At 60.7% G+C, this 114,938-nt stretch carries 101 protein-coding genes and 2 pseudogenes (1 of these 103 running past the window's edge); 66 read left to right on the forward strand and 37 right to left on the reverse strand.

The annotated features are described in order from the left end of the window. Positions 1-74: 74 nt before the first annotated feature. Both UB48_RS17500 and UB48_RS17505 read right to left on the reverse strand, forming a co-directional pair. The gene (locus UB48_RS17500; RefSeq protein WP_045199360.1) at positions 75-962 is read right to left on the reverse strand and encodes a lysophospholipid acyltransferase; all 888 of its coding nucleotides are present in this window, start codon (positions 960-962) and stop codon (positions 75-77) included. 39 nt (positions 963-1,001) lie between these two features. Next, positions 1,002-1,553 carry a DNA-3-methyladenine glycosylase I gene (locus tag UB48_RS17505; protein ID WP_045199362.1) on the reverse strand — a complete coding sequence of 184 codons (552 nt, stop codon included), beginning with the start codon at positions 1,551-1,553 and terminating at the stop codon, positions 1,002-1,004. An 82-nt stretch (positions 1,554-1,635) separates the two neighbouring features. Here UB48_RS17505 and glyQ point away from each other — a divergent pair, with 82 nt between their 5' ends. The 4 genes from glyQ to UB48_RS17525 all read left to right on the forward strand — a co-directional run bounded on the left by glyQ (position 1,636) and on the right by UB48_RS17525 (position 6,003). Continuing rightward, the gene (gene glyQ / locus UB48_RS17510; RefSeq protein ID WP_045199646.1) at positions 1,636-2,583 is read left to right on the forward strand and encodes a glycine--tRNA ligase subunit alpha; all 948 of its coding nucleotides are present in this window, start codon (positions 1,636-1,638) and stop codon (positions 2,581-2,583) included. Continuing rightward, a complete protein-coding gene (gene glyS, locus UB48_RS17515) occupies positions 2,580-4,634 on the forward strand; it encodes a glycine--tRNA ligase subunit beta (protein WP_045199365.1) in 2,055 nt (684 codons plus the stop codon). Before glyQ ends, glyS begins: the two co-directional genes overlap by 4 nt. A 3-nt stretch (positions 4,635-4,637) precedes the next feature. Next, a complete protein-coding gene (gene gmhB, locus UB48_RS17520) occupies positions 4,638-5,171 on the forward strand; it encodes a D-glycero-beta-D-manno-heptose 1,7-bisphosphate 7-phosphatase (RefSeq protein WP_045199367.1) in 534 nt (177 codons plus the stop codon). Between the two features lie 61 nt (positions 5,172-5,232). Next, positions 5,233-6,003 (forward strand): 1-acyl-sn-glycerol-3-phosphate acyltransferase, encoded by a 771-nt coding sequence (locus UB48_RS17525; protein ID WP_045199369.1) that lies wholly within the window; start codon positions 5,233-5,235, stop codon positions 6,001-6,003. 174 nt (positions 6,004-6,177) lie between these two features. Here UB48_RS17525 and UB48_RS17530 read toward each other — a convergent pair whose 3' ends face one another. After that, positions 6,178-7,800 carry an MFS transporter gene (locus UB48_RS17530; RefSeq protein WP_045199370.1) on the reverse strand — a complete coding sequence of 541 codons (1,623 nt, stop codon included), beginning with the start codon at positions 7,798-7,800 and terminating at the stop codon, positions 6,178-6,180. Between the two features lie 100 nt (positions 7,801-7,900). Next, positions 7,901-9,550, reverse strand: a complete 1,650-nt coding sequence (locus UB48_RS17535) for a GMC family oxidoreductase (protein ID WP_045199372.1) — start codon at positions 9,548-9,550, stop codon at positions 7,901-7,903. 137 nt (positions 9,551-9,687) lie between these two features. On the opposite strand from UB48_RS17535, the gene UB48_RS17540 reads away from it, so the two are divergent. Then, on the forward strand, positions 9,688-10,575 hold the full coding sequence (locus UB48_RS17540) for a LysR family transcriptional regulator (RefSeq protein ID WP_045199374.1): 888 nt from the start codon (positions 9,688-9,690) through the stop codon (positions 10,573-10,575). A 4-nt stretch (positions 10,576-10,579) separates the two neighbouring features. Here UB48_RS17540 and UB48_RS17545 read toward each other — a convergent pair whose 3' ends face one another. From UB48_RS17545 to UB48_RS17555, 3 genes are read right to left on the reverse strand one after another with little or no spacing between them, the layout of a single operon-like run. Further along, positions 10,580-11,398 (reverse strand): sulfite exporter TauE/SafE family protein, encoded by an 819-nt coding sequence (locus UB48_RS17545; protein ID WP_045199376.1) that lies wholly within the window; start codon positions 11,396-11,398, stop codon positions 10,580-10,582. Continuing rightward, positions 11,395-12,672, reverse strand: coding sequence for an FAD/NAD(P)-binding oxidoreductase (locus UB48_RS17550; RefSeq protein ID WP_045199378.1), 1,278 nt, complete (start codon positions 12,670-12,672; stop codon positions 11,395-11,397). The genes UB48_RS17545 and UB48_RS17550 overlap by 4 nt, the downstream gene beginning before the upstream one ends. A 36-nt stretch (positions 12,673-12,708) precedes the next feature. Then, complete coding sequence (locus tag UB48_RS17555) at positions 12,709-13,593, reverse strand: MBL fold metallo-hydrolase (protein WP_045199380.1); 885 nt, start codon at positions 13,591-13,593, stop codon at positions 12,709-12,711. A gap of 239 nt (positions 13,594-13,832) precedes the next feature. Here UB48_RS17555 and UB48_RS17560 point away from each other — a divergent pair, with 239 nt between their 5' ends. The 3 genes from UB48_RS17560 to UB48_RS17570 all read left to right on the forward strand — a co-directional run bounded on the left by UB48_RS17560 (position 13,833) and on the right by UB48_RS17570 (position 17,709). Beyond that, positions 13,833-15,146, forward strand: a complete 1,314-nt coding sequence (locus UB48_RS17560) for a sigma-54-dependent Fis family transcriptional regulator (RefSeq protein ID WP_045199382.1) — start codon at positions 13,833-13,835, stop codon at positions 15,144-15,146. A 152-nt stretch (positions 15,147-15,298) separates the two neighbouring features. After that, entirely contained in the window at positions 15,299-16,804 is a 1,506-nt protein-coding gene (locus UB48_RS17565; protein ID WP_045199384.1) for a DUF3300 domain-containing protein, read from the forward strand. A gap of 14 nt (positions 16,805-16,818) precedes the next feature. Further along, positions 16,819-17,709, forward strand: coding sequence for a DUF2950 domain-containing protein (locus UB48_RS17570; protein WP_045199386.1), 891 nt, complete (start codon positions 16,819-16,821; stop codon positions 17,707-17,709). A 90-nt stretch (positions 17,710-17,799) separates the two neighbouring features. Here UB48_RS17570 and gyrB read toward each other — a convergent pair whose 3' ends face one another. From gyrB to dnaA, 4 genes are read right to left on the reverse strand one after another with little or no spacing between them, the layout of a single operon-like run. Continuing rightward, positions 17,800-20,217 carry a DNA topoisomerase (ATP-hydrolyzing) subunit B gene (gene gyrB, locus UB48_RS17575; protein WP_045199388.1) on the reverse strand — a complete coding sequence of 806 codons (2,418 nt, stop codon included), beginning with the start codon at positions 20,215-20,217 and terminating at the stop codon, positions 17,800-17,802. 4 nt (positions 20,218-20,221) lie between these two features. Next, positions 20,222-21,325, reverse strand: a complete 1,104-nt coding sequence (recF, locus tag UB48_RS17580) for a DNA replication/repair protein RecF (RefSeq protein WP_010222707.1) — start codon at positions 21,323-21,325, stop codon at positions 20,222-20,224. A 19-nt stretch (positions 21,326-21,344) separates the two neighbouring features. Next, the gene (gene dnaN / locus UB48_RS17585) at positions 21,345-22,448 is read right to left on the reverse strand and encodes a DNA polymerase III subunit beta (protein ID WP_038997897.1); all 1,104 of its coding nucleotides are present in this window, start codon (positions 22,446-22,448) and stop codon (positions 21,345-21,347) included. A 40-nt stretch (positions 22,449-22,488) separates the two neighbouring features. Further along, positions 22,489-24,006 (reverse strand): chromosomal replication initiator protein DnaA, encoded by a 1,518-nt coding sequence (dnaA, locus tag UB48_RS17590; protein WP_045199392.1) that lies wholly within the window; start codon positions 24,004-24,006, stop codon positions 22,489-22,491. 592 nt (positions 24,007-24,598) lie between these two features. Here dnaA and rpmH point away from each other — a divergent pair. The 30 genes and pseudogenes from rpmH to hcnC all read left to right on the forward strand — a co-directional run bounded on the left by rpmH (position 24,599) and on the right by hcnC (position 55,211). Beyond that, positions 24,599-24,733: a 50S ribosomal protein L34 gene (rpmH, locus tag UB48_RS27390; RefSeq protein WP_002551315.1), complete on the forward strand. Its 135-nt coding sequence runs from the start codon at positions 24,599-24,601 to the stop codon at positions 24,731-24,733. Positions 24,734-24,746: 13 nt separating this feature from the next. Beyond that, positions 24,747-25,151 (forward strand): ribonuclease P protein component, encoded by a 405-nt coding sequence (gene rnpA, locus UB48_RS27395; protein ID WP_213604342.1) that lies wholly within the window; start codon positions 24,747-24,749, stop codon positions 25,149-25,151. Next, positions 25,144-25,389 (forward strand): membrane protein insertion efficiency factor YidD, encoded by a 246-nt coding sequence (yidD, locus tag UB48_RS27400; RefSeq protein WP_080764817.1) that lies wholly within the window; start codon positions 25,144-25,146, stop codon positions 25,387-25,389. Before rnpA ends, yidD begins: the two co-directional genes overlap by 8 nt. A 2-nt stretch (positions 25,390-25,391) precedes the next feature. Beyond that, entirely contained in the window at positions 25,392-27,074 is a 1,683-nt protein-coding gene (yidC, locus tag UB48_RS17600) for a membrane protein insertase YidC (RefSeq protein ID WP_045199395.1), read from the forward strand. A gap of 83 nt (positions 27,075-27,157) precedes the next feature. Beyond that, the gene (gene mnmE / locus UB48_RS17605; RefSeq protein ID WP_045199397.1) at positions 27,158-28,528 is read left to right on the forward strand and encodes a tRNA uridine-5-carboxymethylaminomethyl(34) synthesis GTPase MnmE; all 1,371 of its coding nucleotides are present in this window, start codon (positions 27,158-27,160) and stop codon (positions 28,526-28,528) included. 518 nt (positions 28,529-29,046) lie between these two features. Next, the gene (gene mnmG / locus UB48_RS17610; RefSeq protein WP_045199648.1) at positions 29,047-30,939 is read left to right on the forward strand and encodes a tRNA uridine-5-carboxymethylaminomethyl(34) synthesis enzyme MnmG; all 1,893 of its coding nucleotides are present in this window, start codon (positions 29,047-29,049) and stop codon (positions 30,937-30,939) included. Beyond that, entirely contained in the window at positions 30,936-31,580 is a 645-nt protein-coding gene (gene rsmG, locus UB48_RS17615; RefSeq protein ID WP_045199399.1) for a 16S rRNA (guanine(527)-N(7))-methyltransferase RsmG, read from the forward strand. The genes mnmG and rsmG overlap by 4 nt, the downstream gene beginning before the upstream one ends. Before the next feature lie 18 nt (positions 31,581-31,598). Beyond that, entirely contained in the window at positions 31,599-32,390 is a 792-nt protein-coding gene (locus UB48_RS17620) for a ParA family protein (protein WP_010222720.1), read from the forward strand. A 9-nt stretch (positions 32,391-32,399) separates the two neighbouring features. Next, on the forward strand, positions 32,400-33,272 hold the full coding sequence (locus UB48_RS17625) for a ParB/RepB/Spo0J family partition protein (protein WP_045199401.1): 873 nt from the start codon (positions 32,400-32,402) through the stop codon (positions 33,270-33,272). Positions 33,273-33,421: 149 nt separating this feature from the next. Beyond that, entirely contained in the window at positions 33,422-33,829 is a 408-nt protein-coding gene (locus tag UB48_RS17630; protein ID WP_010222722.1) for a F0F1 ATP synthase subunit I, read from the forward strand. A 16-nt stretch (positions 33,830-33,845) separates the two neighbouring features. Continuing rightward, positions 33,846-34,715 (forward strand): F0F1 ATP synthase subunit A, encoded by an 870-nt coding sequence (gene atpB, locus UB48_RS17635; RefSeq protein WP_045199403.1) that lies wholly within the window; start codon positions 33,846-33,848, stop codon positions 34,713-34,715. 143 nt (positions 34,716-34,858) lie between these two features. Further along, positions 34,859-35,116 carry a F0F1 ATP synthase subunit C gene (gene atpE / locus UB48_RS27405; RefSeq protein ID WP_003097235.1) on the forward strand — a complete coding sequence of 86 codons (258 nt, stop codon included), beginning with the start codon at positions 34,859-34,861 and terminating at the stop codon, positions 35,114-35,116. A gap of 57 nt (positions 35,117-35,173) precedes the next feature. Further along, on the forward strand, positions 35,174-35,644 hold the full coding sequence (locus UB48_RS17645; RefSeq protein ID WP_010222733.1) for a F0F1 ATP synthase subunit B: 471 nt from the start codon (positions 35,174-35,176) through the stop codon (positions 35,642-35,644). Positions 35,645-35,656: 12 nt separating this feature from the next. Next, positions 35,657-36,193 carry a F0F1 ATP synthase subunit delta gene (locus UB48_RS17650; protein ID WP_045199409.1) on the forward strand — a complete coding sequence of 179 codons (537 nt, stop codon included), beginning with the start codon at positions 35,657-35,659 and terminating at the stop codon, positions 36,191-36,193. A gap of 21 nt (positions 36,194-36,214) precedes the next feature. Next, a complete protein-coding gene (atpA, locus tag UB48_RS17655; RefSeq protein WP_010222735.1) occupies positions 36,215-37,759 on the forward strand; it encodes a F0F1 ATP synthase subunit alpha in 1,545 nt (514 codons plus the stop codon). A gap of 50 nt (positions 37,760-37,809) precedes the next feature. Further along, the gene (gene atpG, locus UB48_RS17660; RefSeq protein WP_045199412.1) at positions 37,810-38,670 is read left to right on the forward strand and encodes a F0F1 ATP synthase subunit gamma; all 861 of its coding nucleotides are present in this window, start codon (positions 37,810-37,812) and stop codon (positions 38,668-38,670) included. 27 nt (positions 38,671-38,697) lie between these two features. Then, a complete protein-coding gene (atpD, locus tag UB48_RS17665) occupies positions 38,698-40,074 on the forward strand; it encodes a F0F1 ATP synthase subunit beta (protein ID WP_045199413.1) in 1,377 nt (458 codons plus the stop codon). A gap of 44 nt (positions 40,075-40,118) precedes the next feature. Further along, on the forward strand, positions 40,119-40,538 hold the full coding sequence (locus UB48_RS17670) for a F0F1 ATP synthase subunit epsilon (protein WP_045199415.1): 420 nt from the start codon (positions 40,119-40,121) through the stop codon (positions 40,536-40,538). Between the two features lie 123 nt (positions 40,539-40,661). After that, positions 40,662-42,029 carry a bifunctional UDP-N-acetylglucosamine diphosphorylase/glucosamine-1-phosphate N-acetyltransferase GlmU gene (gene glmU, locus UB48_RS17675; RefSeq protein ID WP_045199417.1) on the forward strand — a complete coding sequence of 456 codons (1,368 nt, stop codon included), beginning with the start codon at positions 40,662-40,664 and terminating at the stop codon, positions 42,027-42,029. Positions 42,030-42,216: 187 nt separating this feature from the next. Continuing rightward, on the forward strand, positions 42,217-42,996 hold the full coding sequence (locus tag UB48_RS17680; protein ID WP_045199419.1) for a DeoR/GlpR family DNA-binding transcription regulator: 780 nt from the start codon (positions 42,217-42,219) through the stop codon (positions 42,994-42,996). Continuing rightward, complete coding sequence (gene glmS / locus UB48_RS17685) at positions 42,996-44,831, forward strand: glutamine--fructose-6-phosphate transaminase (isomerizing) (RefSeq protein ID WP_045199421.1); 1,836 nt, start codon at positions 42,996-42,998, stop codon at positions 44,829-44,831. Before UB48_RS17680 ends, glmS begins: the two co-directional genes overlap by 1 nt. A gap of 628 nt (positions 44,832-45,459) precedes the next feature. Further along, positions 45,460-45,849: an adenosylmethionine decarboxylase gene (gene speD / locus UB48_RS17690; RefSeq protein WP_045199423.1), complete on the forward strand. Its 390-nt coding sequence runs from the start codon at positions 45,460-45,462 to the stop codon at positions 45,847-45,849. After that, entirely contained in the window at positions 45,833-47,239 is a 1,407-nt protein-coding gene (locus tag UB48_RS17695) for a coproporphyrinogen-III oxidase family protein (RefSeq protein ID WP_045199425.1), read from the forward strand. Before speD ends, UB48_RS17695 begins: the two co-directional genes overlap by 17 nt. 22 nt (positions 47,240-47,261) lie before the next feature. Continuing rightward, on the forward strand, positions 47,262-48,476 hold the full coding sequence (locus tag UB48_RS17700; RefSeq protein WP_045199427.1) for an MFS transporter: 1,215 nt from the start codon (positions 47,262-47,264) through the stop codon (positions 48,474-48,476). After that, the gene (locus UB48_RS17705) at positions 48,451-50,595 is read left to right on the forward strand and encodes an ornithine decarboxylase (protein WP_052676538.1); all 2,145 of its coding nucleotides are present in this window, start codon (positions 48,451-48,453) and stop codon (positions 50,593-50,595) included. Before UB48_RS17700 ends, UB48_RS17705 begins: the two co-directional genes overlap by 26 nt. A 23-nt stretch (positions 50,596-50,618) precedes the next feature. Next, a complete protein-coding gene (dinB, locus tag UB48_RS17710; RefSeq protein ID WP_045199431.1) occupies positions 50,619-51,701 on the forward strand; it encodes a DNA polymerase IV in 1,083 nt (360 codons plus the stop codon). Positions 51,702-51,735: 34 nt separating this feature from the next. Further along, positions 51,736-52,035, forward strand: a pseudogene (locus tag UB48_RS17715) (transposase); the annotation flags it as partial. Positions 52,036-52,245: 210 nt separating this feature from the next. After that, positions 52,246-52,560: a cyanide-forming glycine dehydrogenase subunit HcnA gene (gene hcnA, locus UB48_RS17720; protein ID WP_045199434.1), complete on the forward strand. Its 315-nt coding sequence runs from the start codon at positions 52,246-52,248 to the stop codon at positions 52,558-52,560. After that, complete coding sequence (gene hcnB / locus UB48_RS17725; RefSeq protein WP_045199436.1) at positions 52,557-53,951, forward strand: cyanide-forming glycine dehydrogenase subunit HcnB; 1,395 nt, start codon at positions 52,557-52,559, stop codon at positions 53,949-53,951. The genes hcnA and hcnB overlap by 4 nt, the downstream gene beginning before the upstream one ends. Positions 53,952-53,954: 3 nt before the next feature. After that, positions 53,955-55,211: a cyanide-forming glycine dehydrogenase subunit HcnC gene (hcnC, locus tag UB48_RS17730; protein WP_045199438.1), complete on the forward strand. Its 1,257-nt coding sequence runs from the start codon at positions 53,955-53,957 to the stop codon at positions 55,209-55,211. 62 nt (positions 55,212-55,273) lie between these two features. Here hcnC and lpdA read toward each other — a convergent pair whose 3' ends face one another. Then, a complete protein-coding gene (gene lpdA / locus UB48_RS17735) occupies positions 55,274-56,674 on the reverse strand; it encodes a dihydrolipoyl dehydrogenase (RefSeq protein ID WP_045199440.1) in 1,401 nt (466 codons plus the stop codon). 209 nt (positions 56,675-56,883) lie between these two features. Between lpdA and cfaB the strand changes: the two genes are divergently transcribed. Continuing rightward, on the forward strand, positions 56,884-58,068 hold the full coding sequence (gene cfaB / locus UB48_RS17740) for a C17 cyclopropane fatty acid synthase CfaB (protein ID WP_045199441.1): 1,185 nt from the start codon (positions 56,884-56,886) through the stop codon (positions 58,066-58,068). Positions 58,069-58,074: 6 nt separating this feature from the next. Here cfaB and cls read toward each other — a convergent pair whose 3' ends face one another. Then, positions 58,075-59,514 (reverse strand): cardiolipin synthase, encoded by a 1,440-nt coding sequence (cls, locus tag UB48_RS17745; RefSeq protein WP_045199443.1) that lies wholly within the window; start codon positions 59,512-59,514, stop codon positions 58,075-58,077. 127 nt (positions 59,515-59,641) lie between these two features. On the opposite strand from cls, the gene UB48_RS17750 reads away from it, so the two are divergent. Continuing rightward, the gene (locus UB48_RS17750) at positions 59,642-60,169 is read left to right on the forward strand and encodes a DUF3617 domain-containing protein (RefSeq protein WP_045199445.1); all 528 of its coding nucleotides are present in this window, start codon (positions 59,642-59,644) and stop codon (positions 60,167-60,169) included. Positions 60,170-60,175: 6 nt separating this feature from the next. Here UB48_RS17750 and folE2 read toward each other — a convergent pair whose 3' ends face one another. Then, positions 60,176-61,063: a GTP cyclohydrolase FolE2 gene (folE2, locus tag UB48_RS17755; protein ID WP_045199447.1), complete on the reverse strand. Its 888-nt coding sequence runs from the start codon at positions 61,061-61,063 to the stop codon at positions 60,176-60,178. Positions 61,064-61,086: 23 nt separating this feature from the next. Next, the gene (locus UB48_RS17760; RefSeq protein WP_045199449.1) at positions 61,087-61,473 is read right to left on the reverse strand and encodes a hypothetical protein; all 387 of its coding nucleotides are present in this window, start codon (positions 61,471-61,473) and stop codon (positions 61,087-61,089) included. 119 nt (positions 61,474-61,592) lie between these two features. Between UB48_RS17760 and zigA the strand changes: the two genes are divergently transcribed. The 3 genes from zigA to UB48_RS17775 are packed head-to-tail and all read left to right on the forward strand — an operon-like array spanning position 61,593 to position 64,423. Then, entirely contained in the window at positions 61,593-62,801 is a 1,209-nt protein-coding gene (zigA, locus tag UB48_RS17765; RefSeq protein ID WP_045199451.1) for a zinc metallochaperone GTPase ZigA, read from the forward strand. After that, positions 62,801-63,409: a DUF1826 domain-containing protein gene (locus UB48_RS17770; RefSeq protein WP_045199453.1), complete on the forward strand. Its 609-nt coding sequence runs from the start codon at positions 62,801-62,803 to the stop codon at positions 63,407-63,409. The genes zigA and UB48_RS17770 overlap by 1 nt, the downstream gene beginning before the upstream one ends. 42 nt (positions 63,410-63,451) lie before the next feature. Then, positions 63,452-64,423 (forward strand): GTP-binding protein, encoded by a 972-nt coding sequence (locus UB48_RS17775; RefSeq protein WP_045199455.1) that lies wholly within the window; start codon positions 63,452-63,454, stop codon positions 64,421-64,423. On the opposite strand, the gene UB48_RS17780 is transcribed toward UB48_RS17775, so the two are convergent. Further along, on the reverse strand, positions 64,420-64,812 hold the full coding sequence (locus tag UB48_RS17780; RefSeq protein ID WP_045199457.1) for a DUF3301 domain-containing protein: 393 nt from the start codon (positions 64,810-64,812) through the stop codon (positions 64,420-64,422). The genes UB48_RS17775 and UB48_RS17780 overlap by 4 nt on opposite strands. Before the next feature lie 119 nt (positions 64,813-64,931). Here UB48_RS17780 and pdxY point away from each other — a divergent pair, with 119 nt between their 5' ends. Continuing rightward, complete coding sequence (gene pdxY / locus UB48_RS17785; protein WP_045199459.1) at positions 64,932-65,804, forward strand: pyridoxal kinase PdxY; 873 nt, start codon at positions 64,932-64,934, stop codon at positions 65,802-65,804. 9 nt (positions 65,805-65,813) lie between these two features. Here the strand turns inward: pdxY and UB48_RS17790 are convergent, their stop codons facing one another. Then, on the reverse strand, positions 65,814-66,299 hold the full coding sequence (locus UB48_RS17790) for an acyl-CoA thioesterase (protein ID WP_045186257.1): 486 nt from the start codon (positions 66,297-66,299) through the stop codon (positions 65,814-65,816). 325 nt (positions 66,300-66,624) lie between these two features. On the opposite strand from UB48_RS17790, the gene UB48_RS17795 reads away from it, so the two are divergent. Then, complete coding sequence (locus UB48_RS17795; protein WP_045199461.1) at positions 66,625-68,385, forward strand: cation:proton antiporter; 1,761 nt, start codon at positions 66,625-66,627, stop codon at positions 68,383-68,385. 134 nt (positions 68,386-68,519) lie between these two features. On the opposite strand, the gene UB48_RS17800 is transcribed toward UB48_RS17795, so the two are convergent. From UB48_RS17800 to uvrD, 3 genes are all read right to left on the reverse strand, one after another. Further along, complete coding sequence (locus UB48_RS17800) at positions 68,520-68,927, reverse strand: SMI1/KNR4 family protein (RefSeq protein WP_010222784.1); 408 nt, start codon at positions 68,925-68,927, stop codon at positions 68,520-68,522. Positions 68,928-69,038: 111 nt separating this feature from the next. Then, a complete protein-coding gene (locus UB48_RS17805; protein WP_045199463.1) occupies positions 69,039-69,887 on the reverse strand; it encodes a Tim44 domain-containing protein in 849 nt (282 codons plus the stop codon). A 195-nt stretch (positions 69,888-70,082) separates the two neighbouring features. After that, positions 70,083-72,266, reverse strand: a complete 2,184-nt coding sequence (gene uvrD, locus UB48_RS17810) for a DNA helicase II (RefSeq protein ID WP_045199464.1) — start codon at positions 72,264-72,266, stop codon at positions 70,083-70,085. A 223-nt stretch (positions 72,267-72,489) separates the two neighbouring features. On the opposite strand from uvrD, the gene UB48_RS17815 reads away from it, so the two are divergent. Continuing rightward, the gene (locus tag UB48_RS17815; protein ID WP_045199466.1) at positions 72,490-75,360 is read left to right on the forward strand and encodes an EAL domain-containing protein; all 2,871 of its coding nucleotides are present in this window, start codon (positions 72,490-72,492) and stop codon (positions 75,358-75,360) included. On the opposite strand, the gene zwf is transcribed toward UB48_RS17815, so the two are convergent. After that, positions 75,357-76,799, reverse strand: a complete 1,443-nt coding sequence (gene zwf, locus UB48_RS17820; RefSeq protein ID WP_045199468.1) for a glucose-6-phosphate dehydrogenase — start codon at positions 76,797-76,799, stop codon at positions 75,357-75,359. The genes UB48_RS17815 and zwf overlap by 4 nt on opposite strands. A 104-nt stretch (positions 76,800-76,903) precedes the next feature. On the opposite strand from zwf, the gene hexR reads away from it, so the two are divergent. Further along, a complete protein-coding gene (gene hexR, locus UB48_RS17825; RefSeq protein ID WP_038616018.1) occupies positions 76,904-77,770 on the forward strand; it encodes a transcriptional regulator HexR in 867 nt (288 codons plus the stop codon). A 102-nt stretch (positions 77,771-77,872) separates the two neighbouring features. Continuing rightward, positions 77,873-78,091: a PA3496 family putative envelope integrity protein gene (locus UB48_RS17830; protein ID WP_045199472.1), complete on the forward strand. Its 219-nt coding sequence runs from the start codon at positions 77,873-77,875 to the stop codon at positions 78,089-78,091. Here the strand turns inward: UB48_RS17830 and UB48_RS17835 are convergent. Then, the gene (locus UB48_RS17835) at positions 78,033-78,980 is read right to left on the reverse strand and encodes a LysR family transcriptional regulator (protein WP_162195917.1); all 948 of its coding nucleotides are present in this window, start codon (positions 78,978-78,980) and stop codon (positions 78,033-78,035) included. The two genes, UB48_RS17830 and UB48_RS17835, sit on opposite strands and share 59 nt — an antisense overlap. Before the next feature lie 203 nt (positions 78,981-79,183). On the opposite strand from UB48_RS17835, the gene UB48_RS17840 reads away from it, so the two are divergent. Next, positions 79,184-80,599: an acetyl-CoA carboxylase biotin carboxylase subunit gene (locus UB48_RS17840; protein WP_045199475.1), complete on the forward strand. Its 1,416-nt coding sequence runs from the start codon at positions 79,184-79,186 to the stop codon at positions 80,597-80,599. A 101-nt stretch (positions 80,600-80,700) separates the two neighbouring features. Then, the gene (oadA, locus tag UB48_RS17845; RefSeq protein WP_045199477.1) at positions 80,701-82,509 is read left to right on the forward strand and encodes a sodium-extruding oxaloacetate decarboxylase subunit alpha; all 1,809 of its coding nucleotides are present in this window, start codon (positions 80,701-80,703) and stop codon (positions 82,507-82,509) included. A 67-nt stretch (positions 82,510-82,576) separates the two neighbouring features. On the opposite strand, the gene UB48_RS17850 is transcribed toward oadA, so the two are convergent. Genes UB48_RS17850 through UB48_RS17860 form a run of 3 tightly spaced genes read right to left on the reverse strand, consistent with a single transcriptional unit; the run spans position 82,577 to position 84,348 of the window. Continuing rightward, entirely contained in the window at positions 82,577-83,242 is a 666-nt protein-coding gene (locus tag UB48_RS17850) for a GNAT family N-acetyltransferase (protein ID WP_045199479.1), read from the reverse strand. 17 nt (positions 83,243-83,259) lie between these two features. Next, entirely contained in the window at positions 83,260-83,706 is a 447-nt protein-coding gene (locus UB48_RS17855; protein WP_045199481.1) for a GNAT family N-acetyltransferase, read from the reverse strand. Between the two features lie 12 nt (positions 83,707-83,718). Further along, the gene (locus UB48_RS17860) at positions 83,719-84,348 is read right to left on the reverse strand and encodes an FMN-binding negative transcriptional regulator (RefSeq protein WP_045199483.1); all 630 of its coding nucleotides are present in this window, start codon (positions 84,346-84,348) and stop codon (positions 83,719-83,721) included. A gap of 90 nt (positions 84,349-84,438) precedes the next feature. On the opposite strand from UB48_RS17860, the gene UB48_RS17865 reads away from it, so the two are divergent. Next, positions 84,439-85,977 carry a PLP-dependent aminotransferase family protein gene (locus tag UB48_RS17865; protein ID WP_045199485.1) on the forward strand — a complete coding sequence of 513 codons (1,539 nt, stop codon included), beginning with the start codon at positions 84,439-84,441 and terminating at the stop codon, positions 85,975-85,977. Between the two features lie 282 nt (positions 85,978-86,259). Next, positions 86,260-86,700, forward strand: a complete 441-nt coding sequence (locus tag UB48_RS17870; RefSeq protein WP_045199487.1) for a hypothetical protein — start codon at positions 86,260-86,262, stop codon at positions 86,698-86,700. A gap of 49 nt (positions 86,701-86,749) precedes the next feature. Here the strand turns inward: UB48_RS17870 and UB48_RS17875 are convergent, their stop codons facing one another. From UB48_RS17875 to aspA, 6 genes and pseudogenes are all read right to left on the reverse strand, one after another. Continuing rightward, on the reverse strand, positions 86,750-87,850 hold the full coding sequence (locus UB48_RS17875; protein ID WP_045199489.1) for a polyamine ABC transporter substrate-binding protein: 1,101 nt from the start codon (positions 87,848-87,850) through the stop codon (positions 86,750-86,752). Beyond that, positions 87,847-88,893 (reverse strand): histone deacetylase family protein, encoded by a 1,047-nt coding sequence (locus UB48_RS17880; protein ID WP_045199491.1) that lies wholly within the window; start codon positions 88,891-88,893, stop codon positions 87,847-87,849. The genes UB48_RS17875 and UB48_RS17880 overlap by 4 nt, the downstream gene beginning before the upstream one ends. 141 nt (positions 88,894-89,034) lie before the next feature. Next, the gene (locus tag UB48_RS17885; protein ID WP_045199493.1) at positions 89,035-90,027 is read right to left on the reverse strand and encodes an AraC family transcriptional regulator; all 993 of its coding nucleotides are present in this window, start codon (positions 90,025-90,027) and stop codon (positions 89,035-89,037) included. Between the two features lie 60 nt (positions 90,028-90,087). After that, positions 90,088-91,080, reverse strand: a complete 993-nt coding sequence (locus tag UB48_RS17890) for an asparaginase (protein WP_045199495.1) — start codon at positions 91,078-91,080, stop codon at positions 90,088-90,090. Positions 91,081-91,106: 26 nt separating this feature from the next. After that, positions 91,107-92,553: pseudogene (locus UB48_RS17895) on the reverse strand (alanine/glycine:cation symporter family protein). A 222-nt stretch (positions 92,554-92,775) separates the two neighbouring features. After that, positions 92,776-94,200 (reverse strand): aspartate ammonia-lyase, encoded by a 1,425-nt coding sequence (aspA, locus tag UB48_RS17900; protein WP_045199650.1) that lies wholly within the window; start codon positions 94,198-94,200, stop codon positions 92,776-92,778. A 177-nt stretch (positions 94,201-94,377) separates the two neighbouring features. Between aspA and UB48_RS17905 the strand changes: the two genes are divergently transcribed. The 5 genes from UB48_RS17905 (at position 94,378) to UB48_RS17925 (ending at position 97,999) form a co-directional block, all read left to right on the forward strand. Beyond that, positions 94,378-95,286 (forward strand): LysR substrate-binding domain-containing protein, encoded by a 909-nt coding sequence (locus UB48_RS17905; RefSeq protein ID WP_045199499.1) that lies wholly within the window; start codon positions 94,378-94,380, stop codon positions 95,284-95,286. Positions 95,287-95,488: 202 nt separating this feature from the next. Next, a complete protein-coding gene (purE, locus tag UB48_RS17910) occupies positions 95,489-95,980 on the forward strand; it encodes a 5-(carboxyamino)imidazole ribonucleotide mutase (RefSeq protein ID WP_038615995.1) in 492 nt (163 codons plus the stop codon). Positions 95,981-95,990: 10 nt separating this feature from the next. Continuing rightward, a complete protein-coding gene (locus UB48_RS17915) occupies positions 95,991-97,073 on the forward strand; it encodes a 5-(carboxyamino)imidazole ribonucleotide synthase (protein ID WP_045199501.1) in 1,083 nt (360 codons plus the stop codon). A gap of 93 nt (positions 97,074-97,166) precedes the next feature. Further along, positions 97,167-97,415, forward strand: coding sequence for a GlsB/YeaQ/YmgE family stress response membrane protein (locus tag UB48_RS17920; protein ID WP_045199503.1), 249 nt, complete (start codon positions 97,167-97,169; stop codon positions 97,413-97,415). 50 nt (positions 97,416-97,465) lie between these two features. Then, positions 97,466-97,999, forward strand: a complete 534-nt coding sequence (locus tag UB48_RS17925) for a DUF3299 domain-containing protein (RefSeq protein ID WP_045199652.1) — start codon at positions 97,466-97,468, stop codon at positions 97,997-97,999. A 65-nt stretch (positions 98,000-98,064) separates the two neighbouring features. On the opposite strand, the gene UB48_RS17930 is transcribed toward UB48_RS17925, so the two are convergent. Both UB48_RS17930 and UB48_RS17935 read right to left on the reverse strand, forming a co-directional pair. Then, positions 98,065-98,961: a D-hexose-6-phosphate mutarotase gene (locus UB48_RS17930; protein ID WP_045199505.1), complete on the reverse strand. Its 897-nt coding sequence runs from the start codon at positions 98,959-98,961 to the stop codon at positions 98,065-98,067. Between the two features lie 72 nt (positions 98,962-99,033). After that, positions 99,034-99,435: an acyl-CoA thioesterase gene (locus UB48_RS17935; RefSeq protein WP_009402429.1), complete on the reverse strand. Its 402-nt coding sequence runs from the start codon at positions 99,433-99,435 to the stop codon at positions 99,034-99,036. A 373-nt stretch (positions 99,436-99,808) separates the two neighbouring features. Here UB48_RS17935 and UB48_RS17940 point away from each other — a divergent pair, with 373 nt between their 5' ends. The 8 genes from UB48_RS17940 to UB48_RS17975 all read left to right on the forward strand — a co-directional run bounded on the left by UB48_RS17940 (position 99,809) and on the right by UB48_RS17975 (position 110,374). Beyond that, positions 99,809-101,098, forward strand: coding sequence for an MFS transporter (locus UB48_RS17940; RefSeq protein ID WP_045199508.1), 1,290 nt, complete (start codon positions 99,809-99,811; stop codon positions 101,096-101,098). A gap of 161 nt (positions 101,099-101,259) precedes the next feature. Next, the gene (locus UB48_RS17945) at positions 101,260-102,258 is read left to right on the forward strand and encodes a phosphate ABC transporter substrate-binding protein PstS (protein WP_045199510.1); all 999 of its coding nucleotides are present in this window, start codon (positions 101,260-101,262) and stop codon (positions 102,256-102,258) included. Positions 102,259-102,397: 139 nt separating this feature from the next. Beyond that, positions 102,398-104,686 (forward strand): ABC transporter permease subunit, encoded by a 2,289-nt coding sequence (locus UB48_RS17950; protein WP_045199513.1) that lies wholly within the window; start codon positions 102,398-102,400, stop codon positions 104,684-104,686. A gap of 71 nt (positions 104,687-104,757) precedes the next feature. After that, the gene (gene pstA / locus UB48_RS17955; protein ID WP_176794310.1) at positions 104,758-106,374 is read left to right on the forward strand and encodes a phosphate ABC transporter permease PstA; all 1,617 of its coding nucleotides are present in this window, start codon (positions 104,758-104,760) and stop codon (positions 106,372-106,374) included. Between the two features lie 97 nt (positions 106,375-106,471). Continuing rightward, positions 106,472-107,305: a phosphate ABC transporter ATP-binding protein PstB gene (pstB, locus tag UB48_RS17960; RefSeq protein WP_045199517.1), complete on the forward strand. Its 834-nt coding sequence runs from the start codon at positions 106,472-106,474 to the stop codon at positions 107,303-107,305. A 121-nt stretch (positions 107,306-107,426) separates the two neighbouring features. After that, positions 107,427-108,185 (forward strand): phosphate signaling complex protein PhoU, encoded by a 759-nt coding sequence (gene phoU / locus UB48_RS17965; protein WP_038997986.1) that lies wholly within the window; start codon positions 107,427-107,429, stop codon positions 108,183-108,185. 152 nt (positions 108,186-108,337) lie between these two features. Next, the gene (locus UB48_RS17970; protein WP_045199519.1) at positions 108,338-109,234 is read left to right on the forward strand and encodes a response regulator; all 897 of its coding nucleotides are present in this window, start codon (positions 108,338-108,340) and stop codon (positions 109,232-109,234) included. A gap of 243 nt (positions 109,235-109,477) precedes the next feature. Next, on the forward strand, positions 109,478-110,374 hold the full coding sequence (locus tag UB48_RS17975; protein ID WP_045199521.1) for a peptidoglycan DD-metalloendopeptidase family protein: 897 nt from the start codon (positions 109,478-109,480) through the stop codon (positions 110,372-110,374). Between the two features lie 6 nt (positions 110,375-110,380). Here UB48_RS17975 and UB48_RS17980 read toward each other — a convergent pair whose 3' ends face one another. The 3 genes from UB48_RS17980 to phoB form a co-directional block, all read right to left on the reverse strand. Continuing rightward, complete coding sequence (locus tag UB48_RS17980; RefSeq protein WP_045199523.1) at positions 110,381-111,721, reverse strand: hemolysin family protein; 1,341 nt, start codon at positions 111,719-111,721, stop codon at positions 110,381-110,383. 113 nt (positions 111,722-111,834) lie between these two features. Further along, on the reverse strand, positions 111,835-113,109 hold the full coding sequence (gene phoR, locus UB48_RS17985; RefSeq protein ID WP_230090937.1) for a phosphate regulon sensor histidine kinase PhoR: 1,275 nt from the start codon (positions 113,107-113,109) through the stop codon (positions 111,835-111,837). A gap of 151 nt (positions 113,110-113,260) precedes the next feature. Further along, positions 113,261-113,950: a phosphate regulon transcriptional regulator PhoB gene (phoB, locus tag UB48_RS17990; protein ID WP_010225936.1), complete on the reverse strand. Its 690-nt coding sequence runs from the start codon at positions 113,948-113,950 to the stop codon at positions 113,261-113,263. A gap of 146 nt (positions 113,951-114,096) precedes the next feature. On the opposite strand from phoB, the gene UB48_RS17995 reads away from it, so the two are divergent. After that, complete coding sequence (locus tag UB48_RS17995; protein ID WP_045199527.1) at positions 114,097-114,471, forward strand: hypothetical protein; 375 nt, start codon at positions 114,097-114,099, stop codon at positions 114,469-114,471. Between the two features lie 47 nt (positions 114,472-114,518). Here UB48_RS17995 and ubiA read toward each other — a convergent pair whose 3' ends face one another. Continuing rightward, positions 114,519-114,938 carry the final stretch of a 4-hydroxybenzoate octaprenyltransferase gene (ubiA, locus tag UB48_RS18000; protein ID WP_045199529.1) on the reverse strand. Its footprint extends 468 nt past the window's final position, so the window shows 420 of its 888 coding nt (coding positions 469-888); its start codon lies beyond the right edge, outside the window; the stop codon is at positions 114,519-114,521.

Consider the following 114,938-nt stretch of genomic DNA (forward strand, 5'->3'; position numbering starts at 1 on the left):
GATCAAGACAGTTGCTCCCACAACTGATGGCCAAACTCGATCCTGTGGGAGCTGGCTTGCCAGCGATAGGGCCCTCAATACCAGCGCGGCTCGCCCGGCGGGCGCTTCTTGAAGCGCTTCATGCTCCACATGTACTGGCTCGGATACGCCCGCACATAGCGCTCGACCACCTGGCTCATGGCCGCCGCCGAGGTCTCGGTGTCTTCGCTGTACATCGCCTCGGGCGCGGCTTCCAGGATGACCTTGAAGCCCGAGCCATCCGGCAGGCGCAAGGCATGCAGGAACACCCCGACCGCCTTGCCGCCAGCGAGCATGTTCGGCACGAACTTGCTGGTCAGCGCCTTGGTGGCGAAGAACGGCACGAAGATACCCGCCGACTCGGCCGGCTCCGGGTCGGCCGGAATGCCCACCTGACCGCCTTTGCGCACTTCCTTGATGATGCTCAGGATGCCTTCCTTGGTCGACGCCGCGACGCGGTTGCCCAATTGCACGCGCTGTTCGCGCAGCAGGTCATCGACCGCCTTGAGCTTGGGCGGGCGGTAGAAAATGATCGGTTTGCACTGGCTGCAATAGAAGTGGTTGAGCACTTCCCAATTGCCCAGGTGGCTGGTGATGCCAACCACGCCCTTGCCCGAGGCCAGGGCCGCCTCGAGCACTTCCAGGCCTTCGACCTCGCGCACCAGGTCGAGCGAACGCCGGGCCGGCCAGATCCAGGCGCAGGCGCTTTCGGTAAAGGACTTGCCGATGTCCATCAGGGTCCGGCCCACCAGTTGCTCACGGGCAACCGGGTCCATTTCCGGGAAGCATTTGGCCAGGTTGATGCGCACCACGTTGCGCGAACTGTTCGGCACCTTCCACATGATCCAGCCGATGGCCGCGCCGACCCGCTGTACCGCGCCCCAAGGGAGCTTGGCAAACAACCGTAACGCCCCGACCATCAAGGCGCCCTTGAATTTATCCACAGGCTGGTTCCTCTTTCTGCAAGCCGGCCATTGTAACCCTCAGCGCAGCAGAGCGGCGTAGCGATCACAATCGGTGGTGTGGTCCATGACCATGCCGGTGGCCTGCATGAAGGCATAGCAAATGGTCGGTCCGACAAAGGTGAAGCCAGCTTTCTGCAGCGCTTTGCTCATTGCCTTGGCCTCGTCGGTGACCGCCGGCACCTCGCTGCGCTGGACGAAATGATTGATCTTCGGCGCGCCGCCGACGAACGACCAGAGCCATTGCCCGGGGTTTTCCAGCGCCAGCCAGGCCCGCGCATTGCGCCGCGCGGCGTTGAGCTTGAGGCGGTTACGGATGATGCCCGGATCAAGCATGCGCTCTTCAATTTCGTCGTCGCTCATCTGCGCCAGACGCTCTGGGTCGAAGCCGAACAGCACCTGGCGGTAGCGTTCGCGCTTTTTCAGCACGGTAATCCACGACAACCCGGCCTGGAAGCCTTCGAGCAGGAGCATCTCGAACAGCTGGCGCGGATCGCGCTGCGGCGTGCCCCATTCCTGGTCGTGGTACGCCTGGTAAAGCGGATCGTCGGTACACCAAAAGCAACGTGGCATAAGGCTCCAAGGGTAGAGGCCTGCGCGAATCGGGTTATACTCCCGCTCTTTATATTCGCAGCCCTAGAAACAGGTGAATTTCGTGAGCCAGCCTACGCCAGCCGTGCGTACCTTCCAAGACTTGATCCTCGCCCTGCAGAACTACTGGGCCGAGCAAGGTTGTGTGGTGCTTCAGCCCTACGATATGGAAGTAGGCGCCGGCACTTTCCATACTGCCACGTTCCTGCGCGCCATCGGCCCGGAAACCTGGAACGCCGCCTATGTGCAGCCTAGCCGTCGTCCGGCGGATGGCCGTTATGGCGAAAACCCGAACCGCCTGCAGCACTACTATCAGTTCCAGGTGGTCCTCAAGCCGAACCCGGCGAACTTCCAGGAACTGTACCTGGGCTCGCTGAAAGCCATCGGCCTCGACCCGCTGGTGCACGACATCCGTTTCGTCGAAGACAACTGGGAATCGCCGACCCTCGGCGCCTGGGGTCTGGGTTGGGAAATCTGGCTCAACGGCATGGAAGTCACCCAGTTCACCTACTTCCAGCAAGTGGGCGGCATCGAATGCTTCCCGGTCACTGGTGAAATCACCTACGGCCTGGAGCGCCTGGCCATGTACCTGCAGGGCGTAGATTCGGTCTACGACCTGATCTGGACCGACGGCCCGTTCGGCACGGTGACCTACGGCGACGTGTTCCACCAGAACGAAGTGGAGCAGTCGACCTACAACTTCGAGCACGCCAACGTCGAGAAGCTGTTCGAACTGTTCGACTTCTACGAAAGCGAAGCCAACCGCCTGATCGAGCTGGAACTGCCGCTGCCGACCTATGAAATGGTCCTCAAGGCCTCGCACACCTTCAACCTGCTCGATGCCCGTCGCGCCATCTCGGTGACCGAGCGTCAGCGTTACATCCTGCGCGTACGGACCCTGGCCCGCGCCGTGGCCCAGAGCTACCTGCAAGCCCGCGCCAAGCTGGGCTTCCCGATGGCGTCCCCTGAATTGCGTGATGAAGTGTTGGCTAAGCTGGAGGCTGCACAATGAGTGCTCAAGATTTCCTGGTTGAACTGGGCACCGAAGAACTGCCACCCAAGGCCCTGAGCAGCCTCGGTGACGCCTTCCTCGCCGGTATCGAGAAAGGCCTGCAGGCCGCTGGCCTGAACTACACCGACAAGCAGGTGTTCGCCGCGCCGCGCCGCCTGGCCGTACTCATCCGCAACCTCGACACCCAGCAGCCGGACCGCAGCGTCAACCTCGACGGCCCGCCGCGTCAGGCCGCCTTCGACGCTGACGGCAACCCGACCCAGGCCGCCCTGGGTTTTGCCAAGAAGTGCGGTGTAGAGCTGTCGGATATCGACCAGAGCGGCGCCAAGCTGCGCTTCTCCCAGCACATTCCGGGCAAGGCCACCGCCAGCCTGCTGCCAACCATCGTCGAAGACTCGCTCAACGACCTGCCGATCCCCAAGCGCATGCGCTGGGGTGCGCGCAAGGAAGAGTTCGTGCGTCCAACCCAGTGGCTGGTGATGCTGCTCGGTGACGAGGTGGTCGACTGCACCTTGCTGGCGCAGAAAGCCGGTCGCGAATCCCGTGGCCACCGCTTCCACCACCCGGAAAACGTGCGCATCAGCGCCCCGGCCAATTACCAGGAAGACCTGCGCAAGGCCTACGTCCTGGCCGATTTTGCCGAGCGCCGCGAGCTGATCAGCAAGCGTACCGCCGAACTCGCCCTGCAGCAGGAAGGCAGCGCCATCGTGCCGCCAGCCCTGCTCGATGAAGTGACCGCCCTGGTTGAATGGCCTGTGCCGCTGGTGTGCTCGTTCGAAGAGCGCTTCCTGGAAGTGCCGCAAGAAGCGCTGATCACCACCATGCAGGACAACCAGAAGTACTTCTGCCTGCTGGATGCCGACGGCAAGCTGCTGCCGCGCTTCATCACCGTGGCCAACGTTGAGAGCCGCGATCCGAAGCAGATCGTCGAAGGCAACGAGAAGGTCGTGCGCCCGCGCCTGACCGACGCCGAGTTCTTCTTCAAGCAAGACAAGAAGCAGCCGCTGGAAAGCTTCAACGAGCGCCTGCAGAACGTGGTGTTCCAGGCCCAGTTGGGCAGCGTCTTCGACAAGGCCGAGCGGGTTGCCAAACTGGCCGCCTTCATCGCCCAGCGCATCGGCGGCGACGCCCAGCGCGCGGCGCGTGCAGGTTTGCTGTCGAAGTGCGACCTGGCCACCGAGATGGTCGGTGAATTCCCTGAAATGCAGGGTGTTGCCGGTTACTACTACGCCCTCAACGACGGCGAGCCGCAAGACGTCGCCCTGGCCCTGAACGAGCAGTACATGCCGCGCGGTGCCGGTGCCGAACTGCCGTCGACCCTGACCGGCGCGGCCGTAGCGATTGCCGACAAGCTCGACACCCTGGTCGGTATCTTCGGTATCGGCATGCTCCCGACCGGTAGCAAAGACCCCTATGCCCTGCGTCGTGCAGCGCTGGGCGTACTGCGCATCCTGATCGAGAAGCAGCTGGACCTGGACCTGAACGAAGCAGTGAACTTCGCCGTCAGCCAGTTCGGTGCCAAGGTCAAGGCCGCAGGCCTGGCCGAGCAGGTGCTGGAATTCGTCTTCGATCGTCTGCGTGCCCGTTACGAAGACGAGGGCATTGACGTTGCCACCTACCTGTCGGTGCGTGCCCTCAAGCCAGGCTCGGCCCTGGACTTCGACCAGCGCGTGCAGGCCGTACAGGCCTTCCGCCAGCTGCCGGAAGCCGCAGCGCTGGCCGCGGTGAACAAGCGCGTGTCAAACCTGCTGAGCAAGGCCGAAGGCGCTGTCGCCACCACAGTCGAGCCGAAGTACTTCGACAACGCCAACGAGTTCTCCCTGTACTCGGCGATCCAGCAAGCCGACCAGGCCGTTCAGCCAATGGCTGCGGCGCGCCAGTACAGCGAGTCGCTAGCACGCCTGGCAGCGCTGCGTGAACCGGTCGACGCCTTCTTCGAGGCGGTGATGGTCAATGCCGACGACGCCAATGTCCGCGCCAACCGTTATGCCCTGCTCAGCCGCCTGCGCGGTCTGTTCCTGGGCGTGGCCGACATTTCGCTGCTGGGGTAAGTCTTGAAGCTGCTGATTCTCGATCGGGACGGGGTGATCAACCAGGACTCCGACGCCTACATCAAGTCGCTGGACGAGTGGATTCCGATCCCGGGTTCGATCGAAGCGATTGCGCAGTTGAGCAAAGCCGGCTGGACGGTGGCGGTGGCCACCAACCAGTCCGGCATTGCCCGTGGCTACTACGACCTGCCGACCCTCGAGGCCATGCACGGGCAATTGCGCACGCTGGTGGCCGAGCAGGGCGGCGAGGTCGGGCTGATCGTCTATTGCCCGCACGGGCCCGATGAGGGCTGCGCCTGCCGCAAACCCAAGCCGGGCATGCTCACCACCATTGCCGCGCACTACGGCGTGAATCTGACCGGCGTGTGGTTTGTCGGTGATAGTAAGGGTGACCTGGAAGCCGCTTTGGCCGTCGATGCTCAACCAGTTCTGGTAAAAACCGGAAAAGGCGAGAAGACCCTGAGCAAGGGAATTCCAGAAAACACGCTGATTTTCGATGATCTGGCAGCCATCGCCAGAGAACTTATCCACAAATAGCGCGCCTGCATAACAGGCGCACTTTTACTAGGCGGGCAAGCCCGCAACGGTACATGCCGCTATGTCGATCTTGCAGGCGATCAGAATTTTTCTTTTTTACCTGCTGCTGGGTACCAGCTCCTTGCTGTGGTGCACCCTGAGCTTTTTTATCGCGCCGTTTTTGCCTTTCAGCGCCCGCTACCGCTTCATCAACGTCTACTGGTGCCGCTTTGCGCTGGTGTTGGTACGGGTGTTTCTCAACATCAAGGTCAAGGTCACCGGGGCTGAAAACATCCCCAAGCAACCCTGTGTGATCCTCTCTAACCACCAGAGCACCTGGGAAACCTTTTTCCTTTCCGCCTATTTCTCGCCCTTGAGCCAAGTGCTCAAGCGTGAACTGCTGTACGTGCCGTTCTTCGGCTGGGCCATGGCCATGCTGCGGCCGATCGCCATTGACCGCGATAACCCCAAGGCAGCCTTGAAGCAAGTCGCCAGCAAGGGCGATAAATTGCTCAAGGAGAACGTCTGGGTGCTGATCTTCCCCGAAGGCACCCGTGTGCCGTTCGGCCAGATTGGCAAGTTCTCGCGCAGCGGGGCCGCGTTGGCGGTCAACGCTGGCCTACCGGTACTGCCGATCGCCCACAACGCCGGCAAGTTCTGGCCCAAGCAGGGCTGGGGCAAACGTGCCGGCACCATCGAGGTGGTAATTGGCGCCCCGATGTTTGCCGAAGGCAGCGGCCCACGGGCGATTGCCGAGTTAAACGATCGTGCTGCAGCCTGGAATGAACAGACCCAGCGCGAGCTCGGCTCACTGCCTGCAGCGGCGCCGAACGCGGCGCAGGGCGTGGCCTGACCGATCTGTGGATAACTTGTGTACAGTATTTGGATTTCTTAACGAAAAATGCGCTAAGTGATTAATTTAGCTACTTATTTCTCTGTATGACTGTTTTCTGAAAATCGTGCATAAGTTTTTTCGCGGCATAAAAAAACCGGCGCTTACGCCGGTTTTTTTTATGCCTGCAAATCCTCACACCTTGTCGATATCCACATCACGGGTTTCTTTCAGGCAGAACAGCCCCACCACCAGGCTGATACCGGTGATCAGCACCGGGTACCAGAGCCCGTAGAAGATGTCGCCGGTGTACACCACCAGGGCAAAGGACACGGTGGGCAGGAAGCCGCCGAACCAGCCGTTGCCAATGTGGTAGGGCAGCGACATCGAGGTGTAGCGGATACGCGTTGGGAACAGCTCGACCATCACCGCCGCCAGCGGGCCGTAGGTCATGGTCGCGATCAGGATCATGGCGACGATCAGCACCACCACCATCGGCTGGTTGACGCTGGCTGGATCGGCCTTGGCCGGGTAGCCGGCTTTTTCGATCGCTGCACGCAGGGCTGCTTCGTCAAACCCATTGATCTTCTGCTCGCCAATGCTCACCACCACTTCGGCACCAGCAGCCGCTTCAGCCGAGCTGTAGGGCAGGCCCTGTTTGACCAGGAAGGTTTTGACCTTGTCGCAGGGGCTGTCAAAACGCGCCTTGCCCACCGGATCGAACTGGAAGGTGCAGCCTTGCGGATCGGCCATCACCACAATCGGGGCCTGGCGGCTGGCGGCGTCGATCTGCGGGTTGGCGTAATGGCTCAGAGCCTTGAACAGTGGGAAGTACAGTACCGTGGCCAGCAGCAAGCCGAGCATCAGGATTGGCTTGCGCCCGACCCGGTCCGACAACCAACCGAAGAACACGAAGAACGGCGCGCCGATCACCACGCTGATAATCAGCAAAGTGTTGGCCTGGGCCGGGTCCATCTTGAGCATCTGGGTAAGAAAGAACAGCACATAGAACTGCGCGGTGTAGAAGGTCACCGCTTGCCCGGCGTTGATGCTGAACAGGGCAGTGAGTACTACCTTGAGGTTGGGCCAGGAGCCGAACGATTCACGGATCGGCGCTTTACTGGCCTTGCCCTGGGCCTTCATCTTCACGAAGGCTGGCGACTCGTGCATGCTCATGCGGATCCAGGTGGAAATCCCCAACAGCACGATCGACAGCAGGAACGGCAGGCGCCAGCCCCAGACTTCGAACTGGTCGCCACTGATGTAACGGCTGCCGAGCACCACCAGCAGCGACAACAGCAGGCCGAGGGTCGCGGTGGACTGGATAAAACCGGTGTGGAAGCCGCGTTTGCCAGGTGGTGCGTGTTCGGCAACATAAGTCGCCGCGCCGCCGTACTCACCACCGAGCGCCAGGCCCTGCAGCATGCGCAACACCACCAGAATGATCGGTGCAGCAATGCCAATGCTGGCGTAGGTCGGCAACAGGCCGACGGCAAAGGTCGACAAGCCCATCAGCACGATGGTCACCAGGAAGGTGTACTTGCGCCCGATCATGTCGCCCAGGCGGCCGAACACCAACGCGCCGAAGGGCCGCACGAGAAAGCCGGCGGCAAAGGCCATCAAGGCAAAGATAAAGGCAGTGGTGTCGTTCACCCCGGCAAAGAACTGCTTGCTGATGACCGCAGCCAATGCCCCATAAAGAAAAAAGTCATACCACTCGAAAACTGTCCCGAGGGATGACGCGAAAATGATCTTGCGTTCTTCCCGGCGGCTGGTGCTCGCCGTTGCAGCGCCCTGCTCTTGAATGTAATCCGACATCGTTGCTGTCCTCGGCCTGCAGGCCCCAGTGATTATTCTTGTTGTTCCACTGTCGACGCCGGCAGACTGCGTCCGGCGTCGTTGTTGCTACGCACCCTGGTCAGGGCGTCGGTACTGCGTTTTTTTCATCGATGCGGCTTGTGGATAAGCTTTCCCGGCGAATCAATTGCGCCGCCTTTTCGGCAATCATCAGGGTAGGGGAGCAGGTATTGCCGGAGACGATTTGCGGCATGATCGAGGCGTCGGCAACCCGCAACCCCGGCACGCCGTGCACGCGCAACTGGTCGTCGACCACATCCAGCGGCCCGTTGCCCATGCGGCAGGTGCCTACCGGGTGGAAAATGGTAGTGCCGATCTGCCCGGCGGCTTCATGCAACTGCTGTTCGCTTTGCAGGTCGGTGCCTGGCAGATACTCGCGCGGGCTGAACGCCGCCAGGGCAGGGGCCTGGACGATCTTGCGGGTCAGGCGAATGGCTTGGGCGGCGACGCGCAGGTCTTCAGGGTCACTCAGGTAGTTGGGGTCGATCAGTGGCGCGTCGTCCGGGTTGGTCGAGCGGATATCGATGCGTCCGCGGCTGGCCGGGCGCAGGTTGCACACCGAGGCGGTAAACGCCGGGAAGCGGTGCAGCGGCTCGCCAAAGCGCTCCAGCGACAAGGGCTGCACGTGGTACTGCAGGTTGGCCGAAGCCTGCTCCGGACCGGAGCGCACGAACGCCCCCAACTGGCTCGGCGCCATCGCCAGCGGGCCGCTGCGATCGTAAAGGTAACGCAGGCCCATGCCGAGTTTGCCCCAGGGACTGTTGGCAACCTGGTTGAGGGTGCGCGCCTGGGTAACCTGGTAGATCAGACGCAGTTGCAGATGGTCCTGCAGGTTGCCGCCAACCCCGGGCAATTCGTGCCGAACAGTTATCCCCAGGCTCTCGAGCAAGCCACGCGGGCCGATGCCCGAGCGCTGGAGAATACCGGGTGAACCCACGGAGCCGGCACACAGGATAATCTCCCGGCGTGCGCTGAAGTTCTGCCAATTGCCTTGCCAGCGAGCACGTACCTTGGAAGCACGGCCGTCCTCCAGCACTACCTGGTCAACCAGCACATCGGTCAGCACCGTCAGATTGGGGCGGTTGCGAATCGGGCGCAAAAACGCCTTGGCCGAGTTCCAGCGAATGCCGGAACGCTGGTTGACCTGAAAGTATCCACAGCCCTGGTTATCCCCAGTGTTGAAGTCAGCAACGTTAGGGATGCCACTCTGCGCCGCGGCTTCGCGGAAGGCATCGAGGATCGGCCAGGAGTAGCGTTGCTGCTCGACCCGCCACTCGCCTTCGTTGCCATGGGCTTCGCTGGCGCCACCGAAGTGGTTTTCGCTGGCCTTGAACAGTGGCAGCACATCCTTCCAGGCCCAACCGGCATTGCCCTGCTCGGCCCAGCGATCGTAATCGCCCGCCTGACCACGCATGTAGATCATGCCGTTGATCGAAGAGCACCCACCGAGCACCTTGCCCCGTGGATAACCCAGGGCACGGCCATTGAGGCCGGGTTGCGCTTCGGTCTTGAAGCACCAGTCGGTGCGTGGGTTACCGATGCAGTAGAGGTAACCCACCGGAATGTGAATCCAGGGGTAGTTGTCGCGCCCACCCGCTTCGAGCAACAGCACCCGGCAGCCTGGGTCGGCGGATAAGCGATTGGCTAGCAGGCACCCGGCAGGACCGGCACCAACCACCACATAGTCGTAGACAGGATCGGCTGATGGCATGGGCAACCTCGCGCCTGATTATTATTCTTGTCCCAGCCCATGTTATTGATTAATTTCGGGATGAAAACGTTAGATTTCACTCAAGTGCTGTGCGTTTTAACACAACGTCCGTGAACACCTGATTCACAAGGAAAAGCATGTTCGACTGGAATGATCTGCGGTTTTTTCTCGAGTTGCAGCGCAGCGGCCGGCTGCTGACTGCGGCCAAACGTCTGAACACCACCCACAGCACCGTGGCCCGGCATATCGACAATATCGAGCAGAGCCTGGGTACCGCCTTGTTCGTCCAGCACGCCCAGGGCTACGAACTGACGCCCTCCGGCCAGGCCCTGCTCAAGCATGCCGAAGCCATGGAAAACGTCGCCCTGCTGGCCCAGGAAGAAATCACCCAGGCCATCACCCCGCTGGGCAAGATTCGCCTGGGAGTCACCGAAGGCATCGGCATCATGTTCTTCACCCCGCGCATGGGCAGCCTGTTCGAACGCTACCCAGGCCTTGAGGTGGAGCTGGTGGCGGTACCGCGGTTTGTCAGCATTCTCAACCGCGAAGCGGAGATCAGCATTCACCTGGAGCGGCCCAACGCCGACCTGTTGATAACCCGCAAACTTACCGATTACCGTCTGGCGCTGTACGCCAGCCCCGAGTACCTGGCCCAGGCACCAGCGCTCAATCACCGCGAAGACCTGGCCAAGCACAGCTGGATCGGCTACGTCGACGACCTGCTGTTCAGCCAGGAGTTGCTGTTTTTGAACAGCTTCTGCCGGGCACCCAACGTGGTGTTTCGCAGCACCAGCGTGATCGCCCAGCAACAAGCGGCCCGCGCCGGCCTGGGCATTGCCGTGTTGCCCAACTACATGGCCCGCCACGATCCGGCGCTGGTGCGGGTGCTGCCCAGCGAGACCATCCAGCGTAGCTACTGGATCTGTACCCGCCGTGAGCTGCACAAGTCGGTGCGCCTGCGCGTGGTCTGGGATTTTCTCCTGGCCCTGTGCGCGCAGGAGCAGGACGCCTTGCTGGCGGAGTAGGGCCTCAGCCGCCCAGGGTTTTCGCCGCCAACAGCACTGCCGCACAGATACCCACGGTCGCAAACATCTGCTGCAGTCGTGGCCCGGCCAGTTTGCTGGCGACCTGACGCGCCAGCAGCAGCCCGAGCACCGCACCGCCGGCAAACGGCGCGCCCACAGACCAATGCATGACGCCGCCAACCGTGGCGCTGACCACGCTGCCGGTCGATACCAGGGCGATCACCGCCAGCGAAGTGGCAACGATGCTCTTCATGTCCAGGTTGGTGTAACGGCTCAGCGCCGGGATGATCACAAAGCCGCCGCCAACCCCGAGCAGCCCCGACAGCAATCCGGACATCGCGCCGGTAAACGCCAGGGCGCGGGCGCAGGGCAGAGTCCAGCGCAGCCGCCCCTGCAAGGGGTTGAGCACACAGGGCATGACCATGCGTTGGCCCAGTGGTGGCTGACCACGAAGTTCGCGGTGCGCCTTGAGCAGCATGCGTGCACAGGCATAGACCAGCACCACGGCGAAAGTCAGAGCCAACGGCCCGTTCGGTAAGCGTTGGGCAAGCATCAAGCCGAAGGGCGCAATCGCAATGCCGATCACCGCCACAAACAACGCCGCACGATAACGCACCAGACCTTGGCGCAGGCCCAACAGGGCACCCACCGCCGCCGCCATGCCGACGGCGAGCAAGCCGACTGGCGCCGCCTCGACCATCGACAAGCCCAGACCGAATACCAGCAAGGGTACGGCCAGAATGCCGCCACCGGCGCCGGTCAGCGCCAGCACCGCACCAATGATCGCGCCCAGCCCAGCCGCAAGAAATTGATGCTCGATCACCGCAGGCCCTCGGCGGCAACCCGCGGCTTGGCCAGCCACTCACGGCCCTTGAGCATGCACCGCCAGTACAGCGGTGGCAGGATCTGCGCCTTCAGAAGCCAAGCCAGGCGCGTTGGCCGGCGACCATCGAGCAGCCAGCGCGGGAAACTCGGCGCCAGCTTGCCGCCATAGGTAAATTCGGCCAGCACGATCTTGCCGCGTTCGACAGTCAACGGGCAGGAGCCATAACCATCGTAGTGGGCGAGGTTGGGCAGGCGCCCCAGCGCCACCAGCACATTGTTGGCCACCACCGGCGCTTGCTTGCGCGCAGCCGCTGCAGTCTTGGCATTGCTGGTGTTGATGCCATCGCCCAAGGCGTGGATGTTGCCATAGCGTTTATGACGCAAGGTAGCCGGATCGACATCGATCCAGCCGGCCTGGTCAGCCAGCGGGCTGTTGCGAATAAAATCAGGGGCAACCTGCGGCGGCACCACATGCAGCATGTCGAAAGGCTGCACCCGGGTTTCGCTGCTGCCATCGGGCAAGGTGCGCACAAAGGTAGCGCGCTTGCCCGGGCCATCGACCGCCACCAGGCGATGCGCGTACCGCAGGTCTACCGCGTACTTGTCGATGTACTCCATCAAGGCCGGCACATAGTCAGGCACCCCGAACAGCACGCCACCGGCATTGAAAAACTGCGCCTGGATGTTGCCCAGCCGACCGTTGCGCAGCCAGTGGTCACACGACAGGTACAGGGCCTTTTGCGGTGCGCCGGCACATTTGATCGGCATCGGCGGCTGGGTGAACAACGCCCGGCCTTCACGCAGGTTCTGCACCAGTTGCCAGGTGTAGGGCGCCAGGTCATAGCGGTAGTTGGAAGTCACACCGTTACGCCCAAGGGTTTCGCTCAAGCCCTCGATGGCATCCCAGTCGAGCTTCAGCCCAGGGCAGACCACCAGCTGTTCGTAACTGAGCAGTCGCCGGTCATTCAGCGTCACCGTTTGCGCCTGCGGATCAAAGCTCTCGACCCGCGCCTTGATCCACTGCACGCCGCCGGGAATGGTCGAGGCCATGGTGCGCGCCGTCGAAGGCGCCTGGAAGATACCGGCGCCGACCATGGTCCAGCCCGGTTGGTAGTAGTGCACATCGGCCGGATCGATGATCGCGACATCCAGCGAAGGGTCGCGGCAGATCAAGCTGGAGGCGGCAGCGACACCGGCAGCACCGGCACCGACGATCAGCACTTTATGGTGGTCGCCTTTCGGCACCTCGGCAGGGGAGGGTTGAGCAAGCATGGCAGGGTCCTTCTAATAATAATTCTGGGGTGAAACTCAGAGCACGTTGAGCGGGATTTTCAGGTAGCGCACTCCGTTGTCTTCAGGTTCAGGTAGTTGGCCGCTGCGCATGTTGATCTGCACCGAAGGCAGGATCAGCACCGGCATCTCCAGGGTGGCGTCGCGGGCTTCGCGCATGCTGACGAAGCTGTCTTCGCTGATGCCTTCACGGATGTGGATGTTGCTGGCGCGCTGTTCGGCCACCGTGGTCATGTAGCGCAGTTCGCGGCCACCCGGCAGGTAGTCGTGGCACATGAACAGGCGCGTCTCGGCGGGCAGGGCAAGGATGCGCTGGATCGAGCGATACAAAGTGCGCGCACTGGCGCCAGGGAAGTCGCAACGGGCGGTGCCGTAATCGGGCATGAACAGCGTGTCGCCGACAAAGGCGATGCTTTGCCCGTCGACCTCCACCACGTAGGTCATGCACGCCGGCGTGTGGCCGGGCGTGTGCAGGGCACGTGCCTTGAGGTTGCCGATAGTGAAGGGCTGCTCGTCGTCGAACAGCACATCGAACTGGCTGCCATCGCGGGCGAAGCCGCCATCGGCATTGAACAGCGCACCGAAGACTTTCTGCACCTGGGTGATCTGGCTGCCAATGGCAATCTGGCCGCCCAGCGCCTGCTTGAGGTAAGCCGCCGCCGACAGGTGATCGGCGTGCACGTGGGTTTCGAGAATCCACTGGACCTTGCCGCCCAGTTCAGTCACCCGCTCGATCAGCTTGTCTGCCGAAGCACTGCTGGTGCGTCCGGACTTCGGATCGTAATCCAGCACACTGTCGATCAAGGCACAGTCACCACTGCTCCGGTCCATCAGCAAATAGCTGATGGTCGAGGTGACACTGTCGAACAGTGCCTCCACATACAAGTTGCCGCCGATGATCATCTACCACGCTCCGAATTCATCACAGGTGCCAGCTATCAAGCCTTGCTGGCAATGGATAGGCTGTCATCAAGATATGTGCCATCGAACCGGTAGGCTGTTTCCCAATGTTCGCGGGCTGCGTAGGGAAAAGCACTGCCAGACTGTCAGCATAGTTGGCAGTGACATGGCAGCAGTTGGCAGTTTTTGGCAGTCACTGGCAGCTTCAGTTAAGCTTCGCCCGAGCTTGCCCAGGTGTCGCCATGTCCTTCTCGTCCACTGTTGTTCCTCATCCTGCTGTGCAGGCTTTGGTGTCCTACCTCGAACACGACGCCCAGCCGACCATCGTGCTGGACACCGACTACAACATTCTTGCCGCCAACGGCGCCTACCGACGCCAGTTCGGCATCGACGGCCAACCGCCCATCGGCGCCAAGTGCCACCGGGTGTCCCATCACTACGCCGTGCCTTGCGACCAGGCCGGCGAACACTGCCCGATGCGCAAGGCCTGGGACAGCCGTGTCCCCGAGCGTGTTCTACATGTGCACCACACCCCGCGCGGGCCGGAACATGTGGATGTCGAGTTGCGCCCGATCCTCGATGAGCAAGGTGAGGTGGTGGCGTTCGTCGAGCGCCTGACCCGCATCACCGTCGCCTCGGCGCAGCCCCAGCAACAAGGCTTGGTCGGCCGCTCAGCGGCGTTCCAGGAAGCACTGGCCAGCCTGCAGCGCGCGGCACCTGCGCAAATTCCGGTGTTACTCCAGGGTGAATCCGGGACCGGCAAAGAGTTGTTTGCGCGCGCTCTGCACCTGGGCAGCCCTCGAGCCAGCGGCCCACTGGTGGTGGTCGACTGCACCGGCCTGACTGAGTCGTTATTCGAGAGCGAGCTATTCGGTTACGAGAAGGGCGCCTTTACCGGCGCTCATCAGCGCAAGATCGGCCTGGCGGAAGCGGCTCATGGCGGCACCTTGTTCCTCGATGAAATCGGCGAAGTACCGTTGGCGATGCAGGTCAAACTGCTGCGCCTGATCGAGTCTGGCAGCTTTCGCCCGGTCGGCAGCCTGCGTACGGTTCACTCCGACTTCAGGCTGGTTTCGGCGACCCACAAACCGCTCAAGGAAATGGCTGCAACGGGCAGCTTCCGTGAAGACCTGTATTACCGCATCAGCGGTTTTCCGATCCGCTTGCCGGCATTGCGCGAACGGGTCGACGATCTGCCGTTATTGATCGAGAGCCTGTTGCAACGGATGGCAGGGGCGGCGGCACCGAAGGTCAACCCAGATGCGATGAATCGACTGAGCTTGTACGCCTATCCTGGCAACATTCGCGAGCTGCGTAATATCCTCGAACGAGCGCGGCTGTTCGCCGACGACGGACTGATACGTGCCGAGCACCTGCCTGCTGAGCTCGGTTCGAGACTTGAGCCGGCGCCAAGCATCAGCCGCCGCAGCAAAGACAACCTCGGGCAACTGGCCCAGGCCCTGGACAGCTTCAATGGATCACGCAGCGAGCTGGCGCGTCACCTGGGCATGAGTGAACGCACTTTGTACCGGCGCCTGCGCGAACTGGGTCTTTGAGACTGACGCAAGACAACCAACTGCGGCTTTTTCTTCTACGCTGAAACTGCTCACCCACCGCAGAGCGTTCCATGCGTCGATTGCCGAGTCGGTAACCAGGTGCCAGGACGCCTGACGTTCCGCTCTGTCTTTTCTGCCACAGGAGCATCGTCATGTCTTCCTGCCTTCACCGGGCGATCCTGCTCAGCATCGCCATGCTCGCGCTTTCTGGTTGTTTCGAAGAGGACGCGCAACCCAAGGCCACGGCTACGGCACCCGCAGCGGCTGCACCGGCTACACCAGCCGCGCCGGCGGCGCCGAGCGAGGCGGTGTTCAGCACCGAACAGCTTGATCAAATGCTCGCACCGTTGGCGTTGTATCCGGACGCTTTACTCGCACAGGTGCTGATGGCCACCACCTATCCAGGCAATGTCGCCGACGCGGTTGCCTGGTCCAAGGCGCATCCGAACGTCAGCGGTGATGCCGCGGTCAAGCAGGTCGCCGAGCAACCTTGGGACCCCAGCGTGCAATCCTTGGTGGCTTTCCCGCAGGTGCTGGCGACACTTGGTCAGGACCCGGTCTGGGTGCAGCGCGTCGGCGATGCCTTTCTCGCCCAGCCCGACGCGGTGATGAACTCGGTGCAGCGCCTGCGCGCCAAGGCCAAGGCTGCCGGGCACCTGGAGTCCAACGAACAGCAGACGGTTATCGTGCAACCATCAAGCGCCCCCGCAGGCGGCACGACCACGGTGGTACAAGGTGCCGCGCCGGCACAGACTATCGTTATCCAGCCGACCAACCCGCAGGTTGTATACGTACCAAGCTACAACCCCTCCGTGGTGTACGGCAGTTGGTCCTCGCCGTCCTACCCACCCGCGTATTATCCGCCGCCACCGGGTTATGCCATCGGCACGGCGTTAGCCTCCGGCCTGGCTTTTGGTGCAGGCGTCGCAATCGTCAATTCACTCTGGGGGGATTGCGACTGGGACGATCATGACGTCGATATCAACGTCAATCGCTACAACAACATCAACAACGTCAACCGCAGGCTCGATGCCAACCAGAACACCTGGCGCCATAATCCTGCGTATCGCGACGGCGTCCCGTACCGCGACCAGGCCAGTCGAGCCCAGTTCGACCGACGCTTACCCGGCAGTGCAGAGCGCACAGCCTACCGCGGTGACACCCCAGCCCGGGTCGAAGATCGCGCACGAGCCCGTGAAACCCTGACACAGCGCGGCATCGAAGCACCGGCAACCAGCAACCTTGAAGCCCGCCAACGGGTGCAGAGTGCCGACCGCGAGCGCGCCCAACAGCGCCTGGAAAAACAGGGCATCAACCCGTCCGGCAATGCACGCGAGCGTGCTCAGGTTGCCGACCGCCAACTGAAAAATGACGGTCAGGCCCGCCAGCGAGCACAGGCGCCGCAGAACAACCGCCAGCCTCAGCAGGCGGGGCGCAACCAACAAGTACGCCAGCAAGCCCGTCAGCAACATGTTAGCGCCCAGGCACCGCGCAACAATGCGTTGGCCGGTGTGCGCAACCCTTCGCAGTCACGCATCGCAAGCAATCGTGGCCAGCTCAGCCAACGCAGCGCCAGCCGACCATCTGCAGCCGCTGCGGGCCACCAGGTACAACGACCCGCGCGGATGCAATCCGGCGGTGGCGGCCGTCGCCGTTGAGAGGAGAATCAGTCATGAATGCTGCTAGCCGAATTGTGCTGATTCTGCTGCTGTGCTGGACGTCCAGCAGCTACGCTCAGGAACATTTCCCACACCCCGAAGCCGCCGGTGAAGCACTGGTGCAGGCGCTTGGTAGCGAAAAGGCCGATAGCCAACTGTTGGCGAAATTGCTTGGCAACGACTGGGAGAGTTACATCCCGACCAAGAACATCGATCGCAAAGATGTCGATGCCTTTCTCGCCCTCTACAAGGAAAAACATCAGGTTCAGTCCGACAACCCGAAGCGTGCACATCTGGTCGTCGGCGACACGCCCTGGGTGTTCCCGATTCCCATCAGACACAGTACTGACGGTTGGGCATTCGACACCAAAGCCGGCGCCGCGGAAATCCGCCTGCGCCGCATCGGACGCAACGAGCTGGCGACCATTCAATCAGTGCGCGCCTATCACGACGCGCAGATGGATTACGCCGAGGTTGATCGCAATGACGATGGGATATTCGAGTACGCGCAGAAACTCATCAGCAGCGACGGGCAGTTCGACGGTTTGTACTGGCCGCAAGAGGAGGGCGTCGAAGAAAGCCCGCTCGGACCGCTTTTTGGTGATACCGCAACGGGCGATGATTGGCACGGCTACCACTATCGCATCCTCACTGGCCAAGGCCCTTCGGCGCCGGGCGGCGCCTATGACTACAAGATCGGTAATCACATGACCCGCGGCTTTGCCGTGATCGCCTGGCCGGCGGACTATGGCGACACGGGCGTGATGAGCTTCATGATCAGCCACGACGGCGAACTGTTCGAGAAAGACCTCGGCCGCGACAGCGCCAAGCGCGCTGCCGCGATTACCCGTTTCGACCCCGACAGCAGTTGGAGCGAAGTAAAGGACGAAGAAGAGGGGCGCTGAACCGAACAGCTCAACACAGGAAAACCAGCACAACAAAAAGCCCGCGTGAGCGGGCTTGATGATGTTGCTTTACTTTGAACCTACAGCTGATCAGAAGTCCAGGTTGGACACCGCCAGGGCGTTGCTCTCGATGAACTCACGACGTGGCTCAACGGCGTCGCCCATCAGGGTGTTGAAGATCTGATCGGCAGCGATCGCGTCTTCGATGGTCACCTTGAGCATGCGGCGCACGGTTGGGTCCATGGTGGTTTCCCACAGCTGATCCGGGTTCATCTCACCCAGACCTTTGTATCGCTGGATGGTGTGGCGCTTGGTGCTTTCGGTCATCAGCCAGTCCAGTGCTTCCTTGAACTCGGTGATGGCTTTTTTGCGCTCGCCACGTTGCACGTAGGCGCCTTCGCCCAGCAGGGTGCTCAGCTGTGCGCCAAGGGCGGTGACGGTGCGGTAGTCGTTACTGCCGAAGAAGTCACGGTTGAAGGTGACGTAGCTGGCCAGGCCGTGAGAGGTGATTTCCACTTCCGGCAGCCAGACATTGCGCTCTTTGTCTTCGCGCAGGCTGGCCTTGTACAGCAGGCCGGACTTCTCGCTGGTGCGCAGACGCTCTTCGAATTTGCCCAGCCACTCCTGCATGGCAGCGTGGTCGCCCAACTGCTCCAGCGATACCGCCGGCAGGTAGACGAAGTGCTCGGTCAGCTCCTGCGGGTACAGGCGCGAGAGGCGCTTGAGGGTCTTCATCACGGTGCGGAATTCGTTGACCAGACGCTCTAGCTCGACGCCGGAAACAGGTGGTGCGGATTCGTCCAGGTGCAGGCTGGCATCTTCCAGAGCCGACTGGGTCATGTACTCTTCCATGGCGTCGTCGTCTTTGATGTACTGCTCTTGCTTGCCTTTCTTGACCTTGTACAGCGGTGGCTGGGCAATGTAGATATAGCCACGCTCGACCAGTTCCGGCAGCTGACGGAAGAAGAAAGTCAGCAGCAGGGTACGAATGTGCGAACCGTCGACGTCAGCATCGGTCATGATGATGATGTTGTGATAGCGCAGCTTGTCGATGTTGTACTCTTCGCGGCCGATACCACAGCCCAGCGCGGTGATCAGCGTGCCCACTTCCTGGGACGAGATCATCTTGTCGAAGCGTGCTTTCTCGACGTTGAGGATCTTGCCCTTGAGCGGCAGGATCGCCTGGGTCTTGCGGTTACGACCCTGCTTGGCCGAACCACCCGCGGAGTCACCCTCCACCAGGTACAGTTCGGAAAGGGCAGGGTCCTTCTCCTGGCAGTCCGCCAGTTTGCCCGGCAGGCCGGCGATATCCAGCGCACCTTTGCGGCGAGTCATTTCCCGCGCTTTACGAGCAGCTTCACGAGCACGGGCGGCGTCGATCATCTTGCCGACAACCGCCTTGGCTTCGTTCGGGTTCTCCAGCAGGAAGTCGGAGAAGTACTTGCCCATCTCCTGTTCCACGGCTGTTTTCACTTCCGAGGACACCAGCTTGTCTTTGGTCTGCGAGCTGAACTTCGGATCAGGTACCTTCACCGAGATGATCGCGGTCAGACCTTCACGGGCGTCGTCGCCGGTGGTCGAAACCTTGTTCTTCTTGGCCAGGCCTTCCTGCTCGATGTAGTTGTTCAGGTTACGGGTCAACGCCGAGCGGAAACCGACCAGGTGGGTACCACCGTCGCGCTGCGGAATGTTGTTGGTGAAGCACAACAGGTTCTCGTTGAAGCTGTCGTTCCACTGCAGGGCGATTTCCACGCCCACGCCGTCTTCGCGTTGAACACTGAAGTGGAAGACCTGGTTGACCGGGGTCTTGTTGGTGTTCAGGTACTCGACGAACGCACGCAGACCGCCTTCGTATTTGAAATGTTCTTCTTTACCGGAGCGCTCGTCCTTCAGCAGGATGCCGACGCCGGAGTTGAGGAAGGACAGTTCGCGAATCCGCTTGGCCAGGATGTCCCAGCTGAAGTGGATGTTCTTGAAAGTTTCAGCCGACGGCTTGAAGTGGATATGGGTACCGGTGGTTTCACTGTCGCCAACGATTTTCATCGGCGCTTGTGGAACACCGTGGACGTAAGTCTGTTCCCAGATCTTGCCACTGCGGCGAACGGTGAGGATCAACTGTTCGGAAAGGGCGTTAACCACCGACACACCTACACCGTGCAGACCGCCGGATACTTTGTAGGAGTTGTCATCGAACTTACCGCCGGCGTGGAGGACGGTCATGATGACCTCGGCAGCAGATACGCCTTCCTCTTTGTGCACGTCGACCGGAATGCCGCGACCGTTGTCGCGAACACTGATGGATTCGTCTGGGTGAATAATTACGGTGATGTCATCGCAGTGGCCGGCGAGTGCCTCGTCGATCGAGTTATCGACCACCTCGAACACCATGTGGTGCAGGCCGCTACCATCATCGGTGTCGCCAATGTACATACCGGGACGCTTGCGCACGGCATCTAGCCCTTTCAGCACTTTAATGCTGGAGGAGTCGTACGTTTGATTTTCGCTCATGCCTTCACTCCCGATGGTCGTGGGTCTGGGTGATACGGCCCTGTTCCACGTGGAACAAAGCAACTGGCGTTTCCGTCTGCCAGCCTTCCCTCAATAATTCTTGATCTACACAGGTGATAAACACCTGGCAGCGTAAGTCTTCCAACAAGCGACAAAGTGCGCGGCGGTGCTGGTCGTCGAGTTCCGACGGCAAGTCATCCACCAGATAAATACATTGGCCGCGACGCGCTTGGCTAACCAGATGGCCTTGAGCAATACGCAATGCACAGACCACCAGCTTCTGCTGGCCGCGAGACAAAATGTCAGCCGCGTTATGGGCGCCGAGTCTCAGGCGCAGGTCTGCACGTTGTGGGCCGGCCTGGGTGTGACCCATGTGCTGATCACGTTGCAGGGAGGAGGCGAGCACTTCACTGAGTTCGCGATCCTTGTCCCAGCCACGGTAATAGCTCAGGGTCAGCCCTTCGAGCTCGACCAAATCGCTCAGGGTTTGCTCAAAGACTGGCTTCAAGGCCTTGATGTAGTTGCGACGGTATTCATCTATTTCCGCGCTGGCCAGGCACAGTTCCCGGTCCCAGGCCGCTTGCGAAACAGCGTCAAGTGTACCATGCCGCAACCATGAGTTCCGCTGCCGCAAAGCCTTCTGCAGGCGTTGCCAAGTGGCCATGAAGCGGGGTTCCACGTGGAACACCCCCCAATCGAGGAACTGCCGGCGTATTTTCGGCGCGCCTTCGAGCAGGCGAAAGCTGTCCGGATTGATCAGTTGCAGGGGCAGAATCTCTGCCAACTGGGCTGCACTGCGAGCATTCTGCCCATCGATGCGAATGGTGAACTCACCTTGCCGATCCCGCGAAATCCCCAGGTTGCTGGAACCGCCTTCACTTAACTCGACCTGGCCGAACACAGTACAAGCCAATTGCTCGTACTGAATCACCGGTGTCAGGCGGGTGCTGCGAAACGAACGGGCCAGGCCCAACAGATGAACGGCTTCCAGCACGCTGGTTTTACCGCTGCCGTTGGCGCCGTACAGGATATTGATGCGGGGGGAGGGAGAGAAGGTCACCGGGTGCAGGTTACGCACCGCGGTGACAGAAACGCGACTGAGGGACATCTAGAGTCTGCTGGACAAATTACAGACGCATCGGCATGACAACGTAAGCGGAGTCGTCGTTGTCAGCTTCCTGCAGCAGGGCGCTGCTGTTGGAGTCCGACAGGATCAGACGAACCTGCTCAGTGGTCATGACACCCAGGACGTCGAGCAAGTAGCTGACGTTAAAGCCGATTTCCAGCGAGCTACCGTTGTACTCGACGCTGATTTCTTCTTCCGCTTCTTCCTGCTCAGGGTTGTTGGCCTGGATCTTCAACTGGGCATTGGCCAGTTGCAGACGGATGCCGCGGTACTTCTCGTTGGACAGAATCGCGGTACGGCTGAAGGCCTCGCGCAGTGCCTGGCGGTCACCGACGACCAGCTTGTCACCGCCCTTGGGCAGCACGCGCTCGTAGTCCGGGAACTTGCCATCGACCAGCTTCGAGGTGAAGGTGAACTCACCAGTAGTAGCACGAATGTGATGCTGACCCAGCACGATGCTGACCATGCCATCCGGCTCAGTAAGCAGGCGCGCCAGTTCGAGGATACCTTTGCGCGGCACGATGACTTGGTGGCGATCAGCCTGGCCGATATCGGCACGCATCGAGCACATGGCCAGACGGTGACCGTCGGTGGCGACAGCGCGCAGGGTGTCGGTGGACACTTCCAGCAGCATGCCGTTGAGGTAGTAGCGCACGTCCTGCTGGGCCATGGCGAAGCTGGTGCGCTCGATCAAGCGGCGCAGACGGCTTTGCTCCAGGTTGCAGGTCAGCGAGCCTGGGCCTTCTTCAACAGTCGGGAAGTCATTGGCCGGCAGGGTCGACAGGGTGAAGCGGCTGCGGCCAGCCTTGACCACGAGCTTCTGCTCATCGAGCTTGATGTCGATCAGCACGTCGTTGGGCAGGCTTTTGCAGATGTCCATCAGCTTGCGCGCAGGCACGGTGATTTCGCCTGGCTCGGCCGGCTCTTCCAGTTGCACGCGGCCAACCAGTTCCACTTCCAGGTCAGTACCGGTCAGCGACAATTGCTGACCCTGTACCACCAGCAGTACGTTGGACAGTACCGGCAAGGTCTGGCGGCGCTCGACGACGCCTGCGACCAGTTGCAGGGGTTTCAACAGGGCTTCGCGTTGAATGGTGAAATGCATGGTCTAGTCCCTTGCCTTTAATAAGCTGCGCTGACGTTCATCAAGTCGTCAGAGTCCGCAGCAGGTTCTTGTAGTCCTCGCGGATATCCGCGTCGGATTCCTTGAGTTCGTTGATCTTGCGGCACGCATGCAACACGGTGGTGTGATCGCGGCCGCCGAATACGTCGCCGATCTCCGGCAGGCTGTGGTTGGTCAGCTCTTTGGACAAGGCCATGGCGACCTGCCGCGGACGGGCTACCGAACGGGAACGACGTTTGGACAACAGATCGGAGATCTTGATCTTGTAGTACTCGGCAACGGTGCGCTGGATGTTATCCACACTCACCAGTTTGTCCTGCAGTGCCAGAAGATCCTTGAGCGATTCGCGAATCAGCTCGATGGTGATGTCGCGGCCCATGAAGTGCGAGTGAGCAATCACCCGCTTCAGGGCGCCTTCGAGTTCACGCACGTTCGAGCGAATACGCTGGGCGATAAAGAACGCCGCATCGTGGGGCAGGTCGACCTTGGCCTGGTCGGCCTTCTTCATCAGGATCGCTACCCGGGTTTCCAACTCCGGAGGCTCTACCGCAACGGTCAGGCCCCAGCCAAAGCGCGACTTCAGGCGCTCTTCCAGGCCTTCGATTTCCTTCGGATAACGGTCGCTGGTCAGAATGACTTGCTGGCCGCCTTCGAGCAGGGCGTTGAAGGTATGGAAAAACTCTTCCTGGGAACGCTCTTTACGGGCAAAGAACTGAATGTCATCGATCAGCAGCGCGTCGACCGAACGGTAGAAGCGCTTGAATTCGTTGATGGCATTGAGCTGCAGCGCCTTGACCATGTCGGCGACGAAACGCTCGGAGTGCAGGTACACCACCTTGGCATTCGGGTTCTTCTTGAGCAGGTGGTTACCCACAGCATGCATCAAGTGCGTTTTACCCAGGCCCACGCCGCCGTACAGGAACAGCGGGTTGTAGCCATGCTTGGGGTTGTCGGCAACCTGCCAGGCCGCGGCGCGGGCCAGCTGGTTGGACTTACCTTCGACGAAGTTCTCGAAGGTAAAGGTGCGGTTCAGGTAGCTGGTGTGCTTGAGCGCACCTTCGACCTGCACGGTGCGTTGTTCGGTGCGGCCACTTGGAGCTGGCGCGGCGTTGGCCTCGCCCATGGAATCGAAGCTGTCACGCGAAGGCGCTTGCTCGACTTCTGCCACCGGTGCCGGCGCTGCAACAGGTGCGGCGACCGGTTCGCTGACCACCGGGGTTTGGGCAGCCTGGGCCTGCGAGGCGGCGACGGCTGCAGCCAGCGGCGCATTGGGTGCGGCACGTGGTGCCGAACTGCGTCTGCTGCCTATTAATAAGGAAAGGGCAGGCGCAATACCGTTGCCGTGTTCACCCAGCAGTTCGAGCAGACGGCTCAGGTACTTTTCATTGACCCAGTCGAGAACGAAACGGTTAGGCGCATAGACGCGCAACTCGTCGCCTTCGGCTTCGACCTGTAGCGGACGGATCCAGGTGTTGAATTGCTGGGCAGGCAGTTCATCGCGCAGAAGCTCCACGCACTGCTGCCAAAGTTCCACTGACACGGATATCCCCTGAGTTGAAAGCCGGTGAGGCAAAAACAAGCGCCCATTGTACCCAGCGCCAGCGCAGTTATCCACATGCAGCTGCGTTGAGGATGGCGATAAATCAGCAGTTTAGTGACCAAAATGTCGTTTTGAGCTTGTGAATAAGCCCTGTGGATAACCGCCCCTGAGGTCTTTGCACAACTGGGGGTCGAAATCGGTGGATAACCTGCCTGTGGATAACAGGACATTTGATCCACAGCTTTTCCGAGGCTACAGCACAGTCAGAGCACCTCTTCTCGACAGAGTTTCTTTTCTCTGTACATACGATATTTAAAGGGCTGTAGCGTGTTATCCACAGAAATCTTCCACATAAGCTTTATAAGATTCACTAAAAAGCTTTAAATAAGTCCTCTCTTTTTTTCTATGTTTAAGTGATCCGTTACTCGCAACCTGTCAGCACACCCCGAGCGGTGCCTGGAACGAAGCCGATTTTCCGTCCATAAGGAAAAGCTGGTTGGAAATTGACCTACGGCCCTGCTTTCTCTAGAATCGCCGGTCTCTTAAAACGGGGGCCATTCCGGCCCGTTGTCGACGAACCAGGTAACACGCCATGAAACGTACTTTCCAACCAAGCACCATCAAGCGCGCTCGCACTCACGGTTTCCGTGCCCGTATGGCCACCAAGAACGGTCGTGCCGTTCTGTCGCGTCGCCGTGCCAAAGGCCGTAAGCGCCTGGCAGTTTGATTTTTCGGCACTGGTGGTGAGTCAGGACTTCAGTCGGGAAAAGCGTCTGCTTGTTCCCCGACACTTCAAAGCGGTCTTCGACTCCCCAACCGGCAAGGTTCCAGGGAAATGCCTGCTGATCCTTGCTCGCGAGAACGGTCTTGATCATCCCCGCCTGGGGCTTGTGATCGGGAAAAAGAGCGTCAAGCTCTCCGTTCAACGCAATCGCCTGAAACGCCTGATGCGCGATTCGTTTCGCCTGAACCAGCATTCGCTTGTTGGTTGGGATATCGTGATCGTCGCGCGCAAAGGGTTGGGCGAGATTGAAAACCCAGAATTGCACCAACATTTTGGCAAGCTCTGGAAGCGCCTTGCACGCAGTCGGCCCGCTCCAGTGGTTAACACCGACTCTGTGGGGGTAGACAGTCAAGATGCGTAAACTGGCGCTCGTTCCGATCCAGTTTTACCGCTATGCCATTAGTCCACTGATGGCCAGTCACTGTCGTTTCTACCCCAGTTGCTCCTGCTATGCGTACGAAGCCATCGAAACACATGGCCTTTTACGCGGCGGGTGGCTTACCGTTCGTCGCCTGGGGCGTTGTCATCCGTGGAATGCCGGTGGTTTTGACCCGGTTCCACCTGCCTCCTCTTCCCGTACTTCTTCGATAGCCGAGTAATCATGGATATTAAACGCACGATCCTGATCGTCGCCCTGGCAATCGTGTCCTACGTCATGGTCCTTAACTGGAACCAGGACTATGGCCAGGCTGCCCTGCCGACTCAGAATACTGCTGCCAGCAACGTTGCCCCGGCCCTGCCGGACACCGCGCAGGCCGGTAACACTGGCGCCAGCGCCGATGTACCGAGCGCCAACGCTGAATCCAGCCCAGCAGAACTTGCCCCGGTAGTGGTCAGCAAGGACCTGATTCGGGTCAAGACTGATGTCCTCGATCTGGCTATCGATCCAAACGGTGGTGATATCGCCCAGCTGACGCTGCCGAAATACCCACGCCGCCAGGATCATCCGGACATTCCGTTCCAGTTGTTCGACAACGGTGGCGAGCGTACTTACCTGGCACAGAGCGGTCTGACTGGCGCCAATGGTCCGGATGCACGTTCGTCCGGCCGGCCGCTGTATGCCGCTGATCAGAAAAGTTTCCAACTGGCCGATGGCCAGGACCAACTGGTCGTCGACCTGAAGTTCAGCGATGCCGGCGTCAACTACATCAAGCGCTTCAGCTTCAAGCGCGGTGAGTACGACCTGACCGTCACCTACCTGATCGACAACCAGAGCGCCCAGCCTTGGACCGGTAACCTGTTCGCGCAACTCAAGCGCGACGCGAGCTCGGATCCTTCCTCGAGCACCGCAACCGGTACCGCGACTTATCTCGGTGCGGCCCTGTGGACAAGTTCGGAGCCCTACAAAAAGGTGTCGATGAAAGACATCGACAAGGGAAATCTGAAAGAAAATGTTACCGGCGGCTGGGTTGCCTGGCTGCAGCACTACTTTGTAACTGCCTGGATTCCAAACAAGTCTGACAACAACATCGTTCAGACCCGTAAAGACAGCCAGGGCAACTACATCATCGGTTTCACCGGCCCGGCACTGAACGTTGCCGCTGGTGGCAAAGGCGAAACCAGCACCATGCTGTACGCCGGTCCCAAGATCCAGGAGAAGCTCAAAGAGTTGTCCCCAGGTCTGGAACTGACCGTCGACTACGGCATCCTGTGGTTCATTGCCCAGCCAATCTTCTGGCTGCTGCAACATATCCACAGCCTGCTCGGCAACTGGGGCTGGTCGATCATCGTCCTGACCATGCTGATCAAAGGTCTGTTCTTCCCGCTGTCGGCTGCCAGCTACCGTTCGATGGCGCGCATGCGTGCCGTTGCGCCGAAACTGGCAATCCTCAAAGAGCAGCATGGCGATGACCGGCAGAAAATGTCGCAAGCCATGATGGAGCTGTACAAGAAAGAGAAGATCAACCCGCTGGGCGGCTGCCTGCCGATCCTGGTGCAGATGCCGGTCTTCCTCTCGCTGTACTGGGTTCTGCTGGAAAGCGTCGAGATGCGTCAGGCGCCGTGGATGTTCTGGATCACTGACCTGTCGATCAAGGATCCGTTCTTCATCCTGCCGATCATCATGGGCGCAACCATGTTCATCCAGCAGCAACTGAACCCGACTCCGCCGGATCCGATGCAGGCCAAGGTGATGAAGCTGATGCCAATCATCTTCACCTTCTTCTTCCTGTGGTTCCCTGCAGGTCTGGTGCTGTACTGGGTTGTGAACAACTGCCTGTCGATCGCACAGCAGTGGTACATCACCCGCAGCATCGAAAAGGCTACCAAGAAAGCCGCTGCTTGACGGGTTAGCCAGCTAACCTGTGGATAAACGCCCCCTCGTGGGGCGTTTTGCTATCTGTCGTTTTTGTCGTGAGGCCTTCGAGCATGAACACTGTGCGTGAAACCATTGCCGCCATCGCTACCGCCCAGGGACGTGGGGGTGTGGGGATCGTGCGGCTATCCGGGCCTCTGGCCAAACAAGCCGGGCTGGCCATCTGTGGAAAACCGCTAACACCGCGGCACGCCCATTACGGCCCGTTCCGCGCGGAAGATGGCCTGGTGCTGGATGAAGGCATCGCGCTGTTTTTCCCCGGGCCCAACTCTTTCACCGGTGAAGACGTGCTGGAGCTGCAGGGCCACGGCGGCCCGGTGGTGCTCGATATGCTCCTGCAGCGCTGTATACAACTGGGTTGCCGCCTGGCGCGCCCGGGTGAATTCAGCGAGCGTGCGTTCCTCAATGACAAACTCGACCTGGCCCAGGCCGAGGCAATCGCCGACCTGATCGAAGCCAGTTCTACACAGGCGGCGCGTAATGCCTTGCGCTCGCTGCAGGGCGAATTTTCCCGTCGTGTGGATAACCTCACGGAGAAATTGATCAGCCTGCGCATCTACGTGGAAGCTGCGATCGACTTCCCCGAGGAAGAAATCGACTTTCTCGCCGACGGTCATGTGCTGAGCATGCTCGATGACGTGCGCAATAATTTATCCACAGTGCAGCGTGAAGCCGGGCAGGGCGCCTTGCTGCGTGATGGCATGACAGTGGTGATTGCCGGCCGGCCGAATGCCGGCAAGTCGAGCCTGCTTAACGTATTGGCGGGTCGCGAGGCAGCGATCGTCACCGATATCGCCGGTACCACCCGCGACATCCTGCGCGAACATATCCACATCGACGGTATGCCGCTGCACGTGGTCGACACCGCCGGGTTGCGCGACACCGACGATCATGTGGAAAAGATCGGTGTGCAGCGCGCCCTCAAGGCCATCAACGAAGCCGACCGGGTGTTGCTGGTGGTGGATTCCACAGCGCCGGAAGCCAGTGATCCGTTTGCCCTGTGGCCGGAATTCCTCGATCTGCGTCCGGATCCGGCCAAGGTCACGCTGATTCGCAACAAGGCTGACCTGAGCGGCGAAGCCATTGCCATGGAGCAGAGCGAAGATGGCCACGTCACCATTACCCTCAGTGCCAAGGACAGCGACATGGGCCTGGAGCTGCTGCGCGAGCACCTGAAGGCCTGCATGGGTTATGAACAGACTGCCGAAAGCAGCTTCAGCGCCCGCAGGCGCCATCTGGAGGCATTGCGCCAGGCTAGCGCGCACCTGGAGCACGGTCGTGCGCAGTTGACCCTGGCCGGTGCGGGTGAGCTGCTGGCAGAGGATCTGCGCCAGGCACAACAGGCCCTGGGTGAAATTACCGGGGCTTTCAGCTCCGATGACTTGCTCGGGCGAATCTTCTCCAGCTTCTGCATCGGCAAGTAAAGGTCGTTATCCACAGCCGGGTCTGCAACGGACCCGGCTGCAGCATCAAATTTTCACCAATCCTCTCTCCTGGTCAGTACAGCCACAGTGCTCGTACTGTACTCACTCCTGCGTGTCTATCCACAATTCTCTGAAATAAGCCCTGTGGAAAACCCACCTTCAGCTCCGTTGATAACTGGCCTTCAAAGCTGGAGATAACTGCGCTTGTGGGTAACTGGCCATTTCATCCACAGGCTTAAAGCGCTTATCCAGAACGCTCATGCCCGGTAGACCACAGGGTTTTGAATCTCTGTACATAAGGTAAATAAAGGCCTGTAGAGCCTTATCCACAGAAAGGTGGCTGACTAAGAATAAACATAAAAACAAAGCTTTAATAAATTTCTCTCTTTTAATTTCTATTGCACGCCATTCATCCACAGCCTGGTTAAATTTTGTGCAAAAGGTTCCTTTAGAGGGGGGTAAGTCCCTATACTTGTGCGTTATCCCTATCTATTCCCGAAACAGGCACGAGGTGCGTGGTGGATTTCCCTTCCCGTTTTGAAGTGATCGTCATCGGCGGCGGCCATGCCGGTACCGAGGCTGCGCTTGCGTCTGCACGCATGGGTGTAAAAACCCTGCTGCTGACCCACAACGTGGAAACCCTCGGTCATATGAGTTGCAACCCGGCCATCGGTGGCATCGGCAAGAGCCACCTGGTCAAGGAAATCGATGCGCTCGGCGGTGCCATGGCACTGGCCACTGACAAGAGCGGTATCCAGTTCCGTGTGTTGAACAACCGCAAAGGCCCGGCAGTGCGCGCTACTCGCGCCCAGGCCGACCGCGCCATCTACAAATCGGTGGTGCGCGAGATTCTCGAGAACCAGCCCAACCTGTGGATATTCCAGCAGTCGTGCGACGACCTGATCGTCGAGCAGGACCAGGTACGCGGCGTGGTGACACAAATGGGTCTGCGTTTTCTCGCCGACTCCGTGGTATTGACCACCGGCACCTTCCTCGGCGGACTTATCCACATCGGTTTGCAGAATTACTCCGGTGGCCGTGCCGGCGATCCACCCTCGATTGCCCTGGCGCGCCGCCTGCGGGAACTGCCGCTGCGTGTTGGCCGGCTGAAAACCGGCACGCCGCCACGCATCGATGGTCGCTCGGTGGATTTCTCGGTCATGACCGAGCAACCGGGGGATACGCCGATTCCGGTGATGTCGTTCATGGGCTCCAAGGAACAGCACCCGCGTCAGGTCAGCTGCTGGATTACCCATACCAACGCCCGTACCCACGAGATCATTGCCTCGAACCTCGATCGTTCGCCGATGTACTCCGGCGTCATCGAAGGCATCGGCCCGCGCTATTGCCCGTCGATCGAAGACAAGATCCACCGCTTTGCCGACAAGGAAAGCCACCAGGTGTTCATCGAGCCGGAAGGCCTGAACACCCACGAGCTGTACCCGAACGGGATATCCACATCCTTGCCGTTCGATGTGCAGTTGCAGATCGTGCGTTCGATCCGCGGCATGGAAAACGCCCACATCGTGCGCCCGGGCTATGCCATCGAGTACGACTACTTCGATCCGCGTGATCTCAAGTACAGCCTGGAAACCAAGGTCATCGGCGGCCTGTTCTTTGCTGGCCAGATCAACGGCACCACCGGTTACGAAGAAGCCGGCGCCCAGGGTTTGCTTGCCGGGACCAACGCCGCGTTGCGCGCCCAGGGCCGTGAAAGCTGGTGCCCGCGTCGCGACGAGGCGTACATCGGTGTGCTGGTCGACGACCTGATTACCCTGGGTACCCAGGAGCCCTACCGTATGTTCACTTCGCGGGCCGAGTACCGGCTGATCCTGCGCGAAGACAACGCCGACCTGCGCCTGACCGAAAAAGGCCGCGAGCTGGGCTTGGTCGATGACGCGCGCTGGGCCGCATTCAGCGCCAAGCGCGAAGGCATTGCCCTGGAAGAGCAGCGCCTGAAGTCCACCTGGGTACGCCCGGACACCGCGCAAGGCCAGGCAATTGCCGAAAAATTTGGCACGCCGTTGAGCCATGAATACAACCTGCTCAACCTGCTGACCCGTCCGGAAATCGATTACGCCGGGCTGATGGAAGTCACCGGCGGCTCGGATATCGACCCGCAAGTCGCCGAACAGGTCGAGATCAAAACCAAATACGCCGGCTACATCGACCGGCAACAGGAAGAAATCGCCCGGCTGCGCGCCAGCGAAGACACCCGCCTGCCCGACGATATCGACTACAGCGGTATTTCCGGGTTGTCCAAGGAAATCCAGGGCAAGCTCGGCCAGACCCGGCCCGAGACCCTGGGCCAGGCTTCGCGTATCCCCGGCGTGACCCCGGCGGCGATTTCCCTGTTGCTGATTCATCTGAAAAAACGCGGCGCAGGCCGCGAGTTGGAGCAAAGCGCTTGAGTTCTCAGGTCACCCCTCAACACGCCGAAGAGTTGTCCACAGGCGCCCGCCAGCTCGGTGTCGAGCTGAGCGAGGCCCAGCACGCACAACTACTGGCCTACCTGGCCTTGCTGATCAAGTGGAACAAGGCCTACAACCTGACCGCCGTGCGCAATCCGGACGAAATGGTGTCCCGCCATCTGCTCGACAGCCTCAGCGTCATGCCGTTTATCCACAGCGAGCGCTGGCTGGATGTCGGCAGCGGCGGTGGCATGCCGGGCATTCCATTGGCTATCCTGCATCCGCACAAGCAAGTCACGGTGCTCGACAGCAACGGCAAGAAAACCCGCTTCCTGACCCAGGTAAAGCTGGAGCTCAAACTGGATAACCTCACAGTTATCCACAAGCGGGTCGAGGAGTTCCAACCGGAGCTGCCTTTCACCGGAATTGTTTCCCGTGCTTTCAGCAGCATGGAGAACTTCACCAACTGGACGCGCCACCTCGGCGACGCCCAGACGCAGTGGCTGGCAATGAAAGGGCTGCATCCTGCCGATGAGCTGGTAGCATTGCCGGCAGATTTCAGAGTGGATAGCGAGCAGGCCTTGACCGTTCCGGGTTGCCAAGGCCAACGCCATCTGCTGATACTGCGCCGCACGGCATGATTGGGAACACAAGCAAGAATGGCTAAGGTATTCGCTATCGCGAACCAGAAAGGTGGTGTGGGCAAAACCACCACCTGTATCAATCTCGCAGCATCGCTGGTGGCAACCAAGCGCCGCGTGCTGCTGATCGATCTCGATCCACAGGGCAACGCCACCATGGGTAGCGGTGTGGATAAACACGTCCTGGAACATTCGGTCTATGACCTGTTGATCGGCGAATGCGACCTGGCCCAGGCCATGCACTTCTCCGAGCACGGCGGCTATCAACTGCTGCCGGCCAACCGCGACCTGACCGCTGCCGAAGTGGTTCTGCTGGAAATGCAGATGAAGGAGAGCCGCCTGCGCACCGCGCTGGCGCCGATCCGCGAGAATTACGACTACATCCTGATCGACTGCCCGCCGTCGCTGTCGATGCTGACCCTCAACGCCCTGGTCGCCGCCGATGGCGTGATCATTCCGATGCAATGTGAATACTTTGCCCTGGAAGGCTTGAGCGACCTTGTGGATAACATCAAGCGGATCGGCGAGCGTCTGAACCCGCAGCTCAAGGTCGAAGGCCTGCTGCGGACCATGTACGACCCGCGCCTGAGCCTGATCAACGATGTGTCCGCGCAGCTCAAGGAACACTTCGGCGACCAGCTGTACGACACCGTGATTCCACGCAACATCCGCCTGGCCGAGGCTCCGAGCTTCGGCATGCCGGCCCTGGCCTACGACAAGCAATCGCGTGGCGCCCTCGCGTACCTGGCCCTGGCCGGGGAACTGGTTCGTCGTCAACGTCGTCAAACCCGCACTGCACAGACAACTTAAGGAATCCGCATGGCCGTTAAGAAACGGGGTCTCGGACGTGGGTTGGATGCACTGCTCAGTGGTCCGACCGTCAGCGCGCTCGAAGAGCAGGCTGTCCAGGTCGACCAAAAGGAACTGCAACACCTGCCGCTCGACCTGATCCAGCGCGGCAAGTACCAGCCGCGCCGGGACATGGACCCGCAGGCATTGGAAGAACTCGCCCACTCGATCAAGAGCCAGGGCGTGATGCAGCCGATCGTGGTGCGCCCGATCGCCGACAACAAATTCGAGATCATTGCCGGTGAACGCCGCTGGCGCGCGAGCCAGCAGGCCGGCATGGACACCATCCCGGCCATGGTCCGCGATGTGCCCGATGAAGCGGCCATCGCCATGGCCCTGATCGAGAACATCCAGCGCGAAGACCTCAACCCGGTGGAAGAGGCCATCGCCCTGCAGCGCCTGCAGCAGGAGTTCCAGCTGACCCAGCAACAGGTCGCTGACGCCGTGGGCAAGTCGCGGGTCACCGTGGCCAACTTGCTGCGCCTGATCTCGTTGCCGGAAGTGATCAAGACCATGCTGTCCCACGGCGACCTGGAGATGGGGCACGCCCGAGCATTGCTCGGATTGCCGGATGAACAGCAGGTCGACGGGGCGCGTCACGTTGTCGCACGCGGCCTGACCGTACGCCAGACTGAAGCACTGGTTCGCCAGTGGCTCAACGGCAAGCCAGAGGCTGCAGAACCTGCCAAGCCGGACCCGGACATCACCCGCCTTGAACAGCGTCTGGCAGAGCGTCTGGGCTCGGCCGTACAGATTCGCCACGGCAACAAGGGCAAGGGCCAGTTAGTTATCCGTTACAACTCACTAGATGAGTTGCAAGGTGTCCTTGCTCACATCCGCTGAAACAATTCCTTTTGTAGCGCGCAGTCGGAAATCACTACCCGGCAGTTGAATAGGGGTTAAACCGCCCCTATACTCTGCGCGCATTTTGTCGGCACAAATTATGCCAAGTCATAGCTGACTGGTTGGTCGACTTTCGAGGAGCAGTTGTGATGGAAACCCGCACGCCAAACCGCTTGCCTTTCCATCGCTGGGCGGTTTTTCCGGTACTGTTGGCTCAATGTGTCGTGTTTCTGCTGGCAACTTTGGCGTTGTGGCAGTGGCACGGGGCGGTCAGTGGATATTCGGCACTCTGCGGAGGGCTGATTGCCTGGCTGCCGAATGTGTATTTCGCCTGGAAGGCTTTTCGGTATACCGGAGCCAGGGCAGCGCAGGCCATCGTCAAGTCGTTCTACGCTGGCGAGGCAGGCAAATTGATTTTGACGGCAGTGCTTTTTGCACTGACGTTTGCAGGAGTGAAGCCATTGGCGCCGTTAGCAGTCTTCGGTGTCTTTCTGCTGACCCAGTTGGTCAGCTGGTTCGCGCCCCTGCTGATGAATATAAGACTTTCGAGACCTTAGGGCGTTTGAGGCAACCATGGCAGCAGAAACCGCTTCGGGCTATATCCAGCACCACTTGCAGAACCTGACCTTCGGTCAACTACCAGACGGCGGTTGGGGCTTTGCCCATTCCGCAGCAGAAGCCAAGGCAATGGGCTTCTGGGCTTTCCACCTGGACACCCTGGGTTGGTCGGTCGCACTGGGTCTGCTGTTCGTATTCCTGTTCCGCATGGCAGCCAAGAAGGCGACTTCCGGCCAGCCTGGCGGCCTGCAGAACTTCGTAGAAGTGCTGGTTGAGTTCGTCGACGGCAGCGTCAAGGACAGCTTCCACGGCCGCAGCCCGGTGATCGCCCCACTGGCGCTGACCATTTTCGTCTGGGTCTTCCTGATGAACGCCGTCGACCTGATCCCGGTCGACTGGATTCCACAGCTGGCCATCCTGATCTCCGGTGATCCGCACATTCCGTTCCGTGCCGTTTCGACCACCGACCCGAACGCGACCCTGGCCATGGCCTTCAGCGTGTTCGCCCTGATCATTTTCTACAGCATCAAGGTCAAGGGCATCGGCGGCTTCCTCGGCGAACTGACCCTGCACCCGTTCGGCAGCAAGAACATCTTCGTTCAGATCCTGCTGATTCCGGTCAACTTCCTGCTCGAATTCGTCACCCTGATTGCCAAGCCAATCTCGCTGGCCCTGCGTCTGTTCGGCAACATGTATGCCGGCGAGCTGGTGTTCATCCTGATTGCCGTGATGTTCGGCAGCGGCCTGCTCTGGCTCAGCGGCCTGGGCGTGGTGCTGCAGTGGGCGTGGGCTGTGTTCCACATCCTGATCATCACCCTGCAAGCGTTCATCTTCATGATGCTTACCATCGTCTACCTGTCGATGGCTCACGAAGATAACCATTAAGACCGCCTGGCGTGTCTGATGACCCTTGCGCCAGTACGGGGGAGGGTCGAAAAAGTCCGCAAGGGCAGCTGTACCAAACGATTTTGTTTTACCGCTTCAAACTAAAAAACCTAACCAATACGACGTAAAAGTCGGGAGGAAAGATGGAAACTGTAGTTGGTCTTACCGCTATCGCTGTTGCTCTGCTGATCGGCCTGGGTGCTCTGGGTACCGCCATTGGTTTCGGCCTGCTGGGCGGCAAGTTCCTGGAAGGCGCTGCTCGTCAGCCAGAGATGGTTCCAATGCTGCAAGTTAAAATGTTCATCGTTGCCGGTCTGCTCGACGCCGTAACCATGATCGGTGTTGGTATCGCTCTGTTCTTCACCTTCGCTAATCCCTTCGTTGGTCAAATCGCCGGCTAATCACTCGAATTCTCGAGTGGTTTGGTGTGATGGACAAAGAACGAGCGAGGTGTTGGCGTGAACATTAATGCAACCCTGATTGGTCAGTCCGTTGCGTTCTTCATTTTTGTGCTGTTCTGCATGAAGTTCGTGTGGCCTCCGGTCATCGCGGCATTGCAAGAACGTCAGAAGAAGATCGCGGATGGACTGGACGCTGCCAACCGAGCAGCTCGCGACCTGGAGTTGGCCCAAGACAAAGCGGGTCAGCAACTGCGCGAAGCGAAAGCTCAGGCAGCCGAAATCATTGAGCAAGCCAAGAAGCGCGGTGCTCAGATCGTCGAGGAAGCCCGTGATCAGGCCCGCGTCGAAGCTGACCGTGTGAAGGCTCAGGCTCAGGCCGAGATCGAACAGGAAATTAACGGTGTCAAAGACGCCCTGCGTGCCCAAGTGGGTCTGCTGGCTGTCGGCGGTGCTGAAAAGATCCTTGGCGCCACAATCGATCAAAACGCGCATGCGGAGCTGGTTAATAAACTGGCCGCTGAAATTTAAGCGAGGGCGATCATGGCAGAACTGACCACGTTGGCCCGACCTTACGCTAAGGCGGCCTTTGAGCACGCCCAGGCCCATCAGCAACTGGCCAATTGGTCAGCCATGCTCGGCCTGGCTGCTGCAGTGTCGGAAGACGACACGATGCAGCGCCTGCTCAAGGCCCCGCGACTGACGAGCGCAGAAAAGGCCGCCACGTTTATTGACGTGTGCGGTGACAAGTTCGATGCACAGGCACAGAATTTCATTCATGTTGCCGCGGAAAACGACCGTCTCCTGCTGTTGCCGGAGATTTCGGCTTTGTTCGACCTGTACAAGGCTGAACAAGAGAAATCCGTGGACGTGGAAGTCACTAGTGCTTTTGCGTTGGACCAAGAACAGCAAGACAAACTCGCCAAGGTTCTCAGTGCACGGCTCAGCCGGGAAGTGCGCCTGCATGCGACGGAGGACGCCTCCCTTATCGGTGGTGTCGTGATCCGCGCCGGCGACCTGGTAATCGATGGCTCGGTTCGCGGCAAAATCGCGAAACTGGCCGAAGCATTGAAATCTTGAGTTTGAAGGGGCAGCAGAGCAATGCAGCAACTCAATCCTTCCGAAATTAGTGAAATCATCAAGGGTCGCATCGAGAAACTCGACGTGACCTCCCAAGCCCGCAACGAGGGTACCGTCGTCAGCGTTTCTGACGGTATCGTGCGGATTCACGGTCTGGCCGACGTCATGTACGGCGAAATGATCGAGTTTCCAGGTGGCGTGTTCGGTATGGCCCTCAACCTGGAGCAAGACTCCGTTGGTGCGGTAATCCTGGGCGCCTACGACACCCTCGCTGAAGGCATGAGCGCCAAGTGCACCGGCCGCATCCTCGAAGTTCCAGTTGGTAAGGAACTGCTGGGTCGCGTTGTTGACGCACTGGGCAACCCAATCGACGGCAAAGGCCCACTGGGCAACACCGAGACCGACGCGGTCGAGAAAGTTGCTCCGGGCGTGATCTGGCGTAAGTCGGTAGACCAGCCTGTACAGACTGGCTACAAATCCGTCGACGCCATGATCCCGGTCGGCCGTGGCCAGCGCGAGCTGATCATTGGTGACCGTCAGATCGGTAAGACCGCCATGGCGATCGACGCCATCATCAACCAGAAAGACTCCGGTATTTTCTGTGTTTATGTTGCTGTCGGCCAGAAGCGTTCCACCGTTGCCAACATCGTTCGCAAGCTGGAAGAAAACGGCGCCCTGGCCAACACCATCGTGGTGGTTGCCAGTGCTTCGGAATCCGCCGCACTGCAATTCCTGGCGCCATACGCCGGTTGCACCATGGGCGAGTTCTTCCGTGACCGCGGTGAAGACGCGCTGATCGTATACGATGACCTGTCCAAGCAGGCCGTTGCCTACCGTCAGATCTCCCTGCTGCTGCGCCGTCCACCAGGACGTGAAGCGTACCCAGGTGACGTGTTCTATCTCCACTCCCGTCTGCTGGAGCGTGCATCGCGCGTTTCCGAAGAGTACGTCGAGAAGTTCACCAACGGTGCTGTAACTGGCAAGACCGGTTCCCTGACCGCACTGCCGATCATCGAAACCCAGGCTGGCGACGTTTCCGCGTTCGTTCCGACCAACGTGATTTCCATCACCGACGGTCAGATCTTCCTGGAATCGGCCATGTTCAACTCGGGCATCCGCCCTGCAGTGAACGCCGGTGTTTCGGTATCCCGTGTGGGTGGTGCCGCTCAGACCAAGATCATCAAGAAGCTCTCCGGTGGTATCCGTACCGCTCTGGCTCAGTACCGTGAACTGGCGGCATTCGCCCAGTTCGCTTCTGACCTGGACGAAGCCACCCGTAAGCAACTCGAACACGGTCAACGTGTTACCGAGCTGATGAAGCAGAAGCAATACGCTCCAATGTCCATCGCGGACATGGCGCTGTCGCTGTATGCCGCTGAGCGTGGGTTCCTGACCGACGTTGAAATCGCCAAGATCGGTAGCTTCGAACAAGCACTGATCGCTTACTTCAACCGTGATCACGCCGAACTGATGGCGAAGATCAACGTGAAGGGTGACTTCAACGACGAAATCGACGCTGGCATCAAAGCCGGTATCGAGAAGTTCAAGGCCACCCAAACCTGGTAAGCCGCAGCGGGGGCTTTGCGGCCCCCGCTTGCTAACCTGATAGGTGTTACATGGCAGGCGCAAAAGAGATTCGCAGTAAGATTGCGAGCATCAAAAGCACGCAAAAAATTACCAGCGCCATGGAAAAAGTGGCGGTCAGTAAAATGCGCAAGGCACAAATGCGCATGGCTGCTAGCCGTCCTTACGCGGAGCGTATCCGCCAGGTTATCGGTCATCTGGCCAACGCCAACCCGGAATACCGCCACCCCTTCATGATCGAACGCGAAGTAAAGCGCGTCGGTTATGTCGTCGTGAGCAGTGACCGTGGTCTGTGCGGTGGCTTGAACACCAACCTGTTCAAGGCCCTGGTCAAGGACATGGCGGTCAACCGCGAGCAAGGTATCGAGATCGATCTTTGCGTGGTTGGCAGCAAGGGTGCGGCGTTTTTCCGCAGCTTCGGCGGTAACGTCGTTGCAGCGATCAGCCACCTGGGCGAAGAGCCGTCGATCAATGATCTGATCGGCAGCGTCAAGGTCATGCTGGACGCTTACCTGGATGGTCGTATCGATCGTCTGTCCGTGGTATCGAACAAGTTCGTCAATACCATGACGCAAACCCCAACGGTCGAGCAGTTGATTCCGTTGGTTGCAACCCCGGATCAAGAACTCAAGCACCACTGGGACTACCTCTACGAACCTGACGCCAAAGAGCTGCTGGACGGCCTGATGGTGCGTTACGTGGAGTCGCAGGTCTACCAGGCGGTGGTCGAGAACAACGCAGCTGAACAAGCTGCCCGGATGATCGCGATGAAGAACGCCACCGACAACGCCGGTGACCTGATCAGCGAATTGCAGCTGATCTACAACAAGGCGCGTCAGGCTGCGATCACCCAAGAGATCTCGGAAATCGTCGGCGGCGCTGCCGCGGTTTAACGGTTCAAATATTCAGAGGATCCAGCTATGAGTAGCGGACGTATCGTTCAAATCATCGGCGCCGTCATCGACGTGGAATTCCCACGTGACGCCGTGCCGAGTGTTTACAACGCGCTGAAAGTAGTAGGCGCGGAAACCACCCTGGAAGTTCAGCAGCAGCTGGGCGACGGCGTGGTTCGTACCATTGCGATGGGCTCGACCGAAGGCTTGAAGCGCGGTCTGGACGTTACAGACACCGGCGCAGCCATCTCCGTACCAGTCGGTAAAGCGACCCTGGGCCGGATCATGGACGTACTGGGTAACCCGATCGACGAAGCTGGCCCGATTGGTGAAGAAGAGCGCTGGGGTATCCACCGCGACGCTCCTTCGTTCGCTGACCAGGCAGGCGGCAACGACCTGCTGGAAACCGGCATCAAGGTTATCGACCTGGTTTGCCCGTTCGCCAAGGGTGGTAAAGTCGGTCTGTTCGGTGGTGCCGGTGTAGGCAAAACCGTAAACATGATGGAACTGATCCGTAACATCGCCATCGAGCACAGCGGTTATTCCGTGTTCGCCGGTGTGGGTGAGCGTACTCGTGAGGGTAACGACTTCTACCACGAGATGAAGGACTCCAACGTTCTCGACAAGGTAGCGCTGGTCTACGGTCAGATGAACGAGCCACCAGGAAACCGTCTGCGCGTAGCGCTGACCGGCCTGACCATGGCTGAGAAGTTCCGTGACGAAGGTAACGACGTTCTGCTGTTCGTCGACAACATCTATCGTTACACCCTGGCCGGTACCGAAGTATCCGCACTGTTGGGCCGTATGCCTTCGGCAGTAGGTTACCAGCCGACCCTGGCTGAAGAGATGGGCGTTCTGCAAGAGCGTATCACTTCGACCAAGGAAGGTTCGATCACCTCGATCCAGGCCGTATACGTACCTGCGGACGACCTGACCGACCCGTCGCCAGCGACCACCTTCGCCCACTTGGACGCTACCGTCGTACTGTCCCGTGACATCGCCTCCCTGGGTATCTACCCAGCGGTCGATCCACTGGACTCGACTTCGCGCCAGCTGGACCCGAACGTGATCGGCAACGAGCACTACGACACCGCTCGTGGCGTTCAGTATGTTCTGCAGCGCTACAAAGAGCTGAAGGACATCATCGCCATCCTCGGTATGGACGAACTGTCCGAAGCCGACAAGCAGCTGGTATCGCGCGCTCGTAAGATCCAGCGCTTCCTGTCCCAGCCGTTCTTCGTGGCCGAAGTCTTCACCGGTTCTCCAGGCAAATACGTTTCCCTGAAAGACACCATTGCAGGCTTCAGCGGCATCCTCAAAGGTGACTACGACCACCTGCCAGAACAAGCGTTCTACATGGTCGGCAGCATCGAAGAAGCCGTCGAGAAAGCCAAGAAACTGTAATCCCGGCGCCCCGCAAGGGGCGCTAATCAGGTTGAGGCAAGCAGATGGCTATGACAGTCCATTGCGATATCGTCAGCGCGGAAGGGGAAATTTTCTCCGGTCTGGTCGAGATGGTGATTGCGCACGGCAACCTGGGTGATCTTGGTATCGCTCCAGGCCACGCCCCGCTGATCACTAATCTGAAGCCAGGTCCGATCACGCTGACCAAGCAGGGTGGCGCCCAAGAGGTGTTCTACATCTCTGGTGGTTTCCTCGAGGTTCAGCCGAACATGGTCAAGGTGCTTGCCGATACCGTGCAACGTGCCAGCGACCTGGATGAAGCTCAGGCTCAGGAAGCCCTCAAGGCTGCCGAGAACGCCCTGAACGAAAAAGGCGCGGAGTTCGATTACGGCGCCGCTGCCGCACGTCTGGCCGAGGCCGCAGCCCAGCTGCGTACCGTCCAGCAAATTCGCAAAATGAAGTAACCGGCACTCGCCGATCACTTTCTGTTGCGATTGAGTTAAAGGGTAGCCTCGGCTACCCTTTTTCTTTTTCCGAATTTCTTCTTCTGGTCACAGCGCTGACCTTCCAGGATTGGTAGCCAGTCAATGTCTCTCGATATCGTAATTCTTGCCGCCGGCCAAGGTACCCGCATGCGCTCGGCGCTGCCCAAGGTACTGCATCCGGTCGCCGGCGACTCCATGCTCGGCCATGTTATCCACAGCGCCCGCCAGTTGCAGCCGCAGGGCATTCATGTGGTGATCGGGCACGGTGCGGAGCTGGTACGTGAGCGTCTGGCCGCCGATGACCTGAACTTCGTCCTCCAGGACAAGCAACTGGGTACCGGCCACGCCGTCGCCCAGGCTCTGCCGGCGCTGAGCGGCGAAACCGTGCTGATCCTCTACGGCGATGTGCCGCTGATCGAAGTCGATACCCTCAAGCGCCTGCTCGCCAAGGTCACCCCGCAGCAGCTCGGCCTGCTGACCGTAACCCTGGATGACCCGACCGGCTATGGCCGCATCGTCCGTGATGGCCAGGGCCAGGTGGCGGCGATCGTCGAGCACAAGGATGCCAGCGACGCACAGAAAGCCATCAAGGAAGGCAACACCGGTATTCTCGCCGTCCCGGGCGCGCGCCTGGCTGACTGGCTGGGCCGTCTGTCGAACAACAACGCGCAGGGCGAGTACTACCTCACTGACGTCATCGCCATGGCTGTAGCCGATGGCCTGGTGGTCGCTACCGAGCAGCCGCTGGACCCGATGGAAGTGCAGGGCGCCAACGACCGTCGTCAGCTGGCCGAGCTGGAGCGTCACTATCAGCTGCGCGCAGGCCGCCGCCTGATGGCCCAGGGTGTGACCCTGCGTGACCCAGCGCGCTTTGATGTGCGCGGTGAAGTAAGCGTTGGTCGCGATGTGCTCATCGACATCAACGTGATCCTCGAAGGCCGCGTGGTGATCGAAGACGACGTAGTCATCGGCCCGAACTGCGTGATCAAGAACAGCACCCTGCGCAAAGGCGTGGTGGTCAAAGCCAACAGCCATCTGGAAGGCGCGATCATGGGCGAGGGCAGCGATGCCGGCCCGTTTGCCCGCCTGCGTCCTGGCAGTGTGCTCGACGCTCGCGCCCATGTGGGTAACTTTGTCGAACTGAAGAACGCCCACCTCGGTGAAGGCGCCAAGGCCGGTCACCTGACTTATCTGGGCGATGCCGAGGTCGGCGCACGCACCAACATCGGTGCCGGTACCATCACCTGCAACTACGATGGCGCCAACAAGTTCAAGACAGTACTTGGCGCAGACGTATTCATCGGTTCGAACAACTCATTGGTCGCGCCTGTGGATATCCTCGACGGCGCTACCACTGCCGCCGGTTCGACCATCACCCAGAATGTCGAGGCGGCGCAGCTGGCAGTCGGTCGTGCGCGTCAGCGCAACATCGATGGCTGGAAGCGGCCGGAGAAGCTCAAAAAGAGCTGAGTTACTCACAGCTAACAGAAAGGGCCGACTGCATTGTGCATAAGTCGGCCTTTTTCGTTCTGTGGATAAAATTCTGCTGCTATGCAAGTTACTCACAGGAAGATTTTTTCTCCGCTGTTCTTGACGCATCAGCCACTATAGGTTTTGATTGGCATCATTATCTTTCGAATCGAAACTTAAGCGCGCCATGTCGAAACGTAACACCCCCCAACGACGTCATAACATCCTGGCTTTGCTCAATGAGCAGGGCGAGGTGAGCGTCGACGCCTTGGCCAAGCGTTTCGAAACCTCCGAAGTGACCATTCGCAAGGACCTGGCAGCCCTCGAAGCCAATGGCCTGCTGTTGCGTCGTTATGGTGGGGCAGTGACCCTGCCGCAGGAACTGTTTACCGAACAGGGCCAGCCAGTTTCGCTTTATAAACAAGCGATCGCCAAGGCTGCCGTAGGCCGTATCCGCGAACATGCCCGCATCATCATCGACAGCGGCAGCACCACCGCCGCGATGATCCCGCAGCTGGGTCATCAACCGGGCCTGGTGGTCATGACCAACTCGTTGAATGTGGCCCGCGCCCTTAGCGAGCTGGAGCATGAGCCGGTACTGTTGATGACCGGCGGTACCTGGGACCCGCATTCCGAATCGTTCCAGGGCCAGGTGGCCGAGCAGGTACTACGCTCATACGACTTCGACCAACTGTTCATTGGCGCCGACGGCATTGACCTGGCGCGCGGCACCACCACGTTCAACGAACTGCTGGGCCTGAGCCGGGTGATGGCTGAAGTCGCCCGGGAAGTGATCGTCATGGTCGAGTCCGACAAGGTCGGGCGCAAGATTCCCAACCTTGAGCTGCCCTGGAGCAGCGTCAACACCCTGATTACCGATGAGCGCCTGCCCCATGAGGCACGCGTACAGATTGAAGCCCGCGGCATCAACGTGATTTGCGCCGCTATCACCCAGGAGCATGAATAATGTGTGGAATCGTTGGTGCCGTCGCCGAACGTAACATCACAACCATTCTGATCGAAGGCCTCAAGCGCCTCGAGTACCGCGGCTATGACAGCGCAGGTCTGGCCGTCTTCACCCAGCAGGGCAATCTCGAACGCCGCCGCCGCATCGGCAAGGTCAGCGAACTGGAAGCCGCCGTTGCCGCTGAACCGCTGGCCGGCAATCTGGGTATCGCACACACCCGTTGGGCTACCCATGGTGCGCCAACCGAGCACAATGCTCACCCGCATTTCTCTGGTCATGAACTGGCAGTGGTGCACAACGGCATCATCGAGAACCACGAAGAGTTGCGCGAACAGCTCAAGGGCCTGGGTTACGTCTTCAGCTCCGAGACCGACACCGAGGTGATCGTTCACCTGCTGGCGCACACTCTCAAAACTTTGCCGGACCTGGGCGATGCCCTCAAGGCAACGGTCAAGCAACTGCATGGCGCCTACGGCCTGGCGGTGATCAGCGCCAAGCAGCCAGACCGCTTGTTGGCCGCCCGCAGCGGTAGCCCGTTGGTGATCGGCCTGGGCCATGGCGAGAATTTCCTGGCTTCCGACCAGTTGGCCCTGCGCCAGGTCACCGACCGCTTCATGTACCTGGAAGAGGGCGATATCGCCGAAATCCGTCGCGACCAGGTCACCATCTGGGACGTCGCCGGCACTGCTGTGCAGCGCGAAACCGTGCAGTACCACGAAGGTGCCGAAGCTGCCGACAAGGGCGCCTACCGCCACTTCATGCTCAAGGAAATCCACGAGCAGCCAACCGTGGTGCAACGTACCCTGGAAGGCCGCCTGGGCAAGGATCACGTCATGGTCCAGGCCTTCGGCCCGCAAGCTGCTGAACTGTTTGCCAAGGTGCGCAATGTACAGATCGTTGCCTGCGGCACCAGCTACCATGCCGGCATGGTTGCCCGTTACTGGCTGGAAAGCCTGGCCGGTATTCCTTGCCAGGTCGAAGTCGCCAGCGAGTTCCGCTACCGCAAGGTGGTGGTGCAGCCGGACACCCTGTTCGTCTCGATCTCGCAGTCGGGTGAAACCGCCGACACCCTGGCCGCCCTGCGCAACGCCAAGGAGCTGGGCTTCCTCGGCAGCCTGGCGATCTGCAACGTCGGCATCAGCTCGCTGGTGCGCGAGTCGGACCTGACCCTGCTGACCCAGGCCGGCCCGGAAATCGGCGTGGCCTCGACCAAGGCCTTCACCACCCAGCTGGTGTCGCTGATGCTGCTGACCCTGTCTCTGGGCCAGGTGCGCGGTACCTTGGCCGCCGGTGTCGAGGCCGAGCTGGTGGAAGAACTGCGTCGCCTGCCAACTCGCTTGGGCGAAGCCCTGGCCATGGATGCGATCGTCGAGAAGACCGCCGAACTGTTTGCCGACAAGCACCACACTCTGTTCCTGGGCCGCGGCGCGCAATTCCCGGTAGCCATGGAAGGTGCGCTCAAACTCAAAGAGATCTCCTACATCCACGCCGAAGCCTACCCGGCCGGTGAGCTCAAGCATGGCCCGCTGGCGCTGGTCGACAGCGACATGCCAGTAGTCACCGTGGCGCCGAACAATGAGCTGCTGGAAAAGCTCAAGTCAAACCTGCAGGAAGTCCGCGCCCGTGGCGGTGAGCTGATCGTCTTCGCCGACGAACAGGCTGGCATGAGCAATGGCGAAGGCACCCACGTGATCGCAGTGCCGCACATCATCGACGCTCTGGCGCCGATCCTCTACACCATTCCGCTGCAGTTGCTGTCGTACTACGTCGCCGTGCTCAAGGGCACCGACGTCGACCAGCCGCGTAACCTGGCGAAATCGGTAACTGTCGAGTAACGAGCGCTGTGCCTGGTCCCTTTTCCTGCCAGTGATGGGAGCAGGGGCCTGGTTTCTGATTCTCAGGCAGCGGCTGATTCCGGACGCTGCCTGTTGATCAGCAGTGCTGAAATCGACTCGCTTGTTCGTAGCCAATCGTTCGGGTTTTTGTGCTACGTGAGCGATTCGGCGTGCCAGAAAAATACTCGACCTCGCGTCAGACACACTTTTTTTCGCATCTTCTTCCCCGCCTACGCTTGTGCGAAAAGGACTACTTCACTGTGAGTGGAGCGGTAGCCAATGCCCATTTCCATGGAGCATCTTGAAGGCAGCACGTTAGCTAATTGTTTGGAAACGTCGGCGATATTTAAAGTGTAACTCGCTTAGAAAGATTTATTTACAAATTTCGACTTTTCCGCGAAATACTTCCTGCTAGTTTTGTGACGCCTGCTGTTACAGGCCAACTCAAAATCGTAAACAAGGAATGTATTATGAACTCTGCAATTGACCTGTTTCAAACTGAAGTGACTGGCGTTACCACCAAGGGTGTTTGCTTGTGGTAAGAGCGTGATAAAAGAGGGGGAAAGAAATTTCCCCCTCTTTTTAATTGTACTTACTCGGCCTCTCAGGGACAGGAGCAACGACCTTCATGGACGACTTTGGCTATCATACTATTTGGGATATTACCGGTGCTGATGCGCGCTTGTTGAAGGACGCGCCGGCGTTGCATAACTTTTTCCTCGGTACCTTGCAACGTTCGCGTTTCACGGTGTTGGACCATTTGACGCACAAGTTCAGTGCCGGAGGTGAAGGCGTTACCGGTTTGTACTTGTTGTCTGAGTCGCACCTGTCCTACCACACCTACCCGGAAACTCATTACATCAGCATCGACGTTTATACCTGCGGTTCCAACAATGTCTCAATCAATGAAGGCATTCAGGGTTTCTTCGGCAACGAAGTGCAGATAACGACGCGCACGTTGCTGCGCGGCAGTCATGTGCTTGTAGAAGAAGGGGTGGTGAATGAAACTTGTCAATAACGGAATGGTCAAGTTCGATTACCAGTTCCCCTTGTACAATTTCTTTTTTCCTTCGCAATCACTGGACGTGTTTCGCCCCAGTGAAACACAACTGACAACGCTGCTGAACCATGCCAACAGCCAATCAACCTCACGGGCGTTGTACTTTCATATTCCGTTCTGTGAAGCGATCTGTTCGTTCTGCCCGTTCACCCGCGGCTTGTACAAAAACGAAGAGGATATTAACCGTTACACCAAGGCGCTGATCAAGGAAATTGAGTACAAATCGCGCTTGGTCGACTTCAAGGCAGTACCGGTCAGGGCCATTTTCTTTGGAGGGGGAACGCCGTCGCTATTGTCGCCGCAGAATATCTATGACATCGGTGAGGCATTACACCACTACTTCGATATGTCGACGGTGGAAGAGTTCTCCTTCGAGTTCAATATCACCAGTGTCACCCGAGAACGCACCCTTGCACTCGCGGACATTGGCGTGACCCATGCCCGCTTCGGTTTACAGACCATCGACCCGACCTGGCGCAAGCTGTTTAACCTGAATGAGGACATCCGCGAAATCGAACGCGCCGCCGCGTTGCTGGTGCCGACCTTCGGGCACGTGTTGTGCGACATCATGTATGGGATGAACGGCAGTAACGAAAACCAGACCCTGTGTGACATCGACAAAGCGGTCGAACTGGGCCTGAGCAATATCGACATTTACCCGATCAACAATGTCGCCACCTCGGTAAAGCTGCACAAGCAAATCAGGGAGCGTACGGCGGAAGTGTTCCCGGCCATGCGCAAGCTGAACATGAAGCTGATGATTGACGAGCATATGCGCCACAAGGGTTTTGTCCCGTATAACGGCCATGGCTACGTGCGCCAGGCGAGCGCAGCGTCGCCTCTGATCACCCGCGACTACTCGTTCATTTACCACGAGCACGTCTATGGCTATACAAACCATGACCTGCTGGGCTTCGGCGTCGGCGCCATCTCGTCGGTGGCTGAAAATGTGATTACCAACACCTCATTGCGTGAGCAATACATCGCCAAGATGACCGAAGGTGACTATGTCTGCCAGGTCAGCCAGCATGCTCCGGTGCTTGATCTGGTCAAGCCACTGGTACTGCGCCTGCCGTATCACGGCGAAATCGAAAAATCCAAAGTGGCGATGAGCCAGATGCCGCAAGGGCTACTGGACAGGGTTCAGGAACTGGTCAAGGCCGACCTGATAGTTGAAACGGATGCGACCTTCGAACTGACCAGGCTGGGTTGGTTATGGTACAGCAACATTATGTTTTACTTAATTCCTGAAAGTGAACAAAACATCTTGAAAAAGATAGTCTTCGAGAAGCTTAATGCCAACGGACGCGACATTACTCGGGACGAGTTAATCTACTCCGCAGGCTAGAACCACCCAGCAGGCAATGGATATGCAGGCACTAGCGTTAAACCACGGTACACAACGGCTGTCAGCCGCCTACTTTTTTTCAAAATGCGGTGAGTTTGCTTTCGAAACAGCCTTTGCAGTGGCCGTGGTGACCTTGACTGAGGCCGACTTTTTGCTGATTGGCCTGGTGTACTTTTTTCGTTACTTGCCCAGTGCATTGTTTTCGCCGATTGGTGGCTGGCTAGCAGACCATCGGCAGAAAAAAAACACACTGATTTCGGCAGAACTTTTAAAAAGCGTAGTGGCCGCACTGCTGTTTGTGTTGTTTGAATTTGCCGAGGCCACGGTGGCGGTGGTTATTATCGCCTCGATGGTGATGACCGCACTTGATTGCCTGTACACGCCGAGCTTTCGTGCCTATTTCCCCGATATAGTGGACGACGGCCATCTGGCGTCGGTAAACAGCGGGGTGCAAGTGATCGAAGATGTGTCTTCGATTATCGGACCGTTGATATTTTCACTGATTTCGATCGTGCTCGATGCCAGTTATGCGTTTGCGTTTTTCTCGGTCAGTTTGTTGCTGTCGGCCGCCTGTAGCGCCACCCTGGTCTCGAGCGTGACAACTTCGAAGGGGCGCTTCGATGTTTGGGCAATCTACAAGGACACCACACGCAGCGTGGGTAGTTTACGCAAGCTCAATACACCCCTGTTTACCGTGATCTGTTGCACCACCGTGTGTGCAATGTTTGCCACGTCGGTTATTCGCTTCATATTGCCGGCATCGGTTATGGACCATTTTCAGTCCGAGGCTGCGGTGGGGTATATCTTTTCCCTGCTGGCTTTCGGTACGGTTATCGGTGGCATGCTGTATGTAACACTCAACAAGTCAACCACCGCCCGCTCGGTGATTATTTATTGGTTACTGTATGGCGGGCTATTTTTACTGGCTGCCGTCGCCCTGCAGTTCAATACGTACCTGTTTATAGTTCTATTGCTGTGCGTGGGTTTTGTCGGCGCCTTTGTTGATATTGCCATCATTACCAATATCCAGACGCTGTCCAGTCCCAATGAAGTCGGCAAGAATTTTTCCCTGTACTACTTCACGGCGGTTATTGGTGATGCAGTGTCCGGGCTGATCGCCAGCCTTATGTTTCTGCTTGTGGGGCCGGCTACGTTTGTTGGCATGACGTTCATGCTGTGTATTGCACCGCTAGGTTGGAGCGCAAAAAAAGATGTTACAGACAAGGATTGTTTGTAGTGCGGCAGTCGGGATTGAAGCACTTCCCGGCGTGGCGCTTGGGACATTTGCAGGGCGCGGTCAGTTGGCGTCAGCATCGGCGTTGGTGCTGTGCGTTGAGGATGCGCTGTCGGCAGATGTGGTCGATTGCGTCGCGGCCTGGGGCACGCCACTGTTTGTGCTCCATGGCAACGGGTACGCTGCACTTCCGGCAGTGCTTGCGGATCTTCAACCAACCTTGCTCCAGGTACCGCTGAGTGCGCACGATATTGCGCGGGTAGTTGAAACTGCCAAGGCATTTGACCTGGCTTCACTGCCACCTTTTACCTCGGCAGTCGCAGAGTTTGTCTCGCGCAAACGGCCTACCTTTGCTTGCCCCGGGCATCAGGGCGGCCAGTGCCTGGACCTGCATCCGGCCGGGCTGCGCTTCAAGCAATTGCTTGGCAGCGAGGTATTCAAGGTCGATGTGCCGCACGCGGCTCCCGAGCTGGGTGACGTACTCAGCCATGAAGGTCCGGTGGCCCAGGCTGAACGGCTGGCCGCAGAAGTGTTCAACGCCGATGAAACCTACTTCGTGCTCAATGGTACTTCCACCGCAAACAAAGTCGTCACCAGCGCGTTGCTGGCTGCGGGCGATCTGGTATTGATGGATCGCAACAACCACAAGTCGGTGTACCTGGGCGCATTGGTACAAAGTGCCGCCAGGCCGGTATACCTCGATAATTTCCGCGATGGGTGTGGCGTGCTGGGTGGCTACAAAAGACATGCCCTGGATGAGCAACAACTACGCCTGAAGGCGGCCCGTATCGATCCGTGCAAGGCGCGGCAGCAGCGCCCATTTCGTCTGGCAGTTGTTCAGCACGCAACCTGCGATGGCGTTGTGGTCGACGCCGCTGCTCTGCTGCAACGGATTGGTCACCTGTGTGACTACGTACTCTTCGATTCCGCCTGGTTGGGCTACGAACCTTTTGTTGAGTTACTGGCGCAGCGCTCGCCGTTGAACATTGCCCTGACGGCGGATTGCCCGGGGATCATCGTCACGCAATCGGTCCACAAGCAGATGTCAGGCCTGTCCCAGACCTCGCAGATCCATAAAAAAGACAGTCACATACGTAACCAGCCACGCTACTGCTCACGATCGGTATTCAACAGCGCGTTCATGCTGCACGCCTCGACCAGCCCGTTCTATCCATTGTTGATGTCATTGGAAGTCAATGCCGCGATCCATGCCAATGGCAACGGCAAGCGCGCGTGGAGTGCGGCAGTGGCAATGGCCATGGGTTTCAGGCGCGAGGTTGCCCAGCGTTGCCGTGTTATTCAGCCTTACTATGGCGACAGGCGGTCGCCGGCGGGGCAGGGCGATACATCGCTGGAGGTGTATGCCCAAGTGTTTCAACCGGTTCGTCACGAGACGCTAGGGGCCAGCCCGATCGAGTCCGACTTGCACTACCTGGACCCTTGCAAGGTCATCTTTACAACGCGCAAGTTGCACACTGGCGAGCAGGGCGGGTTGCCCGCTATTCCAGCGAGTATCGTCACCGCCTACCTGCGCGAGATGAATTTCACTCCTGAGAAATCTGACTTCTACAACGTTACCCTGTTGGTTTCGCCCTCTACCGAGGCTGCGCAGCTCTCTCGCCTGGCGCACGCGCTGGCGCAACTTGAGCAGATGATCGAGGACGAAGTCCCGGTGGCTGAGGCGCTGCCTTCACTGGCAAGCGGCCAAGGTCGCTATGACGATTTATCGCTGCGCGAATTGTGCTGCGCCATCAACACCCTGTTCTCGCAGTATCAGATTGAGCAGCTGCAATCGGACATTTTCAGTTCGGTGACGTCGGCGCAGGCCGAGTTGACGCCCTACGCGGCGCAGCAGGCATTCATCCGTGGTAACTACCAATTGGTCGCGCTTGAACAAGCCTTGGGCTGTATCGCCGCAGAAGGCGTAATCCCTTACCCGCCGGGGGTTATGTGCATCGCCCCTGGGGAGCGCTGGAACAGCGCGTTGATCCGCTACCTGAGCGCCATTGAAGCACTGAGCAACCACTACCCGGAGTTTGCCCCGCATATTCAAGGCGTTTACCAGCGGCTCAATGCTGACGCCAGCGTGAGCCTGCAAGTTCACGTTCTGGTCACTGGCTGATGTTCAACGGAGCAAGAGAGCCAATGGTGGAATCTACCAAAGACATGAACGAGCGCAAGTTCATCCATGTCGACATGGACTCGTTCTTTGTCTCCGTGGAACTTCTGGACGCTCCTCACCTGGTAGGGCGCCCTGTGGCTGTGGGCGGGACAGCGGCTGAGCGAGGGGTGATCAGCACTGCGAACTATCTGGCCAGGGAGTTTGGGGTAAGGAGTGGTCTGGCCACCGCAACTGCACAACGACTCTGCCCGGAGCTGGTGCTGCTGCCGACCCGGTTTGAAGTGTATGAAGCCGTGACGCGAAAGCTTGATGCCATATTTCGCCGCTATACCGACAAAGTCGAGTTTCTGTCACTGGACGAGGCATCGCTCGAGGTCACCGGCCAATCTGCATTCAACGGTTCGGCAACCCATATGGCCGTGCATATCCGTGCGGTGATTGAGCAGGAGCTGGGGCTGACTGCCTCTGCCGGCGTCGCGCCGTTGAAGTATTTGGCGAAAATTGCCTCCGAGGTGCAAAAACCCAATGGTCTGTTTGTCATCGTGCCCAAGGACGTCCGTGGTTTTCTCGATGAGCTTGATGTGCGCAAGATCCCAGGCGTCGGCCCCAAGACCTACGCGGTGCTCGAGAACCTCGGCTGTCGGCAATGCAAACACGTCACCGAAGAGAAAATCCCGTTGCTCATGCGCTACCTCGGCGTGCATGGGTTTTACGTGTGGGAGCGATGTCAGGGAATTGAAGAACAGGAAGAGCGGGTAACCCAGATCAAGTCGATTGGTATTGAACGAACACTACCTTTCGACTGCCACGATTTTTCCAGCTGCCTGCAAGAGCTGGACAGATTGCTGGAGGGTTTGAGGGAGCGCGTTGCCGAAATGGGTAATGACTATCTGATTATCAAAAACCTGGTAAAGCTCAAGTTCTCGGACTTCTCGATCTCGTCTACGGAGGCGGCTTCCAACACCCTCAGCCAAGAAACGGTGACTGCCCTGTGCAGGTTGCTTTGGGACACCAGGCGCGAGGGCCGGTCGGTGCGTTTGATCGGGCTCTCGGTAAAGGTCAAAAGAAAGATCCAGGACGACATTCAACTTGAACTCCCCTGGTAAACAACAAGTAAACCCGAGTGGCAGGAGGCCCCGAATGGTTAGGCGCTACGAACTTCCCAATGCTGCGTGGATGTTGATCATGGATCTGGTTTCAAGCACACAAAAGACCGGCCGGCCTCGCAATGACGACCGGCAGATGATCAACGGGATCTTCTGGATTCTTTGCTCCGGTGCAGCATGGCGCGACTTGCCGGAACGCTTTGGCGCTTGGTCGACGGTGTATCAACGTTTTCGCGACTGGCGTGATGATGGAACCCTGGATCGTGTAGTGGAGCGGCTGCATGTGCGCCTCAACGATGACGGCCTGATCGACATGGATACCTGGACCCTCGATCCGGTCCCCCTCAAGGAGCAACTGGTCAAATGCTGTGCCTGACGTGTATCTGCGGCGCGACGGGAGTGAAAGCGTCCATAACGAGGACCTGAGCGCAGTACTGCCAGTTTGTCCGGCAATCGGACCCATTAGCTGGCCTGGATCAATAGTCCTGACGCGCGCTTGGCTTAGTGTGCGCAGTCCATGTTTCTTTTTCACGGACGAAAAGCTATGCAGACTCTGGAGCGAAAGCTAGATATCCAGCCCCTGTCGCGGGCGGACATGACCATCGAACTCAACGGCCAGGCAATTGATGTCGCCGCCGGTGAAACCGTGCTCAGCGTGCTTAACGCCGTGGGCCTGCGCCAGGTGGCGCTTAATGATCACCATCAACTGACCGGCGCCTTCTGCGGCATGGGCGTGTGCCATTGCTGCCTGGTGTCGATCAATGGCCGGCCCAAGCGCCGCGCCTGCCAGACCGTAGTGCAGCCGGGCATGCGGGTTGAAACCGGGACTAACCGTTTTGCCGGGGAGGAGGCACCATGAGCTTGCGTCCAGTTATTGTCGGTGGTGGTTCGGCGGGTATGGCGGCGGCGATCGAGCTGGCCAGGCACGGTGTCTCGAGCCTATTGTTCGATGAAGCCTCGCGCCCGGGAGGCGTGGTGTTTCGCGGGCCGCTGCGCAGCGGCGTCGACCTGGGCTACCTGGGAGCGCGCTACAGCAAGGCGCTGAAGAAACTGCACAAGGACTTTGCCGCCTGTGGCGATCGAATCGACCTGCGCCTTAACAGCCGCGTGGTCGGTGGTGACGAGCAGCGTCTGATGGTCCTCGATGCCGAAGAAACCCTGCACGAAATCGACTATTCCCACCTGCTGCTGTCAGCCGGTTGCCACGAGCGCAACGTACCTTTCGCCGGCTGGACCTTGCCGGGCGTGATGCTGCTCGGCGGGTTGCAACTGCAGATCAAGAGCGGCGTGGTCAAACCCCTGGGCAATACCGTGATCGCTGGCACCGGGCCGTTGTTGCCGTTGGTGGCCTGCCAGCTGCACGCAGCCGGGGCTAAGGTTGCCGGCGTCTATGAAGCCTGCCCGTTCAGCAAGATTGCCCGCGAAAGCCTGGCGCTGATGAACAAGCCGCAGCTGTTCCTCGATGGCCTGAGCATGCTCGGCTACATGAAGCTCAATGGCATCCCCATGTACTACGGCTGGGGGATTGTCGAAGCCAAGGGTGAGGGCGAGCTGGCTGAAGTGACTGTGGCGCCCTACGGTGACGACTGGCAGCCAGACCTTTCCCGCGCCCAGCGTGAGCCGGCGCAAACCCTGGCGGTGGGCTACGGCTTTATCCCGCGCACCCAGCTCAGCCAGCAACTGGGCCTGGACCATGGCTTCAACGAAGACGGCTACCTGCGTCCGGAAAGCAACGTCTGGCAGCAAAGCAGCCAGCCGCACATCCACCTGGCCGGTGACATGGGCGGCATCCGTGGTGGTGAGGCGGCAATGCTCACCGGGCGCATCGCGGCTGTTTCGATCCTGCTGCAGCAGGAGGTACTCAACGCAGAAGAGGCGATCGAACTGCGCGAGAAATACCTCGGCCAGCTGGCAGCGATCAAACGCTTTCGCGCCGGGGTAGAGCGCTACACCCATCGCGGCACCAAGCAGATCGAGCTGCCGCAGGCGGACACGGTGATCTGTCGTTGCGAGCATGTCACCCGCAGCGACATCGATCGCGCCCTGGAGCAGGGCGTCGAAGACATGGCCGGGTTGAAGATGCGCACCCGGGTGAGCATGGGCGACTGCCAGGGGCGCATGTGCGTCGGCTATTGCAGCGATCGCCTGCGCGAAGCAACCGGACGCGCCGATGTCGGCTGGCTGCGGCCGCGTTTCCCGATCGACCCGATTCCATTCTCTGCATTCCAGCAACTCGGCACGGAAGCCTGAAGCATGAACAGAACCTATGATGTGGTCATCGCCGGTGGCGGTGTGATCGGTGCGTCCTGCGCCTACCAGCTGTCCAAACGCAAGAACCTGAAGATCGCCCTGATCGATGCCAAGCGCCCGGGCAATGCCACCCGCGCGTCTGCCGGTGGCCTGTGGGCCATTGGTGAGTCCGTGGGCCTGGGCTGCGGAGTAATCTTCTTTCGCATGATGTCGGCCAAGCACAAGCGCGAAGCCCATGGCGCGGCAGTGGCGGTGGATTCGAGCACGCCGCACATCCTGCCGCAGTCGTTCTTCGACTTTGCCTTGCAGTCCAACGCACTTTATCCACATCTGCACCGCGAGCTGATCGAGCGCCACGGCATGGACTTCAAGTTCGAGCGCACGGGCCTCAAGTACGTGATCTACGACGATGAAGACCGCCTCTATGCTGAGCACATCGTCGCGCAGATTCCGCACCTGGCCGACCAGGTGCGCTGGCTCGACCGCGACACCCTGCGCCAGGCCGAACCAGCGGTGAGCCATGAGGCCCATGGTGCCCTGGAGTTTCTCTGCGATCACCAGGTCAGCCCGTTCCGCCTGGCCGATTCCTATATGGAGGCGGCGCGCCAGAACGGTGTCGACCTGTTCCACAACACCAACATTACTGGTGTGCTGCATCAGGGTTCGCGGGTCAGCGGCGTGCAAACCGCCGAAGAGGGCACCTTTCACTGCGATACCTTGATCAACGCCGCCGGCGCCTGGGCCGCAGACTTGAGCGAGTGGGCCACTGGCCTGCGGATTCCGGTCAAGCCGGTCAAAGGCCAGATCATCCTCACCGAGCGCATGCCCAAGCTGCTGCAAGGCTGCCTGACCACCAGCGACTGTTACATGGCGCAGAAGGACAACGGCGAGATCCTGATCGGCAGCACCACCGAGGACAAAGGCTTCGACGTCAGCAACACTTTCCCGGAGATCAACGGCCTGGTTCAGGGCGCGGTGCGCTGCGTGCCGGAGCTGGCGCAGATCAACCTCAAGCGCACCTGGGCCGGCTTGCGCCCGGGCTCGCCGGACGAGCTGCCGATCCTGGGGCCGGTCAGCGAAGTCAGCGGCTACGTGAATGCCTGTGGACACTTTCGCACCGGCATCCTTACCTCGGCCATCACTGGCGTGCTGATCGACAAGGTCGTGAACCAGGAAACCCTGCCGCTGGATATCACCCCGTTCCTGGCCTCGCGTTTTGACCTGCTGGCTGTGGAAAACCAACAGGCTGCCCTGGCCTGATTGTGGATAAGCCGGCCTTCAGCCTTGAAGGCCGGCTTCATCCGTTCGACCGGCCTGACTGATCAGACCTGCATCGCCTTGCCGTCGACGTTCATCGCCGCCTGGCGCAGGGCTTCGGAGCGGGTCGGGTGCGGGTGGCAGGTGAGGGCGATGTCTTCGGCCGAAGCGCTGAACTCCATGGCCACGCAATATTCACCGATCATCTCGCTGACGCTTGGGCCAACCAGGTGCACGCCCAATACTTCATCGGTGCGGGCATCTGCGAGAACCTTGGCGAAGCCTTCGGTCTCGTGGTTGATCTTGGCCCGGCTGTTGGCGCTGAAGGGGAACTTGCCGACCTTGTACTCGCGGCCTTCGGCCTTGAGCTGCTCTTCGGTCTTGCCGACGCTGGCCAGTTCCGGACGGGTGTAGATGACCGCCGGAATCAGGTTGTAGTTGACCTCGTGGGCCTTGCCGGCAATCTGTTCGATGCAGGAGATAGCCTCGTCCTCGGCCTTGTGCGCGAGCATCGCCCCGGAGGTGACATCGCCAATTACCCATACGCCTGGGACGCTGGTGCGGTGGTGCTGGTTGGCGAGCATGCCGCGCTTGTCGGTCTCAAGGCCGACGCTTTCCAGGCCTAGGCCCTGGGTGTAGGGGCGACGGCCAATGGCGACCAGTACGTAGTCGGCTTCGAGGGTTTCGGCGCTGCCGCCTGCGGCAGCCTCCAGGCTCAGGGTCACCCCTTGCGCCGAAGCGCTGGCCTGGGTGACCTTGCTGCCGAGCTTGAACTTCATGCCCTGCTTGGCCAGGGCGCGTTGCAGGGTTTTTGCCGCTTCTTCATCAGTACCGGGGCAGATGCGATCGAGGTACTCGACCACAGTCACCTGGCTGCCCAGGCGGCGCCATACCGAACCCAGCTCCAGGCCGATGACCCCGGCGCCGATTACCACCAGGTGCTTGGGCACTTCACTCAGGGCCAGGGCGCCGGTGGAGTCGATGATGCGCTGGTTGTCGATGGTCACGCCAGGCAGCGGCGTCGGCTCGGAGCCGGTGGCAATGACGATGTCCTTGGCCTCCAGCTCAGTTACCGCGCCCTGGTCGTCGGTGACCTTGACCCGGCCGACACCATCGAGCTTGCCCCAGCCCTTGATCCAGTCGACCTTGTTCTTGCGGAACAGAAATTCGATGCCCTTGGTCAGGCCGCTGACGCTCTCATCCTTCTGCTTCATCATCTGCGCAAGGTTGAGGGTCGGTTTGACCTCGATGCCGAGGTTGGCGAACTCGCTGCCAACCGCCGCCTCATACAATTCGGAGGCATGCAACAGGGCCTTGGATGGCATGCAGCCGACGTTCAGGCAAGTGCCGCCGAGGGTCGAACGACCTTCCACGCACGCTACGCTCAAGCCCAACTGACCGGCACGAATAGCCGCGTTGTAGCCGCCGGGCCCGCCGCCAATGATTACTACATCATAGGTTTTCATTGTTGTACTCCAGGATGAAGAATCGACAATGGCGCCAAGACTAATCTGCAAATCGCTCGATTGTATACAATGAATCGTAGGCTCCAGGCTCCGGCGCAAGGTCTGGAACGGGCCAGATAGGCTCAGACTATGGTCCGCATTGGCTGAAACTTCCCACAGATGAACTACCCTTTTTGGCAGACGTCCGATGAAAAAAGGAGGCTCATTTCATGCTTGCGCAACTTCCACCTGTTCTGCAAAGCCTGCAACTGCCGCTGCGACTGAAGCTCTGGGATGGCCATGAGTTCGATCTGGGTCCGAAGCCGCAGGTCACCATCCTGGTCAAGGACCCGCAACTGATCACCCAGTTGACTCATCCGAGCCTGGATGAGCTGGGCGCAGCGTTCGTTGAAGGCAAGCTGGAACTGGAGGGCTCCATCGGTGAGGTGATCCGCGTCTGTGACGAACTCAGCGTGGCCTTGCTCAAGGATGAAGAAGACGACCAGCCGGTGCGTACCGAGCATGACAAGGCTACCGATGCGGCAGCGATTTCCTATCATTACGACCTGTCCAACGCCTTCTACCAGCTGTGGCTGGACAGCGACATGGCTTATTCCTGCGCCTATTTCAAATCGCCTACCAACACCCTTGAGCAAGCTCAGCAGAACAAGTTCGAGCACCTGTGCCGCAAGCTGCGCCTGAAAAAGGGTGACTATCTGCTGGATGTCGGTTGTGGCTGGGGCGGGCTGGCGCGCTATGCGGCCAGGGAGTTCGGTGCCAAGGTGTTCGGCATCACTCTGAGCAAAGAGCAGCTCAAACTCGGCCGTGAGCGGGTCAAGGCCGATGGCCTGGAAGGGCAGGTTGAGCTGCAGATACTCGATTATCGCGACCTGCCCCAGGACGGTCGCTTCGACAAGGTGGTGAGTGTCGGCATGTTTGAACACGTGGGTCATGCCAACCTGGCGCTGTATTGCCAGCGCTTGTTTGGCGCCGTGCGCGAAGGTGGCCTGGTGATGAACCATGGCATCACCGCCAGGCACACCGACGGGCGACCGGTCGGGCGCGGCGCGGGCAGCTTCATCGAGCGCTACGTGTTCCCCCATGGCGAGCTGCCGCACCTGTCGATGATCAGTGCACGCATCAGTGAAGCGGGGCTGGAGATTGTCGACGTCGAAAGCCTGCGCCTGCATTACGCGCGCACCCTCGAGCACTGGAGCAACCGCCTCGAAGCACAGCTGGACAAGGCTGGCGCGCTGGTGCCAGAGAAAGCCCTGCGCATCTGGCGCCTGTACCTGGCTGGTTGCTCCTATGCCTTTGCCAGGGGCTGGATCAATTTGCACCAGATCCTTGCGGTCAAACCCTTTGCCGATGGCAGCCACGATTTGCCGCTGACCCGCGAAGACTTCTACCGTTAAAGCACCTTACAGAATCGGCGAAATCAGCCGGGCGATACGCATCCCCAGTTGTTGCAGGCGGTGCGTATCGCGGGTGTCTTCGGCGGTGATTTCCCGGGACCGATCGAAGTCATGGCTGAGCATCGCTTCGACCTGATCGGCAAACGCGCGGTCTACGGTCAGCAGCATGATCTCGAAGTTGAGCCGGAACGATCGGTTGTCGAGGTTGGCGCTGCCGATGGCGCTGATCTCGTTGTCGATCAGCACCACCTTCTGATGCAGGAACCCCGGCTCGAAACGAAACATCCGCACCCCGGCGCGCACCGCCTCAAAGGCGAACAGGCTGGAGGCGGCGTAAACGATGCGGTGGTCTGCGCGCGAAGGAATCAGGATGCGTACATCTACCCCGCGCAACACCGCCAGGCGCAAGGCAGCGAACACCGCTTCGTCGGGGATGAAGTACGGGCTGGTGATCCACAGGCGTTCGCGTGCCGAGTGGATGGCTTCGACGAAGAACAGCGAACAGGTTTCTTGCGGGTCGGCCGGTCCACTGGCCAGCACCTGACAAAGCACGCCATCTTCCGGGTAGGTGTCCGGCAGGATCAGCGGCGGCAGTTTTCGCGATGCCCAGAACCAGTCTTCCGCGAACGACTCCTGCAGGCAGGCCAGCACCGGCCCACTGACCTGGACATGGGTATCGCGCCAGGGCGACAGCTTGGGGTTGGCGCCGAGGTACTCATCGCCCACGTTGTGCCCGCCAAGAAACCCCAGCAAGCCATCGACCACGACGATCTTGCGGTGATTGCGAAAGTTGACCTGAAAGCGATTGAACCAGCCGCGGCGGGTAGCGAAGGCGCGGATGTTGACGCCGCCTTCGCGCAGCTTGTGGCTGTAGGCAGAGGGCAGGGCGTGGCTGCCAACGCTGTCATAGAGCACATAGACCTTCACGCCTTCGGCTGCTTTTTTTAGCAGCAGCGCTTGCAGCTGTCGGCCCAGGTCATCGTCGTGAATGATGAAGAACTGCACCAGCACCGTATCGCGTGCGCTAGCGACGGCGCGAAAGATTGCGTCGAAGGTGGCCTTGCCGTCGACCAGCAGGCGTACCTGGTTGTTGGCCAGGCACGGCATGCGCCCCAGCTTGGGCATCGCCCGCAGCGCACCATAGGACTCCGAATTGCGCGCGGCCAGGGCTTCCTCGACCCAGGGTCGCCAGTTGAGATCGGCCATAGCCACGTGCATCTCGCGGTTGGCCTGGCGCCGGGCCTGGATGTAGGCATCGAAGGTGCGGCTGCCAAAAACCAGGTAAGGGATGAGGGTGAAGTAGGGAATGAACAGCAGCGACAACGCCCAGGCAATTGCACCCTGGGCCGTACGCACAGTGAACACGGCGTGCAGGGCGGCGATTGCACCCAGCAGGTGTATCACGCCAATGAGGTAACCGAAGAAGTAGGGGCTGTGGTAATCCATACGCATCCTGCTGTCCGAAGGCTCTGCCCCTAACAGAGCATGTTCATGCCAGCACTTGCAACCGAAAGCACAAATTGACGTCTAAGCTGTGTTCCAGCTTGGGGCTGGAGTATCGAGGAGTCACTACATGAAATATCGTCTGCCGCTGCTGGCGCTGATGCTGGGTCTGGCAAGTCCTTTGGTGCATGCGCAGATGCTGCAACCTGGGTTGTGGGAGCTGACCACCAGCAACATGCAGGTCGATGGCAAACCGCTTCCGGACATGGGCTTTATGCTTGGCCAATTGAAGAACCTGCCGCCGGAACAGCGGGCGATGATCGAGGGTGGTCTGGCCAAGCAAGGTATCAGTGTGGCCGGTCAGGGTGTACGTTCCTGCTTGACGCCAGAGCAGGTGAGAACCAACGACATACCGCTGCAGGATCCCAAGTCTGGCTGTACTCAGAAAATTACCGAGCGCAACGGCAATGTCTGGAAGTTCACCTTCAGTTGTCCGAAAGCCCAGGGCAATGGTGAAGCGACGTTCGTCAGCGACCGCGAGTTCACGACCAAGGTTAACGGCACCTTCAATGCTTCTGGTGTGCAGCAGCAGGGCAGCATGAACACTCGTGCGCTGTGGTTGGGCAATGATTGCGGTACGGTCAAACCGCGAATCTGAGGCGCTTCACCAGCGCCATTGGCTGTGGGCCACTGCGTCGTGGGCATGCAAACTTTCGGCGTGTTCCACGCGCAGGTAGAAGCCACCGAGCCACGGCAGAGTTTTCAGGGCCAGATTCAAGCGTCGGGCGGCGTCTTCACAGAACATCAGATTCTGCCCATTAGCCAAGGCAAAGGCCTGCTCATCGGCGCGCTTTACCGCTGTTTGTACTGCGGTGCCCAAGGCACTTTCGGCCTGATTAATCAGTGGTTCAATCGGCAGTTCGTTAAACCCTTCGCACAGACGAACCTGCAGCTTTGCCACACTGCGTTGGCTGTGCGGCGTGGCGACAATGCCTTGAGCACTGCCCAGCCAACTCAAGACAGCCTCATGACTCAAGCTGCAATCGCCAAAATCGGTAATGAATTGCTGCTGAATTAGCTGTCGGGCTAAGGCAGCGGAGCACGGGCAGGTGGAGGAATATTCCACATCGACGAATAGTTCCACGTGGAACACTCCGTCTTTCACTTGTGCATTCAATGTCACTGGATAGCCTTTCCAACCCGCCAATTGACTGATTAGGGCAGGGCGTTTGAGCATCAGTTCGAATCGCAGGGTCAGGAACGCACTGGCGGAAAGGCCTATATGACTGTCGAGAAAATCCTCCAGAACTTTATGGATCAGCGCCGGGCTTAAGGATTGATGCTGGAGGGCTTCCAGCGCCAGGTACAAGCGTGACATGTGAATGCCCCGGGAGGCGCCATCATCAAGGCTGACGCCCGCGTCGGCTGTTGCTGGCAATATCTGCCCATCGATCTGCAGCGGCAGGGCAATGCCACACATGCCGACCCAATCCAATGGCAATTGGGAAGTGGTGGCTTGGGCAGCGATATCAGGAAGGGTGAAAACGCTCATCAGGGGTTCACTTTTCAAGAAGGCTATTGGCAGCCGCTCAGACGATTGCAGCGCAGATTGAAACGCTGCCCGCTGGAACTGGAGACCTTGTTCAAGGTGGTCCAGCCCACACGCTGGCTGTATCCGACCCAGGTTTCGCCGTTGCTCGCCACGCCTGTGAAGAAGGTCAGCTGGCCGTAGCGGCTATTGGTTTGTGCCCACAGTCGGCGGCCCTCCATTTCGAAGCCGCGCAGGTAGGTGGTGCTGCCCTGGGTTTGCACGCTGTAGTAATTGCCCTGGGCATCGCTGCAGGCAAGCAAGGTTGCACTGCGGGTACAAAGTGCCAGGCCGTTGCTGAGGGGCGCGCCGTTTGCAACGGCGGATTCGCACAGCAGCAATGCAGCGAAGGCAAAAAGGCAACGTGATTTCATCTTCCAGGTCGGCCTTTGGTCATGTTCTGAGCGAAGTGGGTTGGCGAGATTGTATTGTTATAATATAACATTGCGCAATGCATCGTTCGAATGCACTCGCCCCGATGAGGATAGCCCCCATGCCCAACCGTCTTCCCGTCACTGTGCTTTCCGGCTTTCTGGGTGCCGGCAAAAGTACTCTGCTCAATCACGTGCTGAAAAACCGCGACAACCTGCGGGTCGCGGTGATCGTCAACGACATGAGCGAAATCAACATCGATGCCAGCGAGGTGCAGCGCAACGTCAGTCTCAACCGCGCCGAAGAAAAGCTGGTGGAGATGAGCAACGGCTGCATCTGCTGCACCCTGCGCGAAGACCTGCTTGAAGAGGTCGCACGCCTGGCCCGCGAGGGGCGTTTTGATTATCTGTTGATCGAGTCCACCGGCATCTCCGAGCCGTTGCCGGTCGCCGAAACCTTTACCTTTCGTGACGAGCAAGGCCGCAGCCTGGCCGATCAGGCGCGCCTGGACACCATGGTCACGGTGGTCGATGGCTTGAACTTCCTGCGTGATTATCAGGCCGCCGAAAGCCTGGCCAGCCGCGGCGAAACCCTTGGTGACGAAGACGAGCGCTCGATCAGTGACCTCTTGATTGAGCAGGTGGAGTTCGCTGACGTGATTCTGTTGAGCAAGATCGATCTGATCAGCAGCGCCGAGCGCGAAGAGCTCAGCGCGATCTTGCACAGCCTTAACGCCCAGGCGCAGATCGTGCCGATGGTCATGGGTCAGGTAGAGCTGCAGCAGATCCTCAACACCGGTCTGTTCGACTTCGACCGCGCCGCCCAGGCGCCTGGCTGGCTGCAGGAACTGCGCGGCGAACACGTGCCGGAAACCGAGGAATACGGAATTGCCGCGACCACCTGGCAAGCGCGCCGGCCGCTGCATCCACAGCGCTTTTACGATTTTATCCACAGGCCCTGGGACAACGGCCGGTTGCTGCGCTCCAAGGGCTTCTTCTGGCTCGCCAGCAAGCACCAGGATGCCGGCAGTTGGTCGCAGGCCGGCGGCATGATGCGCCACGGTTTTGCCGGGCGCTGGTGGCGCTTCGTACCCCGTGAGCAGTGGCCGCAGGATGAACAGAGCAGCGCGCAGATCTTCAAGAATTGGACTGCAGAGTGTGGTGATTGCCGCCAGGAGCTGGTATTCATCGGTCAGAATATCGACTTCGCCCGGCTCGATGCCGAGCTCTCGAGCTGCCTGCTCGACGATGCAGAAATGGCCGCAGGCGTGAACAGTTGGCGGCAACTGCCCGACCCGTTCGGCCCGTGGTTTGACGAGGACGCGGCGTGATGCGCCAGGCCTTCGGCGAAACGCCTCAAGTGCTCACCGAGGCGTTGCAGGATGGCGTCAATCTCGCGGTATGGCAGCGCCGCTTGCCGGTGCAGATCGAAGACTTTGCCCGCTTGCTGCTGTCGCTGAACCAGCCACTGGGTGAAAGCTGGGTCATCGAGCTGGATGAGCAACAACAGTTGCCGGACCTCAGTGGCTTGCTGGGCGGGTATGCCGACCTGGAAGGCCATGTGGCGTTTGTTACCGACGTTGCCTGGCTGGTGGCTGCCTACGCCTGCTTGCTCGACGCCCGACGAGTCGGCTTGCGCCTGCAGGCGCTGGGCAACGCCATGTGCCCGCGGTTTCATGTCGATCACGTCCCTCTGCGTTTGCTAAGCACCTACGCCGGGCCGGGCAGTGAATGGCTGGGAGAAGGTGCAATCGACCGTACGCAACTGGCTCGGGAGCAACCGCATGCCGAGGCAATCCGCCAATTGGCCGAGGGTGAGGTGGCCTTGCTCAAGGGCGAGAAATGGCTTGGTAATCAGGGAGGCGGGCTGGTCCATCGTTCGCCGGCCTTGGCCAATGGTGAGCGGCGTTTGATCCTCAGCCTTGACTGGATGGCCTGATATAACGGCATAGTGACGAAAATTTCAGGCACTCTCCGTCCCATGCTGCAGAACATTCCTACCCACGTGATTGCCGGCCCGCTCGGCGCCGGGAAGACCAGCCTGATTCGCCAGTTGCTGGCGCAGCGGCCCGCCGATGAGCGCTGGGCGGTGCTGATCAACGAGTTCGGCCAGATCGGCCTGGACGCAGCGCTGCTGGCAACCGATGACGATGGGATTGCCCTGGGAGAGGTGGCCGGCGGTTGCTTGTGCTGCGTCAACGGCATGCCATTCCAGGTCGGCCTGGGTCGCCTGTTGCGCAAGGCCAAGCCGCATAGGCTGTTTATCGAACCATCCGGGTTGGGCCATCCGTTGCAGTTGTTGCAGCAACTGCGCTTACCGCCCTGGCAGGGGGTGCTGGCGGTACAACCGGCGGTACTGGTGCTCGATGCCGAGCAGCTGGCTGCGGGTGTTGCCTTGCCGCAAGCTCAGCACTCGACCCTGGCCAGCGCCGGGCTGCTGGTGCTGAACAAATCCGCTGGTCTGGACGAACTACAGCGCTTGTGGATAACTTCCCGGCTGGCGGATACTCGCCTGTACTGGACCGATTTCGGCCATCTGCCGTTGTCCGAAGTGCCGATGGCAAGTGCTCCGCCAAGCCATTCCCTGGCTGTGGATAAACTGGCATCAGCCAGTGTTTCTGCAGTCATAGGCAGCCTGTGGACAAATCCGCAGGAGCCAATTTGCAGCATCCAGGAGGCGGCGGAGGGCTGGAGCATTGGTTGGCGCTGGCACCCGGCTCAGGTGTTTGATCGTGCCCGCATCGAGCAATTTCTGCGGGAGTTGGACTGGCGCCGTGCCAAGGCAGTTATCCACAGCCTGGACGGCTGGCAAGCGCTCAATGCCCTGGCTGGACAGCGGTCCTTGCTGTGGAGCCGCAGCGAATGGCGGCGTGACTCGCGGCTGGAGCTGATTTTCGCCGAGCCGCAAGCTCCTGAAGCGCTAAAACAGGCCATGCTGGCCTGCCGCGTCTAGTTACGCCAGCGGTTGTGGTCCTGACGCCACTGGTTCATCTCGACCACGTTATCGTGGTGTGGCGGCGTCTTGATCTCGAACGGGTAGGGCGCCAGTTCGATCTGCATGGTATGGGCGCCGAACTGGGTGACGGTACCGGGGTGGCGCTGTTCGCCGGTCACGGTGAATTCGAAGTTGTACACCCGGGCCAGGCGTTTGCGGCCGTTGGCATCGCGAACAAAGCCGATGCGCTTGAGCGCGACATTGCCATCGAGCAGCTCCAGGTCGAGCTTGGCGCAGTGCTGCTTGACCCGCTCCAGAGCCTTTTCACGCAAGCCGTGGTTATGCCACAACCAAGCGCCTGCCGTGGCCAGCAGCATCAGCACGAAGAGATTTCCCAGGGTCAACATTTACATATGCTCCAACGAGGTATGCCCAGCTTAACTGCCTCCCCGGTCTGTCGTACAGGTGGCATTTAGCGCCATACTGCGCGCCTTGTTTTTCATTCCTACGCTTTCGGAAGACCTGCATGAAACGTACACCGCATCTGCTCGCCATCCAGTCCCACGTGGTTTTCGGCCATGCCGGCAACAGCGCCGCAGTGTTTCCCATGCAGCGGGTCGGGGTGAAGGTCTGGCCGCTCAATACCGTGCAGTTCTCCAACCATACTCAGTATGGCCAGTGGACCGGAGAAGTGCTTGCTCCAGCGCAAATACCTGCACTGGTAGAAGGGATTGCGACGATCGGTGAGCTGGGCAACTGCGATGCGGTGTTGTCCGGCTACCTGGGCAGTGCCGAGCAGGGGCGGGCGATCCTCAGCGGCGTGGCCCGGATCAAGGCGGCCAACCCGCGCGCCTTGTACCTCTGCGACCCGGTGATGGGCCATCCCGAGAAGGGCTGTATCGTTCCGGCCGAGGTCAGCGAGTTTCTGCTCGAAGAAGCGCTGGCCCGTGCTGATGTGCTGTGCCCGAACCAGCTGGAACTGGACAGCTTCTGCGGGCGCCGTGCCGAGTCGTTGCAAGACTGTGTCGACATGGCCCGCAGCCTGCTGGAGCGCGGCCCGAAAGCGGTGCTGGTCAAGCACCTGGCGTACCCGGGGCGTGGCGCGGAAGATTTCGAGATGCTGCTGGTGACCGGCGAAGGGAGCTGGCACATCCGCCGCCCGCTGCTGGCATTCGCCCGCCAGCCGGTAGGCGTTGGTGACCTGACATCAGGCTTGTTCCTGGCGCGCTTGCTGCTGGGCGATGACTGGGTAGCGGCGTTTGAATTCACCGCCGCCGCGGTGCACGAAGTGCTGCTGGAAACCCAGGCCTGTGCCAGCTACGAGCTGGAACTGGTGCGGGCGCAAGATCGCATCGTGCACCCGCGGCTGCGCTTTGCGGCGCAGCCTCTGGCCTTTTAACGGGCGGTCTTAAAGGGCATCGCCCTTGAGCTCCTGGTAGCGCTTTTCCAGCTCCTGACGGATCAGCCGGCGCTGTTTACCCTGGAGGAAACGGCGCTTCTCTTCGCTGCTTTCAGGCTGGCGCGGCGGCACCGCAACCGGCTTGCGGTCGTCGTCGACGGCGACCATGGTGAAGAAGCAGCTGTTGCTGTGGCGCACCGAACGCTCGCGAATATTCTCAGTGACCACCTTGATGCCGACTTCCATCGAGGTGTTGCCGGTGTAGTTGACCGAAGCGAGGAAGGTCACCAGCTCGCCGACATGCACCGGCTCGCGAAAGACCACCTGGTCGACCGACAGGGTCACCACATAACGACCGGCGTAGCGGCTGGCGCAGGCATAGGCCACTTCGTCGAGGTATTTGAGCAGCGTGCCGCCGTGGACGTTGCCAGAAAAGTTGGCCATGTCCGGGGTCATCAGGACGGTCATCGACAGCTGGGCGTTTCCAGGTTCCATAGTGTGCTCACGGTAAGGTTGCGCTGAGGCGGGGTGGCGATTGCTGTTCACGCTTCTTTCCCCCAATACGATTCCCATCTAAGTAGACGGGACGCTGACAGCGGCCTTGCCGTCACGCTATTTGTGCCATTTGCGGCGATGCTTTGGTCGATCTGTTTCTTCATATTGCACCGGCTTTTCGCGACAAGCGGCGGTGTTAACCTGAAGAAGCCCATGCAAGGTGGGCATTCCTACATTTAAAACGCTATGTACCCGCAACTCAATCAGACAATTCATCGGGTGAGTTGCGGCTTGTCTCTGGATACCAGGTAAGGAGTCCCACGCCGTGCATGCCATCAGCTTTATCCAGGATTTGGCAGTGATCATGCTGGTTGCCGGGGTGGTCACTATCCTCTTCCACCGTTTCAAACAGCCGGTAGTGCTTGGCTACATTGTTGCCGGCTTCATCATCGGCCCGCACACCCCGCCGTTCGGCCTGATTCACGACGAAGAGACGATCAAGACCCTGGCCGAGCTCGGCGTGATCTTCCTGATGTTCTGCCTGGGCCTGGAGTTCAGCCTGCGCAAGTTGTTCAAGGTCGGGGCCACGGCGTTCATCGCCGCGTTCCTGGAAATCGTGCTGATGATCTGGATCGGCTTTGAGATCGGCCGCTGGTTCGGCTGGAACACCATGGATTCACTGTTCCTCGGCGCCATCCTGGCGATTTCCTCGACCACCATCATCGTCAAGGCGCTCAACGACCTGAAGATGAAGAACGAGCGTTTTGCCCAACTGATCTTCGGCGTGCTGATCGTCGAAGACATCCTTGGCATCGGCATCATCGCCTTGCTCTCGGGTATTGCCGTGAGTGGCACGGTGAGCTCGGGCGAGGTGTTTTCCACGGTCGGCAAGTTGTCGCTGTTCATGATCGTTGCCTTGGTCATCGGCATTTTGCTGGTGCCGCGCCTGCTGGCTTACGTGGCCCGCTTCGAAAGCAACGAGATGCTGCTGATTACCGTTTTGGGCCTGTGTTTCGGCTTCTGCCTGCTGGTGGTCAAGCTTGAATACAGCATGGTCCTGGGCGCCTTTCTGATTGGCGCGATCATGGCCGAGTCGCGCCAATTGCTGAAGATCGAGCGCCTGATCGAACCGGTACGCGACCTGTTCAGCGCCATCTTCTTTGTCGCCATCGGCTTGATGATCGATCCGTCGATCCTGGTCGAGTATGCCTGGCCGATCGTGGTCATCACCATTGCCGTGGTGCTGGGCAAGATGCTGTCCTGCGGCATGGGCGCCTTTATCGCCGGCAACGACGGACGTACCTCACTGCGGGTCGGGATGGGGCTTTCACAAATTGGCGAGTTCTCGTTCATCATCGCCGCACTGGGCATGACCCTGCAGGTCACCAGCGACTTCCTGTACCCGGTGGCGGTAGCCGTTTCGGCCATCACCACGCTGCTTACGCCGTATCTGATTCGCGCCGCCGACCCGCTGTCGCTGAAGCTCGCCAAGGTCGTGCCGGGGCGCCTGTCGCGGGTGCTGTCGCTGTACGGCGAATGGCTGCGCAGCATCCAGCCCCATGGCCAAGGGGCATTGCTGGCGTCGATGATCCGGCGGATTCTGCTGCAGGTGGGGGTGAACCTGGCGCTGGTGGTGGCGATCTTCTTCAGCGGTGGTTATTTTGCCGCGCGCATCGGTGACTACCTGAGCGAATGGGTCAGCGATGTCGGCCAGCAGAAGGCCTTGATCTGGGGCGCGGCGCTGATGCTGTCGCTGCCTTTCCTGATCGCTGCGTACCGCAAGCTCAAGGCGCTGTCGATGCTGCTGGCGGAGATGGGGGTCAAGCCGGAGATGGCCGGGCGCCACACCCAGCGGGTTCGACGGGTAATTGCCGAGGTCATTCCGTTGCTGTCGCTGTTGGTGATCTTTTTGCTGCTGTCGGCGCTGTCGGCCAGCATTCTGCCCACCAACGAGCTGCTGTTGCTGATCGTGATAGTCGCGGCAGTGGTGGTGGCGGTGCTGTGGCGCTGGTTCATCCGTGTGCATACACGCATGCAGATCGCTTTGCTGGAGACCCTGGAAAACAACCAGGAAAACCACCACTAAGAGGCGCTTCCTGCGCGGGGCGGTTCGAATGTCCGAGGGGATGGAGCGGTAGCGAAGCGCCACGCGCGGGAAGGCGTGGCGATTCTACGAGCATTAATAGCCAAGAGCCATTATTTTATGCGGGTATTTCTCATTCAGCTTTCCAGCCAGACATCCCGCGCCCAGTGCCACACCGATTCCCAGCTGTCCTCGGTAACGATCTCTTCTTCGCCGGACCACAGCACCACGGTGCCGTCCTCTTCGACGCAGTAGTAATCGTCGCCGTCCTGGCAGATCGGGATCAGGTCGCGCGGCACGCCGGCGTCCCAGGCATTGGCTGCCACGTCCGGCAAGTAGGTATGCGACTGCGGGTCGGTGACGGTGACCGGCTCCAGGCTGCCGTAGACCACGTCGCTGACCGTCAGCAGGAATTCCTTGAAGACGAACGGAATGTTGATGAACAACTCTTCTTCGATTTCGACCAGTTGGTCTTCGTCCGGCAACTCCAGCGGCACCGGTACCGGTTCATTGGCTTCTCGGAGCTGTTCGATGACTTCTTCCACGGTTCTATCCTCTAACCTTTACGACACGCTGCGCGTTATACCCTAGTAGCCTGCTGCGCTAAAAGCAAAACCCCGGGACAAGCCCGGGGTTTTTTGTGCAATGCCTCAAGATCAGCCGTTCTGACGGATCCCGGCAACCAGCCAAGGCTGGTTCTCGCCCGGCGCGCGTTCCATGTTCCAGCTTTCGCTGAACGGTTCGCCCTGGTCGAAGCGCGAAGTCTTCGATACACCGCTGAAGGTCAGGGTGGCGATGGTCTTGTCGGCGCGGTCGTCGACACCTTCAAGCTGCACATTTAGGTCGTCGATGTAAGTGGACTGGAAGGCATCACCCAGATCAGCACGCTCCTGCTTGAGGAACTGCAGCATCTGCGGGGTGACGAACTCGGCAATCTTGTCCATTTCGTTGGCGTCCCAGTGCTGCTGCAGCGACTGGAAGTGGTTGCGGGCAGCCGCCAGGAAGCTCTGCTCGTTGAACCAGGCCGGGGCGTTGATTACCGGACGGGCGGCGGCAGGTGCAGCCGATCCACCGAAGATCGACGGCTGCGCAGGCTGGTGCGCTTCACGCTGGAAAGGCGCGTGGCCGGCGGCGGCCATTTGTGGCTGCTGCTTGCGGCGACGGGCGGCGATGAAGCGGAACGCCAGGAAGGCAATCAGCGCCATGATCAGGATGTCGAAGATCTGCATGCCCTGGAAGCCGTCGCCCATGAACATGGAGGCCAGCAGGCCACCGGCGGCGAGGCCGGCCAGCGGGCCGAGCCAGCGCGAAGCACCGCTGGCGGCGGCAGGTGCGCGACCTGGCGCGGTTGGCGAGGCAGCCGGGGTAGCTGGGGCTGCCTGGCGGGTCTGGTGGGTCGGCGCGGCGCCCGAGCTCTTGCCGCCGCCGAAGCGTTTGGCGTTGGCGTCGAGACTCATCGTCAGGCCGATGCACAGCGCCAAAGCGATGCTAAGAAAACGTTGCATAGAAGGGTATTCCCGTTTTGTGGATTGCACGCGCGTCATGGTGCACAGGTTGTAGGACACATGACCAGCGCCATAATGTTTCCAGCTTTTGCCTGAATGATCTGAATACGCTGTAGGAGCGGGCTTGCCCCGCGATTGCGGCGTGCAAGTCACATTGCATCGCGGGGCAAGCCCGCTCCTACAGGATTTTCTGCGTTACAGCGCTTCGAGCTTGGCGTAACCGAGCATCAGCCACTTGCTGCCTTCGGCAAAGTTGACCTGGACCCGGGCCTGGGCGCCGGAGCCTTCGAAGTTGAGGATCACACCTTCGCCAAATACCGCATGCTGCACCCGCTGGCCAAGGTTGAAGGCGGTCTGCGGGATGTTGGCGTTGGCGAACAGGCTGCTCGAGTTCTGCTGCTGACCGGAGCCGAACGGGCGGCTGACGCTGTTGGACAAGCGCACTTCCTGCACCAGGCCGGCCGGAATTTCGCGTACGAAGCGCGAGACCTTGTTGTAGGTCTCGCTGCCGTACAGCCTGCGGGTTTCGGCGTAGGTCATCACCAGCTGCTGCATGGCGCGGGTGATGCCGACATAGGCCAGGCGGCGTTCTTCTTCAAGACGGCCGGGCTCTTCCAGGCTCATCTTGTGTGGGAACAGGCCTTCTTCCATGCCGACCAGGAAGACGTGAGGGAATTCCAGGCCCTTGGCGCTGTGCAGGGTCATCAGCTGGATGCTGTCTTCGTGCTCGTCGGCCTGGGCGTCGCCGGCTTCCAGCGAGGCATGGCCGAGGAAGGCCGCCAGTGGCGACAATTCGGCGTCTTCTTCGCTGTTTTCGAAGTTGCGCGCGGCGCTGACCAGTTCCTCAAGGTTTTCTACCCGGGCCTGGCCTTTTTCGCCTTTCTCTTCCTGGTGATAGACGATCAGCCCGGACTGCTCGATAACCGTCTGGGTCATCAGGTGCAGGGGCATCTCCAGGACTTTGGCGGCAAGGTTCTCGATCATTTCCATGAACGCGCCCAAGGCACTGGCGGCACGGCCTTTGAGCGCCTTGTTGGCGATCAGCAGGCTCATCGACTCCCACATCGAAACCTGGGCGTGGCGCGCGTGCTCGCGAATCGCTTCGACGGTTTTCTCGCCGATACCGCGCGGCGGCACGTTGATCACCCGCTCAAGGGCGGCATCGTTGCCGCGGCCTTCGAGCAGGCGCAGGTAGGCCATGGCGTTCTTGATCTCGGCGCGTTCGAAGAAGCGCTGGCCGCCATAGATGCGATAAGGAATGCGTTCGCGCAGCAGTGCTTCTTCAAGCACCCGCGACTGGGCGTTGGAGCGATAGAGGATGGCGATGTCGCTGCGTGCCAGGCCGGTCTTGAGTGCGCTTTCGATGCTCTCGACCACGTAGCGGGCTTCGTCGTGTTCGTTGAAGGCAGCGTACAAGCTCAGCGGTTCGCCATCGCCGCCATCGGTCCACAGCTCTTTGCCCAGGCGCCCGCTGTTGTTGGCGATCAGGGCGTTGGCCGCCTTGAGGATGCCGGCGGTGGAACGGTAGTTCTGCTCCAGGCGGATCAGCTCGGCGTCAGGGAAGTCGGCGGTGTACTGGTGGATGTTCTCGATCTTGGCACCGCGCCAGCCGTAAATCGACTGGTCGTCATCGCCGACCACCATCAGGCTGTCGCCGCCCTTGGCCAGCAGCCGCAGCCAGGCGTACTGCACGGCGTTGGTATCCTGGAATTCGTCGACCAGCACATGGCGGAAGCGCCGCTGGTAGTGCTCGAGCAGGCCCGGGTGATCGCGCCACAGGTCCAGGGCGCGCAGCAGCAGCTCGGAGAAGTCGATGACGCCGGCGCGCTGGCAGGCTGCCTCGTAAGCTTCATAGATGCTGCGCATGGTGCCGAGGAACAGGTCGCCGCTGGCTTGGATATGTTGCGGGCGCAGGCCTTCGTCTTTCTGGCCGTTGATGAACCACTGTGCCTGGCGCGCCGGCCAGCGCTGTTCATCCAGGCCCAGCTCGCGGATTACGCGTTTGACCAGACGCTGCTGGTCGTCGCTGTCGAGGATCTGGAAGTTCTGGTTCAGCCCGGCCTCTTGCCAGTGCGCGCGCAACAGGCGGTGCGCCAGGCCGTGGAAGGTGCCGACCCACATGCCGGCCGGGTTGATGCCCATCAGCTGTTCGATACGCTGGCGCATCTCGGCAGCGGCCTTGTTGGTGAAGGTAACCGACAGGATCGAGTGCGGCGAGGCCTGCACCACCTGGATCAACCAGGCGATGCGGTGCACCAGCACACGGGTTTTGCCGGAGCCGGCACCGGCCAGGACCAACTGACGACCGACCGGCGCAGCTACAGCCTGGCGTTGGGCGTCGTTGAGAGAGTTCAACAGGAGAGAGAGATCATCGCGCATCCGGCCATTTTAGGGGCGCAGGCGACCCTTGGGCAAATATACAGTAGAAAAACTTGGCGCTGACGACCGGCCGGTCACCGGCTGCAGCCCAAGGCCTGCGTGCTTGAGCACCTGCCGTCGGGAAATGCGATGAAATAATTATGATCCAGAGCAGTTTGGCCCAGGGGCTTGCTTGTGTATGCTCCGTGCACGTTTAAGGCTAACCATTACAAGAACACCGCCTATGACACTCGGTTCCGACTCCCTGAGCGCCCCAGCCCAAGCGCGCCGGAGTATTCGCAAACACTTCGCACCGAAACTGGCTGTCGAGCGCACCCGCCTGCTGTATCAAGGCTCGTTGCTGCCGACCCTGTTCATGCTGCTCAACGGCCTTGTCTGTGCCTGGCTGCTATGGAACCCGGCGCGTTACCTGCTGGTCAGCGTCTGGGTGGTCTGGCTGATGGCGCTGGTGGCGTTGCGGGTGATCCAGGTGGCCGCTTTCGATGCTGCCATGCCCGACCGGCAAGCCCAGCCGACCTGGTGGCGGATGTTTTTGCTCGGTTCGGCCTTCAGCGGCCTGACCCTGGCCAGCGCGGCGATTGCCCTGGTGCCGGTGGACAACTTCGTCCAGCAGGCCTGGGTGTTTGGCCTGCTGGGGGCGGCGACGCTTTCGGCCAGCGTTGCTTATGCCGTCAGCCTGCCAGCGTTTCTCAGTTTTACCTTGCCCTGCCTGCTGCCGCCGATTGCTTTCCTGTTCTGGAGTGGCGACGAACAGCAGCGCGGCTGGGGCTGGCTTGGGCTGATTCTGTTGATTGCGCTGTCGGTGGTGGCCTGGCAGGTCAACCGGCTGATCGAACGCGGATTGCTGCGACGCTTTCAGAATCAGGAGCTGATCGAACACCTGCAAGCGGCGCAAAGCCGCAGCGAGAGCCTCAACCAGGCATTGGCCGAGGAGGTCGAACAGCGCCGGTTGATCGAGGAACAGCTGCGTGAGGCGCAGGTTGGGCTGGAGTCGCGGGTGGCCCAGCGCAGCCAGGAACTCGATGTCGCCAACCAGGCCCTGAGCAAAAGCGAGCAGCGCCTGGCCCTGGCGCTAGAGGCCAGTGAGCTGGGGCTTTGGGACTGGAACCTGGACACCGACGAGATCCACCACACGCAATTGCGCGAGCTGTTTGGCCTGGAGCCTGAACAAGTCCAGGAAATGCTCGCGCACCTCAAGCCACGTTTGCATCCCGATGACGTGCCGTTGCTCAAGCGTACCCTGGTCGAACACCTCAAGGGCCGCAGCGAGGACTACCGCATCGACTACCGGGTGCGTCACCGCCAGGGCCATTGGTGCTGGATTGAGGACCGTGGCCGGGCGGTGGAACGTGATGCCAGCGGGCGGGTGCTGCGCATGCTCGGCACCCGCCGGGAAATCAGCGCGCAAAAAGCCCAGGAGGAACAGCAGCGTCTGGCCGCCACGGTGTTTGAAGCCGCCAGTGAAGGCATTGTGATTCTTGACCCTGACTACGTACTGCTGGCCGTCAATCAGGCCTTCTGCCGGGTTACCGGCTACAGCCGCGAAGAACTATTGCAAGGGCGGTTGCTGGAGCTGGCGTGCAGCCTTGATGCTCGTCGACATTCACAGGCTATCGAACTGGCCCTGGAGCAACATGGCAGCTGGCAAGGCGAACTGGTCGAGGCGCGCAAGAACGGTGAGCTTTATCCTCAGTGGCTGCAGCTTAACGGTGTACGTGATGCCCGCGGCAACCTGACCAGCATCGTCGGCTTCTTTACCGACCTGTCGGCGCGCCGTGAGTCTGAAGAGCGCCTGCGCTACCTGGCCCACTATGATGAACTGACGGGCCTGGCCAACCGCGCCTTGTTCCGCCTGCGCCTGCACGAGGCCGGCGAGCGCCTGCGCCAGAGCGGTCGCGGCCTGGCCCTGCTGCACATCGACCTGGACCGCTTCAAGCTGCTCAACGACAGCCTTGGCCATGAAGTTGCCGACCATTTGCTCAAGCAGATGGCCCAGCGCATCAGCAATGCCATGCCCGAGGCCGACACCGTGGCGCGGCTTTCCGGCGACGAGTTTGCCGTGCTGTTCGATGCCTACAGCAACCTGTCGAGCTTGGTGCGAGTGGCTAGCCGCCTGCTCGACAAGCTACGCGTGCCCCTGCGGGTCGATGGTCACGAGCTGGTGATCAGCGCTTCGGTGGGCATTAGCCTGCTGGCCGACACCTCGCGGGATGTCACGGTGCTGGTCAGCCAGGCCAATACCGCCATGCAGCACGCCAAGCACCTGGGTGGCGACAACTTCCAGTTCTACACCGAGAGCCTGCAGGCCAGCACCCTGCAGCGCCTGCAGCTGGAAAACCACCTGCGCAAGGCCATCGAAGAGCGGCAACTGCAGGTCTACTACCAACCCAAGCTGTGCCTGGCCACCGGCCGCCTGCATGCGGCCGAGGCGCTGGTGCGCTGGCAGCATCCGCAGTGGGGCATGGTGCCGCCATCGGATTTCATCGGCCTGGCCGAAGAAACCGGGCTGATTGCACCGATGGGCGAATTCGTCCTGCGCCAGGCCTGCTGGCAGGCTTGCGAGTGGCAGCGCATGGGCCTTGCGCCGATTCGCGTGTCGGTGAACCTGTCGGTGTATCAGTTGCGCCAGGGCAAGCTGGTCAGCCTGGTGCGCCAGGTTTTGGAAGAAAGCGGCCTGGCCCCGCACTTGCTGGAACTGGAACTGACCGAGAGCCAGTTGCTCGACAGCGTCGAGCACATCATCGCCACCTTCCGCCAATTGCATGAGCTGGGGGTGAAGCTTGCGATCGACGACTTTGGCACCGGCTATTCATCGCTCAGCTACCTCAAGCGTTTCCCGGTGGACTACGTGAAGATCGATCAGGCCTTTATCCGGGGCCTGCGCGAGGGCAGCGAGGACGCGGCCATCACCCGGGCAATCATCGCCATGGCCCAGAGCCTGGACCTGCAGGTGGTTGCCGAGGGCGTCGAGACCGCTGAACAGCTGGACTTCCTGCGCAAGCAAGGCTGCAACGAAGTGCAGGGCTACCTGATCAGCCGGCCGGTGCCGGCGCAGGAACTGGCCGGTTTACTGGCCAGCCGCTACAGCTTTTAAAGGTGCCAGGCGCGGCCCTGGTGGGCCAGCAGGCTGTGGGCCTGGTCCGGGCCGTTACTACCGGCGTGGTAGGGGCGCGGGGCCTGGAAGTGTTCCTGCCAGCCGTTAAGGATCGGGTCGATCCAGGCCCAGGCCGCTTCGACCTCGTCACGGCGCATGAACAGCGTCGAGTCGCCTTCGAGCACATCCAGCAATAGCCGCTCATAGGCGTCCCAGCGACGGGTCTGGCCGAATACCTGGGCCAGGTTGAGGTTCAGTTCCACCGGCTCCAGGCGCATGCCCTTGCCGGGAGTCTTGGTCATCATCTGCAGGCTGATGCGCTCGTCGGGTTGTAGCTGGATCAGCAGCTGGTTGGCCTGATCGCCGTCGAACAGGCGGTGGGGCACCGGCTTGAACTGGATGACGATCTGCGACGAGCGCTTGGCCAGGCGTTTGCCAGTGCGCAAGTAGAAGGGCACGCCGGCCCAGCGCCAGTTGTTGATGTGGGCTTCTACGGCGACAAAGGTTTCGGTATCGCTGTCGTTGTCGACATCTTTTTCGAAGTAGTAAGCCGGTACTTCCTGGCCGCCGATCTTGCCGGCGCTGTACTGGCCGCGCACGGTCTTGTCCTGCACGTCCTGGCCGGTGATCGGTTGCAGGGCCTTGAGGATCTTCACCTTCTCGTCGCGAACCGCTTCAGCCTCGAATTGTGCCGGCGGCTCCATGGCCACCAGGCACAGCAGTTGCAGCAGGTGGTTCTGCAGCATGTCGCGGGTGGCGCCGGCGCGGTCGTAGTAGGCGCCACGGTTTTCGACGCCGAGGGTTTCACAGACGCTGATCTGCACATGATCGACCTGGTTGTTGCGCCACACCGGCTCGAGCAGGGCATTGGCAAAGCGCAGGGCCATGAGGTTCTGCACCGTTTCCTTGCCCAGGTAGTGATCGATACGAAACACCTGCGACTCGGCGAACACCGCGCCGAAGGCCTCGTTGATCGCCGTGGCCGACTCCAGCGAGTGGCCGATGGGTTTTTCCAGGACGATGCGCGCATCGTGATCGGCAAGCCCGGCGATTTTCAGGTGGTTGGCAATCGGCACGAACAGGTTCGGTGCGGTGGCCAGGTAGTAGATCCGGGTCAGGCCGCCGGCTTCACCGAGAAAGCGCGCCAGGCGGACGAAATCGGCGCTTTGCGAGGCGTCCATGGGGAAGTAGTCCAGGCGCGCCGAGAAACGCGCCCAGACATCCTCGTCGAAGTCGGCACGGGCAATCTGTGCCCGGCAACGGCGTTCGGCGAGTTTGAGGAATTGATTACGTGGCAGATTGCTGCGGGCCAGGGCGATGATGCGCACGGCGGGGTGCAGGCGAGCCTCGCGATACAGGTGGTAGAGCGCCGGAAGCAGTTTATGCAGGGCCAGGTCACCGGTGCCGCCGAACACCATGATGTCGCAAGGGATAGTCAATACCACCACTCTCCTAGTTCGTTTAGCTGGGCGGGTCGCCGGTCATGTAGTATAACTACAAGAAAGCTACAACCCGGTCAGTCGATCATAACCGAGTCCTGCCCTTGAATCTGTTGCAACACATCGCCCAGTCGCGCCATCTGCTACGTAAATCGGAACTCAAGGTTGCCGATCACGTGCTGCTTGATCCTGCGGCCGTCATGCATAGCTCCATGGCCGATCTTGCCCACAGCGTCGGCATCAGCGAGCCGACCATCGTGCGTTTTTGCCGTGCGATCGGTTGTTCCGGTTTCCAGGACCTCAAGCTCAAGCTGGCCCAGAGCCTGGCGGCGGGCGCGAGTTTCGGCCAGTTCGCCATTCACGAAGACGACTCGGTTGCCGACTACAGCCTGAAGATCTTCGACACCACCCTGCATACCCTGATGGAAGTGCGCGAGCACCTCGATCCACAGGCTTTGCAGCGTGCGGTATCCGCCATGGCCCAGGCCCAGCGTGTCGAGTTCTACGGTTTTGGTGCCTCCGGCGCGGTAGCGGCCGATGCCCAGCACAAGTTCTTCCGCCTGCTGCTGACGGCGGCGGCGTATTCCGACCCGCACATGCAGGCGATGTCGGCGGTCACCCTCAAACCGGGCGATGTGGCCATCTGCATTTCCCAGTCGGGGCGCTCCAAGGACCTGCTGATCACCGCCAACCTGGTGCGTGAAAGCGGCGCCACGCTGATCACCCTGTGCCCGAGCCAGACGCCGTTGGCGGAGCTGTCGACCGTCAACCTGGCCATCGATGTGCACGAAGACACCGAAATCTACACCCCGCTGACCTCGCGCATTGCCCACCTGGTGGTGATCGACGTGCTGGCCATGGGCGTGGCCATGGCCCGCGGGCCGAGCCTGGTCAACCACCTCAAGAGCGTCAAGCGCAGCTTGCGCAGCCTGCGCCTGTCGCCCAAGTCGATCAAGGCGATGGACGACTGAGACCTGTAGGCGCGGGTTCATTGATTTGTCATTGGCCCGCCGCCAAACCGTAATGCCACGACGTCAGGCTGAAGCTCCCGCACTCGATAAGGGAGATATGCAATGGCTCGTGAATTCGATGGCTCGTACCAACCCAACGCCAAATCCCGCAAACAGCAGGAAAAAGACCAGCGCCGCATGGAGTTTCGCCGCGCGATCGAAAGCTACTCCGAGCAGCGCCGTCTGCTGCAGGACATCACCGACTACCCCGATTTGCAGGCCGTCAGCGTGTGGCAGGTATCGGCGGCAGAATCCCCGAGAAACGCTCAACAAGCCCGCTGATCTGTGCACGTTCGCTGCGAATGAACGCTAGAAAGGCCAGGGCCACCGGCGATTGCCGCTTGGCCTTGGACTGCACCACACACCAGCTGCGGTACAGCGGCAGCTCTTCGACCGGCAGCTCGCGCAGCACGCCGGTGGCCAGTTCCAGGTTCAATGCATGGCGGGTCAGCAGGGCGATGCCCAGGCCGGCAATCACGCATTCGCGCTGGGCATCGGCCGAGGCCACTTCCAGCGTCTGAGTGAAGTGCACGCGCTTTTCCTTGAAGTACTCTTCGCAAGCCTTGCGTGTGCCCGAGCCCTGTTCGCGTACCAATAGCGTGTGCGGCTCAAGGTCTTGCAAACGCAGGCTGTCGAGCTTGCACAGCGGATGATCGGGCGGCGCCACGGCAACGATCGGATTGTTGAGGAACGGCAGGAACTCCAGGCCCATGTCCTGGGGCACCATGGACATAATGATCAGGTCATCACGGTTGTCCGAGAGGCGACGTATGGCCTGGGCGCGGTTGACCACCGTGAGGGTAAGATTGACCTCGGGGTGCAAACGCTTGAAGGCCGCGAACAGATGCGGGACGAAGTACTTGGCGCTGGATTCGACCGCCAGCTTCAATTGCCCCTGCAGCGAGCCCTGCATGTCGGAGAGTTGCATGTCGAGGCTCTCCAGGCGCCCGAAGATATCGCGGCTGGCGCGTTGCAGCGCTTCAGCGGCTTCGGTCAGGTAGAGCTTCTTGCCGACATACTCGAACAGCGGCTGGCCGACCAGTTCTTCCAATTGGCGGATCTGTAGACTAACGGCGGGTTGCGTCAGGTTCATCTCCTCGGCCGCCCGGCTGTAGGAACGCAAATCACAGACCTCATTGAAGATCTGAAGTTGACGCAATGTCATACGCATCAATGACTTACGCATTTCTCTCAAGCCCCGGCAAAACCTTGTAACAGCACTATAAGCTTTTGCTTATGCACACCCTAATAAATATTGATTTTTGTTTATCCAGAGACAGCGCTAGGGTAAAGATGCGACTGGCCAGCGACGATTGGTCACGCGCCGACCGGCGTTGCCGGCTCGTTTGTTCTAGCGGCCTTGGGAATACTCCAGTGATAAAAAAGATCCTGATCGCCAACCGCGGTGAAATTGCTGTTCGAATCGTGCGTGCCTGCGCCGAGATGGGCATCCGTTCCGTGGCGATCTACTCCGACGCCGACCGCCATGCCTTGCACGTCAAACGTGCCGACGAGGCCCACAGCATTGGTGCCGAGCCCCTGGCCGGCTACCTGAACCCGCGCAAGCTGGTGAACCTGGCCGTGGAAACCGGTTGTGATGCGCTTCATCCCGGTTATGGTTTTCTGTCTGAGAACGCTGAACTTGCGGACATCTGTGCCGAACGCGGTATCAAATTCATAGGCCCGGCGGCTGAAGTCATTCGCCGCATGGGTGACAAGACCGAAGCCCGCCGCAGCATGATCAAGGCCGGTGTGCCGGTGACCCCGGGCACTGAAGGCAACGTCGCCGATATCCACGAAGCGCTGCTCGAAGGCGACCGCATCGGTTACCCGGTGATGCTTAAGGCCACTTCCGGCGGTGGCGGCCGCGGTATTCGCCGCTGCAACAGCCGTGAAGAGCTGGAGCAAGCCTTCCCGCGGGTAATCTCCGAAGCGACCAAGGCCTTCGGTTCTGCGGAAGTGTTCCTGGAGAAATGCATCGTCAACCCGAAACACATCGAGGCGCAAATTCTCGGTGACAGCTTCGGTAACGTCGTCCACCTGTTCGAGCGCGACTGCTCGATCCAGCGCCGTAACCAGAAGCTCATCGAAATTGCCCCAAGCCCGCAACTGACCCCTGAACAGCGTGCCTATATCGGCGACCTGTCGGTGCGCGCAGCCAAGGCGGTGGGTTACGAGAACGCCGGTACCGTGGAGTTCCTGCTCGCCGATGGCGAAGTGTACTTCATGGAGATGAACACCCGGGTGCAGGTGGAACACACCATCACCGAAGAAATCACCGGTATCGACATTGTTCGCGAGCAGATCCGTATTGCCTCCGGCCTGCCGCTGTCGGTCAAGCAGGAAGACATCCAGCACCGCGGCTTTGCCCTGCAGTTCCGGATCAACGCCGAAGACCCGAAGAACAACTTCCTGCCCAGCTTCGGCAAGATCACCCGTTACTACGCCCCCGGCGGCCCCGGCGTGCGCACCGACACGGCGATCTATACCGGCTACACCATTCCACCGTTCTACGACTCGATGTGCCTGAAACTGGTGGTCTGGGCGCTGACCTGGGAAGAAGCCATGGACCGCGGCCTGCGGGCTCTGGACGACATGCGCGTGCAAGGGGTGAAGACCACTGCCGCCTACTACCAGGAAATCCTGCGCAATCCGGAATTCCGCAGCGGTCAGTTCAATACCAGCTTCGTTGAAAGCCACCCGGAACTGACCAACTACTCGATCAAGCGCAAACCCGAAGAGCTGGCCCTGGCCATCGCCGCCGCCATCGCCGCACATGCGGGCTTATGAATAAGCCAGCTGCAAGTTGTTAGCTGCAAGCGACAAGTCAGAGCCGATCGGCTTTTTCTTGCGGCTTGTAGCATGAAGCTTGCCGCTATGAGGAGATAAGAATGTCCAAGAAGATCTTTGTCACTGACACAATCCTGCGCGACGCCCACCAGTCCCTGCTGGCCACCCGCATGCGTACCGAAGACATGCTGCCGATCTGCGACAAGCTCGACAAGGTCGGCTACTGGTCGCTGGAAGTCTGGGGCGGCGCGACCTTCGACGCCTGCGTGCGCTTCCTCAAGGAAGACCCTTGGGAGCGCCTGCGCAAACTGCGTGCGGCACTGCCCAACACCCGCCTGCAGATGCTCCTGCGCGGGCAGAACCTGCTGGGCTACCGCCACTACAGCGATGACGTGGTCAAAGCCTTCGTCGCCAAGGCGGCGGTCAACGGCATTGACGTGTTCCGCATCTTCGACGCCATGAACGATGTGCGTAACCTGCGCGTGGCCATCGAAGCGGTCAAGGCCGCTGGCAAGCACGCCCAGGGCACTATTGCCTACACCACCAGCCCGGTGCACACCATCGACGCCTTCGTCGCCCAGGCCAAGCAGATGGAAGCCATGGGTTGCGACTCGGTTGCAATCAAGGACATGGCCGGCCTGCTGACTCCCTTCGCCACCGGCGAGCTGGTCAAGGCGCTGAAGGCCGAGCAGTCGCTGCCGGTGTTCGTTCACTCCCACGACACCGCCGGCCTGGCTGCCATGTGCCAGCTCAAGGCGATCGAGAACGGCGCCGACCATATCGACACCGCCATCTCCAGCTTCGCCTGGGGCACTAGCCACCCGGGCACTGAGTCGATGGTCGCGGCCCTCAAGGGCAGCGAGTTCGACACCGGCCTGAGCCTGGAATTGCTGCAGGAGATCGGCCTGTACTTCTATGCCGTGCGCAAGAAGTACCACCAGTTCGAAAGCGAATTCACCGCCGTCGACACCCGCGTGCAAGTCAATCAGGTACCGGGCGGGATGATTTCCAACCTGGCCAACCAGCTTAAGGAGCAGGGCGCGCTCAACCGCATGAACGAAGTGCTGGCGGAAATCCCGCGGGTGCGCGAAGACCTCGGCTTCCCGCCACTGGTGACCCCGACCTCGCAGATCGTCGGTACCCAGGCGTTCTTCAACGTGCTCGCCGGCGAGCGCTACAAGACCATCACCAACGAGGTGAAGCTGTACCTGCAAGGCGGTTACGGCAAGGCTCCGGGTGTGGTCGACGAAAATCTGCGGCGCCAGGCCATCGGTAGCGAAGAAGTCATCGACGTGCGCCCGGCCGATTTGCTCAAGCCGGAAATGGCCAAGCTGCGCAACGACATCGGCGCCCTGGCCAAGTCGGAAGAAGACGTACTGACCTACGCCATGTTCCCGGACATCGGGCGCAAGTTCCTCGAAGAGCGTGAGGCCGGCACCCTGACCCCTGAAGTGCTGCTGCCGATTCCGGAAGCCGGTGCCGTGGCCTCGGCCGGCGGCGAAGGCGTGCCGACCGAATTCGTCATCGACGTGCACGGCGAGACCTACCGGGTGGATATCACCGGTGTCGGCGTCAAGGCCGAAGGCAAGCGTCACTTCTACCTGTCCATCGACGGCATGCCGGAAGAAGTAGTGTTCGAGCCGCTCAACGAATTTGTCGGCGGTGGCAGCAGCAAACGCAAGCAGGCCAGCGCCCCTGGCCATGTCAGTACCACCATGCCGGGCAATATCGTCGATGTGCTGGTCAAGGAAGGCGATACGGTCAAGGCCGGCCAGCCGGTGCTGATCACCGAGGCGATGAAGATGGAGACCGAGGTGCAGGCGGCAATCGCCGGCAAGGTCACCGCCATTCACGTGGCCAAGGGCGACCGGGTCAACCCGGGCGAGATCCTGATCGAGATCGAGGGCTGATTTTCAGGCCCTCATCTACAAGCGGTTAACCTCTGGGGGGCGTATGCCTCCCTTTTTTTGCCTGCTCCTACCGGCACGCCTCCAAGGTCTGTACCTGTCCCTCGGGCCGCTGGTTATCTGCCGCCAACCAACGTTCGAACCCCGCCGCAATCTCCGGCCATTCATCATCGGTAATCGAGAACCAGGCGGTGTCGCGGTTTCGGTCCTTGATCACCATATGCTTGCGAAACACGCCTTCGAAGGTGAAGCCAAAGCGCAGCGCGGCGCGCTTGGAGCGGGCGTTGTCGTTGTTGCATTTCCATTCCAGGCGGCGGTTGCCCAGCTCGAACGCCAGTTTGCCAAGCAGGTACACCGCTTCGGTGCCTTTAGGTGTGCGCTGCATGGCAGCACCAAAGGCGATATGGCCAATCTCGATGCGGCCCTGTTCGGGCACGATCGACATCAGGCTGAGGATGCCCTGGGTCTGGCCGCTGGCCAGGTCAATGACACTGTAGAACAGCGGATCGCTGCTGGCGGCATTGGTGTCGAGCCAGTGATCGAAGTCTTCGCGCTCGGTGAACGGACCGTAGGCCAGGTATTCCCACAGTGTGCGGTCGGCCTGGGAGCCCTGGAACACTTCCCAGAGGTCTTCGGTGTCGCGCTTGGGGTCGAGTTTTTCCAGGCGCACGAAGCGCCCGGTCAATGTTGCAGGTTGCGGGCGCTTGGCCGGATGCCAGTGCAATGGGCTGCTCATGGGGTGGCTCCTCTGGCTTACAGCGGTTTGCGAAACTGGATGAAGCCGGGCCGCTCGGCGACCTGCTCGTACAGGCTGATGGCCGTGGCGTTGCTTTCGTGGGTCAACCAGTGCACCTTGGCGCAACCTGCCGCCTTTGCCGTAGCGTAGACGTATTCGATCAGCTGGCGGCCGATACCCAGGCCGCGTTGCTCACTTTGCACGTAGAGGTCCTGCAGGTAGCAGGAGTTCTCGATGCTCCAGTTGGAGCGGTGATAGATCCAGTGGACCATGCCCAGTGCCTTGCCGTCGACCCAGGCCAGGGCGGCGTTGGTCGGCTCGGCCGGGTCGAGCATGCGCGCCCAGGCCACGGCGCTGACCTCGTCATCGATACGGGTTTCGTAGAATTGCTGATAGGCCTGCCACAGCGGTAGCCAGGCGCTGTGATCGTCGGCGGTGACAGGGCGGATGGTGACGTTAGGCATAGGTGTGTTCCTTCAAGGTTGGCCCATCAGGGCGGCCAATTGGTTGTCCAGGGGGTCGTTGCTGTTGGCCAGGCCGGTGCGCACGCCTTCGATGTCGATGGCCGAACGGTTCTGGCTGAGTTTGCGTGTGCCTTGCAGGCGCTCGATGGGCAGGGCGAAGCCGACGATTGCCTTGAGCATGCCGGCCATGTAGTCGGCGGGCGCTTCGTCCACCGACCAGGGTTTGGCCTGGCGTTGTTCGTGGTGATCACTCAGGCGGCGGACGATCTCCAGCAGACGCTCGGCGTCATGGAAAACCTCAGCCTTGCCCCAGGCGTGCACAGCCACGTAGTTCCAGGTCGGAACCGTGCGCGGGTCGTCGACCTTGCTGGGGTAGTAGCCGGCGCTGACATACGCATCGGGCCCGGCAAACACCAGCAGCGCCTCGGCGCCGTTGGCCAGATCCTGCCATTGCTTGTTGGCGCGGGCGAAGTGGCCGTACAGGGTGCCGTTGCTGCCCTGTTTGCGATCCAGCAGCAGCGGCAGGTGACTGGCCTGCAAGCCCTGTTCACCGTGGGTGACCAATACGGCCAGGCGCGTTTGCTCGATCTGCTGGTGCAGACGCTCGAGGTCGGTTTCCTTGTAGCTCGAAGGTGTGAACATGTGGATTGTCCTTGGCGAATGGCTCAATCCTAGGCAGGCTATTGGACTAAGGTAAGAGCCATTTCCAGCTAATTTTATAGGTCCATTGTCATGAGCGAGCGCCCCTTCACCTTGCCGTTCGACCCGACTGGTATCGTCCTTGATCGCCGCCAGGGGCTCAGCCGCCAGCTTTACCAGGCGCTTCGCATGCGCGTGCTGGACGGTCGCCTGAGCAGTGGCACGCGCTTGCCGGCCAGCCGTGATATGGCTGCGGCGCTGTCGGTGTCGCGCAACAGCGTGGTGCGGGCCTACGACCAGTTGTACGCCGAAGGCTATATCGAAAGCCGGGTCGGCGATGGCACCTATGTCAGCCAGCTGCCAAAACTATCCACAAAAGTATCCACAGGGTTATCCCTGGGTTTTTCCACAGGGTTATCCACAAAAACAGCAAATAGCACTGTGGACTCATCCAGCAAACTTATCCACAATGGTCCTTGCAACCGCCTGGAAAGCCACCATTTACCGCCACCGAAAAGTGGTCCGCCACGGGCTTTTCGCGTCGGTTTGCCGGCGTTCGATTTGTTCCCTTTCGACGTCTGGGCCAAGCTTCAGGCGGGTTTCTGGCGCAACCCCGATCGCGCTGCTTTGGGCTATGGCGACCCGGCTGGAGAGCCGCAACTTCGTCAATTGATCGCGACCTATTTGCGTCGATCTCGTGGACTTTCCTGCACGGCTGAACAAATTGTGATCACCAGTGGCGCACAGCAGGCCATCAGCCTTTGTGCACAGCTGTTATTGGAGCCTGGCGAAGTAGTGGCTGTGGAAAACCCCGGTTACCGCGCTGCTGGAAACGCCTTCGCCTTGACCGGGGCAAAAGTGCAAGGCGTGGCGGTCGACGATGAGGGCCTGGACTGCGCTGCGCTCAATGCCGTGGAACATTGTCGCCTCAGCTATGTGACGCCATCGCACCAGTATCCGACCGGCGTCACCATGAGCCTGGCCCGTCGTCTGCAGTTGCTGGCCTGGGCCGAGCGCAAGGACGGCTGGATCATCGAAGATGACTACGACGGTGAGTACCGCTACAGCGGCGACCCGCTAGCGCCTCTGGCAGCGCTGGATCGCAGTGGGCGGGTGTTGTATGTCGGCACCTTCGGCAAGATAGCCTTTCCGGCGCTGCGCCTGGGTTACCTGGTGCTGCCCAGGCAGTTGGTGCAGGTGTTTTCCCGCTGCCGGGCGCTGGCCGTACGCCACTCTGAAATAGGCACTCAGGCAGTGATGGCCCAGTTCATGGCCCAGGGGCATTTTCAACGGCATATCCGGCGCATGCGCAAAGCGGCGCTCAGCCGAAGAAATACGTTGATGGCAGGATGGCCACAGGGCATCAGCGGCATCGGCCCGCTGCCACATGTAGCTGCAGGTCTACATGTGGCAGTGCGGGTTGATTCGCTTGCGCGCGAACGTACGTTGATCGGGCAAGCCGAAAGTGTTGGCGTCGAGATTAACGGCTTGAGTGATTTCTGGCTGCCAGACTCGGATACGCCGGAGGATGAGCGTGCTGGACTGGTCTTGGGGTTTGCCGCTGTTCCGGAAGCTGCGATTGAGGTCGCAGTGCGGCATTTGGCTGAAGTTTGGGGCCACTCAAAGAGCTGAAGGGATTTACAGTGAGTTCATTCGCTGGGCATGTGTTACATGCCCGTTGGGCTAAATTTTTAGGTTACAAGTTAAATTTTTAACTTGATTGACGTTGCCTTCTCACGTGGTAGAACTTTCATGGGCTCAGGGTAAGCCCGTGCTATTTCAGTTCAAGATTGTTACGTCATTTAATTCGAAAATCATTAGTCACACTTTTATTGGTGGCGCGGCGTGTTAGCTCGCCTGATGGTTTTTGCTCGGTATATAGGGCCAATAATGAAAGAATCCCATAAACACTGCATGAAAGCGGCCTTGAAGGAATTCAGCAAGCCTGGAAAACGAAATTTTTCGTTACCTGCAGGTGATAGTTTCACTGCGTTGATCGATGGTGAGCCCTTCGTTGCAACAGACGTCCGTGGCTTCCACAGCTTCGGTGTAAGAATTGTCGTCGGGTTGATTGATGGAGGTAGTGAGCGCCGCTACATCACGGTGGCAGCCGATGATTACCTGGCGGCCGGCGAATATGATGTAACGCTTGAAGGAGAAGTTACCATCGGTTATGTCGTCGAGAACCCTGAGGGTAATAACGAATACTCCGCAGAGACGGGCCGTATCAAAATGTCGAGTGCGGCAAATACCGAGTTTTCCGGGAAGTTCAATGCAACACTGGTCGAAAGTTCGCCGTACAAGGCGATTACCGAAGCCTGTTTCAAGGTAGGTCAAACTGTCGAATTGTCCTGACGGATAGGTTCGACATACCTCCCGCCATTGTTGGCGGGAGGTATTGCGGTTACTTACCGGATTTGATCTTGCTCCAGGCGCGGGTGCGTGCGCGCTCGGCGTCCCGCGGCAGCGGTTGCAGGGTATAAAGCTTGGCCATGGCTTCTTCGGTGGGGTACAGGTTGGGGTTATTGCGGATGGCCGGGGCAACCAGTACGGTGGCGTCCTTGTTCGGGTTGGGGTAACCGACAAAGTCGCTGATGGGCGCAATCACCTTTGGCTGCAGCAGGTAGTTGATGAAGGTGTAGGCATCTTCCGGGTTGGCCGCGCCTTTGGGGATTGCCAGCATGTCGAACCAGATTGGCGCACCTTCCTTGGGCAGACGCATGTCGACGACCACGCCGTTCTTCGCCTCGCTGGCGCGGTTGGCGGCCTGGGAGAAGCTGCCGGAGTAGCCGACCGCTACGCAGATGTCGCCATTGGCAATATCCGCCATGTATTTGGAGGAATGGAAGTAGGTGACGTGCGGGCGGATTTTCAGCAGTAGCTCTTCGGCCTTTTTGTAATCCGCAGGTTTCGTGCTGTTCGGTGGCAGGCCGAGGTACTGCAGGGCCAGTGGCAGGATTTCAGAGGGTGAATCAAGCAAGGCCACGCCGCACTGCTTGAGCTTGGCGATGTTCTCCTCCTTGAAGATCAGGTCCCAGCTGTCGACCGGGGCGTTGTCGCCCAGCGCCGCCTTGACCTTGGCCGGGTTGAAGCCGATCAGCACGGTGCCGTACATGTAGGGCACGGCGAACTGGTTGCCGGGGTCGTTGGCCTCGATCAGCTTCATCAGCTTCGGGTCCAGGTGCTGCCAGTTCGGCAACTTGCTGCGGTCCAGGGGCTGGAACACCCCGGCTTCGATCTGCTTGGCCAGGAACACGTTGGACGGCACCACCACGTCGTAGCCGGAGTTGCCGGTCAACAGCTTGGCTTCCAGGGCTTCGTTGGTGTCGAAGATGTCGTAGATGAGTTTGACCTGGCTGTCTTTCTGGAAGTCCACCAGGGTTTGCGGGGTGATGTAGTCGAACCAGTTGTAGACCCGCAGGGTGCGTTGTTCGGCAGCTTGCAGGCTACCGGCGAGCAGGGTGCTGCACAGCAGCGGGGCGAGCAGGCGCTGGAGTCGGGTCATGCTTGAGCTTCCTGTTGGGCGCGTTCGAAACCTTCGAGTACGTTCACCGCGTTGATGCCGATTTCCTCGACCGCATAACCGCCTTCCATGACGAACAGCGTCGGCTTGCCGAGGCGGGCAATGCGTTCGCCCATCTGCAGGTAGTCGGGGCTATCGAGCTTGAACTGGGAAATCGGATCGTCCTTGAAGGTATCCACGCCCAAGGAAATTACCAGCACGTCCGGGCCGTAGGCGGCGATGCGCTCACAGGCCTCGTCCAGGGCCTTGCTCCAGGTCGGCCAGTCACTGCCGGCTGGCAGCGGGTAGTTGACGTTATAGCCCAGGCCTTCACCTTCGCCGTGCTCGTCGGCATAGCCGAGGAAAAACGGGAACTCGGCCTGCGGATCACCATGGATCGAGGCGAAGAACACATCGCTGCGCTGGTAGAAGATTTCCTGGGTGCCGTTGCCGTGGTGATAGTCGACATCGAGGATAGCCACCTTGCGCCGGCCCTGGTCGAGGAACGCCTGGGCGGCGATGGCGGCGTTGTTCAGGTAGCAATAACCCCCCATGACGTCGCTGGCGGCGTGGTGCCCGGGTGGCCGGCAGAGGGCGAAGGCGCTGTGGGCGCCGGCCTGGATTGCCGCCTGGGCGGTAAGGGCTACTTGTGCGGCGCTGTAGGCGGCTTGCCAGGTACCCGCGGTGATGGGCGCGCCGGCGTCGAAGCTGTAGTAGCCAAGCTCGCCATGCAGGCCGCTGGGTTTGACGCTGCGCAGGGTGCGCGCCGGCCAGGTGAAGGGCAGCAGGTCGCCTTCATGACCCAGTTGGGTCCAGCGCTGCCAGGCGCCTTCGAAGAAATTCAGGTAATCGGCGCTGTGCACCCGCAGCAAGGGCGCGCGGCCAAAATCGGCAGGGCCCTTGATGGCCCCCAGTTCACGGGTCTTTACCCGATCCAGGACATGGTCGGCGCGCGAGGGCATTTCGAAGCAGGGCATCAGTTGCCCGTCGATCAGCTCGCAGCGGCCGTGGTGCAGGCGGTGGTCATCGGAATAGATCGTCAGCATGTTGTTGTTCTCCGGGTCACTGGCGTCGCTCCATTGTTGGTGGCACGGGCCTGCTGCAGAACGACGGAAACGGCCAAAAGGGGATCGATATGGCCAACCTGACTGTCCGGATTTCGCCCCCCGGCGGTGCAAGCGCGATGTTCAGGCGCGGAAGTGACTCGGCGCCACCCCGCTCCAGCGCATGAAGGCGTGGCGAAAGCTGGCGGTCTCGCTGAAGCCGAGTAGTTCGGCGATGCGGTAGATGGGCAACTGATCTTCGGCCAACAGTTGCTTGGCGCGCTCGAAACGCAGTTCATCGAGCAGCTGTTGATAACTGCTGCCCAGCTCTTGCAGGTGCCGGCGCAAGGTGCGCGACGAGCAGTTCATTTGCCGCGCCAGGCCCTCGAGGCCGGGCGCCGCATCGAGTTGTTCGAGCAGCAGTTGGCGGATCCGCCCGAGCCAGGCCTGGCGGCCGGTGAACTCCAGGTTAAGCCGCCGGCAGCGCTCGCTCATGGCCTGGTGAGTGATCTGGTCGGCCAGCGGCAGGGGCTGGTCCAGCCATGTGCGGGCGAAGGCGAAGGCATTGTCGGTGGCCTCGAATCGCAATGGGCAGGCAAAGCTGTCGCCGTACAGTGCATGGTAATCCGGCATTGGGTGGGCGAAGCGTGCAGCCGTCAGCGGCAATGGCTGGCCAAGCAGGTCGTCGCAGATGACTTTCAGCGAGGTCAGACAGAACTCGGCGTTGAATGCAGCCAATTGCGGGTCTTCGCGATAATCGCTGGCGCTGAACCAGACCCGCTCGCCATCCTCGACCAGACGCAGCTGAAAAAGTGTTCCCAGTAGCGCCGGGTACTGCATCGCCAGGCGCAAAGCGTCACCTAAGGTGGCACTGGAGAGCAGGGCGTAACCGAGCATGCCGTAGCAGGAAACATGCATGCGCCGGCCCAGCTCCAGGCCTACTTCGCGGCGTCGGGCCACCGCATTGGCACACACCAGCATCTCTTGGCGGGTGGTGATGCGCGAGTCGGCGCGGCCCAGGTCTGCCGGGCTGATGCCGCTGCCGGCCAGCAGCGCTTCAGCGCCGGGGCCCTGGCCTTGAAAGGCTTGCAGAACCAGCGACACAGCGTTGAGGGTGGTGAGGTGTGAATGGAGCATGCTCGGCTTCTTTCGACAGGTTGGCCGAGCAAATCGAGCAATTTGTATGCCTTGAGCCGCTTACAGCAATTCCCCGCAAAGGTCCTGCTCCACCAGGTGCCTTACCTCGCCAACCGGCAAGCCGCTGCCCAGCAGCAACTGCAACTTGCCAAGCAACGCTTCGCGGGTCATGCCGCCACCCGACAGCACGCCGGCCTGACGCAAGCGGCTGCCGGCCTCATAGACATCCAGTTCGACCCCGCCTTCATGGCACTGGGTGATGGCGACCACGACCACACCGCTTGCCTGAGCCTCGCCCAGAGCGGCGAGAAAGTCGGGGTTGTCGGAGGGGCCGGTGCCACTGCCAAAGCATTCCAGGATCAAGCCCTGGGCACCGCTGGCGAGCGCGGCCTGCACCATTGGCGCGCCGATCCCCGGCACCAGAGGCAGAACGGCGACATTGGCGACTTGCTTGGGCTGGCGATAATCGAGCGCTGCAGGCCCGGGCATCGTTGCGTCAGCGCCGGCAAAGCGCTTGAGGGTAACGAACGGATGCCGGCCAAAGCTGCGGACCTTGGCGGTACGGTGCGGGGCTAGCAACTCTCCGTGAAAATACAGCTGCACACCCGGCGCGACGCCGGTGGCCAGGGCTTGTAATGCGCCGGTGAGGTTCTCCCAGGCATCGCTGTCGGCGACCCCGGCCGGCAGCATCGAGCCGGTGAACAGCACTGGGGCCTGCAAGCCCAGCAGCTGGAAGCTCATGGCGGCGGCGCTGTAGGCCAGGGTATCGGTGCCATGCAATACCAGCACGGCATCGCAACCTTGGCTGTCGACGGCGTCGATGATCGCCGCACGCAGGCGCTGCCAGTACTGCGGGGTCATGTTGGCGCTGTCGATCAGCGGCAGCAGTTCACGGAACTGCCAGGTGGGAATGCCGGCCTGGCCGGCCAGTTGCGCGCGCATCCGCTGTTCGAAGCCGGACGCCGGAGCCAGGCCGTTGGCGCTGGCTTGCATGCCGATGGTGCCGCCGGTGTACAGCACCATGATGTTGCGGGCCGGTTGCGCAATTGCCATTCGCCTGTCTCCGTGGTCGGCTTGGGTTAAGCCGACCACAGTACGCGAACACCGGGCTGGCTGTCAGCGCTTGGTGTCTTCGACCTTGGCAGGCCAGGCGTTGGTGTCCAGGTCGAGGTCGGCGAACTTGGCCGAATCGAACACCGGCGTTTTTATCCCGGCTGCGCGCTGGTCGTCGTAATCGCGCAGTACGCGCATGGCCACCTTGAACAGCAGGGCCAGGGCGATCAGGTTGACGAAGGCCAGGCAGGTCATGGTGATGTCGGCGAACGCGAACACCGTGCCCAGGTTCTGCACCGCGCCCCAGAAGATCAGCAGCAACACCAGGGCGCGGTAGCCGATCAGGGCTTTGCGGTTGTCGCCGACCAGAAAGCGCAGGTTGCTCTCGCCCAGGTAGTAGTTGTAGAGGATCGAGGTGAACACAAACAGCGCCAGGGCGACGCTGATGAAGATCCGCCCCCAGTCACCGACCACCGCCGCCAGCGAGTTCTGGGTCAGGGCAATGCCGTCGCCTTCGAAGCCCGGGGTGTAGAAGCCCGACAGCAGGATCAGCAAGGCGGTGCAGGTGCAGATAATGAAGGTGTCGAGGAACACCGAGAACGCCTGGACCACGCCCTGGGCAATCGGGTGGTCGACTTCGGCCACGGCGGCGACGTTGGGTGCGCTGCCAAGGCCGGCTTCGTTGGCGAACACGCCACGTTTGACGCCCATGATGATGGCGCTGCCAACCAGGCCACCGAAGGCCTGATCGAGGCCGAAGGCGCTCTTGACGATGGTCATCAGCATGTCCGGCACCTGGTCGAACTGCAGCACGATCACGTACAGGGTCACGGCAATGTAGGCCAGGGTCTTGACCGGTACCAGCAGGTCGGCGACGGCGGCGATGCGCTTGATGCCGCCGATGAACACCAGGCCCAGCAGAACGGCCAGGGCGATGCCGGTATAGGTGGTGTCGAACTGGAAGGCGTTGTTCAGCGAGTGGGTCACGGCGTGGGCTTGCAGGCCGTTGAAGGCGAAGCCGAAGGTCACCAGTAGCAGGAAGGCCATGACCATGCCCAGCCAGCGTTTGCCCAGGCCATGTTCGATGTAGTACGACGGCCCGCCGCGGTACTGGCCTTCGCTGTCGCAACGCTTGTACAGCTGGCCGAGGGTGCATTCGATGAAGCTGCTGGACATGCCGACCAGCGCGGTCACCCACATCCAGAACACCGCACCGGGGCCGCCAAGGGTCACGGCGATACCGACCCCGGCAATGTTACCGGCACCGACCCGGCCGGCCAGGCTGAGCATCAGCGCCTGGAACGAGCTCAGTTGCTCGCTGCTGCTGCGCAGGCTGTCGCGAAACACCGCGAACATGTGGGTGAAGTACCGCAACTGAACGAAACGCGAGCGGATCGTGAAGTAACTGCCCAGACCGACAATGAGCACGATCAGTACCTTGCCCGAGAGGAAGTCGTTGATGACTTCAAGCATGGAGTGTTCCTCGCTTTTGATGACTTTTGCTGCGTGTAGCGCCAGGGTGCTGGCACGCAAGAGGGCGGGCACTATACCGATGCGAGCGCCGCGCGTCTGCCTTGGCGTGGCGGATATGCCATCTGAAAGGGCATAAAAAAAGGGCCCGGGGAATGATCCCTGGGCCCTCAAAAGGTGAGAGGTGTCTAGTCCCTCGACCTGGTGAGCGTGTTACAGCATCGGTTACGCCTTGAGCGGCACCAGACGCGGAGCAATCATGTTTTCCGGACGCAGGATGTCGTTGAGCATCTCTTCGTCCAGCAGGCCTTCCTCGCGGACCAGTTCCAGCACGCCACGGCCACTTTCCAGGGCGATGGCAGCGATACGGGTGGCGTTTTCGTAGCCGATGTACGGGTTCAGGGCGGTGACCAGGCCGATCGAGTGCTCGACCAGTTCACGGCAGCGCTGTTCGTTGGCGGTGATGCCGACGATGCAGTGCTCGCGCAGCATGTCCATGGCGCGTTGCAGCAGGCGGATCGAGTCGAAGATCTTGTAGGCGATCAGCGGCTCCATGACGTTCAGCTGCAGCTGGCCACCTTCGGCGGCGACGGTCAGGGCCAGGTCGTTACCCATGATGGCGAAGGCCACCTGGTTGACCGCTTCCGGGATTACCGGGTTGACCTTGCCTGGCATGATCGAGCTGCCTGGCTGACGCGCTGGCAGGTTGATTTCGTTGATGCCGGTACGTGGGCCGCTGGACAGCAGGCGCAGGTCGTTGCAGATCTTCGACAGCTTGACCGCGGTGCGCTTGAGCATGCCCGAGAACAGGACGAAGGCGCCCATGTCCGAGGTGGCTTCGATCAGGTCGGCAGCCGGGACCAGCGGCTGGCCGCTGATGGTGGCCAGGCGCTGAACGGCCAAGAGCTGGTAGCCAGGGTCGGCGTTGATGCCGGTACCGATGGCGGTACCACCCAGGTTGATTTCAGTCAGCAGCTCTGGCGCCAGCGAACGCAGACGGTTGAGGTCTTCGGTCATGGTGGTGGCGAAGGCGCGGAATTCCTGGCCCAGGGTCATCGGCACGGCGTCCTGCAGCTGGGTACGGCCCATCTTCAGTACGTGGTCGAATTCCTGGCCTTTGGCAGCGAAGGCCTGGATCAGGCTGTCGAGGCTGGCCAGCAGCGCGTCGTGACCCAGCAGCAGACCCAGGCGGATCGCAGTCGGGTAGGCGTCGTTGGTCGACTGCGCCATGTTCACGTCGTTGTTCGGGTGCAGGTACTTGTACTCGCCCTTCTGGTGGCCCATGGCCTCCAGCGCGATGTTGGCGATCACTTCGTTGGCGTTCATGTTGGTAGAAGTACCAGCACCGCCTTGAATCATGTCGACCACGAACTGCTCGTGGTAGTCGCCGCGGATCAGACGGGCGCAAGCCTCGCTGATGGCAGCGTGCTTGGCATCGCTCAGGTGACCCAGCTCGCGGTTGGCGTCAGCAGCAGCCTGTTTGACCATGGCCAGGGCCACAACCAGTTTAGGGTAGTGCGACAGCGGAACGCCGGAGAGGTGGAAGTTGTTGGCAGCACGCAGAGTCTGGATACCGTAGTAGGCATCGGCAGGAACTTCGAGGGTGCCAAGCAGATCTTTTTCGACACGGAACGATGCAGCAGCGGACATGATGGATATCATCTCGATTTTGACCCGGCACATGCCGGAATGGCGCCAATCCTAGGCCCGCGCCGATTTTGCGGCCAATGCTGTTGCACGCTAACCTATGCACAAACGGCATACGGGTTGATGTGACGCCAACTGCCGATCGAGCGTGTTCAATTTTGGTGCATGCCTGGAGAGCCCATGAACCTTGAGAGCAAATGGCTGGAAGATTTCAGTGCCCTGGCCGCCACCCGCAGCTTTTCCCAGGCCGCCGAGCGCCGCTTTGTCACCCAGCCGGCCTTCAGCCGACGCATTCGCAGCCTGGAAGCGGCATTGGGGCTGACCCTGGTCAACCGCTCGCGCACGCCGATCGAGCTGACGGCGGCGGGGCAATTGTTTTTGGTGACGGCGCGTACGGTGGTCGATCAGCTGGGCGAGGTGCTGCGCCATCTGCATCACCTGGAAGGCGGGCAGGGCGAGGTGATCCAGGTGTCGGCGGCGCACTCGCTGGCGCTGGGGTTCTTTCCGCGCTGGATCGCGCAGTTGCGCAACGACGGCCTGAACATCGCCACGCGTTTGGTCGCGACCAACGTCGGCGACGCTGTGCATGCCCTGCGCGAAGGCGGTTGTGATCTGATGCTGGCGTTCTACGACCCCGATGCCGCCTTGCAGATGGATGCGGAGATCTTCCCCTCGTTGCACCTGGGCCACACTGAAATGCTGCCCGTGTGCGCCGCCGATGCCGACGGCAAGCCGCTGTTCGACCTGGAAGGCGAGGGCAGTGTGCCATTGCTGGCTTACAGCGCCGGGGCGTTCCTTGGGCGTTCGGTCAATCTGCTGCTGCGCCAGCGCAACCTGCGCTTTACCACTGTCTATGAAACGGCGATGGCCGACAGCCTCAAGAGCATGGCCCTCGAAGGCCTGGGCATCGCCTGGGTGCCGAGGCTGTCGGCGCGGGCCGAACTTGAACGCGGTGAGCTGGTGATTTGCGGCGGTAGCCAGTGGCACGTACCGCTGGAAATCCGCCTGTATCGCTGCGCCCTGGTGCGCAAGGCCAACGTGCGCCTGCTGTGGCGCAAGCTGGAGGGTGGGCCGGCGACGCCGGCTTGACCCGAAAGTCAGCCAAAGCCCCGAAAAATAAGGCCGACAGTTGGTCGTTGGAGTGCATTAAGCGCACCGCTTTGCGATATACTGCGCGGCCTTCGGTCGGTTTCACCCGGCCCTAATTCGTATAACAAGCCACGCCGGTTGTCCCCGCGTGGCTTGTTGTTTTTTGACGCGCCTGCGGGCGCCCAAGAGAAGAGGCTCGACGATGAGTGCACTGGTTGGCGTGATCATGGGCTCCAAGTCCGATTGGTCCACCCTTAGCCACACCGCCGATATGCTGGAAAAACTCGGCATTCCCTACGAGGTCAAGGTGGTCTCTGCCCACCGTACCCCGGACCTGCTGTTCCAGTATGCCGAAGAGGCCGAAGGCCGTGGCATCGAGGTGATCATCGCCGGCGCCGGTGGCGCTGCCCACCTGCCAGGCATGTGCGCGGCCAAGACCCACCTGCCGGTGCTGGGCGTACCGGTGCAGTCGTCGATGCTCTCGGGTGTCGATTCGCTGCTGTCGATCGTGCAGATGCCGGCCGGCATTCCGGTTGCCACCCTGGCGATCGGCAAGGCTGGCGCGATCAACGCCGCGCTGCTCTCGGCGAGCATCCTCGGCGCCAAGCACCCGCAGTTCCACACTGTGCTCAAACAGTTCCGCGCTGAGCAGACAGACAACGTTCTGGACAATCCAGATCCGCGCCAGGCTTGAGGTCAAAAGCATGAAAATCGGTGTAATCGGTGGCGGCCAGCTGGGCCGCATGTTGGCCCTGGCAGGTACTCCGCTGGGCATGAACTTCGCTTTCCTCGACCCGGCTCCGGACGCCTGCGCGGCGCCCCTGGGCGAGCACCTGCGCGCCGATTACGGTGACCAGGACCACCTGCGGCAGTTGGCCGACGAAGTTGACCTGGTGACCTTCGAGTTCGAAAGCGTCCCGGCAGAAACCGTGGCCTTCCTTTCGCAGTTCGTGCCGGTCTACCCGAGCGCCGAGTCGCTGCGTATCGCCCGCGATCGCTGGTTCGAAAAGAGCATGTTCAAGGACCTGGGCATTCCCACCCCGGCCTTCGCCGATATCCAGTCGCAAGCCGACCTGGAGGCCGCCGTTGCCAGCATCGGCCTGCCTGCCGTGCTCAAGACCCGCACCCTGGGTTATGACGGCAAAGGTCAGAAAGTGCTGCGAACTGCCGCAGATGTTGTGGGTACTTTCGCCGAACTGGGCAGCGTGCCGTGCCTGCTCGAAGGCTTCGTGCCGTTCACCGGCGAAGTGTCGCTGATCGCCGTGCGTGCACGCGATGGCGAAACCCGCTTCTACCCGCTGGTGCACAACACCCACGAGAACGGCATCCTGCGTTTGTCGGTGGCCAGCGAAGACCACCTGCTGCAGGGCCTGGCCGAAGACTACGTCGGTCGCGTGCTCAAGCAGCTCGACTACGTCGGTGTGCTGGCCTTCGAGTTCTTCGAAGTCGATGGCGGCCTTAAAGCCAACGAGATCGCCCCGCGGGTGCACAATTCCGGGCACTGGACCATCGAAGGCGCCGAGTGCAGCCAGTTTGAGAACCACCTGCGCGCCGTTGCCGGCCTGCCGCTGGGTTCGACCGCCAAGGTCGGCGAAAGCGCCATGCTCAACTTCATCGGCGAAGTGCCGGCAGTCGACCAGGTGATCGCCATCGACGAATGCCACCTGCACCACTACGGCAAGGCCTTCAAGGTCGGTCGCAAGGTTGGCCACGCCACTCTGCGCTGCGACGACCTGACGACCCTGGAGCAAAAAATCCAGCAAGTCGAAGCCCTGATCAAGGGCTGAAGGGAACCTTCCCGCCCCGCTGTCCCTCTGATGGCAGGATGCCAAAGCGCTGACTAGGCTTTGGCATGCGCCATTCAACTCAGAGGGATTGCCATGGGTATCATCGGAACCATCTTCATCGGCCTGATCGTCGGTCTGCTGGCACGCTTTCTAAAGCCTGGCGACGACAGCATGGGCTGGATCATGACCATTCTGCTGGGCATTGCCGGTTCGCTCGCCGCGACCTACGGCGGCCAGGCGCTGGGCATCTATCAGGCTGGAGAGGGTGCAGGTTTCCTCGGCGCGCTGGTGGGCGCGATTATCCTGTTGGTGATCTACGGGCTGGTCGTCAAAAAGAGCTGACGGCAGGCTAGAATGCTCGGCACCGAATTCCTTCGTTGCCGAGCTTTTTCATGCGCCGTGTATTACTGCTTTCTCTATTACTGCTGAGCGGCCTGGCCCGGGCTGAGTTGCCGGAAACCGACTGGCTGGAGCTGATGCCCAAGTCGGACCAGAAAGCCCTCGAGCAGATGCCCGAAATCGACCACAACTCCCCGGAAGCCATGGGCACCTTCAGCGAAAAAGGTGGCCTCAAGCAGAGCAAGGGCCTGCCGGCGGTGATGTATTCGACCAAGACCGTGGCCGCCATGAATGGCAAGCACATCCGCCTGGGCGGGTATCCGGTGCCGCTGGAAACCGACGCCAAGGGCAACAGTACGCTGTTTTTCCTGGTGCCTTACCCCGGCGCCTGCATCCACGTGCCGCCGCCACCACCGAACCAGCTGGTGCTGGTGCGCTATCCCAAGGGCTTGAAGCTCGACGATATCTACACGCCGCTGTGGGTCAACGGTACGTTGAAGGTGGAGACGGTCAGCAATGACCTGGCGGATGCGGCCTATGCAATGGATGCAGCCAAGGTGCGGGTGGTGGAAGACGCCGATCTTTGAATGATCGCGGGGCAAGCTTGCTCCCACCGGATACTGTGGGAGCGGACTTGCCCCGCGATAGTGATCTACAGCTGTTCGCTATCGATTTTCAGACTCAGCGAATGGATTGCCCCAGGCGCCAGTGTCACCACATCGTCCCACACGTTCGCGGTCTCGATGCAGAGCATGCGCTGCCAGCCATCGTCGGCCATGTCCGGCAACTCAGCGGCACGCTCGGTCCAGGGGTTCCAGATCACTGCCGTACGCGAACCCTGGGCCGTTATCACCACGCGACGGTTCCAGGCCGGGTCGACGATGCTCAGTTGCTCGGGCGCCTGCAGATAAATGCGGTCGGTTTCACCGGCAAAGCTCAGCGCGCCTTGCTGCTGGCGCTGCTCCCAGTTGGCCAGGGTTTCGATGTAGTTCAGACCATCGACACCTTCGACCTGGACCTCGCGCACATCGCTGACCGCGAAGTAGCTGTGCAGCGCCTGGCTGAGGGTGACCGGGACGTTGTCGAGGTTATAGCTGGAGAGGGTGATGCTCAGCTGTTCGCCCATGACGATGGTCAGCTTGAGCTCAACGATGTGTGGCCAGCCGGGCAGGTCGCCTTTGGCCTCTGGCAGGGTGAATTCGACTGTTACATTGCCGTCCTTCACGGCGATGCCCAGCAATTGCCAGTCACGACCGCGCACCAGGCCATGGGCCGGGCCGTCTTCAGCGCGATACATGGCCTGCACGGCATCGGGGTTGCGCTTGAAAATGCCAAACCAGGGCCAGCACACCGGAACCCCGGCGCGCACGGACTTGCCCTGCCTGAAGATGGCCTGTTCGCTGAGCCACAGCAAAGGTGGCTCGCCGAGCCGCTGATAGCTGAGCACCTGCGCGCCTTGCTGGGCGACCAGCAATTCAGCCGTGTCGCTGGTGATGCGCCAGCAATTGAGCTCGCCGTGCTTTTCGGATTCGACCTTGGGTGTGGACATGCGCTTTATCTCGTAGGTTTGCCGTACGGCCTTGGACCGCTTGCATACCTTCGAGTTTACCGCGCAGCGGTCTCAGCGACGAGGAGGAACCGAGCGGGTGCGCCCGCTGCCGTCGATGGCGACGAACACGAATACCGCTTCGGTCACCTTGCGCCACTCGCTGGACAGCGGGTCGTCGCTCCACACCTCGACCATCATCTGGATTGAGCTGCGGCCGATTTCCAGGGTCTGGGTATAGAAGGACAATTGCGCGCCGACTGCCACCGGCACCAGGAATGCCATGCGATCGATGGCCACGGTAGCTACCCGGCCACCGGCAACGCGACTGGCCATGGCGGTACCGGCCAGGTCCATCTGGGCGACCAGCCAGCCGCCGAAGATATCGCCGAAACCGTTGGTTTCACGGGGCAATGCGGTGATCTGCAAGGCCAGGTCGCCTTGCGGGATAGGATCTTCTTGTTCGAGTTCAATCATGCCGGGGGTGCCTCTGACCCATGACGCTTCGTTGGTTGGCGCTATGACAGACGCCTCGAAAAACGATTCAGCACAACTATTCTACGCTGCTTTCGCTTTGCCAGGCGGCGAAGGGAAACTCTGCGAAACCGACTAAGCATACCTAGCGGCGTTTTCGCACAACATCCTTCAGAAGGCGCAACCCTTTCCTACAAGCGGCCAGTATATAGAGCCGAAAGCGCAGCGACGACCATGCAGTCATGAATACTTGTATTGAATTTGTACTGCTATGTGCTTTTTCTGCCAATTTGCTATCTTTCCAGGCTGCCCAGGCCCAAACCCGCGTGCCAGGCGGCCTGCACCCCCAATAAGAAATGCCAAACAAGAGAGACCTATGACCTCCGTGCCCGGCAGTATCGCGCAGCCTTCGAGGCCGCTGACCCGCAGTGACTACAAGACCTTGTCGCTTTCCGCCCTGGGCGGTGCGCTGGAGTTCTACGATTTCATCATCTTCGTGTTCTTCGCCACGGTGGTCGGCAAGCTGTTCTTTCCCGCCGAAATGCCTGAATGGCTGCGTTTGATGCAAACGTTTGGCATCTTTGCCGCCGGCTACCTGGCGCGGCCGCTGGGCGGCATCGTCATGGCCCACTTCGGCGACCTGCTGGGGCGCAAGAAGATGTTCACCCTGAGCATTTTCATGATGGCGGTGCCGACCCTGATCATGGGGCTGTTGCCGACCTATGCGCAGATCGGCCTGTGGGCTCCGATCCTGTTGCTGGTGATGCGGGTGATCCAGGGCGCGGCGATTGGCGGTGAAGTGCCGGGCGCCTGGGTGTTCGTCTCCGAGCACGTGCCGGCGCGCAACACCGGGTACGCTTGCGGCACGCTGACGGCGGGGCTGACTGCCGGGATTCTGCTCGGTTCGCTGGTGGCGACGCTGATCAACACGGTTTACAGCCAGCAGGAAGTGGCCGATTACGCCTGGCGTATTCCGTTTCTGCTCGGCGGCGTGTTTGGCTTGTTCGCGGTCTATCTGCGCCGCTGGCTGCACGAAACCCCGGTGTTTGCCGAGATGCAGGCGCGCAAGGCGCTGGCCGAAGAAGTGCCGCTGCGCGCGGTATTGCGCGACCACCGTGGCGCCATCGTGCTGTCGATGCTGCTGACCTGGCTGCTGTCGGCCGGCATTGTCGTGGTGATCCTGATGACCCCGGCGCTGCTGCAGAGCCTTTATCAGGTCAGTCCGACCGATTCGCTGAAGGCCAACAGCCTGGCCATCGTCCTGCTCAGCCTCGGTTGCATCGGCACCGGCGCGCTGGCCGACCGTTTTGGCGCCGGGCGGGTGTTCATTGTTGGCAGCCTGGCGCTGCTGGTGACCTCCTGGACCTTTTATCACACGCTGCCTACCCACCCCGAGTGGCTGTTCCCGTTGTATGCCTTGACCGGCTTGTGTGTCGGCATCGTCGGCGCCGTGCCGTATGTCATGGTTAAAGCCTTCCCGCCGGTAGTTCGGTTCAGTGGCCTGTCGTTTTCCTACAACCTGGCCTACGCGATCTTCGGCGGCCTGACGCCGATGGCCGTCACCGCGATGCTCAAGTTCAGCCCGATGGCGCCGGCTTATTACGTTGCTGGTATCTGCACCATTGGTCTGCTGGTGGGTATTTATCTGACCGCGAAAAAGCGCTGAAACCGCTCTAAATCAAACCTCGCAACATTTTGAAAAGGCCATCACCGCTCGCCGGTGATGGCCTTTCATCTAATTGTCACATTCGATTCATAGAGTAGTCATACGGCCTGCAGATACTTGGGCCCGATCCATCTCACCCCAATTCCTGCTAGGAGCAAGGCATGAAACTGAAGCGTTTGATGGCGGCCCTGACTTTCGTCGCCGCTGGCGTTGCCACCGCCAATGCGGTTGCCGCTGTTGACCCTGCTATTCCGACCTACACTAAGACCACCGGTGTGTCGGGCAACCTCTCCAGCGTCGGTTCCGATACCCTGGCCAACCTCATGACCCTGTGGGCCGAGGCCTACAAAAAGGAATATCCGAACGTCAACATCCAGATTCAGGCTGCCGGCTCCTCCACCGCGCCACCCGCGCTGACTGAAGGCACCGCCAACCTCGGCCCGATGAGCCGCAAGATGAAGGACGTCGAGCTGCAGGCCTTCGAACAGAAGTACGGCTACAAGCCAACCGCCATCCCGGTTGCCGTCGACGCCCTGGCCGTATTCGTACACAAGGACAACCCGATCAAAGGCCTGACCATGGCCCAGGTCGATGCAATCTTCTCTTCGACCCGCCTGTGCGGCGCCAAGGCCGACGTGAAAACCTGGGGTGACCTGGGCGTGACCGGCGACCTGGCCAACAAGCCAGTGCAGCTGTTCGGCCGTAACTCGGTGTCCGGCACCTACGGCTACTTCAAGGAAGAAGCCCTGTGCAAAGGCGACTTCAAGCCTAACGTCAACGAACAACCTGGCTCGGCTTCGGTCGTGCAGTCGATCAGCAGCTCGCTGAACGGCATCGGTTACTCGGGCATCGGCTACAAAACCGCCAGCGTCAAGACTGTAGCCTTGGCCAAGAAAGAAGGCGGTGCCTTCGTTGAAGACAACGAAGCCAACGCCCTGAACGGCACCTACCCGCTGTCGCGCTTCCTCTACGTCTACGTCAACAAGGCGCCGAACAAGCCTCTGGCCCCGCTGGAAGCCGAGTTCGTCAAGCTGGTGCTGTCGCAAGCCGGCCAGCAAGTGGTGGTGAAGGATGGTTACATCCCGCTGCCAGCCAAAGTGGTTGATAAAGCCCTGGCTGACCTGGGCCTGAATCACAACGGCAACGTTGCGAAGAAGTAACTGAAGGACCGGCGGGGGCGGGTTTTGTCCCGGTCTCGCCACTCATTGCGAGTCCGCTGCCAGGGGTATCTGCGCGGCGGGCTTTTTTGCGTCACTGCATTGTCATGTTTTTGTCATACGGGACCGCTAGGGTGTGCGCATGAATGATCTGGCCAACTCCACCATGACCCAAAATTCTCCCCCCGTGCGGATTGACTTCAATACGCCCGAACTGCAACGCAAGCGGCGCATGCGTGCGCTCAAGGATCGCCTGACCCGCTGGTATGTACTGGTGGGCGGGCTTGCCGTGCTGGCAGCCATTACCCTGATCTTCTTCTACCTGGCCTATGTGGTCGTACCGCTGTTCCAGGGCGCTACCCTGACCAGCAAGAAGGCTCTGGAGCCTACCTGGCTGCAGCAGGACGCCGGCAAGCCGCTGATGATCGCCCTGGAAGAGCAGAACCTGGTCGGCATGCGGGTTTCCGACAAGGGCCAGGCGCTGTTCTTCGACACCAAGAGCGGTGCCGAGCTCAAGCGCGTCGAACTGCCGGTGCCGGCTGGCACCCAGGTGACCTCGATCGGTGCCGATCAGCCGGGTAACCCGCTGGTGGTGCTGGGCCTGTCCAATGGCCAGGCGCTGGTGTTCAGTCATAGCTACAAGATCACCTACCCGGACAACAAGAAAACCATCACTCCGGCCATCGACTACCCCTATGGCCAGGAGCCCTTCGCCCTGGATGACCAGGGCCGGGCGCTGGAGCATGTCAGCCTCAACGTCAATGGCGAGACCCTGGTGGTGGCCGGTTCCACCGGTGCGCACCTGCAGGTGGTGTCGCTGAGCCGCGAAGAGAACATGATGACCGGCGAAGTCACCAGCGAGCAGAGCCGTATCGAGCTGCCGCAGATGACCGAAGCGGTCAAAGCCATTTTCATCGACCCGCGCCAGCAGTGGTTGTATGTGATCAACGGTCGTGCCCAGGCTGACGTTTTCAGCCTGCGCGACAAGAGCCTCAACGGCCGCTACAAGCTGCTTGACGACGGCAATGCCGAAGTCACCGCCAGCACTCAGCTGGTGGGTGGTATCTCGCTGATCATCGGTGACTCCAAGGGCGGCCTGGCCCAGTGGTTCATGGCCCGCGACCCGGATGGCGAGCAGCGCTTCAAGCGCATTCGCGAGTTTCAGATGGGCAAGGCGCCGGTGGTGCAGATCGATGCCGAAGAGCGCCGCAAGGGCTTCGTTGCCCTCGACGCTGACGGCAAGCTCGGCGTGTTCCACAGCACCGCGCACCGTACCCTGCTGGTCGAGCCGGCCGCTGAAGGCGCGGGCATTCTGGCGCTGTCGCCACGGGCCAACCGCATCATCATCGAAGAAGGCGGCAAGCTGCTGCCGCTGACCCTGAAGAACCCGCACCCGGAAGTGTCCTGGAGCGCGCTGTGGAGCAAGGTCTGGTACGAGAACTACGACGAGCCCAAGTATGTCTGGCAGTCGACCGCCTCGAACACCGACTTCGAACCCAAGCTGAGCCTGTCGCCGCTGACCTTCGGTACCTTGAAGGCCGCGTTCTACGCGATGATCCTCGCTGCGCCGCTGGCCATTGCCGCCGCCATCTACACCGCCTACTTCATGGCCCCGGGCATGCGCCGCAAGGTCAAGCCGGTGATCGAACTGATGGAGGCGATGCCGACGGTGATTCTCGGCTTCTTCGCCGGCCTGTTCCTGGCGCCGTTCCTTGAAGGCCACCTGCCGGGTGTGTTCAGCCTGTTCCTGTTGATGCCGCTGGGCATCCTGGTCGCCGGCTTCGCCTGGAGCCGCCTGCCCGAGTCGCTGCGCCTGCGGGTTCCGGATGGCTGGGAAGCGGCGATCCTGATCCCGGTGATCCTCTTCACCGGCTGGTTCGCCCTGTACATGAGCCCGTTCATCGAGACCTGGTTCTTCGACGGCGACATGCGCCTGTGGATTACCAACGACCTGGGTATCACCTACGACCAGCGCAACGCCCTGGTGGTCGGTATCGCCATGGGTTTTGCGGTGATCCCAAACATCTACTCGATCGCCGAAGACGCCGTGTTCAGCGTGCCGCGCAGCCTGACCCTGGGTTCGCTGGCACTCGGTGCCACGCCATGGCAGACCCTGACCCGCGTGGTCATCCTGACCGCAAGCCCGGGGATCTTCTCGGCGCTGATGATCGGCATGGGCCGCGCGGTGGGTGAAACCATGATCGTGCTGATGGCCACCGGCAACACCCCGGTCATGGAAATGAACCTGTTCGAAGGTATGCGCACCCTGGCGGCCAACGTTGCGGTGGAGATGCCCGAGTCGGAAGTCGGTGGCAGTCACTACCGCGTGCTGTTCCTCGCCGCGCTGGTGCTGCTGATGTTCACCTTCGTGATGAACACCTTGGCCGAGCTGATTCGCCAGCGTCTGCGCAAGAAATACTCGTCGCTTTGATAGAAAGGTAGCGATCCGTGAAAAAGGATTCCCTCAAAAGCTGGTTCAAGAGCGGCGCCCCCGGCGTCTGGATGAGCGGTGGCGCGGTCGCCATCGCGGTGATCATGACCATCGGTCTGCTCGCCGTGATCGCCGTGCGCGGCCTGGGCCATTTCTGGCCGGCCGACCTGCTGCAAGCCAGCTACAACGTGCCTGGCCAGGCCAACCACATCGTCGTTGGCGAAGTGGTGCAGAAGGAAGAGGTACCCCGTGCCCGTTTGAAAGGTGCCGGCCTGCCGGTGCCTGATGAAGGCCCGGAGTTCATGACCCGCGAGCTGATCAAGGTCGGTAACCGCGACCTCAACGGTAGCGACTTCACCTGGGTGGTCGGCGAATGGCTGACCGACCAGCACAAGCCGGTCGACCTGATCGCCCTGGAGCGCCGCGAGTGGGGCAACTTCTATGGCTACCTGGTCAGCGTCAAGGAAAACGGCAAGGTCGTCGCCGAAGGCCAGGCGGCCTGGCGCGAGCTGCAAGATCGCCTCAAGCGTGCCGACAAGCTGGCCGGCGAGCTGCAGAAGCTCGAGAAGAAGGACATCGGTGCGATCAACTACGGTCTTGAGCGTCTGCGCCTGCAGACCCGCAAGCTGGAGCTGGACGGCAAGCTGGACGCCGCTGCCCAGGCCGATATCGAAGCCGAGCGCGCCGAGCTGAACAACCGCTACAAGGCCATCGAAGAGCGTCTGGGCGGCCTGCACCAGGACTTCGGCCGCGACAGCCTGGTGGCCAAGGACGGTAATGGTCGTGAGGTGGAAATCAACCTAAGCAAGGTGGTGCATGCCTACCAGCCGAACGGCATGGGTATCTTCACCAAGCTGGGCGTGTATTTTGCCAAGGTCTGGGAATTCCTCAGCGACGACCCGCGTGAAGCCAACACCGAAGGCGGGATCTTCCCGGCGATCTTCGGTACCGTGATGATGACCCTGATCATGGCCGTGATCGTCACCCCGTTCGGCGTGCTGGCGGCGGTGTACCTGCGTGAATATGCGCGTCAGGGCCCGGTGACCCGCCTGATCCGTATTGCGGTGAACAACCTCGCCGGTGTTCCGGCGATCGTCTACGGCGTGTTCGGCCTGGGCTTCTTCGTCTATGTGCTGGGTGGCTCGCTCGACCGGCTGTTCTTCCCCGAAGCGCTGCCGGCGCCGACCCTGGGTACCCCGGGGCTGCTTTGGGCTTCGCTGACCCTGGCGCTGCTGGCGGTGCCGGTGGTGATCGTGGCCACTGAAGAAGGTCTGGCGCGGATTCCGCGTACGGTCCGTGAAGGCTCGCTGGCGCTCGGTGCAACCAAGGCCGAGACCCTGTGGAAGATCGTCCTGCCCATGGCCAGCCCGGCGATGATGACCGGCATGATCCTCGCCGTGGCCCGGGCCGCCGGTGAAGTGGCGCCGCTGATGCTGGTAGGTGTGGTGAAGCTGGCGCCGTCGCTGCCGGTGGACGGCAATTACCCGTACCTGCACCTGGACCAGAAGATCATGCACCTGGGCTTCCACATCTATGACGTCGGCTTCCAGAGCCCGAACGTCGAGGCCGCGCGGCCGCTGGTGTACGCCACCGCGCTGTTGCTGGTGCTGGTAATCGCCACCCTGAACCTCTCGGCGGTATGGATTCGTAACCACCTGCGCGAGAAGTACAAGGCGCTGGACAGCTGACTGAAAGCTATTAGCCATAAGCGGCAAGCTACACGCCGCTTTTGCTCAAACTTGCAGCTTGCAGCTAGAAGCTTGCAGCTACAAACGGAGTGAAATCATGCAACATGAAACCCATTCTCACGGTATCGACATGTCGGCCCTGGGTCGCGACAAACAGAGCCTGCGCCTGGCTGAAGAAACCGTAGCCATCGAAGTGCCTGGCCTGAGCCTGTACTACGGCGACAAGCAAGCGCTGTTCGATGTCAGCATGAACATCCCCAAGCAGCGTGTGACCGCTTTCATCGGTCCGTCCGGCTGCGGTAAATCGACCTTGCTGCGCACCTTCAACCGCATGAACGACCTGGTTGACGGCTGCCGCGTGGACGGCGCGATCAACCTTTACGGCAACAACATCTACCGCAAGGGCGAAGACGTCGCCGAACTGCGCCGCCGGGTTGGCATGGTGTTCCAGAAGCCCAACCCGTTCCCCAAGACCATTTACGAGAACGTGGTCTACGGCCTGCGTATCCAGGGCATCAACAAGAAGCGCGTGCTCGACGAAGCCGTGGAGTGGGCGCTCAAGGGTGCGGCGCTGTGGGAGGAGGTCAAGGACCGCCTGCACGAGTCGGCGCTGGGCCTGTCCGGTGGTCAGCAGCAGCGCCTGGTGATTGCCCGTACCATTGCCGTGGAGCCGGAAGTACTGCTGCTCGATGAGCCGTGCTCGGCACTCGACCCGATCTCGACGCTGAAGGTCGAAGAGCTGATCTACGAGCTCAAGTCCAAGTACACCATCGTCATCGTTACCCATAACATGCAGCAGGCGGCGCGGGTCTCCGACTACACCGCATTCATGTACATGGGCAAGCTGGTGGAGTTCGGTGATACCGACACGCTGTTCACCAACCCGGCGAAGAAGCAGACCGAAGACTACATCACCGGCCGGTATGGCTAGCGGCAGTTGCAAGCTTCAAGCCGCAAGCTGCAAGAAAGTGGCGAGCGTGAAGCCCGGGAACGACACGAACAAACTTGAAGCTTGAAGCTTGCTACTTGAAGCTTTTTCGCGGAGCGAAAGCATGATCGATAAAGACAGCCTTACCCACCATATCTCCCAGCAGTTCAACGCCGAACTCGAAGAGGTTCGCAGCCACCTCCTGGCGATGGGCGGCCTGGTCGAGAAGCAGGTCAACGATGCGGTTACCGCGCTGATCGAGGCCGACTCGGGCCTGGCCCAGCAGGTGCGCGAAGTCGACGAGCAGATCAACCAGATGGAGCGCAACATCGACGAAGAGTGCGTGCGCATTCTGGCCCGACGTCAGCCGGCGGCGTCTGACCTGCGCCTGATCATCAGCATTTCCAAGTCGGTAATTGACCTGGAGCGCATCGGCGACGAGTCGACCAAGATTGCCCGTCGCGCCATCCAGCTGTGCGAAGAAGGCGAATCGCCTCGCGGTTACGTTGAAGTGCGTCACATCGGCGACCAGGTGCGCAACATGGTCCGTGATGCCCTGGATGCCTTTGCCCGTTTCGACGCCGACCTGGCGCTGTCGGTGGCCCAGTACGACAAGACCATCGACCGCGAGTACAAGACCGCGCTGCGCGAGCTGGTCACCTACATGATGGAAGATCCACGCTCGATCTCGCGCGTTCTCAGCGTGATCTGGGCGCTGCGTTCGCTGGAGCGTATCGGCGACCACGCGCGCAACATCTCCGAGCTGGTGATCTACCTGGTGCGCGGTACCGACGTCCGTCACCTGGGCCTCAAGCGTATGCAGGAAGAGGTTCAGCGCAGCGGCGAAAAGGCTAATGTTCCGGGCAAATCTGACGATAACTAAGACTGCCCGAGAATGAACGCCCGGCCTTGGCCGGGCGTTTTCGTTTGCGGGTGAGGCAGCCGCGAACGAAACAACGAGTCCCGGCGTGACCCAATGTTTGGCAAATGGCCATCAGTCAGCGTTATGCTAGTCGGGATTCAATAGGAGTGGCGATGAGTAAAGTCAGTGTGTTGGTTGTGGATGATGCGCCGTTCATTCGCGACCTGGTCAAGAAGTGCCTGCGTAACTACTTCCCCGGTATTGTCATCGAAGATGCGGTCAACGGCCGCAAGGCCCAGACCTTGCTAAGCCGTGAGGCTTTCGACCTGGTCCTGTGCGACTGGGAAATGCCGGAAATGTCCGGCCTTGAGCTGCTGACCTGGTGCCGTCAGCAAGAGTCGATGAAGACCCTGCCGTTCATCATGGTGACCAGCCGTGGCGACAAGGAGAACGTGGTCCAGGCGATTCAGGCCGGGGTCTCGGATTTCGTCGGCAAGCCGTTCACCAACGAGCAACTGCTGACCAAGGTGAAAAAAGCCCTGACCAAGGTCGGCAAGCTCGACACCTTGCTGGCCAGTGCGCCGACCCGCGCGACGTCGGCGTTTGCCAACGACTCGCTGAGCGCCCTGACTGGCGGCCGTGCCGAAACGGTCAAGCCGACAGCCCCGGTGGCCCCGGTGGCCGCGGCCAAACCCCTGGTGAGCGCTCCCAAGCCTGCAGCTGCGGCGCCGGCAGGGCGTGGCCAGGGCCAACTGCGCCTGCCAAGCGGCGTGCAGCCGTGTGTGATCAAGGCCTTGAGCCTCAAGGAAGCGCTGCTGGTGGTGCGTCGTGGCGAAACCCTGCCACAGGTTCTGGAAGGCGCGGTACTCGACCTGGAGCAGGGCGAGAACGCCGAGATCGCCCGCCTCAACGGCTACCTGCATGCGGTTGCCGCGCTGGAGCCGAAACCCGACAGCGACTGGTTGCAACTGACCTTCAAGTTCGTTGACCAGGATGCGCAGAAGCTCGACTACCTGTCGCGTCTGATCGCCCGCGGTTCGGCGCAGAAGCACTTCGTGCCAGGGGCCTGAAGGCCCTGTAGGAGCGGGCCTTGCCCGCGATCGAGCGCGCAGCGGTCGCAATCCAGACAACACCTGATGTATTGACTGGGCTGGCCTCTTCGCGGGGCAAGCCGGCGCCTACAGGAGCCGGCCTTGCCGGCGATCAATGCACCGTTCGTCTCCTGGTACACCCCTGAAACACTCTCGCCATACCCCCGCCAAAATCCGCTGCTAGGCTTCGACAGACCACTCACTGTCAAAAAGCCACTACTCATGCCTGCACGCACGCTGCTGTTCTGCGCCTTGCTCATGGCCTGCGGCCCTGTGCTGGCCATGACCCTATACAAAAGTACCGACGCCTACGGCGTGGTGTCCTATTCCGATCGACCGATTCCCGGCGGCCGGGCGTTTGTCTTTGGCGACAGGATGGTTGAGCAACTGGAAACCCAGGTGCAGTTGCAGGCCAACCGCTTTGCCGCAGGCGTGCGCTTCAGTGCGCGTAACGACACCTACGCGCCGGTCGAGGTAGAGCTGCGCCTGGAGCGCCTGGGCAATGTCCAGGGTGGGGCGTCGCGTTTGGTGCGGCGGGTGGTGCCGGCGCGCAGCACGGTGGCGCTGACGCTGCTCAGTGCCCGCCAGCCCGGCAAGCCGGTGAGCTACAAGAGCACGTTCGATTTTGCCCTGGGCAACCCAGGCCAGCGTCAACAGGCGTTCCGTTACCCATTGCCCTGGCGCGGCGGGCCCTTTCGCCTGACCCAGGGGCCCAATGGCCGCTACAGCCACTTCGGGCCCAAGGGCCGTTATGCCATGGACATCGCCATGCCTGAAGGCACGCCGATCATCGCCGCACGGGCAGGGGTGGTGATCAAGACCGAAAACAGCCAGAGCGGCCGTGGCAGTCATCCGTCAGGCAACTTTGTGCGCATCCTTCACGAAGACGGCACCATGGGCGTGTACCTGCACCTGATGCGCGGCTCAGTGGTGGTCAGGGAAGGGCAGCGGGTGGTGTACGGCACGCCGCTGGCAAAATCCGGCAATACCGGCAACAGCAGCGGCCCGCACTTGCACTTTGTGGTGCAGCGCAACGTCGGGCTGGCGCTGGAGTCGATACCCTACCAGTTCAACCAGCCCGTCGGCGGGCTGCCGAACTTTACCGCCGGCAACCCCTGAGGCGGCTCAATCGAGCTTGAGCACCTTGGCCAGGACGATCTTCGGCCCCTTCATCTTTTTGATGATGATGCGCAGGCCTTCGACTTCCAGTAGCTCTTCCTCTTCCGGAACCCGCTTGAGGGTCTCGTAGACCAGGCCGGCGAGGGTTTCGGCCTCGATGTGGTCCAGGTCCACGCCAAGCAGGCGCTCGACCTTGAACAGCGGGGTGTCGCCGCGTACCAGCAGCTTGCCCGGCTGGTAGGCGAGGATGCCGCGCTCGGCCTTGCGGTGTTCGTCCTGGATGTCGCCAACCAGCACTTCCAGCACGTCCTCCATGGTCAGGTAGCCGATGACCTTGCCGTCGGCTTCCTCGACCAGCGCAAAGTGCGCACCGCCTTTGCGGAACTGCTCGAGCAGGTGCGCCAGCGGCATGTGCCGCGACACGCGCTCCAGCGGCCGGGTCAGCTCGGCCAGGTTGAACGACTCGGGGATATGGTCGAGATCGGCCAGCTCCAGCAGCAGGTCCTTGATGTGCAGCAGGCCGATGAATTCGCCGCGCTCGGCATCGAGTACCGGGTAGCGACTGAACTTGTGCCGACGGAACATCGCGAGGATTTCCTTGAGCGGCGCGTTGGCATCGAGGCAGACCATGTCTTCCCGCGAGTTAGCCCAGTCGACCACTTCCAGCTCGCCCATTTCCACCGCCGAGGCCAGTACCCGCATGCCTTGGTCGCTAGGGTCCTGGCCACGGCTGGAGTGCAGGATCAGCTTGAGTTCTTCACGGCTGTAGTGGTGTTCGTGGTGCGGCCCGGGCTCGCCCTGGCCAGCAATACGCAAGATGGCGTTGGCGCTGGCGTTGAGCAGGTAGATGGCCGGGTACATCAGCCAGTAGAACAGGTACAGCGGCACCGCCGTCCACAGCGACAGCAGCTCGGGCTTGCGGATCGCCCAGGACTTGGGCGCCAGCTCACCGACAACGATGTGCAGGTAGGAGATGACGAAGAAGGCGCTGAAGAACGAGATGCCCTTGATGACTTCCGGCGATTCAACGCCGACGGCGGCCAGCAGGGGTTCGAGCAGGTGCGCGAAGGCCGGCTCACCGACCCAGCCCAGGCCCAGCGAGGCCAGGGTGATGCCCAGTTGGCAAGCGGACAGGTAGGCGTCCAGCTGGCTGTGTACGGTGCGCAGGATCTGCCCGCGCCAGCCATGCTGCTCGGCAATCGACTCGACCCGGGTCGAGCGCAATTTGACCATGGCGAACTCGGCGGCAACAAAGAAGCCGTTGAGCAGAACCAGCAGCAGAGCAAAAAGAATCATGCCGAAATCGGCGAAAAGTGCAGCGAGGTTGAAACCAGGGGAAGGGTCCATGATGGAGTTTTACGGGGTCCGTCTTTTAAGAAAGGGAGTACAGCAATGCCAGCATTAGCTGGCGCGAGTCAGCCAATGTAGCGGCTGACTGCGCAAATTTAAAGGGCGGCGGCTCAGGATGCCTGGCGCGAGGCTATCTGCACCGGGGCGAAATGGCAGGTAAAGGTGCTGCCATGGCCTGGCACGCTGCTGATTTCCAGGCGCGCGCGATGGCGCAGCAGCACGTGCTTGACGATCGCCAGGCCCAGGCCGGTGCCACCGGTATTGGAGGCACGGCTGGAGTCGACGCGGTAGAAGCGCTCGGTCAGGCGTGGCAGATGCTTGGGGTCGATGCCGATGCCCGAGTCCTGCACGCTCAGGTGTGCGCCTTGCTCGTCGGCCCACCAGCGGATGCGGATCTGGCCTTCGTCCTGGGTGTATTTGACTGCATTGAACACCAGGTTGGAGAAGGCGCTGCGCAGCTCCGCCTCGCTACCCTTGAGGCGAATGCCCGGCTGCGCCTCCAGGCTGATGCGCTGGTTACGCTGCCCGGACAATGCCTGGGCGTCGCCCTTGATCGATTGCAGCAGGCTCTCGACCGCTACTGGCTGGTTGTCCGAGGGGTAGTCGGTGGCTTCCAGCTTGGCCAGCAACAGCAGGTCGTTGAGCAGCGTTTGCATGCGCCCGCCTTGCTGCTGCATCTGCTGCAGGGCACGAACCCAGCGCGGGTTCACCTCTTCGACGTTATCGAGCAGGGTTTCCAGGTAGCCGGCGATCACCGTCAGCGGCGTGCGCAGTTCGTGGGAGACGTTGGCGACGAAATCCTTGCGCATCTGCTCCAGCTGATGGATGCGGGTGACATCGCGTACCAGCATCAGGTGCTCGTTGTTGCCGTAACGGGTGATGTGCAGTTGCACGCGCATGCGGTCGTTGATCGGCGAGGGGATCTCCAGCGGTTCGAGGTAGTTCTCCTGCTCGAAGTACTCCTTGAAGCGTGGATGACGTACCAGGTTGGTTACTGGCTGGCCGCTGTCCTGCGGGGTCTTGAGGCCGAGCAGGGTTTCCGCGGCGCGGTTCCACCACTCCAGGTTGCCATCGCTGTCGAGCATGATCACCGCATCCTTGAGGGCGGCGGTGGACTCCTGCACCCGGTCGATCACCGCCTGCAGACGCCCGCGCACGCGCTGGTCGCGGCGTTGCAGATGGTAGATGCTGTCGAACACCTCGCCCCACAGGCCATAGCCATCGGGCGGTGCTTCATCGGGTTTGTGCAGGCGCAGCCATTCGTGCAGGCGCAGCAGTTGCTTGAGGGTCCAGCCCAGGTAGATCGCCAGGCCCAGGGCCAGGCTCCAGCCATAGTAGCCGCTGATCAGGCCGGCCAGCAGGCAGACGGTGATCAGCAACAGCATGTGGCGAATCAGGGTGCCATGCCAGTTCTGGTTCAATTGGGATCCTTAGCGGATCAGCTGCACGTTGCAAGCTACAAGCTGCAAGGTTGAAGCGGATCTGCGTGTGCTTTTGCTCTTTCTTGCAGCTTGGGGCTTACAGCTTGCAGCTTTCTCAACTTTTAGTTGAGAACCGGTAACCGGTGCCGCGGACGGTTTGTACCAGATTTTCGTAGGCATCGCCCAATGCCTTGCGCAGGCGGCGGATATGCACGTCGACGGTGCGTTCCTCGACGTAGACGTTGCCGCCCCAGACCTGGTCGAGCAGTTGGCCACGGGTGTAGGCGCGCTCCTGGTGGGTCATGAAGAATTGCAGCAGGCGGTATTCGGTCGGGCCCATTTCGGCCGGCTTGCCGTCGATGGTCACCCGGTGGCTGATTGGATCGAGCAGCAGGCCGCCGACTTCGATCGGCGCTTCGCCATCGCTCGGGCCGGCGCGGCGCAGCACGGCCTTGAGCCGGGCCACCAGCTCGCGCGGCGAGAAAGGCTTGGTGATGTAGTCGTCGGCGCCGACTTCCAGGCCCTGGATCTTGTTGTCTTCCTCACCCTTGGCGGTGAGCATGATGATCGGGATGTCGCCGGTCAGCTCGTCGCGCTTGAGACGGCGGGCCAGTTCGATACCGGAGGTGCCCGGGAGCATCCAGTCGAGCAGGATCAGGTCCGGCTTGCGGTCGACGATGATGGCGTGGGCCTGCTGGGAGTTTTCGGCTTCCAGGCAGTCATAGCCGGCCATTTCCAATGCAACGGCGATCATCTCGCGAATTGGCGCTTCGTCGTCAACGATCAGAATGTTTCTGCCAACCATGCTTAAACCTCTTCCATTAAAGGTGTCTTGGCCCGCATTAGATAACGGAATTATTGCAGTCGTGTGACAGCTCGTGGGCCATTGCAGCAACATTCTGTTACTGGGCTAGGCTTAAATTCCCTCTCCCGAGAATTACGGTGAATCCAATGACACGACATACGCTGAACTGGATGGGTCTATTCGCTGCAGTAGCCCTGGCGCTGCCGGGAGTGGCCTCGGCTCATCATGCCATGGAGAAAGATGGCATGTGGGTCGACCATAACGGTATGACCTTGTACACCTTTGATAAGGACGCTGGTGGCAAATCCATGTGTAACGGTGATTGTGCCAGTAACTGGCCGCCGTTGATGGTCAAGGATGGCGAGAAGGCCGAAGGCAAGTGGACACAGATCAAGCGTGATGACGGCAGCATGCAGTGGGCCTATGACGGCAAGCCGCTGTACACCTTCGTCAAGGACAAGAAGGCGGGGGAAACCACGGGGGATGGCATGAAGGACGTGTGGCACGTCGCCAAACCGTAGTGGCTTTTTCGCGGGGCAAGCCCGCGCGGGCTTGCCCCGCGAAAAAATCAGAAACTGTAATCCAGCACGATGCCGATAAAGATCAGCAGCCCCGCCCAGTGATTGTGCAGAAAGGCCTTGAAGCACGATTCGCGGTCCAGCTTGCGCGTCGACCAGAACTCCCAGGCAAAGCACAGCAAGGCTGCCACCAGTCCCAGGTGGAACCAGCCGCCCAGCTCGAAGCGGTTGCCGGCCAGCAACAGGCAGCCCAGGGACAATACCTGCAAGGTGAGGATGATCACCCGATCGGCTTCACCGAACAGGATGGCGGTGGATTTGACCCCGATTTTCAGGTCGTCATCGCGGTCGACCATGGCGTAGTACGTGTCGTAGCCCACGGTCCACAGCAGGTTGGCGATGTACAGCAGCCAGGCGATGGCCGGCAGCTCGCCGGTGGCGGCGGTGAAGGCCATGGGGATGCCCCAGGA

This window comes from Pseudomonas sp. 2(2015), assembly GCF_000955865.1.
Classification (GTDB): domain Bacteria; phylum Pseudomonadota; class Gammaproteobacteria; order Pseudomonadales; family Pseudomonadaceae; genus Aquipseudomonas.

Bases quoted from the DNA above. Each gene is read 5' to 3' on its own strand.
- UB48_RS17970 (WP_045199519.1), top strand. From the start codon at position 108,338: ATGAGTAAAGTCAGTGTGTTGGTTGTGGATGATGCGCCGTTCATTCGC.
- cls (WP_045199443.1), bottom strand. From the start codon at position 59,514: ATGGATTACCACAGCCCCTACTTCTTCGGTTACCTCATTGGCGTGATA.
- UB48_RS17980 (WP_045199523.1), bottom strand. From the start codon at position 111,721: ATGGACCCTTCCCCTGGTTTCAACCTCGCTGCACTTTTCGCCGATTTC.
- pstB (WP_045199517.1), top strand. From the start codon at position 106,472: ATGCAACATGAAACCCATTCTCACGGTATCGACATGTCGGCCCTGGGT.
- UB48_RS17535 (WP_045199372.1), bottom strand. From the start codon at position 9,550: ATGCCATCAGCCGATCCTGTCTACGACTATGTGGTGGTTGGTGCCGGT.
- gyrB (WP_045199388.1), bottom strand. From the start codon at position 20,217: ATGAGCGAAAATCAAACGTACGACTCCTCCAGCATTAAAGTGCTGAAA.
- UB48_RS17750 (WP_045199445.1), top strand. From the start codon at position 59,642: ATGAAATATCGTCTGCCGCTGCTGGCGCTGATGCTGGGTCTGGCAAGT.
- UB48_RS17905 (WP_045199499.1), top strand. From the start codon at position 94,378: ATGAACCTTGAGAGCAAATGGCTGGAAGATTTCAGTGCCCTGGCCGCC.
- UB48_RS17505 (WP_045199362.1), bottom strand. From the start codon at position 1,553: ATGCCACGTTGCTTTTGGTGTACCGACGATCCGCTTTACCAGGCGTAC.
- UB48_RS17890 (WP_045199495.1), bottom strand. From the start codon at position 91,080: ATGGCAATTGCGCAACCGGCCCGCAACATCATGGTGCTGTACACCGGC.
- yidD (WP_080764817.1), top strand. From the start codon at position 25,144: ATGCGTAAACTGGCGCTCGTTCCGATCCAGTTTTACCGCTATGCCATT.
- UB48_RS17680 (WP_045199419.1), top strand. From the start codon at position 42,217: ATGTCGAAACGTAACACCCCCCAACGACGTCATAACATCCTGGCTTTG.
- yidC (WP_045199395.1), top strand. From the start codon at position 25,392: ATGGATATTAAACGCACGATCCTGATCGTCGCCCTGGCAATCGTGTCC.
- rpmH (WP_002551315.1), top strand. From the start codon at position 24,599: ATGAAACGTACTTTCCAACCAAGCACCATCAAGCGCGCTCGCACTCAC.
- dinB (WP_045199431.1), top strand. From the start codon at position 50,619: ATGGTGGAATCTACCAAAGACATGAACGAGCGCAAGTTCATCCATGTC.
- UB48_RS17550 (WP_045199378.1), bottom strand. From the start codon at position 12,672: ATGCTTGCTCAACCCTCCCCTGCCGAGGTGCCGAAAGGCGACCACCAT.
- glmS (WP_045199421.1), top strand. From the start codon at position 42,996: ATGTGTGGAATCGTTGGTGCCGTCGCCGAACGTAACATCACAACCATT.
- UB48_RS17865 (WP_045199485.1), top strand. From the start codon at position 84,439: ATGAGCGAGCGCCCCTTCACCTTGCCGTTCGACCCGACTGGTATCGTC.
- zigA (WP_045199451.1), top strand. From the start codon at position 61,593: ATGCCCAACCGTCTTCCCGTCACTGTGCTTTCCGGCTTTCTGGGTGCC.
- UB48_RS17880 (WP_045199491.1), bottom strand. From the start codon at position 88,893: ATGCTGACGATCTATTCCGATGACCACCGCCTGCACCACGGCCGCTGC.
- recF (WP_010222707.1), bottom strand. From the start codon at position 21,325: ATGTCCCTCAGTCGCGTTTCTGTCACCGCGGTGCGTAACCTGCACCCG.
- phoB (WP_010225936.1), bottom strand. From the start codon at position 113,950: ATGGTTGGCAGAAACATTCTGATCGTTGACGACGAAGCGCCAATTCGC.
- lpdA (WP_045199440.1), bottom strand. From the start codon at position 56,674: ATGAAAACCTATGATGTAGTAATCATTGGCGGCGGGCCCGGCGGCTAC.
- UB48_RS17760 (WP_045199449.1), bottom strand. From the start codon at position 61,473: ATGAAATCACGTTGCCTTTTTGCCTTCGCTGCATTGCTGCTGTGCGAA.
- speD (WP_045199423.1), top strand. From the start codon at position 45,460: ATGGACGACTTTGGCTATCATACTATTTGGGATATTACCGGTGCTGAT.
- UB48_RS17630 (WP_010222722.1), top strand. From the start codon at position 33,422: ATGGAAACCCGCACGCCAAACCGCTTGCCTTTCCATCGCTGGGCGGTT.
- glmU (WP_045199417.1), top strand. From the start codon at position 40,662: ATGTCTCTCGATATCGTAATTCTTGCCGCCGGCCAAGGTACCCGCATG.
- UB48_RS17560 (WP_045199382.1), top strand. From the start codon at position 13,833: ATGTCCTTCTCGTCCACTGTTGTTCCTCATCCTGCTGTGCAGGCTTTG.
- atpD (WP_045199413.1), top strand. From the start codon at position 38,698: ATGAGTAGCGGACGTATCGTTCAAATCATCGGCGCCGTCATCGACGTG.
- UB48_RS17525 (WP_045199369.1), top strand. From the start codon at position 5,233: ATGTCGATCTTGCAGGCGATCAGAATTTTTCTTTTTTACCTGCTGCTG.
- UB48_RS17875 (WP_045199489.1), bottom strand. From the start codon at position 87,850: ATGACCCGACTCCAGCGCCTGCTCGCCCCGCTGCTGTGCAGCACCCTG.
- dnaN (WP_038997897.1), bottom strand. From the start codon at position 22,448: ATGCATTTCACCATTCAACGCGAAGCCCTGTTGAAACCCCTGCAACTG.
- phoR (WP_230090937.1), bottom strand. From the start codon at position 113,109: ATGCTGTTGCTGATCACCGTCTGCCTGCTGGCCGGCCTGATCAGCGGC.
- UB48_RS17935 (WP_009402429.1), bottom strand. From the start codon at position 99,435: ATGATTGAACTCGAACAAGAAGATCCTATCCCGCAAGGCGACCTGGCC.
- UB48_RS17770 (WP_045199453.1), top strand. From the start codon at position 62,801: ATGCGCCAGGCCTTCGGCGAAACGCCTCAAGTGCTCACCGAGGCGTTG.
- hcnA (WP_045199434.1), top strand. From the start codon at position 52,246: ATGCAGACTCTGGAGCGAAAGCTAGATATCCAGCCCCTGTCGCGGGCG.
- atpA (WP_010222735.1), top strand. From the start codon at position 36,215: ATGCAGCAACTCAATCCTTCCGAAATTAGTGAAATCATCAAGGGTCGC.
- UB48_RS17855 (WP_045199481.1), bottom strand. From the start codon at position 83,706: ATGCCTAACGTCACCATCCGCCCTGTCACCGCCGACGATCACAGCGCC.
- UB48_RS17830 (WP_045199472.1), top strand. From the start codon at position 77,873: ATGGCTCGTGAATTCGATGGCTCGTACCAACCCAACGCCAAATCCCGC.
- UB48_RS17530 (WP_045199370.1), bottom strand. From the start codon at position 7,800: ATGTCGGATTACATTCAAGAGCAGGGCGCTGCAACGGCGAGCACCAGC.
- UB48_RS17625 (WP_045199401.1), top strand. From the start codon at position 32,400: ATGGCCGTTAAGAAACGGGGTCTCGGACGTGGGTTGGATGCACTGCTC.
- UB48_RS17995 (WP_045199527.1), top strand. From the start codon at position 114,097: ATGACACGACATACGCTGAACTGGATGGGTCTATTCGCTGCAGTAGCC.
- UB48_RS17695 (WP_045199425.1), top strand. From the start codon at position 45,833: ATGAAACTTGTCAATAACGGAATGGTCAAGTTCGATTACCAGTTCCCC.
- UB48_RS17570 (WP_045199386.1), top strand. From the start codon at position 16,819: ATGAATGCTGCTAGCCGAATTGTGCTGATTCTGCTGCTGTGCTGGACG.
- hcnC (WP_045199438.1), top strand. From the start codon at position 53,955: ATGAACAGAACCTATGATGTGGTCATCGCCGGTGGCGGTGTGATCGGT.
- hcnB (WP_045199436.1), top strand. From the start codon at position 52,557: ATGAGCTTGCGTCCAGTTATTGTCGGTGGTGGTTCGGCGGGTATGGCG.
- cfaB (WP_045199441.1), top strand. From the start codon at position 56,884: ATGCTTGCGCAACTTCCACCTGTTCTGCAAAGCCTGCAACTGCCGCTG.
- glyS (WP_045199365.1), top strand. From the start codon at position 2,580: ATGAGTGCTCAAGATTTCCTGGTTGAACTGGGCACCGAAGAACTGCCA.
- UB48_RS17975 (WP_045199521.1), top strand. From the start codon at position 109,478: ATGCCTGCACGCACGCTGCTGTTCTGCGCCTTGCTCATGGCCTGCGGC.
- mnmE (WP_045199397.1), top strand. From the start codon at position 27,158: ATGAACACTGTGCGTGAAACCATTGCCGCCATCGCTACCGCCCAGGGA.
- aspA (WP_045199650.1), bottom strand. From the start codon at position 94,200: ATGTCCGCTGCTGCATCGTTCCGTGTCGAAAAAGATCTGCTTGGCACC.
- UB48_RS17700 (WP_045199427.1), top strand. From the start codon at position 47,262: ATGCAGGCACTAGCGTTAAACCACGGTACACAACGGCTGTCAGCCGCC.
- purE (WP_038615995.1), top strand. From the start codon at position 95,489: ATGAGTGCACTGGTTGGCGTGATCATGGGCTCCAAGTCCGATTGGTCC.
- UB48_RS17540 (WP_045199374.1), top strand. From the start codon at position 9,688: ATGTTCGACTGGAATGATCTGCGGTTTTTTCTCGAGTTGCAGCGCAGC.
- UB48_RS17805 (WP_045199463.1), bottom strand. From the start codon at position 69,887: ATGCAACGTTTTCTTAGCATCGCTTTGGCGCTGTGCATCGGCCTGACG.
- UB48_RS17815 (WP_045199466.1), top strand. From the start codon at position 72,490: ATGACACTCGGTTCCGACTCCCTGAGCGCCCCAGCCCAAGCGCGCCGG.
- UB48_RS17705 (WP_052676538.1), top strand. From the start codon at position 48,451: ATGTTACAGACAAGGATTGTTTGTAGTGCGGCAGTCGGGATTGAAGCA.
- UB48_RS17950 (WP_045199513.1), top strand. From the start codon at position 102,398: ATGAATGATCTGGCCAACTCCACCATGACCCAAAATTCTCCCCCCGTG.
- UB48_RS17780 (WP_045199457.1), bottom strand. From the start codon at position 64,812: ATGTTGACCCTGGGAAATCTCTTCGTGCTGATGCTGCTGGCCACGGCA.
- atpB (WP_045199403.1), top strand. From the start codon at position 33,846: ATGGCAGCAGAAACCGCTTCGGGCTATATCCAGCACCACTTGCAGAAC.
- UB48_RS17555 (WP_045199380.1), bottom strand. From the start codon at position 13,593: ATGATCATCGGCGGCAACTTGTATGTGGAGGCACTGTTCGACAGTGTC.
- UB48_RS17920 (WP_045199503.1), top strand. From the start codon at position 97,167: ATGGGTATCATCGGAACCATCTTCATCGGCCTGATCGTCGGTCTGCTG.
- pdxY (WP_045199459.1), top strand. From the start codon at position 64,932: ATGAAACGTACACCGCATCTGCTCGCCATCCAGTCCCACGTGGTTTTC.
- folE2 (WP_045199447.1), bottom strand. From the start codon at position 61,063: ATGAGCGTTTTCACCCTTCCTGATATCGCTGCCCAAGCCACCACTTCC.
- UB48_RS17835 (WP_162195917.1), bottom strand. From the start codon at position 78,980: ATGCGTATGACATTGCGTCAACTTCAGATCTTCAATGAGGTCTGTGAT.
- UB48_RS17885 (WP_045199493.1), bottom strand. From the start codon at position 90,027: ATGCTCCATTCACACCTCACCACCCTCAACGCTGTGTCGCTGGTTCTG.
- UB48_RS17860 (WP_045199483.1), bottom strand. From the start codon at position 84,348: ATGTTCACACCTTCGAGCTACAAGGAAACCGACCTCGAGCGTCTGCAC.
- UB48_RS17925 (WP_045199652.1), top strand. From the start codon at position 97,466: ATGCGCCGTGTATTACTGCTTTCTCTATTACTGCTGAGCGGCCTGGCC.
- oadA (WP_045199477.1), top strand. From the start codon at position 80,701: ATGTCCAAGAAGATCTTTGTCACTGACACAATCCTGCGCGACGCCCAC.
- UB48_RS17940 (WP_045199508.1), top strand. From the start codon at position 99,809: ATGACCTCCGTGCCCGGCAGTATCGCGCAGCCTTCGAGGCCGCTGACC.
- UB48_RS17850 (WP_045199479.1), bottom strand. From the start codon at position 83,242: ATGAGCAGCCCATTGCACTGGCATCCGGCCAAGCGCCCGCAACCTGCA.
- UB48_RS17790 (WP_045186257.1), bottom strand. From the start codon at position 66,299: ATGGAACCTGGAAACGCCCAGCTGTCGATGACCGTCCTGATGACCCCG.
- UB48_RS17670 (WP_045199415.1), top strand. From the start codon at position 40,119: ATGGCTATGACAGTCCATTGCGATATCGTCAGCGCGGAAGGGGAAATT.
- atpG (WP_045199412.1), top strand. From the start codon at position 37,810: ATGGCAGGCGCAAAAGAGATTCGCAGTAAGATTGCGAGCATCAAAAGC.
- UB48_RS17915 (WP_045199501.1), top strand. From the start codon at position 95,991: ATGAAAATCGGTGTAATCGGTGGCGGCCAGCTGGGCCGCATGTTGGCC.
- UB48_RS17945 (WP_045199510.1), top strand. From the start codon at position 101,260: ATGAAACTGAAGCGTTTGATGGCGGCCCTGACTTTCGTCGCCGCTGGC.
- UB48_RS17565 (WP_045199384.1), top strand. From the start codon at position 15,299: ATGTCTTCCTGCCTTCACCGGGCGATCCTGCTCAGCATCGCCATGCTC.
- UB48_RS17620 (WP_010222720.1), top strand. From the start codon at position 31,599: ATGGCTAAGGTATTCGCTATCGCGAACCAGAAAGGTGGTGTGGGCAAA.
- UB48_RS17775 (WP_045199455.1), top strand. From the start codon at position 63,452: ATGCTGCAGAACATTCCTACCCACGTGATTGCCGGCCCGCTCGGCGCC.
- UB48_RS17870 (WP_045199487.1), top strand. From the start codon at position 86,260: ATGAAAGCGGCCTTGAAGGAATTCAGCAAGCCTGGAAAACGAAATTTT.
- pstA (WP_176794310.1), top strand. From the start codon at position 104,758: ATGAGCGGTGGCGCGGTCGCCATCGCGGTGATCATGACCATCGGTCTG.
- uvrD (WP_045199464.1), bottom strand. From the start codon at position 72,266: ATGCGCGATGATCTCTCTCTCCTGTTGAACTCTCTCAACGACGCCCAA.
- UB48_RS17930 (WP_045199505.1), bottom strand. From the start codon at position 98,961: ATGTCCACACCCAAGGTCGAATCCGAAAAGCACGGCGAGCTCAATTGC.
- UB48_RS17650 (WP_045199409.1), top strand. From the start codon at position 35,657: ATGGCAGAACTGACCACGTTGGCCCGACCTTACGCTAAGGCGGCCTTT.
- atpE (WP_003097235.1), top strand. From the start codon at position 34,859: ATGGAAACTGTAGTTGGTCTTACCGCTATCGCTGTTGCTCTGCTGATC.
- phoU (WP_038997986.1), top strand. From the start codon at position 107,427: ATGATCGATAAAGACAGCCTTACCCACCATATCTCCCAGCAGTTCAAC.